We start from the raw sequence: 101,078 nt of genomic DNA on the forward strand, positions 1-101,078 counted from the left end.
CTTTCGGAGGTTGGAAATAGAACGAACGCAGTTCGGTTCATTTAGTCAGGGGAGTGACTTTCGGAGGTTGGAAATAGGGAACTGCTGAGCAGTTCCTCAAATCCTCTGTTCCTTTGAGCCGAAGGTCTCAAATACTCCGAATACCTGAAACGACAACGTTTCAGGCATTTTCATCACGGCGGAAAGTCCTGGTTTAGGGCTCGCTCCGCTCGCAAAATAAACTAAATTTTTGTTTTTTCTTAGCAGAGTTACTCAGTTAATTTATCCAGAATTTAGTTTATCGACATTCTAACAAACTATTTATTTCTCGAACGACTCTTGCGTCTTTCCTTAAATTGGGCACGATTTTTCTGCTCATTCCTAAAAATAAAATAGGAAACCAGAGCCAGTGGTAACAAGACCAGACTAGAACCAATCCAAGTTAGGGTGAAATTTGTTTGATTGTCAGCTTCAGCGGATTGCTTTTTGACCAAGGCCTTATTGACCGTTGCCAAGACGCCTGTATCTTCAGCCTTCACAGAATCCTGAATCAAGGGACTGACCGAATCCAAGCCATTATCCGCATAGACCTGCCCATCCTTATATACCAATTTGGGACTAGTTCCAACGGGGACAGTCGCATATAGGTCCGACTCAACCTGGTAATGCTTTCCGTCCTGGCTATGTTTACCAGCTGTCAAGACTTTCTTGTATTCAAAGTCCTGATAAGCCTTATTAATCAAGGCGTTAGCAAAGGCATGGCGCTGGAAATCAGAATTCATATCAGACCAGGTACCCACACCCATAATGACTGCAATCATCTTTTGCCCGCCTCGATCGATGGTCATGGAAATATTGAAGGCCGCACGAGGACTGGAACCGGTTTTGAGACCAGTGACCCCTTCTAAACCGTAGATATTTCCTGGTAAAGAATAATTATAGGAATTATAGGCCTGCTGGTAGGGAGTGTCCACCATCGTAACAATGACCCGATGGCGCGTATATTCCAAAATAGCAGGATATTTTTTGGTCAAATGGTAGACCAAAATGGCCATATCACGCGCTGTTGTCTGGTTGGAAGCCGAATTGTCATAACGCTTGGGACTATAGTAACCTCTAAAACCACTTGCCCCTGCTCCTCCTGGATTGTTCCAGACAGAATTGGTCATACCCAGCTCCTTGGCCTTGGCATTCATCATGTCCATAAAAGCATCCGGATCATTGTTAGACAAATAATTGGCCAACATGACTGTCGCTACATTGGAAGATGGCACCAAGGTCATGGCAATCAAATCACCCACTGTATAATCAACACTAGCATAGATTGGATTGTTCGAAATTTCATGGATAGCAGAAATCGCCTGGTCAGTCTCCGTTGCCCTGATAATCGTATCTTCTGTCAACTTGCCCTGACCAATGGCTTCATAGACCAGATACAAGGTCATGAGCTTACTCATACTAGCCGGATCCCTTGACTCATCAATATTATCTTGCCAAACAATATCCCCAGTATTTCCATCAATCAATATAGAAGACTTGGGCCTGTAGCCCTCATAAACCTCATAACCAGAAGCTCTAGCAATATCCATCAATTCATCTGCTTTTACTACCGGACCGCCCCAAACCAGGCAAATTAACAGTAGAGCAAGTAGTAATCTTTTCACTATAATCTCCATTGATTTTTATTGATAAACCGGAGGATAACTACAACCCCTGCACTTCCTCCTAACGCAATCCCAACATGGCTTCCTTGGCATGAACCATGTCCGTCATCATCTGGCAATAAGGCGTTGGAATACCAACCCGCTTGCCCTTGAAAACTACCGCTCCATTCAGATAGTCAATCTCCGTCTTGCGACCATGTTGGATCAAGTCCTGATGCATGGACGGATAATGATGTGAGGCCTTTTTAGAAGTTTCCATGATGTACTTCCAAATTCCCTCTTCATCGATATTCCCTACTTCCGCACGCGCCACAGCGATAAATTCCTTGAAAATCCCCTGAACCAGATTGAGTCCACCTTCCGTTCCAAAAAGTTCCCCAATGGTACAGTCCATAATGGTACAGGTCGGATTCATGACCCCATTGACACAGGCCTTGCGCCAAATAGATTCAATCACATTCTCATCATAGCTCGCATTGAGTCCCGCTTGGTTAAACATGTCCACGATGTGGGCAACAGCCTGACCGTCCCCAGACATATTTTGTAGAAAAATGGATCCTGGTCCCTCCAGATGAGCATGACCTGGCCCCTTGAGCCCAGCCAGCCAAATGGTCACTCCAACCATGATCGACTCATCTGGCACATAGCGGCGCATGGTGGTCGCATGACCCAACCCATTCAAAAGACTGAGTACCTTGGTCTTTTCACCGATAATCCCCTTAATATCTTGCAACATTTTTGGTAACTGGTCTGCCTTGGTCAAGAGGATAATCAAATCCGCCACTTCCACAGCCTCAGTCGGTTTCATAATCGGCAGCTTGACCGTCTCGTCAAAATCCCCCGTCACCATGAGGCCATTTTCACGGATAGCCTGAATATGGTCCTCCCAATTGTCCAGCAAAATCACCTCATGATCAGTCTTAGACAGAGAATAACCAAAACGGCAACCCATGGCTCCACTACCAGCAATATATACACGCATGATTCTTCTCCTAAATCAATTCTGTCCCAATCGCATCTTGCTTGATTTTACCGGCTTTCATCAGCCCACCCAGGGCTTTTTTGAATTGCCCCTTGGAAATGCCAAAGGTGGCCTTGATGTCTTCCGGAGCAGACTTGTCATTCAAGGTCATAAAGCCGCCATTGCTTTCCAGATAAGTCAAAATCATCTGGGCATCATTTTCCAACATCTCAAATGAGCGTGGTTTGAGCGACAGATTGAGGGTCCGGTCAACAGCCCGATAGCCGATGACACGGGCCTCCAGGACCTGGCCCAAACGTGGCTCTGCATAACGCTCGCTAGGATGAATAAAACCCAGCATATTGTTGTCTGGCAAGTAAACAAAGGTCCCATTGAGTTTCAAGCGGTAGACAATGGCCTTAAGGGTCTGGTTTTGCATATTGTCATAAGCAGGACCTGCCATCTTTTGAAATTCCTCTTGAAAGGCAGGTAAAGCCCAAATTCGGTCTTTCTTGTCAACGTCCAACTTGACATAGAGCTGGTCGCCTTTCTTGGGCCAGAGTTCCTTGATGTCAGGAAGGATGTCCAAGGACACAACCACTTCCTTGTCCGGCAAGCCCGTATCAACAAAGACACCCAAGTCCTTCCTCACTTCTGTTACCGTTCCCCAGCCAAAGGTATCGCGGGTTGCTCCCACTTCCTTGGTCGTCAAGCGCAATTTCTGCTTCATATCTGTGTAGGCAAAGCCCTTGACAGATTGACCCAGCTGAAAATCCCCTTCTTCCTTGGACAGGGCAAAGGTCTTGCCATCCTTTTGGATGAAGTAAAACTGGTCATTTTGGTCGGTCACTAATCCGACAATATAGTGAGCTAGTAAATCATTCATAGCTATTTCTTTCTAGGCAACCATTGGGCGCCTGCATTTTTGGAGGCTCTGCTGCTTACTCTTTAGACAAATCTCTAGGAAAACAATCATGCAAAGCTAGCAAAAAGGAAGGAAAGACAAGGATTCTGTAGATCTTTGTCCTCCCATTCCCCTTGTGCTGGTTAAACTTCTAAGAGTTCTTTTTCCTTGTCAGCTGTCATCTTGTCGATGGTCTTAATCGCATCGTCAGTGACTTTTTGGATGTCTTTTTCAAGCGTCTTCAAATCATCTTCCGTGATTTCTTTGGCCTTCTCAGCTTTTTTGGCCTCGTCCATAGCGTCACGACGGATGTTACGGATAGCTACTTTCGAGTTCTCACCCACTTTTTTCACGTCTTTTGCCAAATTCTTACGTGTTTCCTCTGTCAATGCAGGGATAACCAAGCGGATAACTGTACCGTCAGATTGTGGTGTCAAGCCAAGGTCAGACGCATTCAAGGCACGCTCGATATCTTTCAAGATAGACTTATCAAACGGTGTGATAAGAAGAACACGCGCCTCTGGCACAGTGATACCAGCTAACTGGTTGAGCGGTGTTGGCGCTCCGTAGTAATCCACAGAGATACGGTCCAGGAGACTAGCATTGGCACGACCTGCACGGATATGGCTAAATTCACGCGCCAAGCTCTGGTGAGATTGATTCATACGCTCTTGCGCTTTGGCAATAATTTCTTTCGACATAAAATATCCTTTTCTTTTTGTTTTTATTTTTCTTCTTTGTTAGAAACGGTTGTACCGATTGGCTCACCGAAAACAACACGTTTGATATTGCCTGGCTCATTCATGTTAAAGACAACCAGGTCGATGTCATTGTCCATTGAAAGAGTTGATGCTGTGGCATCCATGATTTTAAGACCACGATGGATAACTTCACGGTGGGTCAATTCATTGAACTTAACCGCATTGGCATCCTTACGAGGGTCTGCATTGTAAACACCGTCGACCCCATTTTTAGCCATAAGAATGGCATCTGCTTCGATTTCTGCTGCACGAAGAGCAGCCGTCGTATCGGTTGAGAAATACGGTGAGCCGATACCAGCACCAAAGATAACGATACGACCTTTTTCCAAATGACGGAGAGCACGACCGCGAATATAAGGCTCTGCAACAGACTGCATAGAAATAGCTGTTTGCACACGAGTATCCACACCAAGCTGCTTGAGGGAATCCGCCATCACCAGGGCATTCATAACTGTTCCCAACATCCCTGTATAATCTGCTTGTACACGATCCATACCAGCTTCTGCAGCAGGCTCCCCACGCCAGAGGTTCCCACCACCGATTACAAGGGCAATCTGCACACCAGACTCAGCCACTTCCTGGATTTCCTTGGCCATTTCCTGAACTGTCTTGATGTCAATTCCGACACCACGTTCACCAGCCAAGGCCTCTCCAGATAGTTTGATTAGAATACGTTCGTATTTAGGTTTCATCATCTCTCTCCTCTATTTCATCCCTAGTATTTTATCATAAAATCGGGTATTTTTATAGAAAAATATCTGAGAAAACGGAGATTTCCAAACGAATCCCCTTCTAAAATTTATGCATCCAATTTTTGGTACTCCACCGCCAAGCCCCGCGCAACTGCTGGACGCTTAGCAATTTTCTCCACCCACTGATTGAGGTTCTGATAGCTAGCAACATCTAAAAATTCCTTGGAACCTGGATAGAGATTGCCCTGAGCCAGACGACCATACCAAGACCAGATGGCAATATCCGTAATAGTGTATTCGTCGCCAGCAATATAGGGACGGGTCGCCAAGAGCTGGTCTAACACATCTAGTTGACGCTTGGTTTCCATGGCATAGCGGTTAATCGGATATTCCTGGGCAGTTGGCGCGTAGTGATAGAAATGTCCAAAGCCACCACCAACAAAGGGTGCTGCACCAGTCTGCCAGAAGAGCCAATTGAGGACTTCCGTGCGACCTGCCCAGTCCCTTGGCAAGAAGGCATCAAATTTCTCAGCCAAATAGAGCAAAATATGAGAAGACTCAAAGACACGGACAGGATCTGCCCCTGAATAATCCACCATGGCAGGAATTTTTGAGTTTGGATTGATGTCTACAAAATCTGAACCAAACTGGTCGCCTTTGCCAATTTCAATCAAGAACAGGTCATAAGCCGCATCCGATATCCCCAATTCCTTGAGTTCTTCCAGCATGATAGCCACCTTGATGCCATTGGGTGTTCCAAGTGAGTAAACCTGCAAGGGCTTGTCGCCTTTGGGCAAGGTTTGCTCAAAACGGCTACCTGCGCTAGGACGGTTACCAGTCCGATTGTCATTTTCATCTTCCCACTTCCATACCTGTGGTTTCACATAATCTGTCATTCTATTTCCTCCTATAGGCTGTTTAAACCCATGACATAACGATTGTAGCTTACTTGCAAATCTTGGATATAGCGGGCCAATTCAACCAGTTCCTTGGGCGCCCGCCAGGTCAGAGCAGTCACTTCTGCATTGACAAAAACAGAGAGTTGATCTGCCAAGAGATAGAGATTGTCCGACTTGTCTAATTTCTGCGCAAACTCCACAATCTTCTCACGCAAGACATCCGAAATAATACCTTCTTCTAAATTGTAAACAGCAGATAAATGGCTGTAAAATTCGTCAAAATTTGCTTTTCTCATACTAACCTCCTTGATATGCCTGGACATATTATACACTAAAATTCAGGTATTTTCAAACAGAAAAGGACTGCCCGAAGACAGTCCCTCTACTCATTACAATGAGTTTGGATCAACTTTGATACCAACACCTTGTGTTGTAGTGATAGATACTGAAGTCATGTACGTACCTTTAGCTGTAGCTGGTTTAGCTTTAGCCATTACATCGTGGAAAGCTTTAAAGTTTTCAACAAGTTTGTCAGCGTCGAATGATACTTTACCGATAAGAGCTTGTACGATACCTGCCTTGTCAGCACGGTAAGTGATTTTACCACCTTTAGACTCTTCAACTGCTTTAGCAACATCCATTGTTACTGTACCAGTTTTAGGGTTTGGCATGAGGTTACGTGGACCAAGTACGCGACCAAGACGTCCAACAACTGCCATCATATCTGGAGTTGCGATAACAACGTCGAAGTCCAACCAACCACCGTTGATTTTAGCAACGAGGTCATCTTCACCAACAAAGTCTGCACCAGCAGCTTTTGCTTCTTCTGCTTTAGCACCACGTGCGAAAACAAGAACGCGTGAAGTTTTACCAGTACCGTTTGGCAATACCATTGCACCACGGATTTGTTGATCAGCTTTACGTACGTCGATGTTCAAGTTGTAAGCCACTTCAACTGACGCATCAAATTTAGCGAAGTTTGTTTCTTTTGCAAGAGCAACAGCTTCTTCTACGCTGTACAATTTTGTGCTGTCGATTTTCTCAAGAGCAGCACGCAAGTTTTTGCTTTTTTTAGCCATATTATATGTCTCCTTGTAATCAGATAATCTTGGGTGCTACTGCTTAGTCAGCAACAGTGAATCCCATAGAACGAGCAGTACCTTCGATCATACGCATTGCAGCTTCAAGAGATGCAGCGTTCAAGTCAGGCATTTTAGTTTCAGCAATTTCTTGTACTTGTGCACGAGTAACTGTTGCAACTTTAGTTTTGTTTGGTGTACCTGAACCTTTTTCAACACCTGCAGCTTTTTTCAAAAGAACAGCAGCTGGTGGTGTTTTAGTGATGAAAGTGAATGATTTATCTTCATACACAGAGATAACAACTGGGATGATCATACCAGCTTGGTCAGCTGTACGAGCGTTGAACTCTTTAGTGAATCCCATGATATTGATACCTGCTTGACCGAGTGCTGGTCCGACCGGTGGAGCTGGAGTAGCTTTACCTGCAGGAATCTGAAGTTTTACGAGTTTTTCGACTTTTTTAGCCATGATATAAAATCCTCCTATTGTGGTTTTGGCGGTAATTAAAGATTTTTACCTCCCACAAATATGCGCATTTACACATACCTTTTCATTATACACGATTTCAGGAAAAATGCAAGCTTTATGTTTACTTTTTTTTATTTTTTTAATAGAATATAAGTATGTTATTACTGAAAATTGCAGCGGTTGTTTATCCAATTGTTACGCTGATTATTTCAATTCTATTTGTCAAATTATTAAAGTTAAATAAGAGGGGTTGGAACTTTGCTGACCTGGCTTTTCCTATGTTCGCTTTTGAATTTATCATCCTAACAGATAAGCTCTACTACAGCAGCCTGCTACCCCACCTACTGTTAGCTCTTTCTCTGCTCTTGCTGATTCTGCTAACTGGCACTCTCTATAAAAAAAGAGAATTAGACTACAAGCGTTTTTTCAAGGTTTACTGGAGAGCTGGTTTTCTCCTGACCTTTCTCATGTACATCGGTCTTCTCGTCGCCATCTTTACCCAAAAATAAGCAATCCCTCCTGAGAAATTGTCAGAAGGGATTTTTTCTATTCATGAATTTCTAATGGTAGACCATCTGGGTCAAAGAAGAAGGCCATCTTCTTGCCATCAAAATCGTCATATCGCAGGGCTTCGTGGGGAATGTCCAAGCGGTCAAACTCCGCCAGACAGGCCTCGACATCTGCGACCTTAAAAGCTAAATGCCGCAGGCCAGTGTGTTCTGGTTGAGGCATTTTGGGGCGCAAGGGAGCGTCAGACTTGATAAAGATTTCTAAGACCAGATTGCCCTTTTTGACATTGAAAAGAATGTCATTTTTTTCTGGGCGAATATGCTCGTCCAGCTGTTCAAAGCCCAATTTGTCCACATAAAATTCTCTAGTTTTGTCATAATTACTGCCGATAATGGCTAGGTGGTGCATCGTTTCAAAGGTCATTACTGTGTCTCCAATACTTTTCTAGGTTTGGTCCCTTCGGCTGGACCAATGACGCCAGCTGCCTCTAATTCTTCCATCAAACGGGTTGCGCGGTTAAAACCGACCGATAGGCGGCGCTGGATCATAGATGCGGAAGCCTTTTGCGTTTCGATGACGAGGGCACGTGCCTCATTGAAGAGAGGGTCAGCCTCAGAAGCTCCGCCATTGTCATCGAAACCACCATCGCCTTCTGCTACTTCGCCCGGATCAAAGGACTCGTCGTATTCAGCATCGGCCTGGTCTTTGACAAAGCTGACAATCCGCTCGACATCATCATCCGAGATAAAGGAGCCTTGTAAGCGAATTGGAGCCGACTCGCCAATAGGATGGAAGAGCATGTCCCCGCGACCGAGGAGTTTTTCGGCGCCATTTTCTCCCAAAATGGTCCGCGAATCCGTGCCCGATGCGACCGCAAAAGCCACACGAGACGGCACATTTGCCTTGATCAGACCTGAAATAACATCAACGGACGGACGCTGGGTTGCTAAAATCATGTGAATGCCCGCCGCACGAGCTTTTTGACCCAGACGGATAATGGCATCCTCCACTTCCTTGCTGGCGACCATCATCAGGTCAGCCAACTCGTCCACGATAACGACAATCAAAGGTAGGGGAATTTGTTTTTCCTCGGAACGGCTGTTAAATTCCTCAACCTTGGCATTGTAGCCTTCAAGGTTACGGACGCCGATATGACTGAAGAGTTCGTAGCGTTTCTCCATCTCGTCCACCACCTTTTGCAGGGCACGTGCTGCCTTACGAGGATTGGTCACAACAGGGATGAGCAGATGGGGAATATCATTATATACCGACAATTCAACCATTTTGGGGTCAATCATCATAAACTTGACTTGGTCAGGACTGGCCTTCATCAAAATAGAAGAAATAATACCGTTGACCGCGACAGATTTACCAGAACCGGTCGATCCTGCTACCAGCAAGTGAGGCATTTTGGCAAGGTCAAAGGATTTGACAGAACCGTTGACTGCTTTTCCAAGCGGAATTTCCAAGAGTTTGTTAGCATCCGTCTTAGATTGTTCCCAAAGTTCACGGAAGGGCACCATAGCCACTTCGGAATTGGGCACCTCGATACCGACCAAGGATTTGCCCGGAATTGGCGCTTCGATACGGACATCTTTGGCAGCTAGAGCCAGAGCCAAATCATCCGCCAAATTGGAAATCCGATTGACACGGACACCGACAGCGGGCTTTAATTCATAACGGGTGACCGACGGTCCAATTTCTGCCCGCTCTACAACTACCTTGATACCAAAGCTGGCAAAGGTGTCTTCCAAAATCTTAATGTTCTGTCGGACCAGACGTTTTTCATTGGACTGGCTTTTGGCCTTGATTGGCGCAAAGAGGTCAATGGACGGCAATTTGTAGGCCAAGCGTTGCTTGAGCTTGGGTTTGAAGTCAATTTGAACTTCGACATCATCCACTTCTTCTGGAAGGTCGGCACTTAGCTGTGGTTCCTCATCCTCAACCAGCATAACTGGAAATTCATCTTCTACCTCTTCTAAATGATCGTATTCTGAAATAATGGGCACTTGAACTGGTTCTGCGTCTAGAATTTCACCCGTTTCCAAATCGACTGGCCTATCCAAGGCTAATGATTCTTCTTCCGCCAAACGCAGGCGCTCTTCCTCCAAACGAGCCAATTCTAGCTGGCGTTTTTCTTCTCGCTCGGCCCGCTTCAACTCCCGAAACTCTGCCCTTTTTAACTGGCCCTCCGTCATCTTATCCTTGAGAACTGCCAGGCCATCGGCCACATCGTAGACAGACCATGGACTCATAAAGAAAATACCAAAGGCAATCAATAGAAGACCGATGAAAAAGGAGCCTAGATTAGAAAATAGGAAGGCAATGGGCATATAGAAGGCGCTACCCAACAGGCCTCCACCCAGAAATTCCTTGACCTGAAAACGCGACAGCTCATTCAAACTCAGCCGCAAACTATAGGTAAAGAGGTCCGACCCTCTGTAGGAAACATCCAAATAGGCCTGAAAGCCTATCAGGAGACCGGCCACAATCAGGTAAAAGCCCGAAATCATCCCTTCTCTGCGCCGCCAAAATTGGGGGAAGACAAAGTAGACTAGAAGTCCTGCCAGGACTAGATAGGATAGGCTACCAAACAGCAGGCGGAAGACATTGTAGGCCGTCACACCGAAGGCACCCAGCCGACTAGCTGTCAAAATAATGAATAGGACGCCGAAAATCCGAATCAAGATTTTTTTGACCCTGTCTTGTTGGGCTAGTTCAGCCTTGGTCGGCCGCCTTGTTTTCTTTCCTTTTTTATTTGCTTGTTTCATTACAACCTCAACTTTCTCAATCTCTTTATTTTACCATATTTTTAGTCCGAATTCAGGCTAGAAATACAGGTACTGACGAGACGAGAAAGAGAGAATCTTTCGACTCTCCCCACACTTTTATTTTGTCTTTTCAACATTCAAGATTTTCACCTGGTAGCTACCAGCCGGTGTCTCAATCAGAGCCACCTCTCCAGTCTTCTTACCAATCAAGGCGTGACCTATTGGACTTTCATTTGAAATCTTATTGGCAAAGGCATCCGCGCCCGCAGCACCAACGATGTGATACACTTCCTCGTCTGTTTCACCGATTTCTTGAACAGTAACTGTCTTACCGATAGCCACTTCGTCTGCTGCAACAGCATCGCTATTGACAATCTCCGCATAACGAATCTTGTTCTCGATAGTTGAAATTTGACCCTCTACAAAAGCCTGCTCATCTTTAGCTGCTTCGTATTCAGAGTTTTCCGAAAGGTCTCCGTAAGAACGGGCGATTTTAATACGCTCCACAATCTCCGGACGACGAACCAACTTCAGTTCTTCTAATTCTTTTTCCAACAATTCCTTTTCTTCCAAGGTCATTGGATAGGTTTTTTCTGCCATTTTTACTTCCTTTTCCTGTTTGTCAGGGATGAAAACAAAATTATGCGGAAAATCCACATAATTTTGCCTCAACCTTATTGATTATTTAATTTGCTATTTACGTGTGTTTCAACGTTTTGATTGTGCTCGTCAAATGAAGCGGTAAAATACACTTCTCCAGTCGTCACATCTGCTACAAAGTAGAGATAGTCTGTCTGGTTTGGATTGATGGTCGCCTGAATAGCTGCCAAACTTGGACTTCCTACAGGACCAGGCATTAGACCTAGGTGTACGTAGTTGTTATAAGGTGAATCAATCGCAGTATCGATTCCTGCATCCTCAGCCAAGGTTGTCTTCTCACCCAGTTTGCCCATTGCATACAAAACAGCGATGTTAGACTGCAAAGGCATGCCGATGTTCATACGATTGTAGAAAGTGCTTGCGATATTCCGACGGTCCTCGTCTGTAGAACCTTCCTTTTCAACCAGTGAAGCCATGGTCAATACTGAATTCACATCCAAGCCCTTGTTTGGAAGCTCCGCATAGTATGGTTGCAAGGCAGTATTAGTCGCCGCAATCATATCTTCTACCAATTGCTCAACAGTCGTGTCTTCGTAATACTCATAAGTAGCTGGAAAGAGATACCCTTCCAACTGATACTTGACACCACTATCCGCTGCGGGCAGGCTTGCAAAGAGGTCTGGATAAGTCTCTGTCATTCGCGTGATGAAAGCTGGGTCCTGAACCGTTGCCATAAAGGCATCCGAGCTAAATGGAGATTCCGTTTTTTCATCCTCTGAAGCACTATTTTGGGTAATCGCTTGGGCAATCTGCTCAATGGTGTACCCCTCAATAACCAGGATTTTACCTGATGCAGGTTTTTCAGCGACTGGAGTTCCACCCTCTTGCAACTTCTTAGCCAGATCTTCTACAGACATGGCCTGGTTCAAATTATAGAAACCACTCTGGAAGCTATTATAGCTCTTTAATTTAGAGAAGTAGTTAAAGACTGTCGCGTTCTTAATCAGCTTATTTTCTAAAAGAATTTGACCGATTTGACTAGTAGAAGAACCTTCTGGAATTTCCACTTGAATAGTCTCTGAAGCTTCCGCATTGACTGGTTCTAAGCTTGACTTGACATAGAAGAAACCAGCAACCAAGGTAGCCACCAGGGCCAAGGCAACCAAGGAAACAATGGTCCCGACAATTTTCTTAGCTGTTTTATCTTGTTTCTTCTTAACTTGCTTGGTCGCACCGCGTCTTCTTGCCAAGGGTTCTTCCTTTTCAACAACAGGAGTCACTGGTTCAGGTTGAGGAGTTACTGCAGGAGCAACCTCTGCCTCATCTCTTGTAAATACCGGCTCATCTTCCAATGGAGGTAAAATCATCGGTTCAGGTTGAGGAAGTGGCTCTTCTTCGGCTATTTCCGGATAATCCATTCCAGCCGCAATGGTCCGCAACTGTTGCAGACTGCGCTCAACCGTATCTTCCAATGGAGGTTCTACTGTCTCGTTCCCCTCTTCTTGAGAAAATTCTGGCGCGATTGGAGGCAGTTCAACTTCTTCTTCCTTGACCGACAAATCCACTTCAACCGCTTTCGGAGGCAAATCTTCTACAATCTTTGGTATAACCTTTGTTTCTTCAAGGCCAACCTCGCCCTCAAAAGCAATCTTGTTAATCCGAATGGTTTGTGACGCTGTTTCTTTTGTTTGTTCCAAGGCTTCTGTCAAAGGCAGATGCGTTGGAGTTGCTTGCTTCTTCTCTGTAGATTCTTGTAAGGATTCAACAATATCCTGTCTACTCGGAAGGTACGAATCTGTGTTTTGGCGTTTTGATTTCAATTCCTCTAGTTCTCTTAATATCTGATCACGAAAACTAGCAGATTGTGTGTCTTTATCTTCAAAATCCTTTGGCACAATACTACTCCTTTCACACAATTACCCTTTATTATATCTTAAAAAAATTACAAAATCAAGGAATTTAAAGCCATTAGCACGACATTGTATGAAAAAATGCATGCAACCATTTTCTGATAACATGCAGCGTTTTTTTTATCATTATTTCATTCAATTCTCCAAGTTATTAGTGACAACTGAGCGTTTTGCGGGATTCCCATAGCACACGTTGAGGAGACAGGAATTCCCTTAATCCCGTCTAAAAATATCCCGTGTATAGACTTTATCTGCCACATCATCCAAATTGACATCATAGCGATTGGCCACAATTGCCTGGCTCATTTCCTTAAATTTCTTTAAGTTGTTGACAACTTTGGAGCCAAAGAAGGTCGAACCATTTTCCAAGCTAGGTTCAAATATAATGACCTTTGCCCCCTTGGCTTTCAAGCGCTTCATCACCCCTTGTATCGAACTCTGACGGAAATTATCCGAATTACTCTTCATGGTCAAGCGGTAAATGCCAATCGTAATCTCTTTCTCCACTTCTTGATTAAATTGATCATGGCCTGAATAGTCGTAATAGCCTGCCAATTTCAAGACTTGATCGGCAATGAAATCCTTACGAGTACGGTTGGATTCCACGATGGCAGTCATCATATTTTGAGGTACATTATCATAGTTAGCCAACAATTGCTTAGTATCTTTTGGTAAACAATAGCCACCGTAACCAAATGAAGGATTGTTATAATGGTCTCCAATACGAGGATCCAAACCAACCCCACGGATAATGGATTCCGTATCAAGTCCTTTCAACTCAGCATAGGTATCCAATTCATTGAAATAGGAAACACGAAGAGCTAAATAGGTATTTGCAAATAACTTCACTGCCTCTGCTTCTGTTGATCCCATATGTAGCACTTCAATATCAGACTTCAAAGCTCCCTCTTGTAGCAAAGCAGCAAATTTTTCCGCACCAGCAATCACAGCTTCGTTGTCATCTTCCTCATATGAAACAATAATCCGTGAAGGATAGAGATTGTCATACAAGGCTTTGGATTCCCGTAAAAATTCTGGACTGAAAAGAATGTTCTTGGTACCAAACCTCTTACGAACCGACTGTATAAAGCCAACAGGAATGGTGGACTTGATGACCATTAGGGCTTGAGGATTGACCTTCATGACCATCTCAATGACTGCCTCCACATGACTGGTATCAAAATAATTCTCCGCGCTATCATAGTTGGTCGGGGCAGCAATGATGACAATTTCGGCTTCTTTGTAGGCTGTTTCGGCATCCAAGGTCGCAACCAAATCCAAGTCCTTTTCCGCCAAATACTGCTCAATGTAGTCGTCCTGAATCGGTGATTTCCTAGCATTGATCAACTCAACTTTTTCAGGAATCACATCGACCGCAACAACTCGATGGTGTTGCGCCAAGAGAACGGCGTTTGACAAGCCGACATAGCCCGTACCTGCGATAGCAATATTGGTTTTGGGAATCACGGTCTCTTCTTTCTCAACTTGACTAGTAAAGAGGGAAAATACATCAATGTCCAAGACCTGGGCCAACTTTTCAAGTTGTGGAATGGAGGGAAGATGCTCTCCTTGCTCGATCTTACTGATCATGGCGCGGTTTATCCCCGTTGCGACTGCCAGTTCTTGTTGGGAAAAACCTTTAGCCTTTCTATTTATTAATACTTTACTTTTTAACTCTTCAATTGAAAATACCTTGTTACTCATTTTAACACCTCATTTAACAAATGGTATACATAGCATACCATTTGTTACAAAAAACTACAATTTGTTTATTCTGAATTTATCAAACAATAATTACAGTGTAAAATTTCATTACACTCAAACAGAAGACTAATGCGCTACCCTCTATAAATCATCTGATCTCTTACAAGATTAGTTACTAATTTATCCTATAAAAAAATAATAATACAAACATTTAAGCCGTTGTTTGTATAACTCTTTCTAACTGGTCCAAATAACCATTTTGTAGCTACCTATTCTTTGAATTTTCTCAGGAGACAAATGCGGAAATCAACTCAAAACATCCTTCAAGACATCCTTTTCATCAATATCTAATCAGGCGTCGAAAGCTTGCAAACTGATAGCTTGAAGGCTTTTGTTCCCTTTATCAAATATATCATACTCCTCATTATTCATTGAATCTGTCGCCTGTTGCTACAATGCTTTTCCCAAGATAGAACTTTCCCTTTTTAATGATATTTTTTGGTTATTTTTTTCTTTATTTCCTTATTTATCGATTCTACAAGCTGGAATCCTAAGATCAAAATGAAATAAAAGATAATAACTGTCAATAAAATAAATACCAGAAATTGTATCACTGCCAATGGTAATTTATCGTCAGATAATCCAACTATAGTATCTTTATAATTCATAAATAATAGATCTGTAATCAAAATCGCAGCACATACTGAAATATAAAAGTTGTTAAATAAGAATTTTATTATGGATGAATACTTTATATACTGTTGTTTTTCTTCTTTTTCAGCATCAATTTCGGCATATTTGATCAGACTTTCAATAACATAGTTGACTCCTGTACCAACAGTAATTGAGTAGAACACCCTTATTGGCTCGAAGTGTGGGTTATCCGTATCAAATATAAAGAGTACCAGTGGAAACGAAACGAAGAGAGCAGCCAAAATACCTGTAATAATTGTAAATGGGGTTATCTTCGATTCTTCTAATTTTTTAGCAATCGACCTTATAATAAAAACAACAAATAAAATTATGATGCTAAGCGGAGATACAATCAGCTTGAGGAAAGATATTTTGGAATACAATAACCCGATTACTACCAAAAACACAAGAATAACTTTATTATATTTTAATACAAATTCCTTTACATTTTTAATTAAACATTTCATTCCCTTACCTCTATAAATATATTATATAGATTATACACGATTCATGAAATTCAGTCAATATTAGATGACTATTTATCCACTTTTCATATGTATATCTCATATTTTTAGAATCCAAACAGTCTTATATCTTGACAATGCTCTGCGCCAGAACTTTCAATATTGAAGATATTTTGGCGTCTGTAAATTATTGCTGACTATTACCCACTATAGTTGACATAGAGCCGCTTTTCATCTACCCACTACAGTTGACAAAGAGCCAAATATTTATTTTTTGAATGATAGAAAATCCTTTCATGAGCCAATCTACTTGTTCGGAAGTTAGAGCCTTGACCTCTTCTTCATTGTTTGGCCAGGTTAATTTTCCATTTTCAAAATGTTTGTAAAGCAACCAAAATCCTTGTCCGTCCCAGTAAAGAGCCTTGAATCGGTCTTTTCGACCTCCGTAGTATAGGTAGACCTGACCGGAGAAGGGATCCAGATTGAATTGACTTTTGACAAGGTAGGCGAGTAAATCAATCCCTTAACGCATATCCGTTTTCCCGCAGACCAAGTAGACTAGACCTAAATCACTGAGTCGAATGGTCATAGTGCAGTACCTTATCCAAAATCGTTTCCATGACTTCATGGTTGATAGATTGGAAGAATGTGACTTCCGTTTTTCCGAGACAAATTTTCATCAGAATATCGTTTCTGCTTTTCTTTTCAAAGCGGCGAGATTGGGGAATATTCAATGGGACGATGGGCTGTGACATAAAAAACCTCCAGTTTGTTTTTTATAACAGTATACTGGAGGAATGAGTGATTGGATAGGTACCTTATTATGAGGCGGTTACTTACAAATTAAGAGCCGAAAAAGGTTCCAGAGTCGACAGGACTGTGGAGCCTTTTTCAATATACCTTGTTATTGGGCGGTTACAACTAAATAAGACTTTACTTTTGATCAATTTATCAATGTACTCATTTTTCTAACAGTATAACGGTGAATTGTCAAGTTGAATAGTTACCTTGTTATGGGTTGATTAAATTTAACCACTTTAATCCTACACAGAAAGATAGGTTTTAAGTTTTTCTAAATCACTTAGATTATCAATTTCAAAGATAGATTCTGAAGGAATACTCTTTAAATAAACTGAGATTTTATCTAAATTATCCATAACTAAATTATCCCAATATAAATTTTTAAAATTACCATCTGAAAAATAGTCCTCAATAACTCTGCTCAGATACTCACCTGTTTCTTTATCCCAAAAAGAAACCCCAGACATTATGGTTCCCTCACCACTTGTGACAACTATGCTTTTTACTTTATTATCACTTTCACACTCTAAAAGCCACTCATCTGTAAATCCTTTTTTAAAAGCACTAAAATAAGTTGATTGTTGAATATTTGAATCAATAAAATTTTCAACAAGGTAGTTGTCCGCATCAATAACATAAGAGTCAGCTAAATAATCTCTGACTAAATACATAGTATAAAAATTATTATAAACATCAAAGTTTTCATTATGAACTAAGGTAACACCATACTTTTCAATTAAAAAATCAAATTTTTCAGCTAGGTAACCTGTAACTACTACAATTTCATTAATTGATTTTTCTTTTAAAAACCGAATTTGTCTCTCTATTAAAGTCTCACCATTGATTTCAATCAAAGATTTAGGAGTCGTTAGAGTTATAGGTCTTAAGCGTGTTCCCATTCCTGCAGCCAATATGATTGCTCTCATTTTTTCTCCTTTAGTATAATTTATTCTTTTATCATCAATGATGAACCAATTATAATTAGTAAACCACTGAAAATGAGTTTAATTTCTATATTTCCTCCTAAAAGAAATAAAGAAAATATAATTGCCCAAATTGAATAAGTTACATTTAACCCCGTTGCCTTGACCGGTCCTATTTCATTAATTGCAGAGTAGTAACATTGGTATGATAATGTTCCAATAGCTGACATCACACAAATCAAGATAAATATGGGTGAAGTTGTCACTGCACTAATACTAAATATAACATTTCCCTCAAAAAACATAAATACAAGATAAGCCAAACTAGAAGTCCATTGCCTAATGAATAAAGCTTGTTTTGGTGCGACATCCTCCTTCATTCCGTAGGCAGTAATAACACTTTCGGAAGCCCAACCAAATACGCAAAGTAAAGAAGCAGAAACTCCAAGCGCTACTTGACTTGCTAAGGAGAAATTACTGTAACCCAGAATAGAAATAGCTACAATTGTTAAAACAAGCCCCATCCATCCGCGTTTATTCAAATAGTCTTTTAAGAAAATTGCTCCTAAAACTGCAGCAACTGCAGGATACATGGCAGAGATTGTGGCTGTTAACCCTGACCCAATGGCATCAACAGCGTAAAGGTAAGATCTCATTCCAAGTGGACCTGCAAATAATGCTGCTAATATGATGAAATGGGCACTTCTTGTTTTTAAAATTTTAAAAATTCCCCTAAGTTCATTACGTGCGAGTAGATCTAGTGTTAAAATAATTGCAGAAATAAAATCATGAAAAAATGCGAGTAACAAGGTACCTGAAATAAGACGAGTATCTGATAGAATAAATGGTGAAGCTAATAAAACAAATCCATTTAAAGCTGTATCTAACCCCCAAAACATTCCAGATGTTAAACCCCAAAATATTCCCTTAACATTCTTATTCATAATAAATCCTCCCAAAACTACGACTTGTGAATTACTATGATATATAATCTAGTACAAGCTGGCTATACTCTTCAGCATATTTATACTGTGCAATTGAGTAATTCCCAAATTCAACACCCAATGTACTTTTATATTCACACCAATTACTCCACAGTAAACCACCCGCAGCAATATAAGCGTAAATTTTCATACGAATTTCTTCCGTGGTTTTTCCTTCAAAATAAATGTCAATTAATTCATCAACCTCTTGTCTACTATAAAGGGCATAGATGCAAAACATAGCAACATCTACATGTGGGTCTTGCATTCCCGCATATTCCCAATCAATTAATCTAATATCCTCTTTACCATCTTTTTCAACAATCAAAAAATTATCAGGTACAGCATCAATGTGAGTTAACACTTCACTTTCAACGTGCTTTTCAATATATTCCTTCAATGCAAATACATCTACTTTTACATTCTCGTATGTAGGATAGACAGATGAATTCCCTAATCTCAACTGTTCATAAAATAGTATTTGTCCAAAAATATCAAATCTATGGTCAACGACTAATTCAAGTTTATGGAGACTTCTCAGCTTATCCATACATTTAACTAAATCATTCTTATTTCCAACATCACAATTACGAGCCTCATATAAAAACTCTGTAATTTTGTAACCATTATAAGGATTGATATAAATAATATCATCACTAATCTGATATTTAGCTAATGCCTTATAAACTTCTGCTTCCTCTCTACGGTTAATCAGTAAATCAGTCCCTTCACCTGGAATACGCATAATATATTTTTTATTATGGCAAGTGAATCGAAATGAGCGATTGGTCATACCTTTTTTTAAAGCAGTAATTTGAGATATGTCCTCACTTTTAACATTAAGCGATTTACAAATAATATCAATAGCATCTGATTGAAGATGTTCAGATTGTTCATCAATTACACGCAAATCTTCAAAAGTATTAATTTGATGGATTTGATTTTTACTTACTAATTTTGGTAATGGCAAAAATACATTATTATCATACAGTACTTCTTCCCAAAACGAATCTTGATGCATGGTATCTGAATCTAATAAATGCAGGCGTTGCTTCATTTTTTCAGACTGTTCTTCAGTAACATAAGCAATACCAGTCATAGCTTTCCAGAAAGGCTTACCTATTTCTTCATTGCTATCCTCATAAACCATATACCATGATGTACCTGAATTTGCTGTTTTAAATGGATTATCTTTGCACCATATATCACAAGGAAGTATGAAACTATTAGATAGCTTTTCAGAAACTAAAGTTAGCGAATGTAAATTGTTCTTTTCAGAGTACTCTGGATTATAAACCAAATTCACATGGTACTTATCCTCAAGATACGAAAACTGATCCTTTAAATAACCAACCACAATTGTAATATCTGAAACCCCTGCATCATGTAACTGGCAGATCAATCGCTCAATCAACGGGACACCTGATACCTCAACCAACCCTTTGGGTGTTTCAATATTTATTGGAATCATGCGCATTCCAAAACCAGCCGCAAGAATTATCGCATTTTTTGTAAGGATATTATAACGATTCATTTGTTCAAGACACTTTCATTTTTAGAATATTAGCATTTCATTTCAAAATTAATTGATTAAACAATTTAAAAAATAATTTAAAATTTTATTTTCTAAATATTGAGGTCAGATCAGATCTAAATCCAATAAATATTACGAACAAATAGTAACCTATACTAAATGAAATACTTAGTAAAATATTTGTAAAACTTGAGAAGTCGAAATTATTAAAAAAGTCGCAAATAAGAAAGATGCCAATACCACCAATTAAACTAGTAACAATCACCTTTATAGGAATTGTTACACGTAAATCACGACAAAAATATAAGGCTATTAATACCATAATAATTTCGGCAAATAAGGTTGTCACAGCTGCCCCACTCTCTGAATACTTAGGAATTAGTATAAAATTAAATATAATATTAAAAAGTGCACTAGATACAGTAGCAAACATAACTTGCTTTTCAAGTCTTAGTGGGACCATGATAATGTTAATAAAAAAATTAGCTAACATCGCTGGAATCAAAGAGAACGATAAGATTGCTAAAGAATTCGCAGCAGGCAAATACAATTTACCCGAAAATAATAATATTAAATTTTCACGAATCATGAAAAGACCAATAGCACTAGGAAATATAACCAAAATTGTAAGACTTAAAATAGTATTGTAGCTTTTTGTAACTTGTGTTTTATTCTTCTTAACCAAATCATTTGAAAATCTAGGTATGACTACTAAAAAAGCAGCATTTATTAACTGTTTAATTAGCTGATAAAATTGTGTGGATACTCCATAGTATGCAATTGATTGATCATCTGAAAATATTTTTAAAATTGAAATGTCAGAATTGATATAAATAACTGTTGCAATTGTACTCGCAAAAAGATACAATATGGATTTAAAATGTTTCTTTATAGAGTTAGAAATGATTATTTTAGGATAATACCCCAATGTTCTTTTAATATGTATTACATTAAATATATTAGCAACTATTCCCCCAAAAACACTAATAAATGAATACATCATCAGATCATTCGCACTATTGACTAAAAGAAATAATAGTATCATTGACAGAAACTGTGTAAATATATACCTAACTGTAATAAATAAATAGTCTTCATATGCACTATTAATCCAATCTACGCCAATTGTTGTAAACAAAACTGATAGACTAATAATTAAGATATATGGAATATAATCTTTTAGTTCCGGAATAAGCAAAAATAACAATAATAACGCTGAGAATGCAATTATAGTAGTAAATACATTTATCGTAAAAATATCATTTACTAATTTTTGAAATTTTTCTCTATCATCTCTAACTCGAGCGCACTCTCTTATCGCATATCTTAATATCCCTGCAGCTGCTATATAAGAGATATAATTTACTATAGATACACTAAAGGTATATTTCCCATAATTTTCTACTCCCAATACACGAGTTATATATGGAAAGGTTATTATTGGGAACAAAATTGAAAATAGTTGTTTAATAACACTCAGAATAGCATTATTTCTTAAAGATTTTCCATTATTATTTATTGTAGTCATTTTAATTAATTCAATCCTATGAGTAATTTTGGTGAAAAGGAGCATGCTATAAAATAATGATTTTAGACATATAAAAGGAAGAAGTCTCTTCATGAATGGCACATTATCCAAACATATATTAACCCTTCTACCTTATTATCAAATAAGGTAACATTGTTTGATATAGTATTCAATATACATTGATAAAACTTAACTTATTAAATAAATTCTTAGTTTCTTTCTATATTTATTAAATAAAATTTTCTTTTGCATCTGTTCATAATAGAAATCAATAATATTTCTAAACTTATTAGTCTTAGTTGATATTTTTTTCATAATAAGATAAACAATTAATATAAGTTCTTTCAAACTGACAAGCTAGACCTCTATAGATAAATATTATTTATTTATAGAATTTTATATCCAGTACTCTATGTTGGTTTCTATCATCAATGTCTGGTAAAAATTCATAGTTTTTTCCATAATCTACAACCAAGATTTTTTCTATTTTATTAGGGACTGGAACTGTAAGACCTTCAAACTCTATTTTACCTAATGGGAAAATATCCTCGGCTAGGTATGTATAGCCTAAACTTACTCCCTCGTAACCTAATGAGATATATTTTTTGCCTCTAAATTTGCTAAAAAATCTAAATAAGGGAATAATAAAATTTCTCACAATTTTAAAAAACAAACTACATAAAAAAGGATACTTCCCTAATAAAAATTTTTCATTAAAACCCATTGTCATTCCAATAAGTTTTTTACCACTTTCCATTACCCCATAATCATAGGGAAACAAGTCAATTTGAACCCCACGATACTTGCGCTGATTATGAACAAATTCATCTTTAATGTATTCTGAATTTAAATCTCTCAATACATTATAGTAGCGTACGAAACCTTTATCAATCGTATTATCTTGTATAACAAATTGATAATCCCCATTATTAATTATTTTACGAAGACGTTTAAGTTCTGATGATGAAATGAAAACATCCATATCATCATCCCAGGGTATGAAACCTCCATGCCTTTTTGCACCTAAAAGAGTGCCAAAAGCCAAGAAATATGTAATATTATTTTCTTTGCAGATGTTATCTAAAAAAGATAACATCTCAATCATACGAAGCTGGGCTTTCCTGAGTGTGCTTCCATCATAGTTATAGTTTCTTTTTAAATCCTCAGGTGTCTCACCAGTATTGAATACTCTATTTTTTATCACTTAACCTCTCCCAATTACTAGTAATTACTTATGACTTTTAAAATCTTTAATTCCTTCCTGATAAAAACTCAAGAGTTCTTTGAAACTGTAATTAGAATGTCTACTTTTTTTATAAGCTAATAAAAAACTGCCAAAATAGCTTAATCTGGGGAAATTCATTGCTAATAACGCCCCTTTATCTTTATAATACTTTTCATCGTAACCATTAAACCATGTTGATGAATCTTGAGCCATAGTAGAAACAATGATTGGAGATTTATAAACCTTTAAACCTGCTTTAATACAATCTTGAATGAACGTTACATCTTCTCCAGCACCATATTTAGCCCCACCTCCAAAAAGCAAAGAAAAAGATAAGTTATTATAGAGTATTTTCTCTCTACGAGCTGTAATACGTGCTCCTCCAAACTTTACAGCTTCAGTTCTTCCAACTGGACCAAATTTATCAACTTGATAAGGCATCCTATCTTTATTAAGACATTTGTTAGAAAACAAAATAACATCTGCTTCTGGATGATTTCTATATTCAGTTAAAACATCTTCTTTATAGGTGTCTGTAAAATACATATCATCATCTGCAAATTGAATAATCTCAGCTTCTGCTCTCATAAAACCACTATTTCGACTTAAACCGATTCCTCTTTCAGCAAATTCATACCATTTTACAATTCCTTCATTTATGATGGTCTCATGAAAACTTACATTTTCAGATTGATTAATAATGATTGCATTAGATTTAATATTCATTCTTCTTATTAAATCATCATTATTTTGATTCATTGTTGAAACAATTAATTGATAATCCATTTTCTTTCCTAACCATTTCCGAGTAAAATCTCTAATTTTTTTGTAAGAGTCTTGTTCAAGGTATCATGTTTTAAATCAGAGTTAAAAAACAGTTTTAACCTATCTAATTTTGAAAATTTTGCTTTGACCACGATATCACAAATTTTTTTATGTTCTTGGCTAACATATGGGTCAAATACATTTAAAATACTGTCCACTTGATCACTCATGCTTATTTTTCTTTTCGTTGTAATTTCTTTATATCGATTTTTTATAGTTTTTGCAAAGTTCTGTTTTAACGTTACCATACCAAAAACATTATTATTATGCATTCTATATTTCATTGTAGAGTTATGATCATACACTATTTCTCCCCCTATCATTGCGCATAGACAAGTTATAAATGAATCATGCATAATAATAGTTTCTGGGAGATTATTATATTGGACAATCTCAGCTAACTCTCTATTAAAAATTGAAGTACAACCCTGAGCACAGCTATTCAAACATAGTATTGATACTAAATTATAAGTTGGTACTTTTCGATGAGTCAATCTACCTAGACTTTTTAAATTTTCGTCCACAAGTTCACAATTAGAACAGTAGAGTGCAGGTCGATTAATAGAGCTTATCTTAGACAACCCTCTTTGAAGTTTATCACTGTTCCAAACATCATCTTGGTCCGAAAAAGCATAAAAATCATATCCCATATTTTCTTTCAACAAGGTAATAAAACTTCTTGCTGCACCTTCACTTTTTCCAACAGTATATTTAATATTTTTATTTTTTTTAGAATAATTTTCCAATATTGAAACTGTTTTGTCGGTAGACCCATCATCTCGTATTAACAGAGTGATATTATCTGAACACGTTTGATTTAAAATACTTTCTATCTGTTCTTCTAAAAAACTTTCTCCATTATATGTAGACATTAATATTGCAATTTTCATAAAGAAATTTCCCCTTATTAATAGTAATTACTTCAATGTAATTCCAAAAAAATAGTAACGTATTAATATTATTATTTTAATAGAATTCATACACGTATAATTCAATACTAGTTATTCTTGTTAAATAAAACACCAGAGGAAGCACTAAAATTGAATAATAAGTAATAGAATAAACTTAATTATCATTCACATAATATTATCCTCAGTAACTTTTTCTCGAAATAATAGTTTATTTAACCTCATTTGTCAAATTAAGCTAGACAATTTCACCTGACTCAGAAAAACTTGATACGGCGTTTGGTAGTTCAAGGACTTCCTTGGGATTCGATTTCTCTTATCAGCTACAGCTGATAAGAATGTTTGAGAAAGTCCGCTGAAATCCATCTCCTTTGGAAGTCCATGGCGTCTCAATAAACCTTTAGAATGTTCATTTAGTCCGCGTTGACCAGGACAACCAGGATCCGCAAAGAAAATGTCAATGTCCTGTTTGTTAGAAATTGACTTCCAATTCGAGAATTCCTTCCCGCAATCAAAAGTGATAGACTTGAAGAGATTCTTAGGAAACCGGGATATCCATTGGTTTATAGCAGCTTCAATGTCGCTGGCTTTTCGCCCTTTGGATTGAAGCACGGTCATCGCTTTTGAGTGCTTTTCAACTAGCGTGATAACAGCGCTTTTATGATTCTTTCCAACAATAGTATCTCCTTCAAGGTGACCAAATTCAGTTTCAAAGTTTGGATAAACGTCAGCGCGTTCCCGCAAATCTCTGCGAAAAGCTTGTTTTCCTCGCCTCTCTTTCATCCCATTTGGCTTTCGTTTGCCTTGCCAAGGTATATCCTCTTTCTTGAAGATGCCGCGGTCAGCTAAGCGATAGAGAGTACGCATGGAACAAGGAATTTTATCAGGATGGGTTCCTTTTATCACATCGAGGCTCCAATCTGATGCTAGATAGGATTGAATAAACTCTTGTACTGGTTTGGTGAGTTGGGTCTTTTGTCGACCACAATGCCTCTTGTTGGCTTTGTAGCGTTGATAATAATCATAAGCTGAATGACCCGTTTTCAGAAAAGAGATAACATTATAAATGGTTTGTCTCGCTCTTCCAAGTGACTTTGCAATAGCGCAAACTTTCTTACCTTCTTGGTAATAAGCCTCTATCATTACGAGTTCATTTGTGGTAAGATGGGTATAGGTCATTTATGTTAGTTCCTTTCAGACAAATGTGGTAGTTTATCTGAGCCTAACATAGATGGCTTTTTCTGTCTAGCTTAATTTTACAAATTGGGTAAAAATAAAAACCACTCAATTATAAAAAAAACTTTAGCTATACTAATCGAAAATAATACAGTAGCCTATTCGATAAAAAAACCACTAGATTCAATAATTATCATCCCAAGCGCTATATAAGGAAACCTCGGTGTATCAGTAAAAATTAAATTAATGCATGAAATCAGATAGAAAACTACTATCATTTTCATGAACATACTATAGTAGTTTGGTATAAATTTCATATTTTTTAATAAAATTTTAATACTTGTATAGAACCAACTAAAAATCCAAAACAACCCAATAATACCATTTTTAAAAAGCAACCCGATTATTCCTACATCGCTCGTATAATATTTACCATAAGGTCCCATCACAACATTATATGTGGACGAATTACTACTTGATGACAGAAATCCAACACCTGCTATCCAATTATTTTTAAAATAATTTACATAATATTCAATTTCATAAAATCTCATCTGAATACCATAATCATTATTAATTGTATCTTCAACCCAATACATAATATTAGAATTAATTACGGTAATCAATGAAAATAAAAAAATAATGGCAATAAAAATTTTTACCTTTCTACTTAGTTGCTTATTAAATAACGATACAACTAGAATTGTTATTAATACGTACAGTGATAAAGTTCTCGTTTTAATTATAAATTCTAAATTAAATAAAGTTAATACCACATTTGCTAAATGTAACTTATTGTTTAAGATATTTTTATTACTGTTGATTAAAATAGAATATGAGAGAAAAAACGCTAATATTATAATAACTTCCCCAATAATAAACCTAGGGGTACCATTTCTCATTTTTGCAAATACATTAATTTTTAGAAGGTCAGCACCATATAATGCGAAAGCAAATCCAAGCATTGATATTAGATTACATATAACTGATGATATTGTTATTAGTTTAAGAAATGAGACTATATTATATTTATTTCTGATTATAGAATGGTAGGAAATATAAATAATAACAGGTGCAATAGTAAAAAAACTTTCTTTTAATATTGTAGAAAGTTGCAATTCATGCTCAAAAGCAACGATTATCCCAGAAATCCACATTAGTAAATTTAATAGAATAGGTAATATATAATAAGTACCTAAATTTATTTTATGATGCAATAAGACTGAAAATACAGATACAATCATTGCTGAGATTACCATAAAATCAGTAGTATATACATCAGAAAACCAGTAATTCAATCCGTAAATTGCTGAACAACTTAGTATTAATAATAAATAAAACAATTTCTTAGAATCTATTTTTATTATTTTAATCATCCCCCACCTCATCGCTTACCAAGCTAAAGTGTGTCTTTCTATTATCCTCAGTCGGAAGTTTCATATAATCCCCGTAAGTATATTTTAAGTACTCATCATAATTATCTAAACCTACTAACTCAATATCTTCAAAAGGATACTTTGTGCCCTTACCATACCATTCTTTTGGAACAATTTCTCTAGTTCTATAAGCTCCCATAATATTGCCGATAAAATTAGATTTTACAATATCTTGTTTTGAAAGCATTCTGTCTATCTTCTCCTTTTGCTTATTAGGAGTTGTCATCATTTCAATTGGTATCAATTCAAGAATTGCCAATAGCACTTTTTCTAAAAAATTTCTTTTCCGCTTCCTATCGATTGAATCTTTGTAACAAAGCGACATTAAGGCCCGATGATACATTACTCTTAAATAATAAATTTTCCTTAAGACAATATTATTTGGCGTTCCATCTATTGGAAAAATATCGATTGATGCATTCGTATACTTATTTTCATTACCAATCCTATCTTCTATTACTCTAGTAGTAGTATCAAGAACTCTAGTGATATAATAATGATATTCTGGTGTATTTTTATAATTCACAACTTTCAAATGTGAAGATAATAGCGATGGTGCTATTTCTAAGAATTTCTCATAATCATTGCGAGGCATACCCAAATCTATATCATCATCCCACGGGATAAAACCCTTATGACGTATAGCTCCAAGCATTGTGCCTCCTAAAGCATAGTATGATAAATTATTTTCTTCACATATCTTAATGACTTCTTTTACAATTTCTAAATCTACCTTATGTAGAGGATTTAACTCCATCACTATTCCAAACCTTTTTTATTACTTTTTGAAACTATGTTTCGTATTTGAGTACTGCTTGTACCTTTTGTATAAGGAAAATATATTATCTCCACGTCTTTATCAGCAAAGTATTTTTCATATCTATTGAATCGTTTCGTCCCTTTATAATCACTTCCGACAAACAGATAGTTATAGTGGTACAGGTCCCATGCGGAATGATCTTCCTCAGTTGATGTTACAACTTTATCAACATATTTATTCGATCCAACAATTTCTTTTCTCTCTTCAAATGGTATAAAGGTTTCTTTGCCTTTATGAGAAGCATCTGGATGAACACCAACAATCAAATAATCACAATGTTTTTTCGCATTCTTTAATAAATTCAAATGTCCTACATGAAATAAATCAAATGTGCCAGATAGATATCCAATACTAATAGCTTTTTTCTTTTCATTCGACATTCGGTTCGATTTTAATTTGTACTTATAGCTATCTAATCCAAATTGATGTGAATCTAAATGATAGCGTCTAAGAACATCACTGTAGATTGCATCATATTCTGGAATAAAAATTTCATTTTGGGAGAGTACCTGTGACACAATTTCCCCAGCCAACTCAGAAGTCAACGAATCATCATTTTCTCCTCCATTGAATTTTGTACCTTTGATTGAACCAGGAGATACATTTAAAATTCTATTAGCATAGCCTTCTGACTCTAGCTCAATATTAATACTCTCAATAAAGCGATTCAATGCCGATTTTGAAGCAGCGTACGTTGCAAACAACGGAGAAGAAATCATGCCAGCTATTGAAACCATCATACCTGTATAGAATGAAGAATTTGACTGAATCCTATTATAAAAATACCTGATAATTTCTAAGCCAGCAACTGTATTTACTCGAAAAATATCCCTAATCTCTTGTACGCTTACAGATGAAAATGGAGCCACTCTTCCAAAACCGGCAGTAATCATAAGAAAATTAATTTCATCGTCTTCTGATAACTTAAGAAATGTACTCGGATTAATATTAGTTAAATCTGTGTATATATATTCTGTGTTTTCTTTTTTGCAAAAATATTTTAGATTTGGTTTGACTAAATCTAAAACATAAACAAAATATCCTGATTGAGCTAACTCTTTTACAATAGACAGACCAATACCGTTGCTACCGCCGACTACTACAGCTTTTTTCATGTTCAACTCCTGATTCTAGTATTTCTAAAGATACAGACTTCGAATTAATCTTTAAATAAACTCTCATACTCATCAACAATAAAGTCCCAAGAAAACCTTTCAGTTACTAGTTTCGTCGATAACTTATCCATTTCATCAATTCTAGCTTGTGACAATCGTTCACTTTCTTCAATGACTTTATGAAGATTCTCTTTTTCCCAATACATTGCACCATCTTCTCCTACTTCCCTGTTAAAACCGACATTTAAGAGAAGATTTAACTTAGTTGAAGACAAAGCTTCTAGTAATGAAGGATTCGTGCCACCAACTTCATGGCCATGGAAATAAGCAAAAGCATTTTCACGAATGTATTTCAAAAGTTCTTGGTTATAGACTGTACCAACAAACTTAATACGATTATCCTTATCAAATCCAGTCGATTTTCTGAGTTTTTCATAAAAAGCATTTTGCTCAACATTCGTAATCAGAACAAAATCTTTTTGTGAATTTGACTTCATAAACTCTCTAATCATTGATTCATAGTTGTTCTCAGGAACAAAACGACCTACTACTAGGTAATAATTATTTTCATTGACTTTCTTTTTGTTAAACCATTCGCGAACTACTCTGTCCTTTGAAGTTAAAGTCGATTTTTCTAAATCCGTACCATAAGCGATATAAGTAGTTTTAGGATTGAGCTTGCTGTAATCATTTTGAATATATGTTTCAATATGTTTACTATCACAAACCAATAAGTCTGCATGTTTTACCATCAATGACTCTGAAACTTTCCAATAACGACGAACAGGAGCACTCCATTTCTCCCTTAACCATTCATGTCCATCTGGATTAACAAATAATTGACCTCCTAATTGATGGATTTCTTTACGATATTTTGAAATAAATGGTCCGATACGACAAGCTAGAATATAAAAAATAGGTTCTTTGTCACCATTTGTTTTTGCAATCTCAATTGCTTTTTTTAATGCTGCAATATCATATGCAATTGCTTTAGCTGGACCAATATTTGGAACATCTATGCTGAAACATGTTGCACCATTATATTCAAAAAAATCTTCACTAAAATTAGATTTTTTTGAATTTTCCCTTGTACATGCCACGAAATACTTAATATTTTTATTTTTTTGATTTTCCGTTAATTTTTCTACAAAGGTTTCAAATCCGCCATATTTGGCAGGAATCCCTTTTGATCCAATAATATAGACTGTTTTCATATAACCAAATTTTCCTAACATGTACAAATAATTAAAAACTACTTACTTCCCTCTTTTTTAAAAATCACGACGATTGTCTTCAACAATATCTTTATATCCGACCAAATGGTCCAGTTATTGATGTATGAAACATCCAGTTTAACAATCTCGTCAAAGTTTTTAATTTCACTTCGACCGGAAACCTGCCACAGTCCTGTAATCCCTGGTTTAAAACTCAAGCGGCGTTTTTGCCCCAAAGTGTATTTATCATACTCATCAACTGTCGGTGGTCGAGTACCAACTAGACTCATATCACCGATAAGGACATTCCAAAATTGGGGCAATTCATCAATACTGGTTTTCCTGATAAATTTGCCTATTGGAGTGATTCGAGGATCATCCTCCATCTTAAACATGAGGCCTTCCATCTCGTTATCTTTCATTAGCTCTTTCTTCATCTCTTCAGCATTCACATGCATAGACCGGAACTTATAAAATTTAAAAATGCGACCATTCTTACCAACTCTATTTTGTGAAAAGATAGCTGGTCCACCGTCTTTTTTTATTAGAGGTACCACAAAAATAGCAGCAACCCCACAAATCACAAGACCTACAAATGCACCTATGATATCTAAAATCCGCTTTATGATAAGATGACTATAACTATAAAAATGAGTAGATATCGTAATCACTTCATGCCCCAAAAGACGATCAAACTTTTTATCGCCAACAACGTATGGGTCAAGTGACCTGATATTGATAGATACTGGAATGCCAACATTTTCCGCAATAAGAAGAAAATACTTGATATCAAACAATTCAGATGGAATGTCAACAAAAATCTGATCCACCACAGACTTTGTAATATACGATTCCATCGCAGAAATAGGGACATTGTGAAACTGACTATCGACTTTAAAATTTGGATTATCCACAACTGTTATAGCTACGACTGTTCCATCAAAGTGCGCTAAATTATTCTGTTTTTCTTCTAATAAACCACGAAATCGTTTTTCAGTTGTTAAGAGATAAATCTTTTGACTAGCAGCAGTTGATGGATAGATGCTATTACGATATTTTTTAATAAAAAAATTTAATATGTATAGTAAGAAATGATTGATAATCACAAAATAAACTAGACCACGTCTTGAAATTGGAAAATGCTCTTGTAGCATAAAAGATATAGTTGCAGTAATGATAAAAAGAATCAGGCTATATTTTGATGTCACCCTAAAGCCTTCAAAATCTCCACGACTATTAAACCCTTCATAAAACGAGCTCATAGAATATGCCACAAAATGTGCCAATACTAAAATAGGCCAGCTCACAAAATTTAAATCTGAATCTGGAATGGTCGCAGCAAAGTAGCCCGAAATGATAACAGGGAATACATCTGCTAACATCACTGTAAGTCTCTGCCATCTATCTTTTTCTTTATACACCCTAAATCTCCCATACGACTATTATTTTTGAAAACGATTATTTATTTTTTTTTCGAATAATCTCGAATAATTTAAAAATATAGTTCACATTTTTTAAAATGATGTTGAATGTCTGAATCAATTATCCCTTCACTATCATCAAGGGATTCTTTTTAAACAACGCTCGTGCGCGCTCTGGTCCGTACTCCTTTTCAACAACTGTAAAAGCTTCCTGCATATAAGGTTTTCTTTTAGAAAGATTGTGCATATCGATCGCAACACAATATACTATGTCGTTATCCAAGAAATACTGAACTCGTTTTTTAAACTCTTTTGACGGATCACAGATGAGTCCCGGTTTTAAAACATGACTACTATTGACCTGAGTATAACATTCTCTTTTGCTTAAAAGCAGTCATACTGAATTTGGTATCAGCTAAAAATATTCCTTTGCTTACGCTTAATTAACTAGCACAACGGGTATCTAATTGGTTTTCTTACCATAATTACCATAATTGCCATAAGCACCGTATGAACCGTATTTTTCCAACTTGGTGTCAAATTTATTTAAAATGACGCCAAGGAATGGGGTCCCTGTTTGCTCGAGTTGCTCTTTGACTTTTTGTAGAGCTTTCCGTTTGATTCTTCCAGCTTCTGCCACTGTCAAAACAGCATCACACTTTTGAGCAATGATGGCTGCATCAATGACCACACCAAGTGGGGCACAGTCGACAATCACATAGTCAAAATAACGACGGAGGGTCGCAAGGAGGTTTTCAAAATTCTTGCTTTGCAAAAGGGCTGTCGGATTAGGCGACACCTTCCCAGCCTCGATGACAGTCAGATTTTGAATGTCTGTATCACAGAGACCTTGGGAAAGGTCCGTCGTTCCTGCCAAATAGTCCGTCAAGCCCGTAATCTTGGTTTTGGGCTTAAAGAAGCCAGACATGACGGAATTACGGATATCAGCATCCACCAACACAGTCTTATAGCCCGCACGCGCATAGGCCACTGCTAAACTGGCTGAAGTGGTTGACTTGCCTTCACTGGATTGGACAGACGTAATGGCCACTACTTTGATATCCTCTCCACTCAACTGGATGTTGGTACGGATTGCATTGAAATACTCTTCCGTCTTTTTTAATAATACTTTTTTATCTCTAGACGTTTCTAATACTGCCATGGTTCTCTCCTATTTCAATTTGGCTACATCTGGCACTACACCCAGCAATGGCAAGCCCATCTTTTCTTCAATGTCCTCTGGGCGTTTGATGCGGTCATCCAGGACTTCTTTCACCAGAACCAAGGCCACTGCCAGAAAAGCACCAACCAAAAATCCGAGGGCGATATTCCGCTTGGTGTTTGGTGTTGAGGGATGCTCAGCCGGGCGTGCTTCTTCCAAGGTTGTCACATCGCTAACCTTTGTCACATCGATAATTTTTTGTGCTGCTTCTGCACGAAGTCCATTGGCTATGCGCGCTGCTTCATTGGCATCCGCATCACGGACTGTAATGGATACAATACGGGTATCAACAGGGATACTAACAGAAACTTTGTTAGCCAATTCCTCATCAAGGTTTAACTCCTCAGTAACCTTTGATAATACATCCTGAGAAAGGATGATTTCCTTATAGTCTTTTACCAGATAGGTACCCGCTTGGAGTTCTTGTGCCGTCAAGTTTTGACCACCATCAGCCACCTTATTGACCACGTAGATCCGAGTGGTACTGTCAAACTGAGGTGTCGCAACAAAAACGGAGTAGGCAAATGTCACGGATACACCCAACAGGGCACTCAGAAGGATTAACAACTTTTTGCGCCATAGATTTTTCAATAGATATAGAACGTCAATTTCCATAACATTCGATTCTTGGTTGTTCATACTGTCTCCTAAAGTTTAAAGTTTATTTTGCATAAGGGCAATTGGATTTTCTATAAACAAGGCCTTGGCACGGTCGCGTCCGTACTCTTTCTCAATGAATTGGAAGGCCTGGTCCATATAGGGTGGTCGGCTACTAGTATTGTGCATGTCACTTGCGACAAAATGTACTAGTTCATTGTCCAAGAAGTATTGGGCCCGCTGTTTATAGGCTTTGTGCCGATCACCAAATAACTTGGGTTTCAAGACACTGGAACTATTGATCTGCATATAGGCCCCCATAGCGATCAGGTCAGCGACTTTTCCACCTTCCCCATCCAAGGCATCGTAGCGTTCAATATGGGCAAGTATAGGGGTTAATCCCAGCCGTAGGATTTCCCGCACTGCTTCCTGTATTTTTTTATAGCTGGTTGAACTACTAAATTCGATCAAGACACTGCTAGAATTTCCATAGGTCGGTAGTTCTTTGCGTTCCAACTTTCCAATCACGTCATCTGTGAAATAAATTTCCGCCCCATAAAAGAGAAACAAATCGTCCGAGATGGTCTTTGCCAGTGCTTGAACTTCTTTAAAGTGCTTAAAGATTGTCTCTTCTGGTGTTTCAAACATGCCTTTGCGGCGATGGGAGGTGGCTACGATACCGCGCACCCCTTGTTGATAGCTAATTTTCAAAAGCTCCAAACTTTCTTCTGCTGTTTTTGGACCATCGTCCACACCAAATATGATATGTGAATGAATATCTAACATCCTATTCTCCTGACATAACTGCCTGCATGGCTGCTTTCATTTGGTTGAGGCTATCTGGATTAACCTCCATCATATACAATTGATAACCTGGCATTGCATACGAAGGCAAAAGTCCTGTACTTCCTGTCCCCTGCAAGGCTTGGGATTGAACCGTGTAACTGCCATTGCTTTCCATCTGGGCATTAACCAACTTCATCATGGTCTCCAAACTCATATTGGTCTGGATCGAATCTTGGAGGTTATTGATGATGGATTGAAAATTTGTTAGATTTTCAGGTTGGCTAAGTTTTTGAATAAGTGCCGCAATGACTTTCTCCTGGTTTTTTCCACGGTCGTTATCGCCACCTTGAAGCGAGTAGCGTTCGCGAACAAATGCAATGGCCTTTTCAGAATCAAGATGAATCTGACCAATCGGGAAATGAATCTTTCCAATATGACTTACAAACTCTTGATCGTTGACAACATCCACCCCACCTACGAGGTCAATTAATTTTAGGAAGGAGGTAAAGTTCACACGAGCATAGTAATGGATATCGATGTCATAGAGATTTTCCAAGGTATGCATGGAAGCTTCAACACCATAGATCCCTGCGTGGGTCAATTTGTCTTTTTGATTTTGCCCACCATCTGCAATCGCAACATAGCTATCACGAGGGGTGGTGGTTAAGAGTACCTGTTTGGTCGCCTGATTGATGGTCATGATGATATTGACATCCGAACGGGAAACGGTCGAGATTGGCCCATAGGTGTCAATGCCGCTGATATAGATGTTCAAGACATCACCAGTCGGTTGATTGACTGCTGTTTCAACCTTTTTTGTCAAGGTGAAACTGTAGATCTTTTTGACCTTGGTGTCAAAGTCAGGGTCTTCCGCAGACAGGATATCTGCAAAGACTCCGTTCAAGACCATGGCATGACTCTCACCAGCAAGCATCTTCTGATAAGCATCCAGATAGGAATCCGTTTTGGTTGGTGTCAGAGATAGGTTTTCTGTCTGAGACAGGTTGTCCAACAAGGCTTGGATATTGTCACCGTCATTCCCGGTAGGCGCCAACAATTCGGTCACTTGACTGATATCCGAGACCTGGCTATCTGCAGGAACCAGAACACTCATCTCATATTCAGAATAGGTGGCGTTTGAATTCAACTTGTTCGAAAGGTTGACGATACTCTGGACTCCATAGAGACCGACAGAACTAACGACAAGGCCTAGAATAAGCAGGAAGGCGGTCACTACTTTTGCCCTTTTCCCTAAAATAAGGAACAAACAAACAAGTCCCAAGATAATGGCCAACCCAGCCAGGACCAGGTTGAGATTGCGAAAGGCAAGAATGTCATACCGAAACACTTGATACAGTAGGAAACCAACTGCTCCTGTGTAGAGGATGAGCAAGGTTAGGTTTGCCCAATGCAGCTGGTTTCTTCGGGATGATGTTTTTGTTCGACTCATGGTATTTTAACCCTTTCATTCAAAACTGTAACATTACTATTATATCACAAGTTCTGTGCCTCTTCTAACAAATTACTGCCCTAAGTTAACATTTTTGTTACAAAAGGCACATGTAATGGTTTTCAATTGGTCTTTCTGACAAAAACAAGATTCAATTGATCGGAAAGTTCTGCCTGATAAGAAAAACCATCAACGGTAACCTGTTGAAGAGCTGTCAATTCAGTAATCCCTTCCTTGGCCATCACAGAAACAAGGCGTCCTCTGCCCTTTTTTGAAATGGTTGAGTGTATCCTTCGTTTGCCATCCTTTTCCTCCATAAAGGTCACCCGGACTAGTTTTTTCTGAATCTGGGGAGAAAATACCTGTTCAAATTCAGAAGAAGCGAGGGATAGGATCCAGTCTTCTTCTTCAACGACTTTGTCAAAGGTCGGCCGCCAGTATTGCTTGAGGGATTTCCCTTCCACTTTGATCCCTGCTTGAAAATCAAGTCGATGGGGGGAAATAAGGTGGTCCAGGCTGATGAGCCCATACAAGGCTGTAGCTAGGAGGACATGTTTTTTTAGATAGACCTCCTCATCTATTGTCAGGTCTCTTCGGTCCATATACCGGTACATCAATCCGTCGTACAACAACCAGGCTGGATAGGTTTTAGCTTGCTTAGCTTCAATCCGCTTCCAGCGATCCAACTCCAATCCAGCACGGTCATGAGAGATTTTATAAAAGGAAGCTAATTCTTCCTGCTGGAATTGGCTACAGGTTTGTGCGACCGCTAAACTGGTTGGGTCCAAGAGGTGAAAGGGATGGTTATCAATTGTGGTATTGAGTTCTTTTGCATTTGGAAGTATGATTTTCATATTTCTAGTATACCACGAATGGTAAGGGTAGACACTTGAAAACACGCGCCACTTGTTCACAGAACAGTTTTATACTATACTAGGACCATAGATCTGTAGGGGGACAGTTGATGAGTAAATACAGGGATATCGTTGAAGACATCCTAGACGGAATCGAACGACAAGACTATAAGCGGGGAGAAAAACTACCTTCCATTCGCCAATTAAGTCTGCAATACGAGTGCAGCAAGGATACTGTTCAAAAGGCTATGCAGGAACTCAAGTATCAAAACAAGATTTATGCGGTCGAAAAAAGTGGCTACTATGTTTTGGATGACCGTGACATTTTGGAAGAGCCCATTGATCTGGATCTGACTGATTTTGAGGAACTGCCTTATGAGGACTTCCGTATTTGTTTACACCAAAGTTTAATTGGCCGTGAAAATTACCTCTTCAATTATTACCATCAGCAGGCCGGTTTGACAGAATTAATCACTTCTGTTCAACTGCTCCTAATGGACTACCATGTCTATAGCCGAAAAGACCAATTGGTCATCACTGCTGGAAGTCAACAAGCCCTCTATATCCTGAGCCAAATGGATTTCGGTCCCGATCGAACCCATATCCTCATTGAGTCTCCTACTTATACTCGTATGGAGGAATTGATTCGCCAACAAGGCCTGCCTTACCTGACCATTCAACGCAGTATGGAAGGGATTGACTTGGACCGATTGGAAGATCTTTTTAAGACTGGAACCATAAAATTTTTCTATACCATTCCACGTTTGCATAACCCACTGGGGACAAGCTACGATAGAAAAACCATGGAGAGGATTGTTGACCTTGCCAAGCGCTATCAGGTCTATCTCATCGAAGATGACTACTTGGCTGATTTTGATGGAAACCGTCAGCTACCCTTACATTACCTTGACAAGAACGACTTTGTCGTCTATATCAAGTCATTCTCACCAACCTTATTCCCAGCTCTACGGATAGGTGCCGTTAGCCTGCCTCCCCTTCTCCTCAATGCTTTTTTAACCTATAAAGGGTTGATTGACTACGATACCAACCTAATCATGCAAAAGGCACTTTCTTTGTATATCGATAATGGGATGTTCGCTCGCAACACGCAGCAGCTGCGGGAGCAGTCCTTAAATGAAGAAGTTCAAATACAAGATTTGATCAAAAAATATCCTCTTGCTTATCCCTATCAGGTTGTGCGTGACCAGTTAATCGTTCAATTTCCAGATAATCCGAGAACTGCAAGACTTGAAGGACGACACCAGCTTATCCGTAACGGTACCTTTGCCTATCTTCTCCTCCGTCTCCATCCACATCTTGAAGACACATTAAAAGAGCTTAGCACCTTCTACAAGGACTAAGCTCTTTATTCTTATTTTAAAGGATAGCTTCCTACCTTTCCATCAAGGAAATCCAGTTAGCAATGAGCCGGCAAGTAAGATGCACTCCCTCCTGCTTAACCACCTACACATATTGTCCAGTGCTTCTATCTCTCATACCCCATCAAAAGGCCGCCCTCTTCTGCATAGAAAGAGCAAAGGCCGGAAGTCGCAACTTCTTCGATACTAGCTTCTGGATAAGTTTCCTTAACCAAATCCGAAAATTGTTGGAAGAACTTATCGTTATTACGATGAGCCATAATGATGCGTCCGCCCTTATAGCCAGCCTTTTTCATTTCTTCCCAAGCTGCGGTGACCGATTTTTTGTGGCCACGAGCCTTTTGGAGCAATTCCAACTTACCTTCGCTGCTGGCTTCACCGACCATACGGATGTTCAACAAACCAACGACTGCTCCGACTAGCTTGCTGAGACGGCCATTTTTAACCAGATTGTCGACCTTAGCAAGGACAAACAATAATTTACTATTTTCTTGGTAAGTGGTAATAGCTGATACGACTTCTTCAAACTCTAAGCCTGAGGCAATCAAACGATTGATTTCCGTAACCAGTAAGTCCATCTCGCCTCCAGCTGATAAACTATCAAGCAAATGAATCTTAGCATCTGGATGCTCTTCCAAATACATATCGCGGGCAACACGAGCCGCATTAAAAGAGCCAGACAAACCACCGGTAATCGTCACAACGATAACATTTTCTGCACCTGCAAAAGCCTCCTCATAGGCCTGAGTGCTAGGACAGGCAGATGTCGCTGCCTCAGAAGTTGACTGCATGACAGAGACCATCTGATCAATATCTAGACTCGCATCATCAACAAAGGTCTGGTCCCCTATCTGAATACTCAGGGGAACACTGACAAACTCCGTACCCGGCGCAAGCTGAGCTAGTTGACGGTAATCACAACCAGAGTCTGCAACAATTTTCCATTTTGACATTTTCTTATCTCTTTTCTTTTGAATGATTTAATTAGTTGACAAGGTGCTCTATCTTACTCTACAATTATATCATTAAATCATTAGTTATGAAAGCATTTCCAATCGGATGTCACAGTAGAAAGGAAGAATATGACCGAGCGTAAAATTTCACCAAAATCCTTGAAAAATCTCTATCAATCCAACAAGGAGGCCAATCAGCTGACCAAGGAATCTCTCGAGACCGCTCTGCTATTTCTCCTTGAAAAAAAGGAACTCAAGCACATTTCCGTCTCTGAATTAGTGCGCAAGGCAGGTGTTTCGCGCAACGCCTTCTACCGCAACTACAAATCCAAGGAAGAAATTTTGGAAATCTACTACGAACGGACTTCCAGCAACCTTAAAAAGAAATGGCATGATTTGCAAGATAAGGTTCAAAAAGATGGCGTCAAACAAAGTTTTGCAGATTTTGTCCAAGAACAAAAACGCAAGGCAGAGCAAAGCAAAACCTTTTCCAATGTCAGTCAATGGATCAAAGACAAGACCAAACGAGATTAATGTCTCGTTTTTTCTTTCTCTCAAACGCAAAAAAACTTGACCAATTAGCCAAGTTTTTAAGGAGATTATGAAAAATATTTAGGATTGACTATAGTATACCTCAACTGCCAACCGTTTCCATCGGTCTTAGGACTGAAAAATACGTTGCAACCAAAAATTTTCTATATCTAATCTATTTTTTGCCTAATTTTCTCGTCTTTTTGAGGGCGGCAGCGACTGCCTTAATAATGGCGTAACGGAAGCCTTCTTTTTCAAGAGCTACCACGCCTGCGATAGTCGAGCCTCCTGGCGAGGTCACTTCTTGTCGGAGCTGAGCCGGATGCTTGTCACTGGATAATACCATTTGAGCAGTTCCAGCCAAGGTTTGTGCAGCCAAAATTTTCGCATCCTCCGCTGTAAGACCATTCTGCACACCCGCATCTGTCAGGGCCTCAATCATCTGATAGACGAAGGCAGGTCCACAGCCCGCGATAGCCGTCGCAGCATCTATCAACTTCTCTGGTACCTGCTGGACCTTACCTGATTTTTCAAGGATTTGTTCCAATAGCGGAGCGAGTTCTTGATTGACCACGCTATAGGTTGTCATGCCTTGGCCGATAGCGACCGGTGTATTGGGCATGATACGGATGAGTTTGTCTGCCGACACAAATGCTGCCAGGCTGTCAAGGGTCACACCCGCTGCCATGGAAATCCAAATGGCCGACGGATTCTGGCTAATCTGGTCCTGTAGGCCTGACAAGACTGACTGAATCAGGTGAGGCTTGACCCCAAGGAAAATAATCTCAGCCTGCTCTGCTATTTCTTCATTAGATAAGAGCTGACCGCCTAGCTGAGTTTGTAGAGCCAGGGCCTTTGCTTGGTTGTGGTTACTGAGGAGGAGCTGGGTGTCTGCTTGCTGGCTGACTGCTTGTGCCAAGGCCGCTCCCATATTGCCCAGTCCGATAAATCCAATCTTCATCTTGTCCTCCTAACGAATATGGCCGTCGCCTGTGATGATGTACTTGTAGGTGGTCATCTCACGCAGGCCCATTGGACCACGGGCGTGCATCTTCTGGGTGGAAATACCCAGCTCACAACCCAGACCGAACTCGCCACCGTCTGTGAAGCGGGTCGAGGCATTGACATAAACAGCCGCCGAATCCACATAGAGTGTGAAATAATCTGCTGTCTGGCTGTTTTCCGTCACAATGGCCTCGCTATGTCCAGTCGAATGTTGAGCGATATGGCTGATAGCTTCTTCCACACTTGAAACGACTTTAACTGCCATGATGTAGTCCAGAAATTCTGTATCAAAATCCTGGTCGCCTGCTGGTGTGGATTGGTTGAGAAGAGCCTGAGCCTTCTCGTCAGCCCGCAATTCTACCTGACCAGAAAGAGCTTCCTCAAGACGAGGTAGGAATTGGCTGGCAATTTCTTCATGAACCAACAAGACCTCCGCTGCATTGCAAGCTGAGGGACGATTGACTTTTGCATTGACGGCAATGTGTAATGCCTTGTCCAAGTCTGCATCCTTATCGACATAGACATGACAGATTCCTGTACCTGTTTCAATAACAGGAACTGTCGCATTTTCCACAACAGCCTGAATCAGACCTGCACCACCGCGAGGTACCAGCAGGTCAATCTTGCCTTTGGCAGTCATCAATTCGGTCGCAGAGGCTCGGCTGGTATCTTGGACTAGCTCGATAACCTTGGGTGATAGGCCAACCTCTTCCAGCCCTGCTTTTAAAGCTGAAACAATGGCCTGAGAAGAATGAAAGGCATCCTTTCCTCCGCGCATAATGACGGCGTTACCACTCTTGATAGCCAATCCTGCAACGTCGGATGTCACATTTGGACGGCTTTCGTAAATCATTCCCACCAATCCAAAGGGTATTGATTTCTTGCGAATATGTAAGCCGTCTGCCCGAGTGGATTCTTCCAAGACTAGCCCGACTGGATCTGGCAAGGTTATCAAGGCACGAAGACCATCAGCCATAGCTTCAATTCGTTCAGCAGTCAGGAGCAATCTGTCCTGCATGACTTGGCTAATCTTGCCTTGGGCATTTTTCATATCAATGGCATTGCCTGCTAAAATTGCCTCAGTCTGAGCAAGCAACTGGTCTGCCATAGCTGATAGGGCTTGGTTCTTTTGTTCGGTTGTAGCTAGGTTGATAGAGGCCTTATGGGCCAATAAACTGTCTAATAATGCTTGTGTTGTTGTCATATCTTTCTCCTATAGGCTAACCCAATCATTGCGGTGAATAAACACACCTTCCGCTCTGCCATTTGCCAACCGGTCCTGCAAGTCCCGGGACGAGAGTTTGACCCGCCCTTTACCAATCAAACGGTGGTCTGCCTGACTGTAAACTTCCACAACCTGTCCTACTTCAAAGTCACCTTCCAGGGCTTTGACACCAGCAGCCAACAAACTGCGGCCTTGATGCAACATAGCCTCAACCGCACCAGCATCCACCTCAACTGCTGCATCTATCCGAGCGTAGAAGGCCATCCACTGCTTGCGTTGGTTCATGGCGTGATCGTCAGCTAAAAAGAGAGTGCCACGGTTGGCTTGAGTGACGGCTTGCAAAAGGGCTGTATCCTCTTTTGAAGAGCAGATAAAGACAGGCACGCCTGACTTAGTCGCAATCTGCGCCGCCTGCAATTTGGTGGTCATACCGCCCGTTCCGTTGGACGATCCTGCTCCTGCTGCCATGGCAAACAAGTCTTCCGTAATTTCCTTAATCTCTGGCAAATGTTTGGCGTTGGGATCACTGTTAGGATTGGCCGTGTAAAGCCCATCCACATCTGTCAAAAGCACCAAGAGGTCTGCTTTCAAAAGGGAAGCCACCTGAGCAGACAGGGTATCATTGTCTCCCACCTTAATCTCCTCAATGGCAATGGTATCATTTTCATTGATAATGGGAATGGCACGCTGTTTGAGCAAGACCTGCAAGGCCTGTGAGGCATTCTGATAGCGTCTGGCATCCGCAAAATCATCCTGGGTCAGCAAAATCTGAGCAGACACAATGCCATCTTTCATCAAATTCTGCGTGTATTCCTCAATCAGCAAGCCCTGTCCAACGGCCGCAGAAGCCTGTTTCTCCGCAATCTTTGTCGGTCGTTTCTCAAAGCCCAGTCTTCGAAAACCAGCAGCAATAGAGCCTGAGGTCACCAGCACAATCTGGTAACCCTTCTGGTGCAACTGAGCTAGCTGATTGGTAATCCGAGCAATCTTAATGCGGTCCAAACTGCCATTTGCTTGGGTCAGAGAGCTGGTTCCTACCTTAAATACAATCGTTTTTTCTGTCATAGCAATCTCTTTCAAAATGAGTATATTTGAAAAATTATACCATAGAATGCATGAATTTTCTATGTTCATGTTAGAAGAAAAGAGCCTTTCGGCTCACTCACTGAAAAAATAGCTCAGGGCATCCATGATTGCCGTCTCTTGCACCCCTTCTACCGGGTAGTCCTGCTCTAGAAAATCAATAACCTGTTGCCCATATTGTTTGGTCTGGAGGCGATTATCAAGGAGAAGGACAGCAGATTCTTGGCGGTCATAGCGATTGGTCCGACCAATAGCCTGCTTGAGCTTTATCATCATCATAGGTAAATGGTAATCATAAAAAGGATTTTTCCCCTCTTGAATCAGTTTCCTATTTACCTTTTGAACAAAGGAATCCTTGGGATTTTCAAACGGCAGGCGGGGAATGACTTGAATCATCTGGTCCTGGTCGGCAAAATCTGCACCTTCCCAGAAGATGCCCGTTCCCAGAAGAATTTGACATTCTCCCCGTTCAAATCGTCGTTTTAAACTGGCATCTGTCCCATGTTTATGCTGGGCTAGATAGGGCAATCCTGCCTCTTCCAATAGATCCGCTACCTCCAAGAGCAGGGAAATAGAGGTAAAGAGAACCAAAATCGGTCGTCCCAGCTCTGCTATTTCCCCCAAACGCTCGGCAATAAATCCAGCATGCTCCTCCTTGGTCAGGCTCTGAATATCCGGCAGCCCACGGGGAATAATAATCTGCTGGTTGGTGGTCAGTTGATGAGGGAGACGGTCAAACGTGACTTCCTGAAAGCCCAGCAAATCCGCCAGATTGACCTTACTACTAATGTCCAGTGTGGCACTGATACAGAAAATCTTACCCTGGGGCAGGTAGCTACTGACATCTAGCAAATCCTCCTTGGTCCCACGCAGGTAGGTCAGTCGCTTGTCGGCCAGGCGATGGTCTTCCAGCCAAAAACGCTCATAGTAGGTCAACAAATCCGTCAATTCCTGCAAATCATAATCCTGCAACTCCAGCAGATTCTGACGCAACTGGTCCAAGTCTGTCCGAGTGATTTCGCGGTCAGCCTGCTTGCGGAAATCTGTCATCAGATGCTGCAGCTCAAATTGGCAGGATTCATACAAGCGCTGGTCCAGCAGGTTGCTGGTCCTGTCTTTCTTGCTCTGCAGGGTTTGCAAAAGCTGGGTCATATTGACCTGCCCAGTGGCCAAATTCTCCGCTGCCAATAGCAATTTTTGCGCTTCATCAATGACCACCAGGCGCTGGTTCATCAAGGGGTCCTGGTCCTTAAGATGGCTCAAAAAATAGGCGTGGTTGGTGATTAAGAGCCGACTGTCTACAGCCCTTCTCTGCACCTTTCTCCAGAAATCCTGGTCCCAAAAAAGGCTATCCTCCGACAACTTGCCATCATGGGCAATTTCATCAAAATAGGCCTGGTAACGCTGTTTCTGCTTGAGCTCGTCCAAGTCCCCTGTCTGCGTCTCACTAAGCCAGACCAGGACCTGCATCTTAAACTGATTGACCAGACGGTTGTCATCCTGGCGTTGCAGGGTCTGCCAATAGTTGTCTAGCTTAATAAAATGCTGGGGTGCCTTGAGGGAACTAATAGAAATGTGAAAAACTTCTGATAAGCGCTTGCCTTCCTTGGACATAATCTGTTCCTGCAAGAGCTTGGTTGGCACGGAGACCAGTAATTTTTGGTCAGTTTTAGCCAGGAGCGGCAAGAGATAACCGTAGGTCTTCCCAAGACCAGCCTGAGCCTGGATAAAATGAACCTGTTGTTCATCACTTAATCGTTCCTCAACCAAGCCTGCAAAGGCCGTTTGCTTTTTCCGCTCATAGAGACCCAGCAGTCCCAGATTGGTCACAAAATCATCCGAAAACTTGCGCGAAACCGGAACTTCAATAGATCCTTGCAAAAATAAGCCGTGGCGGTAAACCAGGTCTAACGAGACCTGCTCCGACAGCTGTGGTAGCAATTCCTCAATGACTAAGCGAGACTCGTAGAGCAGGCAATCAGATAACTGCACTAGTTGTTCCACCATGGATTTGGGCAGGGAGAGGATTTTTTCCTGGATTTTCAAGAGCAAGTTGGCTGTCGCAGTAGCATCTGCCAAGGCCGTATGGGCCTGATCCAAACCCAGGTCCAATTTATCAGAAAGATTGCCCAAGCTGTACTTGTCAATGGTAGGGAAAAATACCTGGGATAGCTCGACCGTATCTACCCGCGGTGTGCGGAGTTCATAACCCTCAAAAAACAAGGCTTCCGCCAGCAAATTGGCATCAAAGGTCACATTGTGGGCGACAAAAATAGCATCAGCCAGCAATTCATAAATCTGACCGGCCACCTGGCCCAGACTAGGTGCCTGGGACAATTGCTTGTCCGTAATCCCCGTCAAATCAACAATATGTTCATCCAGGGGCTCATAGGGATTGATGTCCGTTGAAAAAGTTTCGACAATCTGACCATTTTCAACAATGACAATTCCTATTTGAATAATTTTAGCCTCAATACCCGTACCCGTTGCTTCCAAATCAACAACAGTATACCGATTGCTTGATTTCGTCTCTTTCATAAAAACATTATAGCATAGATAGGCCATGAAAAACAAAATCCATGAAGGATGCCCCATTTTCTGTTAGACTATTAGATAGAATAAGGAGAGAAAGCGAGCCCCCATGAAAATCCACAAATCTGTCAATCAAGTTGCCACCCAAAACACTTATTATATCGAAAACGATAGCCATCTGCTGGTGGTCGATCCAGGCAGCGATTGGAATAAAATTCAGGCCACTATCGAAAAAATTGGCAAGCCTATCACAGCCATCCTGCTTACCCACACCCACTATGACCACATCCTAAGTCTAGACATCCTGCGTGAGACCTACGGTTTTCCACCCGTTTATGTGGCCGAAAGCGAGGCTAGTTGGCTCTATACTCCGGAGATGAACCTGTCTGGTCTACCCCGTCACGATGATATAGAAAATGTCGTCTGCAAGCCCGCAGAGCAAGTTTTCCAATATCAGCAAGACTACCAGCTTGACGGCTTTCATTTCAAGGTTGTTCCTACGCCTGGCCACTCGATTGGCGGTGTTTCTTTCATTTTTCCTGAAGCCAAAGCTGTTGTCACCGGCGACGCCCTCTTCCGGGAAAACATCGGCCGCACAGACCTTCCAACCAGCAATTTTGATGATTTGATTGCCGGCATCCAGGAGCATATTTTCACCCTCCCCAACCACTACACAGTCCATCCAGGCCACGGTCAAAACACTACCGTTGCCCACGAGAAAAATTTCAATCCCTTTTTTAGATAAGCAAAAATCCTAGGAAGCCAAACTTCTTAGGATTTTTAGTATTCTTAAATTTTTAAATAGCGGTTCATTGAGATAACCGATCCGATTGAACCAATCAACACACCGATGACAACCAGCGCTCCCACCATGATGGGAACAAAGATATCAACCGGAAGTAGGGATAGGTCTTGACTAGCCAAGCTCGCATTCACGGATTTGTAAACCATTTGATAGAGGAAATAGACCAGAGCTGCTGGAAGAGCCGCTCCCAGCAAACCTACCCAAGCTCCCTCCCAGAGGAAAGGACCACGGATGTAGGAATTTTTCGCTCCAACCAGTCGCATAATCTGAATTTCACGACTGCGGGAAATGATGGTAATCCGAATGGTATTGGAAATCAAGAAAATTGCTGTAAAGAGAAGCAAGGCTGCTGCAGCCAGACCCCAGGTCCGAACCATCCCAGCCAACTTAAAGATACGCTCCGTCTCAACCTCTCCATCTCGAACCTCTGTCACACCGTCAATTTTGGCAATTTCAGCCGCCACAGACTTGACATATTGTGGCTCAGTCGTATCAATGATATAGGCATCATAGAGCGGATTGGCATCCCCCTGGAAGAGATTCCAGGTATCACCCAAGGTCGCTGTCAACTTCTGCAACTGCTCATCCTTGCTAGAATAAGTCACCGTCTCAACGTTTGGCAGGGCTGTGATTTTATTGTAAACAGCCTTGAAGTTAGGATTGGCAACTGTCTTACCTTCGTCATCTACAATGGTTTCAGCCTGGTCTGTCGAATTGGCCCGCAAGAATACATTGATGCGGACATTGTTTTCCAAATCCGAAGCCAACTTAGCGGTATTGATAATCACAGAAGCAAAGATTCCCACCAAGGTCAGGGTAATGGCCACAGAAGAAATCGCCGCAACCGTCATCCAACCATTTCGTTTGAGACTCTTGAGCGACTCCCATAGATGTCTAAAAAATCGTCTAATCATCGTATCCGTAGTCTCCTTCCGCTTCGTCACGAACCACTCGGCCATCCTCAATCGCAATAACGCGATGACGGAGAGTGTTTACAATCTGGCTGTTGTGGGTAGCCATGAGAACTGTTGTCCCCTGCAGATTGATGCGCTCCAGCAAGCTCATGATTTCCCATGAATTTTCCGGGTCCAAGTTACCTGTCGGCTCATCCGCAATCAAGACTTTGGGATTGTTGACAATGGCACGCGCAATGGCAATCCGCTGCTGCTCACCACCTGAAAGCTCATTCGGGAAAGTACGGATCTTGTGCTTAAGTCCCACCAGGTCCAAAACTTCCATGACACGTTTTTTGATGTTACGCGGTTTTTCACCGATAACTTCCATGGCATAGGCGATATTCTCATAGACCGTTTTCTTAGGCAAGAGCTTGTAGTCCTGGAAGACAACTCCCACACTACGGCGGAGGAGGGGAACATCCTTTTTCTTGATCTTAGCAAGGTTGAAATTCCCAACCGTCAAGCTACCTTTATCCAATTTTTCTTCACGGTAGAGGAGTTTGATGAAGGTAGACTTCCCTGCTCCTGATGGTCCAACGATGTAGGCAAACTCGCCCGCATCGACATTGATGGACACTCCGCGAAGAGCAGTCGTTCCGTTACTATATTTCTTGGTAACGTCCTTCATTTCAATAATACGTCTTGGAGCGGCCGGCTGATCTGAGTCTAGATAGCGACCACTCGCATTTCTTCTATTTTTCTTTTTAAAAATTCCCATAGAATTTCCTGTCTGTGACAGTCCTTTCTGTATTCTTAGCTAATCCGCCATTTGAGATAGGCATCGATGAAACCTTCAATGTCTCCATCCATGACCTTATCGACTTGAGCCACTTCAAATCCCGTCCGATGGTCTTTGACCATAGTATAAGGCGTAAAGACGTAAGAACGAATTTGGCTTCCCCAAGTGATTTCTTTCTTGTCACCCTTGAGCGAATCGACTTCTGCCGCCTTCTTCTCCTGCTCCAATTGATACAATTTAGCCTGCAGGAGTTTCATAGCCCGGTCACGGTTGCCATACTGGGTACGATCCACGGTTGATTGGGTCACAATTCCTGTCGGAATGTGGGTCAAACGCACACCGGTCGACACCTTGTTGACATTCTGACCACCGGCACCACCCGAACGGAAGGTATCCATCTTGACTTCATCATCACGGATTTCAATTTCAATAGTATCGTCCAACTCAGGCATGACTTCGACAGACGTGAAGGAGGTATGGCGACGCTTGGCTGAGTCAAAGGGAGAGATCCGCACCAAACGGTGGACACCCATTTCTGACTTAAGCAACCCGTAGGCATTTGGTCCTGTGAAACTAAGCGTCACAGACTTGATACCAGCCTCGTCACCCGCTTGATAATCCAGCGTTTCGACTGTAAAACCTTTGGCATTTCCATAACGCTGATACATGCGCAAGAGCATCTCACCCCAATCCTGTGCTTCTGTTCCACCAGAGCCCGGATGGATTTCCAAGATGGCATTGTTGTGGTCATAGGGCTCTGACAGGAGCAAGGTCATCTCGTAGCTGGTCATGAGTTTGTCCAGCTCTGCCAATTTTTCAACCAATTCTTCACGAACCGACTCATCCTCCGCTAGGAAATCCAAGAGAATTTCAGCCTCGTCGTAGAGGTCAATCATCTGATGGAAATTTCCATAGGTATTTTTCAGTTCGTTTAATTCTTGAGAAGTTTTCTGAGCCGCCAAATTATCATTCCAAAAATCTGGCTCCGTCATCTTATTCTCAAGAATGGCAATCTCCTCTTCCAGACCTTCTAAGTCAAAGAGACCCCCTAAATGATGTTAATTTGTTACCAAGCTCTTCCAGCTTTTGGCGAATTTCTGCTGTATCCATAAGTACCTCGTTCAAAATTTTATCTTTTCATTATATCATAGTTGCCTAGATTTCACCAGTTCTAAGAAAGCAGCCTGCTCCGCACGCACATCCTCATGATCAGAAGTCAGACTTGCGATAAAGTCTACCAGCTCCTGATTGGGTTGCTTAACCAGCTGGCTCAGAGCCCAAATCGCTGTCGCCATGTGGATCGGATTTTGCTTCTTATCAATGATTTCAATCAGTTTGGGAATGGCAGAGCGGTCATTGGCATTGGCCAGTGCAATAATAGCATTGCGCTGGAGAATATTTTTCCCCCGCCAAGAGCCTGCAATCATGCCAAATTTTTCCTTGAATTGCCCATTGGACAAGTCCAGAAAGGGAATTAACTCCGGCTCAGCCAAATCGGGATCCACTTCTACTACAGGGGGACTGGAAATTCCCTTGTTGTAAGGACAACAAATCTGGCAAATATCGCAACCGTAGATAACGGTCTTGATTTTCTTGCGAAATTCCAAGTCCATCATGCCCTTGTCCTGAGTTTGAAAGGACAGACATCGTCGCGCATCCATGGTCGAATCTCCAATCAGGCAGGAGGTCGGACAGACCTCAACGCAGCGGTTGCAATCACCACAGTCATAATCAACTGGCTGGTCGGGTTCAATGTCTAGATTGGTCACTAATTCCCCAAGAAACATATAGGAACCAAATTCCTTGGAGATGACCAAGCCATTTTTGCCGATAAAGCCAATACCTGCCCGTCTGGCTACAGCCGTATCAACGAGGGCGCCCGTATCTACCATGGCCTTGTATTCCAAGCCCTCGGTCAGTTGTTCGATGCCACGAGCCAAGCGCTCCAACTTATCTTGGAGAATATAATGATAATCCAAGCCCCAAGAATTGGGCGTAATCTTACCGCGCTTGTACTGGGTTTTGACCGGCTTGACCGGCAAGTGACGTGGATAGGCTACAGCAATTGAGATAATGGTCTTGGCGGATTCTAAACTTAATCTTGGCCGAATCCGTTCCTCAATATTCTTATGCTCAAAACCTGTTGTTCGCCCCTCTTCGACTCCAGCCCTCAGGGATTTTTCCAAATAATCAAAATCATCCGCTGTGGTGAAGCCAATTTTAGAAATGCCAATTTCTTGGGACAATTTGATAATTTCTTCTTTGATTGTCATTATGTCTATTGTAACAAATTTAGTATATGTTTTTCAAGCTAGTAGATATAAAAATAAGTTAAAAGAATGAAGAAAATTGTAGCCAGGCCAGCAAAAATAGTCATTCTCCAGTAGGCCTTTTCCCGCCAAACAGCCGTCGCCTGGTACATGAGGTTAATCCCAATGGCTCCGCCCAGACCATTTGCCAGCAGGTCCGTGATGTCTGCCACCCCCAACAGGAGCAGGTATTGCACCACTTCAAAGCCCAGACTGGCCAGCAGAATGACAGCTAAATTTCGCTCCCACTCGGCCTTCCGAAAGATTATTTCCATGTAGAACCCAAAGGGAATAAAGCTGGCAATATTAAAAATGATTTCTGGATAATCCAGAACACCATTATAAACAGCCGTCCCAGCAAAAGGAATGAGATTGAGACTGGCATAGCCATAGCGACCGTACAAAATGGACAAATCCATCTTAAAAACGATGATCCAAATCAGCGCCAGTAGATAGATAATAAAAGAAATTCGTGCTATCTTTCTTGTCACCATGACTCCTCCCTTCAAGCTACATATCAAACCCGAGCTCACCGTTAACTTATATAAAAGTGTCCATCTGTGAACACAAGCTCTATCATTATACCACAAATAGAAGGTTCAAAAATGACACTTCTGTGACAAAATCAGCTCAAACTTTCCACACCTGTAAAGAAAGAAAACCCGGTCAGACCGAGTTTCGCTAAATATGATGCCCTTCTTGAAAGGCCTTAAATTCATAAATCTGTTTCATCAGACGCTGGTAATTGGCCTCCTTACAAGCCTTCATAATCAAAAAGCAGTCGATTAGTTTCCAGAGGTAAATCAAAGGCAAAAGTAGAAAACCAATCAAGACAAACATAAGGACAAAGGTAATGCCCATGGCAGCCAGCTTGAGAAATCCTAATTCCTTATTTCCAACATAAAAACGGTCCACTCCCAATTCACCAAAGAAAATAGCCAACAAGAGAGCCACCAGAGGATTCTTCAAGGGTACCATCATCAAAGCATTGAGAGCTGAATCGTCAAGACCAGCCAGTTCCTGCTGCAAGAGGGGCAATTTTTCACTAGGGAAAGACGAGCTGTTGTTCAAAACATAGGTTTGTGGGTAATTCATAAAAACTCCTTTCCTCTAGTTTACCACTCCCTTATGCCAACTTCAACAAAAAAACTAACCCAGTTTCCTGAGTTAGCTCATTCTATTCAAATCAGATAGCTTTTTCATCCAAGCCCATCTTGCGTTGAACAAATTTGACAATTTCAACAACAACAACCATGAGACCTGAACCAATAATTGCTACCAACCATTGAGTTGGTGTCAAGATTGAAACCTTGAAGAAGGTATTGAATCCTGGAATTACCAAAGTTGCCATCAAGAGCAAGAAGGCAGCTACGATAGACCAGTTAAAGAGTTTGTTCTTAAATGGACCAACGGTAAAGATAGATTGGTAAACAGACTTAACGTTGAAGGCATGTACCAACTGGATCAAACCAAGCGTCAAGTAAGACATAGTAAGAGCATCTGCGTGGATTTCAGCGTAGGTGCTGTGCTCTGGGTAGAGAAGAGCATAACCGTAAACTCCCAAGACAAGTACTGTTTGAAGAATACCCTGGTAGACGATAGAACTCAAGACACCACCTGAGAAAAAGCTTGAGTTACGTCCACGAGGTTTGTGCTGCATAACACCTGGCTCAGCAGGCTCGACACCAAGAGCGATAGCTGGAAGGGTATCGGTTACCAAGTTAATCCAAAGGAGATGAACTGGCTCTAATACATCCCAACCAAAGAGGGTTGCAAGGAAGATACACAATACCTCAGCAGTGTTAGCTGACAAAAGATACTGAATCGTTTTTTGGATGTTTGAGAAGACTTTACGCCCTTCTTCAACCGCTACAATGATAGTTGCAAAGTTATCATCTGCAAGGACCATATCAGAGGCACCTTTTGAAACTTCCGTACCTGTGATACCCATACCGATACCGATGTCGGCTGTCTTAAGCGATGGTGCATCGTTTACACCGTCACCAGTCATGGCAACAACCTTACCGTCATTCTGCCAAGCCTTAACGATACGAACCTTGTGCTCTGGAGACACACGCGCATAAACTGAATATTGCTTGAAGACTTTTTGGAACTCTTCGTCTGTCAATTCGTTGAGCTCAGCACCTGTAAATACGTGGTCCTCTGTATCGTTTTCATCAATGATACCAAGACGCTTGGCAATAGCCTCAGCTGTATCTTGGTGGTCACCTGTAATCATGATTGGACGGATACCCGCTTCCTTAGCGACACGAACAGCTTCAGCTGCTTCTGGACGCTCAGGGTCAATCATACCCACCAAACCTGAGAAGACAAGGTCATTTTCCACAATTTCAGATTCCAATTCTGGGATAGCATCCACATACTTGTAAGCCATCATGAGGACACGAAGAGCTTGCTTAGCAAGTGATTTGTTGGTTGCAAGAATAGCATCCTTGTCCGCATCTGTAATCGGACGGATAGTGCCGTTTTCTTCGATCTGAGTCACACGTTTGAGCAACTGATCTGGTGCACCTTTTACCGCTACAAAGAAATTGCCTGCAGCTTGTTGGTGAATGGTAGACATCAATTTACGTGTTGAGTCAAATGGTAATTCAGCCACACGTGGCTCGCTAGCCAAAACTTCACGAACATCGAAGGATTTGTCCAAACCAAATTGAACAAGAGCTGTTTCAGTTGGGTCACCAATCAATTTACCAGTTGGGTCAACTTTTGTATCGTTGGCAAAGTTCATAACACGAAGCGTTGTATTGCTAGCATCCAAAGCTTCTTTAGCATCCACCAATTGACCGTTTGTATAGACTTTTTCTACGGTCATTTGGTTCATGGTCAAGGTACCAGTCTTATCTGATGCGATAATTTCAGTTGAACCAAGTGTTTCAACCGCTGGCAACTTACGGATAATAGAATTCCGTTTAGCCAATACTTGGGTGCCAAGCGAGAGGACAACAGTAACAATAGCTGGCAAACCTTCTGGAATCGCCGCAACCGCAAGGGCAACGGATGTCATAAGGGCTGGCAAGATACCTTCACCACGGACAAATACAGATACCAACATGGTGATAACTGCAATAATCAAAACGGCGTAGGTCAAGACCTTAGACAATTGGTGCAGGTTTTGCTTGAGTGGTGTGTCTGTCTCATCAGCATTTGCCAACATGCCCGCAATGTGACCAACCTCAGTAAACATACCTGTATTGGTTACCACACCAAGACCGCGACCGTAGGTCACGTTTGAGTTTTGGTAGGCCATATTGACACGGTCACCGATTGGCGCATCTTCTGCCAATTCAGCACTCAAGTCCTTATCAACAGGAACAGATTCACCAGTAAGAGCGGCTTCTTCGATTTTGAGGGAGTTAGCCTCCAAGAGACGCATATCGGCTGGAACGACATCACCTGCTTCGAGCAAGACGATATCACCTGGAACCAATTCTTTTGAATCCACCTCAGTGACATGGTTGTCGCGAAGGACACGCGCCACTGGGCTAGACATGTTTTTAAGAGCTTCGATGGCTGCCTCAGCTTGACCTTCTTGGTAAACACCGAAGGCTGCGTTGAGGATAACTACGGCCAAGATGATAATGGCATCTGTCAAACCGTGCGAACCTTCAGTGATAACTGTAAGAATGGCTGCACCGATCAAGATGATAATCATCAAGTCCTTGAACTGGTCTAGGAATTTAGCCAGAAGGGTACGTTTTTCACCCTCATCCAATTCATTACGACCATACTCAGCCAACCGTTTGCTGGCTTCCTGGCTTGTCAAACCTTCTGCTGAAGATTCGAGACTAGACAATACTTGTTCATCGTTTTGTGTGTAAAACAAATCACGTTTTTGTTCTTTTGACACTGTTTTTCTCCTTTTCGATCCCCTTTTTACTTAAAGAAATAAAAAAGAGACCTGTTTTATTAAAACAAGTCTCGCTATTTAAGATAGTGCCGGAAACGATTTTCGGATTGACGACACTATCACGGACAAGTCCGTTAGCTACTCCCTCGATTTGTCCTCTATTATACCAAATTTTTTTGACAGGTCAAATAGATTTACACTTGAAAACGTTTTATTTCCAAGAAATTTCCATTTGATAGGAAGCAAAGAGTTGTTGGTTCTCTAGTCCCTTCAAATCGTAAGCCAGTAAAACCGATTGATTTTCCCTATCCAGCTGGTATCCTTTGGTATGGGTCACAAAATGCTGGATACCCATGGGCGTGGGAATGGTCACGATAGCCTCACCATCCGCCAGAAAGCGCATAATGGACTTGGGATTGGAAAAGCGCGTCATGGTTAGCTCGGCCTCACCACATTTAATCGCTACTTTTTCCTTCTCGTCATTGGTATAGAGCAGATAGAGGGAACCGTCTTTTTCCTTGACATCTACCGGAAAGACCTGATCTACCACTTCTAGCTGACCGTCCAGGTCAATTTCATTTCTCAAGCGAATCTGCATATACTTTCTCCTGTTTGGCATTTTTGATAAAGGATGAGCGGAGCAACATGAGGCCTGTATAGGCTGCGATGAAAACAACCAGCACTTTCAGCTTATTTATATCGAGATTGGACAGGAAGAAGGCCGCTGTCAGAACGCCAAGCACTCCTCCCAGGATAATTCCTGGAACGCCTGGCCAATTGACACGACCAGACTGAATAAATTGTCGTGCACCTGCTGATAACATGACTGCCGCATTGAGCATCATAACAGGCAGAGCTACTGCTGGACTGATACCCATCAGGGAAAAGAAAATCAATTCCGGTGCATAATTTCCAAGGCCCATGCTAAGCAACATGCCAATGAAAAAGTCAAAGATGATGCCGACCAACAATTTCCAGCCCGTCAAACCACGAACGGCGTTATCTAGGTCAGCACCAGGATTAGTTATCATACGATAGACCATGATGCCCGCCGCCACTAGCAACAAAATCCCCAAGACACGCTGAACCTTGCGGGTATCCCAATCTTGACTCACCCGTGCACCAACCGAGGCTCCTGCAAAGGCTGCTATCGCGAGAGGTACTAGGGTGGTCATTTCCACCTCAACAATAGTGATGAAAATTAAGGCCTCTATCAAAATTGGAATAATGTGGGCCGTAGTCATAGTTGCTGGAATTTTCCGGTCGTCCTGGATGATTTTGGTCGCCTTGAGGAGACTGGTGGTCGTCGCAAAGGTTCCAATACCCAAGGTATCCAACAAGTCCGTCACAAAGCCAATACCAAACCCTGTCCAAAAGCGGTCTGTTATGGATATTTTATGCTTGCAGATATGGGAAAAAATCAAATAAAGTATGTAAATAATCAAGCCCATCAGCAAGAACTGAATGGCACGCAAAATAAGTTGATCTGTCATTCCTCCATTATACTCAAAAACTGCACCGGGGTACATCTCAATATCCTTGTAGTGCCTCAAATTGAAGAAAAAAATCTATTTTTTTGCTATAATGAAGGTTATGATTGAAAAAGTTTTTCGTGATCCGGTTCATAACTACGTCCATGTGGACCATGAACTTATCTACAAACTAATTAACAGCAAGGAATTTCAACGACTGCGCCGCATCAAGCAATTGGGAACCACTTCCTATACCTTCCATGGTGGTGAGCACAGCCGTTTTTCCCACTGTCTCGGTGCCTACGAAATTGCCAGACGGATTACCCAAAAATTTGAAGACAAGTATGCCGAACTCTGGGACCCGTCTGATTCTCTCCTGACCATGGTGGCTGCTCTCTTGCATGATGTGGGCCACGGGGCTTATTCCCACACTTTTGAGCGCCTCTTTGATACCGACCATGAGGAAATGACCTGCTCCATCATTAGCAGTCCAGAAACAGAAATAAACAGCATTCTGAGGCAGGTATCCCCTGATTTTCCAGATAAAGTAGCCAGCGTTATCAACCATACCTATCCCAATAAACAGGTGGTCCAGCTGATTTCCAGCCAGATTGATGTGGACAGAATGGACTACCTCCTGCGGGATTCCTACTTCACAGGAACCAACTATGGGGAATTCGATTTGACCCGCATTCTCCGAGTTATTCGTCCGACTGAAAATGGCATTGCCTTTAAGGAGTCGGGGATGCATGCGGTGGAAGACTATGTCCTCAGCCGTTACCAGATGTATATGCAGGTCTACTTCCACCCAGCCAGTCGCTCTATGGAGGTCCTGCTGCAAAACCTGCTCAACCGTGCTAAATTGCTCTATACTAGCGAGCAGGATTTCTTTGCCAGAACCTCTCCACGACTGCTGCCATTTTTCGAACATCGCATTACCCTAGCAGACTACTTGTCCTTGGACGACGGGGTTATGAATACCTACTTCCAGTCTTGGGTTGACGGACCAGACCGCATTTTGTCGGACCTGGCCCAGCGCTATATCAATCGTAAGGTCTTCAAGTCCATTACCTTTAAGACCGAGCAAGAGGCTCAATTAGACTCTCTTCGCAGCCTGGTGGCCGATGTAGGCTTTGACCCCGAATACTATACAGCTATCCACCATAATTTTGACCTGCCTTACGATATCTACAGGCCCAATGCCGAGAAAAAACGGACCCAGATTGAAATCCACCGCAAGGATGAGATTTTGGTAGAACTATCTGCCCTATCTCCTATCGTCGCTGCCCTATCTGGAACCATTCATGGAGACAGCCGTTTCTATTTCCCCAAGGAAATGCTGGATGAGTCTGGGATTTTCTCCCAACAAACAGCGGCATTTATCAGCCATGTTCACAATGATCAATTTGTAATTGGAGACCAACATGACCATTAAACTAGTTGCTATCGACATCGACGGCACCCTCCTAAACAGCCAACACGAAATCACACCTGAGGTCTTCCAGGCTATTCAGGATGCTAAAAAAGCAGGTGTCAAAATTGTTATCGCCACAGGACGACCTATTTCTGGTGTCCGTGCAATCCTAGACCAGCTCAACCTGACAGAGGCTGGTGATTACGTAATCACCTTCAACGGTGGCTTAGTCCAGGATGCAGCTACCGGCGAGGATATTGTCAAAGACACGCTTTCATACGATGATTATTTGGATATTGAACTGGCTGCCCGCAAGCTCAACTTGCCTATGCATGCCAGCACCAAGGAAGGCATGTACACTGCTAACCGCAATATCGGCAAGTACACTGTCTATGAGGCCATGTTGGTGAGCTCGCCGGTCTTTTATAGAACCTCAGAGGAAATGGTGGGCAAGGAAATCATCAAATGCATGATGGTCGATGAGGCTGAAGTACTAGATGCTGCTATTCCACAACTACCTAGCAACCTGACAGATAAGTACAATGTCGCAAAATCAGCCCCATTTTACTTAGAAATCACACCTAAGACAGTCAATAAGGGCCAGGCCATTATTCAGCTGGCTGCTAAATTAGGCCTGACTATGGATCAGACCATGGCCATCGGCGACCAGGAAAACGACCGTTCTATGCTAGAGGTGGTTGGCAGTCCTGTTGTCATGGAAAATGGCAACTCCGAATTGAAAAAAATCGCCAAGTACATTACCAAATCAAATGATGATAGCGGTGTGGCACATGCTATTAGAAAGTGGGTACTAAACTAATGAATTACACATATAAACCAGGAATCTCAGCTCAAGAGCATGACGATTTTGTAAAAAAAAGTGATCAAACTAACCTATTTCAAAGTAGTTCTTGGGCTAAGATTAAAGACAATTGGGGCAATGAGCGCTTGGGATTCTACCAAGATGACAGTTTAGTGGCCGTTGCTTCTGTCCTAATCCGCCCCTTACCTGCTGGCTTTAGCATGCTCTATATTCCACGTGGTCCGATTATGGACTACTCAAACCAAGACTTGGTTCAATTTGTCCTTGCTTCTCTAAAAAAATTCGGCAAAATCAAGCGAGCCCTCTTCATTAAATTTGACCCAGCCCTCCTACTCAAACAGTACAAAATTGGACATGAAGTTGAAGAAAACCCTACAACCCTTGCACAACTAGCCATTCTCCACAAGGCAGGTGCTGAATGGACAGGACGGACTCAGGATATGGCACAAAGTATCCAACCCCGTTTTCAAGCTAATATCCACAGGGACTACTTTTCCGACGAAACTCTGTCGAAAAGCACACGCCAAACCATTCGCACATCCTTGAATAAAGGACTTGTAGTTCAAGTTGGGGGCGTCGAATGGCTAGATGAATTTGCTGCACTCATGAAAAAAACTGAGAAACGCAAATCAATCTCTTTGAGAGATAAAGCCTATTATGAAAAAATACTGACAACCTATCCAGAACATTCCTTTATAACCATTACGCAGTTGGATTTAGATAAACGTTATAGCACACTCCTTGCTCAAAAAGAGAAATTGACACAGGAAGCTCTTAAATTTACAGAAAAGACTAAGCCAGGTAAGCGATCCCAAAATAGTGAAGATACAGAAAAAACATTAGAAGAACTGGCTTTCCTGGAAAAGAAATTAGCTGAGGGGCATCACCTTGCCTCTCTTGCTGCAACACTTTCAGTTGATTTTGGCCCAACTTCTGACAATCTCTATGCTGGAATGGATGAAGAATACCGCCGTTACCAACCTGCCATTCTGACTTGGTATGAAACAGCAAGACAGGCGTTTAATCGCGGTGCCTCATGGCAAAATATGGGAGGGATTGAAAACCAACTAGATGGTGGGCTCTTTAGTTTTAAATCAAAATTCAACCCTCTCATTGAAGAGTATCTTGGGGAATTTACCGTCCCAGTAAATCGCTTCCTCTACAAATTAACAACCACCGTCTATACAATCCGAAAACAATTAAGGAACCGACACTAATGCAGCTAATTGAACTGAATTTAGTAGATTATCAGAAACATGCCAATCAAGTTTCACAGCGTTCATTCATGCAAACGGAGGAGATGGCTGAACTCCTAAGAAGACGTGGCATGGATGTTCGCTATATCGGCCTGACTGACAAAGGGCAAACTCTTGTATCTGCTATTATCTATGCAATTCCGATGACCGGTGGCCTCCATCTGGAAATTAATTCTGGACCTGTTTGCCAAGACCCGGCATACTTGCACCACTTCTACCGCTTGCTCAAAACCTATGCCAAAGAACGCGGTGCCTTGCAAGTCTTAGTCAAACCCTATGACAGCTACCAAACCTTTGACAGCGACGGAAAGGCTACTGGGCCTGAACAGCCAGATCGTATCAAAGACTTGACCGACAACGGATTCTTACACGACGGACTTTTGACAGGTTATCCAGGAGGAGAACCAGACTGGCACTATGTAAAAGACCTGTCAACCTTGACTCAAGATAGCTTGTTTGCGTCCTTTAGTAAGAAAGGAAAAACACTCGTCAAGAAAACCAATAGTTTTGGACTAACGATCCGTGAGTTGGACAAAGACCAACTGGAACGATTCAAAGCCATCACTTCCGCCACCTCAGAAAGAAGAGAATATCCAGATAAATCTCTAGACTATTACCAAGACTTTTTCGATGCCTTTGGCGAAAAGGCTGCCTTCACTATGGCTAGCATTAACTTCCGCGTCTATCTCCAACACTTGGAAGATAGCCAAAAGCAGGTCCAACAAAAATTGGATGCTGTCCAAGAAGAACTAGATAAGAATTCAAATTCTAGAAAAAAACAAAACGAGCACCGCGAGTTGACCAGCCAGGTAATGAGCTTTGAAACCCGCAAAGAAGAAGCCTTGAAATGGATTGACCAGTATGGCGAAGCTGATATCGATCTAGCAGCCAGCCTTTTCGTCTATACCGACCATGAACTTGTCTATCTCTTCAGCGGTTCACTGACAGAATTCAATGCTTTTTATGCCCCTGTTGCCCTTCAAGAATTCGCTATGCGAAAAGCCCTAGATAAAAATATCCCTTTCTACAACCTTTTAGGCATTCGTGGAGAATTTGATGGCTCCGATGGCGTTCTCCGTTTCAAACAAAACTTTAATGGGACAATCGTACGAAAAATGGGAACCTTTCGTTACTACCCACATCCTATAAAATATAAACTCATTCGCTCCTTAAAAACTATTTTAGGCAGAAAATAAAGGAAAACTATGACATTAAGAGTAATCACTGAACAAGAATTTCAAGCCCACATTGATCAAGCAAAATCCCAACTTTTTGAGCAATCTCCAGAAATGGCCAGTCTGTTAAAAAAGCGGGGCTATGAAGTGACCATCCTAGGTTATGAAGTAGAAGGAGATTTGAAAGTATCCGCTATCTTATTTAGCACTCCAATTGCTGGTGGACTCCATATGGAACTTCACAATGGACCTATTTGTACTGATGAAACCTATCTTCAGGATTTTTATAAGGGGTTACAACACTTCGCAAAAAAAATGCAGGCAATTGAACTCAAGGTAAAACCCTACCAGTCCCTCCAGGAATTTGATACCAATGGCAATCCAACTACGGACATCAATCATACCATCATTGACCAATTAACCTCTATTGGTTACCATCATCAAGGATTACATGTCGGCTATTCTACAGGGGATTGGTACTACATCAAAGATTTGACCGGTCTAACTCAAGAAAATCTATTTCAATCTTTTAGTAAGAAAGGGAAGCCACTCATAAAGAAAGCTAAAACATTTGGCATCTCCATTCGTAAGTTAGAGCGGGATCAATTGGCACTTTTCCAAAAAATAACGGTTGCAACTTCCGATAGACGAGATTTTAATGACAAACCGTTAGAATATTATGAGTACCTATATGATAGTTTCGGTGATAAGGCAGAGTTTCTTGTCGCTAGCTTGAATTTCAAGAACTATTTAGACAATTTGGCTCGAGAACAAGGGGGGCTATCAGGCAAGATCGATCAACTCCAAGCTGACCTGCTCCAAAATCCAACTTCAGAAAAAAAGCAAAATCAATTACGCGAACTCAAGAGTCAGTATGAAACATTTGAAATCCGTAAAGAAGAAGCACGAAACATGATAGAAAAATATGGGCAACAAGATGTTTCACTTTGTGCAAGCCTTTTTGTCTACCTAAAAAAGGAAGCCTACTATCTCAATAGTGGTTCCTATCCTGAATTTAATAAATTCTATGCGCCAGCAATACTTCAAGAACATGTAATGCTTGAAGCTATCAAGCGCGGATGCCAGTCCTATAACTTCTTAGGGATAAGTGGACAGTTTGATGGAAGCGATGGTGTGCTACGATTTAAGCAGAATTTTAACGGCTATATTAAACGTACACCCGGAGTATTCATGTACTATCCAAATCCACTTAAGCACAGTCTCATTCAAGTTGTCAAGAAAGTTTTAGGTCGATATTGATAAATCTAGGAGGACTCCTATGTCTTTAGAGCTAATAACTGACGAATTGTTCCAGGAACATATCAAAAAAGCGAATCGTCAATTTTACGAACAATCACCCCAAATGGCGACTCATTTACGGAAAAGGGGATATAGGGTACAAATTCTTGCCTACGTAGTCGAAAAGGAGATACAGATTTCTGCGATTGTGTACAGTCAGCCAATTGCAGGTGGCTATCGAATGGAGCTACACAATGGTCCCATTGTAACCGACAGCGCCTACTTGCACGATTTTTTTAAACAACTCCAGGATTTTGCAAAAACAAACAATGTGATTGAATTGGTTGTCAAACCCTATATCCCATATCAATACTTTGACAGTCAAGGTACACCAACTTCTGAACCAAATGATCTCTTCATCGAACAACTGACTAGCATTGGTTACACACACTCGGGTTTGCAGAGAGGATTTGATAGTGGCGATTGGTACTACCTTAAGGACCTTTCTCAACTTGATTCTAAAACCCTGCTGCCTTCCTTTAACAAAAACGGTCAACAGCTAGTAAAAAAAGCTAGAGGGATGGGAATTCAGATTGAAAAATTGCCAAAAGAACGGTTAGAACTTTTTAAAGCGATCACTAATGAAACAGCCGAACGAAACGGCTTTTTAGACAAGGATCTAGAGTATTACCACTGTATTTTTGATGCCTTCGGAGAAGATGCCTCATTCCTAAGCGCCTCAATCGATTTTCAAGAATACCTCAACATATTATTAAACGAAAAAGCAGACTATGAACAGCACCAAAACCAAATCATATCTGATTTTGGTGCTACCCCAAACGTAAAAAAACAAAAAAGTAAACTAGCTAATCTTAACGAGCAACTTCGTAAAATCAAAGAAACTATTGAAGAGGTCAATCGTATTATTGAGAAACATGGAAATGGAGTGACCCCACTAGCAGTAGGACTTTTCGCTTATCTCGACAAGGAAGCCTACTATTTACATAGCGGATCCTCTCCTGAATTTTGTCATTTTCCTGCACCTTCCCTTTTACAAGAATTCGTCATGTTGGAAGCCATAAAACGCGGTTGCCAAACGTATAATTTTCTTTGTTTTAGCGGTCAGTTTGACGGTAAAGACGGCGTCCTACGTTTTAAACAGAATTTTAATGGCTATATCATGAGAACACCTGGTGTTTTTACTTACTTGCCTAGACCCTATAAGTATCAATTCTATCGATTGATCAAAAAACTATTGCGACGCTTGTAACCCCTAGTAGAAATTTTGAGAAAACACATGTCACAAACACAAAAACAACTTACACAAAAAGATCAAATGCTTCGTGGAACTTTTTGGTCCACAATCAGTGATTTCATTAGCAGATTACTCGGAGCACTTTATATTATTCCATGGTATTATTGGATGGGCCAATTTGCAAATGAAGCCAATGCCCTCTTTTCTATGGGTTATAATATTTATGCAACCATCCTACTTTTTTCAACATCTGGTATCAATGTCGCCCTTTCTAAACAAATTGCACGCTACAGCGTACAGAATCAAACCGAAACAATTGCAGCATTGATAAATGGCTTTTTGAAACTAATGGTTGTCTCTGGCCTCTTCTTTTCCACCTTGATGTACTTCACTTCTCCACTATTATCTGAAGGTATGGGACTCGGGCACGATTTAGTTCCAATTCTCCATAGTCTATGCCTTTCAGTCCTTGTATTCCCAGCAATGTCAACGATTCGTGGGATATTTCAGGGCTATGCCAATTTGAAACCAAATGCACTTAGTCAAATTTGGGAACAAATTATTCGCGTCATCTGGATGTTACTGACCACATATATGATTATGCAGGTGGGCAATGGAGACTATAAAGTTGCAGTTATGCAATCAACATTGGCAGCATTTATTGGTATGGTCGCCAGTGTTATCGTATTGCTTTATTTCCTAAAAAAAGAAGGACTTTTTCACCTTCTAAAAAAACCAAAATCGTCCACATTGGAAATTGATGTTACATCCTTAGTAATTGAAACCTTTAAAGAAGCTATTCCATTTATCATTATCGGATCTGCTATCCAAGCCTACCAGTTGATTGATCAAATGACCTATATACGAGTGATGGAATCCGTAACAAACTTTGATGTCAAACGGTTAATGGTTCTCTACTCATATATGTCGGCCAATCCCAATAAAATTGTCATGATTTTAATTTCAATTGTCAATTCAATAGGTGGTATTAGCATCCCACTTTTAACAGCTAATTTCTTGAAAAAAGATCACGAAGCTTCTGCTAGTTTATTGCAACACAATATAAAATTGATGAATCTATTCATCATCCCAGCTCTTACTGGTGCCCTGCTCCTTTCAAATGAACTGTATACTATTTTCTATTCCCAACCGGAATCGATCGCCCTGCAATTATTCAACCATGCACTAATTCAGACATTATTCTTATCCGTGTATGGACTTTTATCACCAACTCTAATAGCATTTTTCGAAGGCAAACGAGCGATTAGTTACTTCCTTATTGGTTTCATCGTAAAACTTATTTTACAGATTCCATTCATCTACCTATTTCATTCAAATGGTCCACTTGCAGCAACTAGTTTGGCTACCTTAACCGCCATCATTCTTATGTATCACCGTATCCACCAGTTGGTGGGACTTGATCAAAGCCTACTCATAAAACACCTTATCCAAGTTCTATTTGCCACAATCCTAATGGGAACACTTGTCTTCCTTGGGAGAATTGGTCTGGATTTATTCCTAATCGGTACTGGAAAACTAACCATGTTGATTAAACTAGTGCTCTTATCTGGTATTGGTGTTCTTACTTACGGCTACCTAACTCTAAGATCACAGATTCTTGATGATATTCTTGGGACGAAGGCAAATTCTCTACGAAGAAAATTCAACATTACACCCAAATAATAAAAATAGGATTTCCCACCATCACGTCGTAGGAAATCCTATTTTTTATTTTATTAAAAATTTAATAATGCCAAGAAGCTTTCAGCTTCAAGTGAAGCACCACCAACAAGGGCACCGTCAACGTCTGGACAAGCCATGTATTCAGCAACGTTTGATGGGTTTACAGAACCACCATATTGAACACGAACCTTGTCTGCCACTTCTTGACCAAAGTCAGCAGCAACAACGTCACGAACAGCTTTACACATGTTTTGTGCATCATCTTTAGTAGCTGATTTACCAGTACCGATTGCCCAGATTGGCTCATAAGCAATCACAAGTGATGCTACCTGCTCAGCAGTCAAGTCTTTCAAGGCTGCAGAAACTTGAGCACCTACGAATTCAACTGCTTTACCAGCTTCGTAAGTTTCAAGTGACTCACCACAACAGATGATTGGTGTCAAACCATTACGGAAGATAGCGTGTGCTTTCTTGTTGATATCTTCATCCGTTTCATGGAAGTAATCACGGCGCTCTGAGTGACCAATAACCACATAGTTAACTCCCATTTCAGCCAATACTTTTGGAGAAGTTTCACCAGTGAAGGCGCCAGCATCTTCAAAGTAGCAGTTTTGAGCAGCAACTTTCAATTCAGAATCTTTAGCGAACCACAAAAGAGCGTTCAAATCTACAGCTGGAGCTGCGATAGCTGCTTCAATTTTGTCGCCAGCAGGCAATTTGCCTGCAATAGCCTCAACGAAAGCTTGTGCTTCTTGAGGATTTTTGTTCATTTTCCAGTTTCCTGCAATGATTGGTTTACGTGACATTTCACATACCTCTTCTTTTTTATTTTACAAAGCCCATTATAGCATAAAATCAGGCAAGGATAAAGCATTTCCGTGCATTTTATGAATACTTACAGAAAAACTCTCTACCCGAAAGTAGAGAGTTACAATTTAGTTGTCTGACTATAATTGTTATTTCTGGGAACTCAATCGAATTAAGCTTCGATTTCTGTAACCATACCTGAACCAACAGTACGTCCACCTTCACGGATAGAGAAAGTAGTACCTTGTTCAACGGCGATTGGGTGGATCAATTCAACGTCGATAGTAACGTTATCACCAGGCATTACCATTTCAGTACCTTCTGGCAATTTGATTGAACCAGTTACGTCAGTTGTACGGAAGTAGAACTGTGGACGGTAGTTGTCGAAGAATGGAGTGTGACGTCCACCTTCTTCTTTAGTAAGGATGTAAACTTCACCTTTGAATTTAGTGTGTGGGTTGATAGAACCTGGTTTAGAGATAACTTGACCACGTTCGATTTCATCACGTTGAACACCACGAAGAAGCACACCAACGTTATCGCCGGCAAGACCTTCGTCAAGTTGTTTACGGAACATTTCAACACCAGTAACAACTGCTTTAGATTTTTCTTCTTGAAGACCAACGATTTCGATTTCGTCGTTGACACGAACTGTACCACGGTCGATACGTCCTGAAGCTACAGTACCACGACCAGTGATTGAGAATACGTCCTCGACTGGAAGCAACAATGGTTTATCAGTGTCGCGTTCTGGTTCTGGAATGTACTCATCAACAGTGTTCATCAATTCCATAACGATGTCTTCGTACTTAGAGTCACCTTCAAGGGCTTTAAGAGCTGAACCTTGGATAACTGGAAGATCATCACCTGGGAAATCGTATTCTGAAAGAAGGTCACGGATTTCCATTTCAACCAACTCAAGCAATTCTTCATCGTCAACCAAGTCAACTTTGTTCATGAAGACGATAAGGTGTTTAACACCAACCTGACGTGAAAGAAGGATGTGCTCACGAGTTTGTGGCATTGGACCGTCAGTTGAAGCTACTACAAGGATTGCACCGTCCATTTGGGCAGCACCAGTGATCATGTTTTTAACGTAGTCCGCGTGTCCTGGAGCGTCGATATGCGCATAGTGACGTTTTTCAGTTTCATACTCAACGTGTGCAGTGTTGATAGTGATACCGCGCTCGCGTTCTTCTGGAGCAGCATCGATAGACGCATAGTCTTTTGGTTGGTTAACTGATGAAGGCAAGCGACGTGCCAATACAGTTGTGATAGCTGCAGTCAAAGTAGTTTTACCGTGGTCAACGTGTCCAATTGTACCAATGTTAACGTGGGGTTTACTACGATCGTATTTTTCTTTTGCCATTTTGGTAAAAGCCTCCAATAAAATATATTTTATAGATAGACAGTAGGCAATACGGTCTAACTTTACCTTACTATTCTATCAAATTGTAGCAGAAATGCAAGCATTTTCTATTTTTTTTGTGATTTATTCCATGTAGAGCTGATAATAGGGCTGATTTTGGATGGAAGCACCGATGCTTGAGGATGCAATCCAAGTTTGATTTTCTAAGGAAACAAAGTTTTCTGCCGGTCCTGTCAGGATGACACCAGCAAATTCTAGCTTGTCAATTTCCTCCTGCTTGGTGAAGTCTGTATCGCCGAATTTAGCAATGTAGTCTTCTACATCATTGAGAGGAAATCGGTCAAAACTTCCCTTATCTTTTTTTGAGAGTTCAATATATTCCTTCATCATCTGAATACCAGACTTGAACTCCACCTGGTGTTCTGCTGGAATATCAGCTGGAAAACTTCTCAGACTCTGCTCTTTGAAGCCGAACAGCTCATCCGGGGTCACCAAGGTACGGTCCCTGTGACAGGTCCCAATCCAGTACCAATTTTGCTTAAGATTTTCTGGAATCATCTGCTTAATCTGACCCAGTGTGTACTTCTTATCAAATCGAATGGCAACTTCTACCAGCTGACCGTCCATGTCCTTAAGATATTTGAGCTGATTCTTTTCTCCCCATTCCGTAAAAGTGGGAAGCTTGGTATTGCTTGAATAATCATAGAGAAAATCTAAACTAGCCCCTGGGGAGTTCTGAGTAGGGTCATAGTGCATACTAAAGAGGGTAAAGTAGACTTCCCTTTGGCCAAAAGAAATAGGGACACCAGCTATATCCTTGCTCAAATTATAGTAGATTTTACCTGAAAAAAATCCCGTTTCTTGTATTTTTATCCCATCATGGCGAATGTTGGGATAGGCGATTTCTGTCAGCAAATTGTACCGTTCTCGCTCGCTATTAATGCGTGCACCGTAAATCATTTTAACCATCCAAGAACCAATAAAAAGGAAAACAAAACCAATGAGCAGGGATAAGCTGATTGTTTTTAGCAGGTGTTTCCTTCTACTCTTCTTGGTTGCAATTTCAAAAGTCTTCATAGTGATACCCCTTTTCTGTCAAGGTCTTGGCCAATTGTTTCCGTCCTCTGTGGAGATTGATTTTAACTAAGCTTTGAGATTGACCTAAAATTTTGGCAATCTCCTTGGTTGTCATCTCCTGAAAATAGTAGAGGTCCAAGACTAGCTGATACTTGCTCGGCAGCTCTGCTATTGCCCGATAGAGCGGCTCATAAGACCTGTCGTCAAATTTTGTCCAACCATTTTGGTGGAAAAATTCCTTCTGTAAGATGTCATGATAATGTTTGTCCCGCCTGTATTTGTCAATGTAAGCTCGGACAGCCGATCGATAGAGCCAGGCCCTGAGTTTCTCGAAAGGAAGGACAATATCGGAGGTGAGAATTTTGACCAGAACATCCTGGGCAATATCCTGGCTATCTGCAGGATTGGCGCCTGACTGTTGCAGATAGTAGGAAATTTCCTCAGCTATAGCAATGACTTCTTTTTCATAATCATCTAGTTTGATACTGCTCCCCTCCCTTCACTAATATAACGAATGAATCTGCAATCGGTTACACAACTTTTCTATATCCATTATACATTTTTTGACAAGCAAAAAACAACCTCCGCAGAAGTTGTTTTCGTCTCTTATCCTGAATTTCGGAGGCCTGTCGCCACACCGTTGATGGTGATGTGAATCAGGCTTTCCTGCTCTTTGCTGAGCTCCCCACGACGGAGGCGGTTAATGAGCTCAATTTGGATATAGTTAAGAATATTGAAGTAAGGCATGCGGTAGTCCAGACTGGCCTTGAGGAAAGGCAGTTCGTCTAGCAACTCTTCATGTTGCTCAATAGACAAAATCATATCTTTAGTCAGCTGCCACTCATCTAAAATGGCATGGAAGATATTGCGAACTTCCTCTGTCTCACACATTTTGGCGTATTCAAAGGCGATGTTCATGTTGGACTTGGATAAGACCATGTCTACATTTGACAAGAGTGAACGGAAGAAAGGCCAGCTCTCGTACATTTTTTGTAGTTTAGCTAGGTTTTCAGGCGCCTTGTCAATATAGCGTTTGAAACTAGAACCAACACCATACCAGCCTGGCAGCATGACACGGTTTTGTGACCAAGAGAATACCCAAGGAATGGCACGGAGCCCACCGATTTCGGTAATGGTCTTACGGGCTGCTGGACGAGAACCGATATTCAAACTGGAAATCTCACGGATTGGCGTCGCGGCAAAGAAGTAATCGTAGAAACGAGGATTATTGAAGACCAGGTCGCGGTAAATAGTATAGCTATCCGCCACAATCTCATCCATGGTTTCACGGTAACTACCAATTTCATCCGGATCCGTAATCATCTGCGTTACCATACGATCCAGCGTTGCAGACACCAGCATTTCCAGATTGTAGTAAGCTGCGTCCTTGTTACCATATTTATTACCAATCACCTCGCCCTGCTCGGTCAAACGGATACGGTCTTTGATAGAACCGAATGGCTGGGAGGTAATGGCATCATATGATGGACCACCACCACGACCAACCGTACCACCGCGGCCATGGAAGAAGGTAATCTTGACACCATTTTCTTGACCGATTTGGGTCAATTCATTCTGGGCCTTGTAGAGGGTCCAGCCTGATGACAGATAACCACCGTCTTTATTGGAATCCGAATAGCCCAACATGATTTCCTGGTAATATTTATTGCCAGCAATCCAGCGTTTGGTCAGGTCTAATTTCAGATAATCACGCATGGTAGCAGCAGCATTGTCCAAATCTTCAATGGTTTCAAAGAGTGGAACAATCTGAACACGGGCCTTGTCGACATCAACCAGACCAACCTCCTTGAGCAAGACTGCCAATTCTAGCAAGTCTGATACGCTCTCTGAGTGGGAAATGATGTGCTGTTTGATGACCTCTTCACCTAGCTTATCCTTGAGTTCACGCGCTGTAGCAAAGATTGCCAACTCTTTTTCCAACTGCTCTGACTTGGCTACATGGGTTGCTGACAGGATGCGTGGGTCTGTTTCCAATTGTTTGAGGAGCACATGGCACTTAGCCTCTTCTGACAGGCTTGAATAATCTTCAACGATCCGTGCAGATGCTAGGAGCTCTGCTACACTTGCTTCTAAGATAGATGAATCCTGACGCATGTCGATGCTGGCCAAGTAGAAGCCGAAGGCTTCAATCGCTTCTAAAATCTCTGTCAAATCTCCCTTAATCAGTGCCGCTGTTTTATTTTCTTTCAGGGATTTCTTGATAGCCAGCAGGTCAGCCTTGAAAGCAGCAACGTTTTCATAGCGATCATCAGCTGGTTTGTTGTGCACGAGGTAATCACGCGTGTTTGCCAACTTCATCTGGATATAATGGAAGGCACGGCGGTAGGGTTCGTTTTCACGATAGACAGACTGATCCTGTGACAAATCAGCCAATTGCTGAACTGCCGGACTGACCTTGACAATAGTGGTCGACAGTGAGAAATTACGGTAGAGCTTGTAAAGCTGCTCATCGTAATAGTTCATAATCACTTGGCACTGGGTCAGGGCTGATAATTTCAAGGTTTCGGCCGTCACAAATGGGTTTCCGTCACGATCACCACCAATCCACATACCCATGGTAATAGGACGCGGATTATCCAACTCAATGCCCTTCTCGGCAGCCAGACGCTTGTACTCTCCTTGGAGCTTGGTCACTGCCTTAATGAAGGAGGAATTGTAATACTCCATGACATTGGTAATTTCATTGGTAACCTTGAGTTTCTTCTCCCGTGTCATATCCGTCTGCATGATGATTTCGATATAAAGACGCAGTTGGTCTTCCCACTTGGTCCGGTTCATCAAGCCCAATTTGACATCGCGGTAACGACGGAGCAATTCGTGGATATGCTTGGTCAAATCCAGCATGGACTGGCGTTGAACCTGAGTTGGGTGGGCCGTCAAGACAGGAACGACATTGAGTTTTTCAAGGATTTCAGCCGCATCTTCATGTTTGGACACCATATCAATTGTTGTGGAAATTTTTCCTAGATAATCATGACCAATATTATTTTGATGGTTGATTTCATAGGCCAAGTCCACATCTTCAGAGATGTTAATCAAGAGAGGTAAGATAGCGAAATAGCGAGAAATCACAGCCAATTCGTCATTGTCTAACTGGCCGATAATATCAATCAAGGCCTGGTAATCATCCTCATGTGAGAGCTGAGAAAGCTCCAAAATCTTCTGAAAGGTATCTGCAGACATCATCTGTCCAGCTACCTCTTCAAGGATAGTGGTCAGGATAGCAACTTCTTCCTTGATAGCATCCTTGTTGTTGTAGTTTTCTAACTTCTGAATTTTCATATTTCTCCCTAACTTTCTGTTTTAGCCATGGTCTGCTCTATTTCCTCTTCCCAGAGCTCCCGTTTCTCATTTGCATCAACATTTAAAACAAAGGCAATTCCTATAGAAATAACCAACAAGCTATTCCCCCCTTGTGATAGGAAGGGGAAGGTCACTCCCGTAGCAGGAATCAAGCCGGAAATACCACCGACATTGACAAAGGTCTGAATCAGCATCATCCCTGCTACTCCCAAAGCCATCATGGAATTGAAGGGGCGTCTAGCCCGGATACCCACCACAATAATTCTCAATATCAAAAAGAATAAGAGGGCGAGAATCAGGGAGGCTCCGACAAAGCCTAATTCTTCGATGACAATGGAAAAGACAAAGTCTGTATGGGCTTCTGGCAGATAGCCATTTTTCTCAATAGAATTTCCCAAGCCTCTGCCCAGCCAACCGCCATTACTCATGGCGTAGTAAGAATTGGTCAGCTGCAAACCTGATTCTGTCGCGTTTTCAAAGGGATTGAAGTAGGCTGAGAAGCGACGGGCAATATAGCCAAAGACGGGAATCCGTGCCACCAAATCAACCCCTAAAATCCGAATGGAGCCCAACAAAATGGTTGCTCCCAGGACCAAGCCCATCAGGACTGTTGAGAACCAGCGATAAGCCACACCACTGACCGTTACCATGACCAAAATAATCAAAACTACAATCGTAGCATTCCCCAAATCGGGTAGGCTTGCTACCAACCCCAGGAAAAACAGGCTGACAATCCGCCAATCATTAAAGGCCTTGGGCATCCAGCTTCCCTTAATCAAGGCCTGGTAATCATAAACCTGGATATCCCTCTGCATAGCGGAAAATCGTGCCGCCAGGTACCAGACAATCAATAATTTCAAGTATTCCGCCGGTTGGAGACCGATGATCCCCCCCGGTCCCAAGCGAATCCAACCGTGGGCACCATTGACCGGATCAAAGAAATGCGACGCGACCAACATGGCTACTTCCAAGAGGAGAAATAAGCGAATCAGCCCCCTCTTCTTCAGGACCGTCAATTTCATCCGGTAGATGATAGACATGGCTACCAAACTCAGAATCCAGAAAAGTCCCTGGCTAATGACCATGCTAAAAGGATTTCCGCCCTTTTGTATTTGTAGGGCACTGGTTGTTGAATAGACAATAATCAAGCCAATCACTGAAAGAATCAGATAGGGCAAGAGAATAGAATAGTTCAGCAAATGCCGTTTATCAATCTTCATTGGTCCTCCTATAAAAAACAAGTTCTATGCTGTATATTATTTCTATTATAGCATAGTTTCATCAAAAAACGAGAGAATAGCCAAGCAGATTCAAAAATAAGGAACATTATTCTGTTCACTCAATTTTAATAAAATATACCGGCCTATTTCTCTGCAAAATCAGGAATGTCAATTGACCATTTTCACAACTATAATTTGTTTTTCAAAGCATATAAAAAGCCAGAGGCAATCCTCTGACCTAGTTTGTTTAAGTGCTCTAGCTATTTGAGTTTATTGAAAGCTTTCAAGGTAGAATTCAACATCGTCGCCTTCTTGTAGAATTTGTTCTACAGCACCTTTTTCTGCCAAGCTACCATTGACCTTATACATCCAGTAGGTATTGCTGGCTGGATCCTGACTTTTTCCGTCGATGACCGTAACCATGCCGTTTTCTTCCTCGATATCGTAGTACTCTTCCAGGACATCCATGACAGAATCACCAGCTTCAAATCGGACATTTTCGGTAGAATTCTGACCATCAGTCGTAATCCTCAAAGTGGCCTCAAGTAGCTGACTGGTTTCCTCTACCTGACTGCTAGCTGTAGGCTGGTTACTCGTTGTCGAACACCCTAGCAAAACCAAGACAGATAGGACACTAACACAAATTCTTAGTAACCGTTTCATTTTATAAACCTCCGAAAAATCCCGTCAATAATTGGGTAAAATAAGGCAGTTGATACTGCATGGGCCACATCAAAACTCAAGCCATTTAGCCAATAGACCCATGGATTGACCCCAAATTGTAGGGCTGACAGAAGACTAATGACCAATCCATATAGAAAAGTGACTACAGCAGCTAACAACATAGGTATGAGGACTGAATTCCAAGAGCTCAACCGCAGGCCGGACCATACCCATTTCCACACTAGCATGATAGCTGCAAAACTGAGAATCTGCCACAAAACAACTATCCCAAACCCCATATAAATAGCCGTCCCAAACATGGTCAAAGCCATGATGAGGAAAGCATCTGCCATGGGCAAAAAAAGGCTGGAGACTAAAAATATAGCTGTAATGGGCTTGATATTAGCAAAAGGAAAAAAGGCAAATCGAAGTGCTATGCAAACGCTGGCTAAGATAGCAATTCTACTAATTTTCTGGGTAGTCATGCAACTCCTACTTCATTTTTAGGACCTGTATTCTCATGCAAGAAACTTGTTGGACAAACTCGCAACGGAGAAAGGTTCCGTCCTCTAATGACAGGTTCTTATATCCATTAGTAGCTTACCCCAATATCCAGGATATGTCAAGCGGATGAAAGTTAGCTATTTCCTGCATAAATGAGACTATTTTTTTTGATTTTTCCAGATCTTTGAGTTAAAATAATAAAGATGAGAAAAAGAATTAAACCTATCATTGTGATTGTTTTCTTTGCTCTATTCACTTCCTTGATTCTCCTGACTCGGACCATGGCTATCCAAGCTGAAAAACGGGCGGCAGCAATTCAAGAAGCCCAGATAGAAAAAGAAGCAAAGAGGATCACAAGCGCAAGCTCTACCTATGTCATAGAGAATGCTTTAGAAATGAAGCCAATCATTGACGTTTCCGCATGGCAACGACCTGAGGATATCGACTACGATACGCTCAGCGAACAGATTTCTGGAGCTATTATCCGGATTCAGAGTGGTTCCCATACAAAGAAAGAAAACTCTGCCACCGATAAAAATGGAATTGACAAGTCCAGTAAGCAGCATATTGAAGAATTTCAAAAGCGGGGAGTTCCCATCGCTGTCTATGCTTATGTGACAGGAAATTCTATAGAAGCCATGAAAAAAGAAGCCCAATCCTTCTACAAGCTGTCTTCGCCTTACAAGCCAACCTTCTATTGGATGGACGTTGAGGAAAAGACCATGGGCGATATGGATGCCGGCGTCGAGGCTTTTAGACAGGAGTTGGTAGACCTTGGTGCTAAAAATATTGGACTCTATATTGGCACCTATTTTATGGATGAACATAGCATCACAGTAGATAAGTTTGATGCCCTGTGGATTCCAACCTATGGGATGGACTCGGGTTACTACAATGCCGCTCCCAACACTGATTTGGCCTACGACCTTCACCAATATACTTCACGAGGTTACTTGAATGGCTTTAAATACCATCTGGACCTCAACCTCATCACTAGCTTAAAAGACCCTAACGAGGTCTATCAAAAGCTCTTTACCGTTCCTGAGTAACAACTAAATAATTTCACAAAGGAGTGCTTCGGCTGAGATCGCATCTGCGAAATCCTCGAACCTGATCTAGGTAAGACTAGCGTAGGGATTGTGTTTTATGGATAGCATAAAAAACCAAACCTCCTTTCATTGCAACCATAAAGGAGGTTTTTATGTCCCATACTAAATTACGTACCCTAGCTGAAGTAGCCATCTTCTCTGCCATTGCCCTGGTCTTTGACAAACTACCGCTCTTCACTATGCCTCAAGGTGGATCGGTTTCCTTGGTCATGCTGCCCATTCTCTTTCTGGCACTCAGACATGGCCTGGCTATCGGTGTGCTAGCAGGTGGAATTGTCGGTACCATCCAACTCTTCTACGGCGGCTACTTCCTCAATCCCTTCCAGGTCTTTCTGGATTACGCCCTATCCTATGCTGGAATTGGGTTGGCAGGGCTATTTACAAGACCTTTTAAAGCCAGTAAGACCAGCACAAGTGCAATCAGCTGGATTGGACTAGCCAGTCTACATGGAGGCAGCATTCGTTTCCTAGCCAACTTCCTGGCCGGAATCATCTTCTATGCTGACTACGCTACACCTGGTATGCCTGTCTGGCTCTACTCTCTTCAATACAATCTCAGCTATATTCTGCCATCGACCCTGATTGCAGCAGGTCTGTTGATTGTTCTCTACAAATCAAGACCTGCCTTCTTTAAGGTAAAATCATCCTAAGTCTGTCCGTTTTGGCAGGCTTTTTTCGACGAAATTCGGTCTATGTGCTATAATGGGTCCATTACATAATTTTGGAGGAATTTATGTCATCTTGGATTTCAAGAATTATCAAGGGAATGATTATCGCCCTTGGATTTATTTTGCCCGGTGTTTCTGGTGGTGTATTGGCTGCGATTTTGGGCATCTATGAGCGGCTCATCAGCTTTTTAGCCAATATTCGCAAGGATTTCAAGGAAAATTTGCTCTATTTTATCCCTGTTGGAATCGGGGGAATTTTGGGTATTGCCCTCTTCTCCTTTCCGGTTGAATTCCTGCTCAAGCACTTCCAGGTACCCGTTCTCTGGGCCTTTGCCGGTGCCATTGTAGGAACCATTCCTAGCCTGCTCAAGGAATCTACTCAAAAGAGCCAGCGTGACAGCATTGACTGGATTTGGCTGGTTGCAACCTTTATCATCTCTGGTCTTTTGCTCTACAATTTGAACAGTTTGGTCGGAACCCTGCCAGCTAGCTTTGCTAGTTTTGTCTTGGCTGGTGCTCTGATTGCTCTGGGGATTTTGGTACCTGGGCTCAGCCCGTCTAACTTGCTTTTGATTTTAGGGATTTACGCGCCTATGCTCAATGGATTCAAGTCCCTGGACCTGCTTGGCACTTTTCTGCCTATCGCTATCGGTGGGGCCCTAGCTATGGTGGCATTTTCTAAAGCCATGGACCATGCTCTCAAGGTCTACCACTCCCGCGTTTACCACTTTATCATCGGTATCGTCGCTTCATCTACCATTCTCATCCTTATCCCACAAGCTGGCAATGAGGAAGCCATTTCCTATGCTGGAGCTGGCATCGGAACCTGGCTTGCTGCCCTTGTCCTCTTTGTTCTTGGTGCCTGGCTTGGCCTTTGGATGAGCAAACTCGAGGAAAAATACAAGTAGGAGGTCATCCTATGGCAAAGAAAGAAAAAATCAAGAAAACCTTGGTCGACCAGATTCTGGACAAGGCCAAAATTGCCCACGACAGTCTGTTCATCAATGCCCTTGAAGGCAAGGTACCTGAAGGTATCCAAATGGAACAAATCTACAAAACCCTGGCCCTAAAAGGTGATAAGACAGGGCCCATTATCGGAATTGTTCCCATTACCGAGCACCTGTCCGAAAAGAAATTGGCCAAGGTCTCTGGCAACAAGAAGGTCACCATGATTCCACAAAAGGATCTGGAAAAGACGACCGGCTATGTCCACGGTGCCAACAACCCTGTCGGTATCCGGCAAAAGCACAATTTTCCTATCTACATAGACCAGTCAGCACTGGAAACGGGCTACATGATTGTCTCTGCTGGTGAAGTGGGCCGTTCCATCGGCATTGATAGTCGGATCCTGGCTGATTTTGTCAAGGCTAGTTTTTCCGATTTGACCGAGGGAGACTAGCATGAGGATTTACTTTATCCGCCACGGCAAGACCGAGTGGAATCTGGAAGGTCGATTTCAGGGTTATTCTTGCGACTCTGCCCTCCTGGCTCAATCCTATGAGGACTTGAAAAGAAACTGTTTATCAAGTCCGTCAACGTTTAGTCGATTTTGTCAAAAATCTGGAAGATTCCCAGCTATCAACTGTTCTCATCGTGTCACATGGTTCAATCTTAGTCGCTGGAATCATGACGCTGCTGGGCTATCCTGCCCACGAGGTTTGCTCTCGCGGTGGCTTGGACAATGCCTCCGTGACTATTCTTGAAACGTTTGATATTGAGCATTTTATGGAAATTTGCTGGAATGATACATCTTATAAACAGTAGAGAAATCTGCTGTTTTTTTGTTTCCCTGGCTATTTCCTGCTGATTTTTTCCCTATTCTATGATAAAATAGAAGGAACAGACTTTGGAGGAATGAAAATTTTATGTCTACTGAACATTTTGAAGAATTGAATGACCAACAACTTGTCCGTCGTGAGAAAATGACAGCTCTTGCAGAACAGGGCATTGACCCCTTCGGTAAGCGATTTGAACGCTCTGCTGATTCTGCTCAGTTGAAGGAACAATACGAAGACAAATCAAAAGAAGAATTGGAAGAGCTGGGTCAAACGGCTATTATCGCTGGTCGTATCATGACCAAACGCGGTAAGGGTAAGGCAGGTTTTGCTCACATTCAAGACCGCGAAGGCCAGATTCAGATCTACGTTCGTAAGGATGATGTTGGCGAAGAAAATTATGAAATCTTCAAAAAAGCAGACCTTGGTGACTTTATCGGTGTCGAGGGAGATGTTTTCAAGACAAATGTTGGTGAGTTGTCTATCCATGCTCGCAAATTGACTCACTTGTCTAAAGCGCTCCGCCCATTGCCAGAAAAATTCCACGGTTTGACAGACATCGAGACCCGCTACCGCAAGCGTTATTTGGACTTGATTACCAACCGTGAGAGCTTTGACCGTTTTGTAACCCGCTCAAAAATCATCTCAGAAATCCGCCGTTACCTTGACGGACTTGGTTTCTTGGAGGTGGAAACACCTGTCCTTCACAACGAAGCTGGTGGTGCAGCGGCTCGTCCATTCATCACCCACCACAATGCCCAAAACATTGATATGGTCCTTCGTATCGCGACAGAACTCCACCTCAAACGCTTGATCGTCGGCGGTATGGAACGCGTCTATGAAATCGGCCGTATCTTCCGTAACGAAGGTATGGATGCGACCCACAACCCTGAGTTCACTTCCATTGAGGTTTACCAAGCCTATGCGGATTACTTGGACATCATGGACTTGACCGAAGGCATTATCCAGCACACTGCCAAGGCAGTTGTCGGTGATGGTCCTGTGACCTACCAAGATACTGTCATTAACATCCACGAGCCATTCAAGCGTATCCACATGGTCGATGCTATTAAGGAACAAACTGGCGTGGACTTCTGGCAAGAGATGAGCTTCGAGGAAGCAAAAGCCCTTGCAGCTGAGCACAAGGTCCCTGTGGAAAAACACCATACAGAAGTTGGTCAAATCATCAACAGCTTCTTTGAAGAATACGTTGAAGCAACTCTTATCCAACCAACCTTTGTCTATGGTCACCCAGTAGCCGTATCTCCATTGGCTAAAAAAAACGATGAAGACCCACGCTTCACAGACCGCTTCGAGCTCTTCATCATGACCAAGGAATACGGAAATGCCTTTACAGAATTGAACGACCCAATCGACCAATTGGAACGCTTTGAAGCCCAAGCTAAAGCCAAAGAATTGGGTGACGACGAAGCAACAGGTGTGGACTATGACTACATTGAAGCCCTCGAATACGGTATGCCACCAACAGGTGGACTTGGAATCGGTATCGACCGCCTCTGCATGCTCTTAACAGATACAACAACCATTCGGGATGTACTTCTTTTCCCTACGATGAAGTAAGTTTGAGATGAGTGCAGTTTTAGGGACTCATATCAATTCCAATCGCTCTCTTATTTCTCAGCGATTGGCTCCAATAGTCCACTGGACTATTGGACTCCCTAATTGAAATATGCTCTAGCTGAACGCAAATTTATAGCTTCACACCAATTCCAACTAGAAAATCAAAAAAATGAGTTACAGTTTCATTGCTGTAGCTCATTTTCTCTTCTAATCAAACAAATTTCCTAGTCCGGCAAAGGGATTGTTGGTCACGACTTCTTGCTGACCTAGCATCTGTTGGTTTTCATCAAACTCTAAAAATTTCTCATATACCTGGGCGGTCATACGAGCATCTTCTAGGCTATTGTGCCCTCGTCCCTTGACACCCAGATAGTCCGCCACTGAGGTCAGCTTGAGATTGACGATACTGTTTAAGTCTGTTGACCGACGCTCCAAGGCCTCTTCATAGAGGTCAACCTGGTACTGGTCCTTCAAATCCAGACCATTTTCTGCCAGAATAGGTAGATCAGACTTCATAGCATTGTAACCGATGAGGGCTGCTTGTCCCACAAAGGCCTGAAAATCTGCTAAAACTGTCTCTATTTTAGGGGCAGTTTTAATCTTCTCTGCGGTGATACCTGTCAAACCGTTGATAAAGGACTGGAGGGGAATATCTGTGTAAACATAGCTGTCGAACTGGTCCACTTCCTCATGGTTGACAAACTTAACTGCCGACAGCTGGATTAGCTGATAAGCACCGTTGGCCGCATTAAATTCCAAATCAAACGCTACATATTCCTGTAAATTTTCCATTTTGCACCCTCAAACATCTATTTCTGCATCTATTATACACCATTTTTTCCTAAAATGGACAGATAAAAAGGCTGGCGAATACCAGCCTTTCAGTGAGGGCAAATTTACTTTTCAGCTTCTTCTTTTTTAGCAAAATATTCTCGCACAATCGGTGCGACTTCTTTACCATAAAGCTCGATAGCACGGAGGACATCCTCATGTGGCATAGAGCCGATTGGCAAGTGGAGGAAGAAACGCTCCAAATCCAAGGTTTCGATAGTTTGGATAATTTTTGCAGCGACGTGCTGTGGATCGCCAACAATGCTTGCTCCTTCATCTGTCAAAGAATAGAGGTATTGGGCCTTGGTCATTTCAGACCAGTGTGGCCGGTCCTTTGCGATATTGTTAGTGACCACTTTAGTTGGGTGGAAGTATTCCTCAACAGCCTTGTCATGGTCGTCTGCTATCCAACCCCAAGAATGGGCTGCAACCTTAGTTTTCTCAGGTGAGTGACCGGAATTGCGAGCCACCTTTCGGTAGGCATCTACCAGCGGTTTAAAACGATGAGCCCCTGCTCCAATGACTGCATAAACGATTGGCAGGCCTTTTTGGGCAATCTTGATGGTTGACTCGACATTGCCACCAGTCGCTACCCAGATAGGAAAATCTTCCTGAACAGGTCGCGGATATACAGGCTTATTGTCCACCGACTGGGTGAATTTACCACCCCAATTCAAGTTGGTAGCCTTGTCAATCTCTAAAAGCATATCCAATTTTTCATCGAACAGTTCTTCATAGTCATGCAAATCATAACCAAACAAGGGGAAGGACTCCGTAAAGGAACCACGGCCAGCCATGATTTCCGCTCTGCCGTTTGACAAAGCATCAATGGTGGTGTACTGCTGATAGAGGCGGACTGGATCCATAGAGGAAAGAATCGAAACTGCTGATGTCAGTTTGATATGCTTGGTATTGACAGCACCTGCTGCCAGGACAATTTCAGGTGCAGAGACCGCAAAATCTTCGCGGTGATGCTCCCCAATCCCATAGACATCCAGGCCAACCTGGTCTGCCAGTTCAATCTCTTTGACCAGCTGACGAATGCGCTCGTCGTGGCTGTACGTTTCTCCTGTCTTTTCAAGAGGGGTTGTTTCTCCAAATGTTGAAATACCTAATTCTACCATGATGTTACTCCTTTAATCTGAATGATGTCCTTATTTTATCTTTAACTAGTGATAATGTCAAGCCGTTTGCTCACAGAAAAACGACTAGGAAAAACCTAATCGTTTTGAATATTATTCATATCGCAGTGCTTCAATTGGATCCAATTTAGAAGCCTTATTTGCTGGGAGGACACCGAAGATGATACCAACTAAGGCTGAGAAGGCGAGACTCCCCAGAACCACTGGGATAGAGATGACGGCGGACATACCCTGACCCATGACCTTGCTGATATTGAGCAAAACGACAGTCGTTTGGGCGATTAAGAGACCAATGGCACCGCCCAGAGTGGTCAAGACCATAGCCTCAATCAAGAACTGACTCAAGATATTGGCACGAGTCGCTCCCAGTGCCTTCCGCAGACCGATTTCCCTTGTCCGCTCGGTCACGGATACCAGCATAATGTTCATCACGCCGATACCGCCGACCAAGAGGGAGATACCTGCAACCGCACCTATAAAGGTGGTCACAATACCTAGCTCACTCTTGAAACTTTCAATCATGGCAGACATGTCAAAAATATCATAGCGAGCCTCTTTTAGACCAGAAACCCTAGTCAGATAGTCCGCAGCAGCCTGACCAACCTCTGTGACCCTGGTCACGTCTTCAACATAGACATAGAGTCCTGAATTTTCTTTCATGCCCATCTCTGCAGCAACCTGGGTATTGGCCATAATGGCATTACCGCCTGAGTTCATCCCAAACATGGCCGTACCAGCATTGGGCTCCTTGTAAACACCGATAACTAGATAGGCATTGCCATTGAGAGAAACCGTCTGGTTGAGGGAGGCTTCCATGGAGCCAAACAGTTTTTCAGCCAGATTGACATCCAGCATGATAATGCGAGCAAAGCGACTATAGTCATTAGGAGTGAACTTGCGTCCTGCCAAAATTTCTAGATTTTTGACATCAAAATAGGACCGGCTGACCCCATTGATGGTCACATTATCAGCTGATTTGTTACCGGCTTCTATTGTTCCCATATTACTCAAATTGATATAGTAGTTGCTTAAACCGTCAATTTCCAGAAGTCCTTGCAACATGCTATGGGTCAAGTCAGGCTCTTCTTCCATAGACATTTCCCCAGTGAAGCCAGCATTAAATAAACCCGACGAAACCTCTTCTAAATTTACATATGGAGAAAAATGGACAGAGACATTATTTTGCTCACCAGCCAGGGCCTTCTCCATGGATTTCTGTAGGCCTTCACCTAGAGCCATGATGATAACAACAGCAGCCACACCGATAATGATACCCAACATGGTGAGGAGGGAGCGCATCTTGTGGGCTAGGATTGATTTTAAGGCAAATTTCCAATTTTCCATTAAGCCTCCTCCCTTCTTCTGTCCTCAGTGATAATCCCGTCCCGAAGAACTATTTTCCGCTTGGCATAGGCGGCAATCTCTGGCTCGTGGGTGACCATGATAATGGTCTTACCTTCATTATTGAGCTCAGTCAAAAGCTCCATAATCTGCTGGCCAGTCTTGGTATCCAGGGCCCCCGTCGGCTCATCCGCCAAGATAATGGCTGGGCTATTGACCAAGGCACGCGCAATAGCCACCCGTTGCTTTTGACCTCCAGACAATTCCGACGGCAGGTGGTCCATACGTTCTGCCAATTCAACTTTTTCTAGGTAACGTTTGGCCTTTTTCTTACGTTGGTTGGACGGTACTCCTGCATAAATCAGGGGTAACTCCACATTCTGCAAGGCGTTGAGCTTGGCAAGGAGGAAGAATTGTTGGAAGACAAAACCGATTTGGTCATTGCGGACCTGGGCCAACTTTTTCTCCGATAACTGGCTGACTTCCTCGCCTTCTAGCCAATAGTTGCCAGAACTAGACCTGTCCAGCAAACCAATAATGTTCATGAGAGTGGATTTACCAGACCCAGACGGTCCCATAATGGCTAGAAATTCTCCTTCTTCGACTTCCAAATCAATATCCTTGAGAACTCGCAACTCCTGGTCGCCGTTTTTATAGGATTTGTTGATTTGTGTGAGTTTAATTAGCTGGTTCTTCATCGGCTTCTACCTCTTGACCCTCTTGTAAGTCAAAATCTGGGAGGACAATGACATGGTCACCAACAGACAAGCCCTTGATCACTTCCTGGTTAAGAGCATCTGCATTACCCAGAGTCACCTCTACTTTTTTAGCCTTACCATCTACCAATGTCCAAACAAAGGTCTTATCATCCTCATAGACAACAGCTGTCACAGGGACCAAGATATTTTTGCTGGTGTTGACCACTTCCATATTGACAGTGAAACCTTGCTTGAGGTCGCCGATATCGCTAGTCAAAGTCACCTTGAAAGGATACTTGGCACCACCACCAGATCCGCCGCCACCCGGTACTGCTACCGCAGTTTGATCATTGGCTGGATAGTTTGAAATATAGGAAATTTTACCAGTCCAGGTCTGTTCTGGATAGACTTTAGTGCTTAATTTCACTTCTTGGTCAACCTTGATATTGGCCAAATCATATTCTGTAAGCTGACCTGTCACCTGCAGGCTATTTTGGTTGACGATGTGAATGACTGTCTGGCTATTGGTTGAGCTCTTAGAAACAGACTTATTGACCTCAACAACTGTACCTGACACGGTGCTGGCAACGGTCGCTTCATTGACGGCCGTCCACGCCTTGTCTACCGCCGCTTGGGCATCCGCATAGGCATCATTCAAATCCGCCAATTGCAAATCAATGGAACGTTGGGCAGAGGCCGCTGCTTCTCCATCCAAGGCTGGGTCACCTGTTGTTGGCAAGGTCTGACCACCATTTTGCACCTCATATATTTGACGTCCAATCTTATCCCGTCCGCGCACAGCCGAATCAAGAGCCGTCTGCAATTCATAAGCATCATAGCGAAGCAGGGCCGTTCCAGCCTCTACCTGGTTACCCTGTTCAACGTAAAATTCACTGATATCGCCTTTAGAGGGGTCATAATAGACAAACTGCTCTTCACCCGCAGCCACTGTCCCCGTCAACAAGGTCGACGAAGCAATCGAACCTTCCTGAACCACCCTGTAGGTCATGGGTAATGTAAAGTCTTCACCTGCGCTACCTGAACCACCTAAGGCATTAGAGAAGAGTAAGGCCCCACCGACCAGGGCTACCGATGCAACCCCAAGACCAGAAAAAAGGGCAATTTTTGCTTTTTTGGACTTAAACATATCTGTCTCCTTTACATGTTACAAAAATAATTGTCTTATAAAGATAATACACTTATACATCGTTTTTTGCAAGTGTTTTCCATACTAATTTTATAATATTTTTGTCAATTATCCCACTTACATTTTTGTAAGAAATAGCTTCTATCAATCATGCAGGTATGGCCAGTATTTTTACAAAATAATAGTAAGAAAAACCTAAACAAGGTTTCACGATAGACGTAGCGGATTTTTGATTGAAAGATAAAAAAAGGGTAGAATGTAGTCAAGAAATCTTTGGAGGAAGAAAATGAGAGAATTTGATATTATCAGCATTGGTGGAGGAAGTGGTGGTATTGCCACTATGAACCGAGCGGCTATGTATGGTGCCAAGGCTGCCGTTATTGAAGGCAGCTATATCGGTGGAACCTGTGTCAATCTAGGCTGTGTTCCTAAAAAAATCATGTGGTACGGTTCTCAAGTAGCTGAAGCCATTCACACTTATGCACCAGAATACGGTTTCACCAGCCAGGATGTTCACTTCAACTTCGCAACCCTGCGTCAGAACCGTGAGGCCTATATCGAGCGTTCTCGTTCCTCTTATGGCAATACCTTCAAAAACAATCAGGTTGAGGTCATTCAAGGTTTTGCCAAATTTGTAGATAGCCATACGGTCGAGGTCAATGGTGAGCGAATCAAAGCCAAACACATTGTCATCGCTACTGGTGGTCTTCCAGTTATTCCCGCCATTCCAGGTGCTGAATTGGGTGTCGTGTCCGACGACTTCTTTGCCTGGGAAGAATTGCCAGAGTCTGTCGCTGTTATCGGCGCTGGCTATATTGCCGTTGAGGTGGCTGGCGTCCTACACGGTTTGGGCGTGGATGCCCAGCTCTTTGTCCGCGGCGACCGCCCATTGCGTAACTTCGATACCTACATTACCGATGCCCTCATGGAAGAGATGGAGCGGACCAAGCTCCCACTTCACACCCATAAAACGCCAAGCAAGCTGGAGAAAACGCCAGAAGGAAAAATCCAAATCTTCTTTGAGGACGGCACTTCCCACATTACTGACCAGGTTCTCTGGGCTGTTGGGCGCAAGCCAAATACCAACCAGCTTAACCTAGAAGCTGCTGGTGTGACACTAACAAAATCGGGCCACATCGAAGTCAACCAATACCAAGAAACAGTGGTTCCTGGCATCTATGCCTTGGGCGACGTGACGGGTGAAAAAGAGTTGACACCCGTTGCTATCAAGGCTGGACGGCTCCTATCGGAACGCTTATTCAACGGTAAAACAGATGCCAAAATGGACTATACAGACATTCCAACTGTTGTCTTCTCCCACCCAGCTATCGGTACGGTCGGATTAACAGAAGACCAGGCCCTTGTTCAATACGGTGCGGACCAAGTCAAGTGCTACACTTCAGCCTTTACCTCTATGTACACAGCCATGGCAGACAACCGCCAGCTGACCAAGATGAAACTAGTCACCGTTGGTCCTGAAGAACGAGTGGTCGGCCTCCACGGTATCGGCTACGGTGTCGACGAGATGATCCAAGGTTTCTCAGTTGCTATCAAAATGGGAGCTAGCAAGGAACAATTTGACGCCGTTGTGGCCATCCACCCAACTGGCTCAGAAGAATTTGTCACCATGCGATAGAAATTTCATAAAAACGCTCAGACTTTCATCTGGGCGTTTTATCATCTTATGGCAAAATAGCAATGGCTCTAACTGGTGAACCCGAGCCCTTTTCCCAATGTGGAAAGGCGATGGAGATCAAGCTCCCCGTCGCTGGAACCTGATCAAGATTGTTGAGGACTTCTACCTGGTAAATGTCTTTTGACAGAAGATAGTATTCCTCTGGAAGGCTACCACCATTCTCTGCTGCTGACACTCCTGAGTCTGTATCCAGGGTCTCATGACCAACGGCCTTGACCTTGCGTTCCTCAATCAGATACTCCAAGGCATCATGGCTCCAACCTGGGGTATGTTGCACTCCATTTTCATCCAAATTTCGGATGGCATCCTGGCTTGGCCAGCGTTTAGACCAGTCTGAACGGAAGGCAACAAAAGACTCCTCTGCAATAGGACCATGTTCCTCTTCAAAATCCAAAATATCCTGCTTGGTGATTTGGTAATCTGGATTTGCTGCAACTGCCTGCGACTTATCGATAACATAAAGAGGCAGGAGCAAATCTTTCAAGTCAATCTCGTCCAAATAACGAGCCCCCTCCACAAAGTGAACAGGCGGGTCGATATGGGTACCATACTGGCCAACGACCGTGAACTGCTCTACGAAAAATCCGTCCTTGTGGTCAAACAAGGTCTTCTTCTCCAAGGCAGGCAGGGCAGGGAAATGAGGACTATTTTCATTGATTTGATGGGTCAAATCCACCCATTTTTTGGCTTTTAAGGTACGGTAAATAGCTAATAATTCTGACATAGGATGTCTCGCTTTCTTATTTTTATCCATTGTAGCATGAGAATGATCAGTCTACTTAAAAACATAGTTTTTTACTTATATAACTTTTTTATGAATAGCTATAGATTTTTCCTATAACTGTGACAGCTGATAGTCAATGGATTGACTTCCTTTGAAAATCAAACTATAATTTTGTTAACCAATTATTATAAAAGGATAACCATCTCATGAAACAAGAATCAACTCTCCATTTGGTCTACACTGCAATCGGTGCGGCCCTCATTGCAGCTCTTTCACAAATCAGCCTTCCCATTGGTCCTGTTCCCTTTACTCTCCAAACCCTGGCTATCGCCCTGATTGCCTGCCTCTATCCAAGGAAACTGGCCCTGGCAAGTGTCGGAATTTATCTGACCTTGGGTGCCATTGGACTGCCTATATTCGCAGGATTGTCAGGTGGAGTGGCCAATCTTTTCGGACCGACTGCTGGATTTCTCTGGGGCTTTTTGGCCTACGCGGCTATCACATCCAGCTTGACGACAAATAATAGTTCTCCATTCCAGGTCTTTCTGGCTTGTCTGCTGGGAACCGCTACTTGCTTTGGACTGGGATGTTTAGTATTCAAACTGGTCAGCGGTGCTAGCTGGACAGATACTCTTGGCTGGACAGTCCTGCCCTTCATCCTGCCTGATTTAGCAAAAATTTCCCTCGCCACAGTGGCACACAAACTCCTCCAACCAGTTATGAGAAAAAGGAACCTAATTGCTTAGGCTCCTCATCTTACTTATTGGTAAATGCATCCAGCATGACTTGAAATTCTTCATTGCTGAGGGTAATGCCCTTGCCCATCTTGGTATGGTCGGGACTCCAAGTGCGGATGTCATATTTGGCTGGTGCTCCGTTAAAGGACACACGGTTAAGCTCCTTGGTCCAGCCCTTGTCATTCTCAGATAGGACCAAGAGTTTTTCTTCGATTTCAAATGTAAATTCTGCCATTTGTTACCTCCTTCACTTATTTGTTCGCAAACACTTGTCATTTTTATAAAAATTGTATAAGATGATTATAGCAAGTTTGAAAGGATATTGCCATGAAGAGGTTTTTGGAATCCATTTTCGGTCGTATCAATGATTTTCTGGTTTACAGATCCCAACCAAAGCCTATGGAGCCTGCAACCAGAGAAGAGATTCAAGAGTATCTTGAGCTGGCCATTCAAAAGAAGGCTGCTATCCATGTTATTTATGGTGAACGTAGCTTTACCGGGGACATTGTCAAGTATGACAAGGAACGGCAACGCTTGATTATGAAAAATTTCAAACGTCGCGTGACCAGTATCATTCGGATTGATGAGATTAAAAAAATCTCTCTGGTTCCAGAAAACATCAAAAAATCACAATTATCAAAAGGCTGAATTTCTCCAGCCTTTTTCTTATGCACGAATAGTAACAGCCTTGCCGTCCTCTTGATAGAGATTGATGAGCCCTGACTTGCAGGCGCGGATCATATCGCCTGGATAGATTTCACGGTCTAGCTTAATAGTCAGCAGTTCCATAGGTTTATTGGCACGGTCAATCTTATCTCCATTGGAATCATGCAGGCCTTGAATGGTCGTCTCAAAATGACGGAAACCTGGCCCGTAGAACTCAACTTGGTCTCCTTCGTTGATAACATTGCGCTGACGAATAGTTGCTGTCATGGTTTCCTTGTCAAAGGCCACTACTTCAGCGATAAATTTGTATTCTGGAATTTTACGGCGGGCACCAAACAATTGCTCGTTTTCAGTTGGTGGATTGTAGTAAAAACCAGTTGCCAGTTCACGCTGGGCTACTTTCCACAACTCGTCAATCAGGTCTTGTTTGATCGCTTCAAACTTTTCTGGACTTTCTAGATAGGCATCGACCGCAGCCTTATAGCAGTTGGTTACGGTTGACACGTAGTGGACAGATTTCATCCGGCCTTCGATTTTTAGGCTATCAACCCCATTTTCAATCATGTCTGGAATATGGTCGATCATACACATGTCCACCGCAGACATGGAGAACTCCTCTGGTATTTCCCCCTTAATCGAACGACGCTCTTCACCGAATGGCAAGTCATAGAGGTTGTACTTCCAGCGGCAAGACTGGGAGCAACCGCCGCGGTTGGCATCACGTTTGCTCATGTGGTTGGAGAGGACGCAACGTCCTGAGTAGGAGATACACATGGCACCGTGGACAAAGGCTTCGATTTCAACATCTGTCCGTTTACGAATTTCAGCTACCTCTTCCATGGTCACTTCGCGGGCTAAAACAACGCGGGTTAAGCCCAATTCCTTCCAGAACTCGAAGGTTTCATAATTGGTCGATGAAGCCTGGGTGGACAGATGGATTTCAAGTCCCGGCGCTTCAGTGGCACAAATGACGATGAGGGCTGGGTCAGACACGATAACCGCATCCAAGCCCATATCCCGCAGTTCACGGAACCAGGCTCCCGCTCCTTCTTCATTCCCTTCATGGGTCACCATGTTAGCCGCAACATAGACCTTGGCACCACGGGCGTGGGCGTATTCAATCCCTTCCCGCATCTCGTCCATAGTAAAGTTCCCAGCCCGGCTACGCAGACCGTAGGCCTGACCGCCAACAAAGACAGCATCGGCACCATAATCAATGGCAACCTTCAATTTCTCCAATGTCCCAGCAGGTGACAAGACCTCGGGACGCTTTAATGCTTTTGACATAATATTCCTCTTTCTATTTGCAGGATAGAATTAAGATAAAAATTAAGAATTGGCGACGGTTTTCAAATGGAACGATATTTTTCCACTTGAAAACCTATTGCAGGGCCTAGAACTCGCCTAAAGGCGGTTCCGTACTTGGACCTTACCTATATTAAGTGGCAAAGTTGGCTCTGCCAGTATAGATTGATTTGAATTAAAATATGCGACGATAGCTAGGTCAAAACGACACTTTTTGACCTAGCTGTCTAGTGTAACTGACTAGGAAAGGTTCAATGGAACTTTCCGTTTAGTGTCAAGCTCCTTTAGAAGCCGACACTAAGTCAGTTACCAGGATAGAATTAAGATAAAATCTAAGAATTGGCGATGACTAAAACAACCCTCTGGACCGGGCTTTCCCATTGACAGGCTCGGGATAAAACAGTCCCACGGACTGGCCTCGCTTCTCTATTTCTAGGCTCGGGATAAAACAGTCCCCCGGACTGGCCTCGCTTCTCTATTTCTAGGCTCGGGATAAAACAGTCCCCCGGACTGTTTTATTACCTCACCTTGTTCCGGTCAAATTCGTAAAATCCGGTGTCCAAACCGCGTTGGCTTGGGTGGAACTTGCGTACTTGTTCGTCCAAGAGAAAGGCTTGGTCGTAGGTGAATTCTCCTTTTTCCAATAAATCACGCGCTTGGACGAATAATTTGGCAATCTCGACGAAGTTCTGACCTGGACAAAAAATACCATCCAACTTCCAATTTCGGTAGCCATGTTCATAAAGCTCTGTCAACTTGGTCATCATGTCGATATCATTGTTAATAAAAATATGCGTTCCGTGTTTATCCTCAAAAATGGAATAATGACTTTCTGGATCTGCAGGTTCTGCCAAGAAAAGTCCACGTTCCTTGGACAAATCCGTCTCATCCGCCTTAGTGAAGTTATAGTAGTTTTTGAGCAAGGTCCGCTTGGAATGGTGGATAACAGAGGCACCGTAAACCAATATTTCCGCAGGAATTTCCAGATTTTCCGAAATATCAAAGAGTTCTGCCGATGGGATTTCTCTTGCTAAGACAGCCTCGACAGCGCCGTGGTCCTTCCAGAAATTGATTTGTCGGCTGGATGTTACAAAGACAGATGTGTCGTAAATAAGCTTGAAATTGTAGCCGTCCCGCTTATTGATATAAAAAACACCTGCATCCCCAACGACCAGATAATCGACCTTGATTTCTTTCATCAATTCCATAAAAGGCTTGATATTGTCCATCATATCTTGGTGCATGAGAGCGTTGGCTGCGACAGTCAATTCCTTGCCTGCCTCGTGAACCAGCTCTGCTATTTGGCGAAGCTCATCATAGGAAAAATTGGTCGGAATGCGGAGGGCATGGTCTGCCTCACCAACATAAATACGGTCAACACCTGCTGCTAACAGTTCTTTGACCTGTTCAATGCTTTCAGCTGTTGCTGTTATAATAATATTTTTCATAATGTTCATTATATCACAAAGATTTTCTAAAAAAGGAAGCGGACCTGAATTTTAATCTTCAGACTTTTCTAATTTCTTTGTAACAATATTGTAATAATCTTGTTACAGTTTCCACTCAATTTTATGGTATTCTTGAAAAGCAAAATAAAGGAGACGATATGGCACTTAGACAATATCGGCCTGACCAAATCCCCACTGAAGAGTATATCCCGAAAGAGAAACAGGCCCCTTATCAAGCGTACCAAGCAAGAGAATCCAGTCTTCCACGAATCAATGAATTATTATTTTTTGTGAATATTGTTGTTTTTAGTATTTTGACGGTTCTAGCAACTTACGTGTATCTTTCGCTGAACATCCCTGCCTTCCTGTCCTTCTGCTTGGCTATTCCAAGTGGTTTTATTGGCATGCAACTGCTCAAATACTCATCAAATAAAATATTTAAACGATTATTCTCGTAAACATCACCTGAGGGCTCAAAGCCCTCTTTTTCTTGCAAAAAAGCCAGGGCAGTAATACTGTCCTAGCTCGCTGTCTTCGTTAAAAAACTAATATTGATTCAATAGCCTTGAAGTAGAAATCCACTACTCTTGACGGACGTGGCTAATCTTATATCTGAACTGGTCTGCCCGCGCAATACTAAAGGTAAACTCAATAATCTTATTTTTTTGATTGTAGGTCTTCCGAGTGATATGAAGAACAGGACTATTGTTTTTAATGCCCAGGACCTTGGCCTCATGGTCTAGTGCAATACTGGCATAAAATTCTTCTTCTGCCAGCCGAATGGTTTGATTGTAATCTTCAGCAAATATTTCATAGAGCGGCATGTGATTAAGGCGCTCTTCAGTCATTCCAGATACAACTTCAGCTGGAATATAAGTCTTTTCCAGCATCATTGGAACATTATCAGCCAGGCGAATCCGTTCTAATTCAACGACGGGCTCGTTGATGTCGATTTGCAGCTGCTTGGCCAGATACTCGGACGCATTTTTCTCAAGCAACGACAAAATCTGGGTCTTTGGGACCTTGCCGATTTTCCGCATCTGCTCTGTAAAACTATAGGCAGAGGACAGATCAACAGCAGGCTCTCTTATCTCTGAAACATAGGTTCCCTTGCCATGTTTTTTATAAACAAGTCCCCTTCTTTCCAATTCTTGAATTGCAAGGCGGACTGTAATCCTACTCACCCCATGAATATGGGTTAACTCGCGCTCAGAAGATAATTTATCATTCGGCTCCATGGTATTCCGAATCTTCATCTCCAATTCGTCTACCAATTGTAAATATAGCGGTTTGTCACCTGCTTCGGTAACCATATTATCACCTCTTTCATTGGTTATAACCACCATTAGTATAGTAAAAAAACGTTCGGAAATCAAGAGTTTGTAGGGATTTTCCCTACTTTACATTTTTTAGGAAAATTTCAAGAAAAATGTCGGTAAATCATCCGTGACTGCCAGTAATAGACTCATTTCCTCACCAACTTAACCACCGCTTCAACCGGTGTACTATTGTCCAAACTAATTTCTAAGTCTTCCTCAATGATTGGAAGCTTGAAATGAATGGCTTTTACCCAACGCCCTGCCTCATTTTTTTCATCATAAATCTCGACTTTTTCAATCAACATCTGACACAATCGCTTCTTGTCGATATCTTCCATGACGTCCATAAATGATGCAAAGTTAACTAATATTTTATAAATATTATCAGCGGTCATTTTATCTTTTAGGATTACCTCTCGTTTAGATTCACTTGTCTCAATTAGCATTTCTACATCTGCTAATTTATCATAAATAGTATTTAATCTCATATCTAAATCGATTGACTTCTGCTGAAAATGAGGATCTTCAAAATTTAAGGAGTCAATCTGTTGGATTAAATTCAATTTGGTTGCATTGAGCTGGCGAAAGAGACTCTTATATTGTTCAATTTCACTATCTATCCTACTTGTATCAACCTGAATATTTATTTTCTCTTGCAGTTTTCTTGCAAAACCAGGTCTTGAAACTAACTTACTAATGATTGATAATACTTCATGGTCTAAATTTCCTGTTTTTAGTTGCTTATTAAATGTACACTTATGACCATCTACATGCTTTCTATGTTTACAAGCATAGTAGTAATAGTTTTTATAGTATTCATCTTTCTTATTTTTATTTCGCTTGATACTTTTATTTCCATAAAGTCCAGCATTGCATAATGGACATTTTATCAACCCCGAAAGTACATAAATAGAATCGCCCTTACTTGGGTTCTCACGTTTATACTTATGGGCATTAGCTTCTCGTTTTTTCCTCACTTTATTCCAAATCTCATCGTCAATAATAGCTTCATGTATTCCGTCTGTTAGAATATAATTTTCAGACTGTATGACTTTCGTTTCACCAGAAACTTTATCTCGAGTGCTTTCACGCCGTCCAAAAGCAATTTTTCCATTGTAAACTGGATTATCTAAGATTCTTGCAATGCCACTTGATGAAAAATATGGAAGCGTGCTATTGTGTCGAATTGGCTTCTTTATATCTAGGTTGGCTAAATGTTTGGCAATAGCTATAGTGCCCATATCACTGTTGGCAAATAAATCAAAAATCATTTTTACAGATTCAGCTTCTTCTTGATTTACTTGCAATTGACCATTCACAAGGGAATATCCTACAGGCGCAAATCCACCATTCCATTGACCAGCTCTCGCTTTTTGTCTGCGACCTTCCATGGCTTGAGAAATAATATTTTCTCTTTCCATTTCAGCAACTGCCGACAAGATCGTAATAACTAACTTTCCTGAATCCTTTGAACTATCCAGTCCATCATCAACACAAATCAGATTTACACCATGAGATTCCATAATAGCTAGAGATTTTAAAGTGTCCGCTGCATTTCGACCAAAACGTGATAATTTGAATACAAGTACATAGTCCACTTTATCTTTTTCTGCTTCGATATCTGATATCATTGCCATAAATTCCGTTCGTCCTAGCATGGTTTTACCAGATTTCCCAGCGTCCTGATAGGTTTTCACAATTTCAATATTAAAAGCATTTGCATATTGCTGAATTCTTGATACTTGAGAGTCTAATGAAAATCCTTCAACCTGCATACTCGTTGATACCCTTGTATAGATATATGCTTTTTTTCGCTTCATTTAATTTCTCCTTGAAAAGTTTGACCCAAAAATACCCTTATAATCTTAAGGGTATTTTAACTCTTTTTAGAAAAGAATACAAGCAACTACTTATCAGAATACAGGTTTTCTTCCTTGATTGGTAAATTTGAGCAATCAATGTTATCTCCGTATTTCAGAAGCATTTCTTCCAAAAATCTCACTAGTTCATCCATAGATGACCTCCAAGTGAAATTATTTGACTCTGATTCCTCATTACAAAAGGCAGAAGTAGTTGCTTGTAGAAATGTAAATCATGTACAATCATGATAAACTCCTTCTATAACTCAACTACATTCTGCCATTTTTTGGAAATTATAAAAAAACTGTTATTACTTTTCTGCTGATGAATCAATTCCTATAACAAATACTCTCAAGGTAACCTAATTACTACTTATTCCCATACCTTCGCTGATATTCTCTCCTGATAGTCTGTATAGCTTGGTGCAAGTGAGGCATAGTTGGTTACGTAGAAGAACTCACAAGGATTTTAGGGTATCAACAAGGTACTTAACTTCAAAATTTTATGTAAGGCAGAACTAGTTTCGAAACTATTGTTAGCCTCGATATTATCAACTTCAAAAAACAGATACTAATAAAACCAATATATCTGAAATTATAAAAACAAGGAACACTATATTACAAGTGTTCCTTTAATAAAATAATCTAAACTTTTGTAAAATGAAGTACTCGACTCTCAAAATCACCTTGATTAAATATTGGACTAACATATAACCCAATGTTCATCAATTCATCTCCAAAACAAGTAATATCCATTTCAGGATTGTAGTAAAGTACATCTTTCTCCAGTCCCTTTACAATTAATCTCTCTAAAGGTGGTGCTGCATGAGACAAAATATTAGAGTAGGTTACAATACATTCGCTCTTGTCATCTGAAACGACTTGCCAAACACAATTGTTGTTATCAAAAGGACTACTCAGACGAGTGAATTTTCCATATAATAGTAGATCTCTATATTTTTTATAATATTTAATTTGTTCACTAATTTGATCTTTTTCTGCTGGGGTTAGTAGGGTAGGGTCAAGCTCGTATCCAAAAACACCTGCCATAGCAATATTCGCTCTAGTCGCTAACGATGTGATACGTCCATTTTGATGATTAGGAACTGCTGAAACATGTGCCCCCATTGTAGATGGCGGATAGACAAGACTTGTTCCATATTGTATTTTCAACCTTGCTACTGCATCGCTGTTATCACTTGTCCAAATTTGGGGCATATAGTATAGCATTCCTGCATCAAATCGTCCCCCGCCACCTGAACAAGCTTCAAATAAAATATCTGGGTGATGTACGGTCAATTTGTCCATCAATCGATATAAATTAATGGCATACCTATGTGACACCTCTCCCTGCTGTTTATTATTTAACATGAGGGAAAAAACATCCGTAAGGTACCTATTCATATCCCATTTTACATAGTCTATTTGATTTTGTTTCAAGATTCTATGGATAGAATCAAATAAATAATTCAACACATCCTCGCGGCTTAAGTCAAGTACATACTGAGAACGACTCAATGTTGCCTCTATACCAGGTACATGAAAATACCAATCTGGATGTTCAGAAAATAGTTTACTCTTCTCTGAAATCATTTCAGGCTCAAACCAAAGACCAAATTTCATTCCTTTGTTATGTGCATATTCTGATAAACCACGCAAGCCATTGGGCAGTTTTTCAACATTTTCATACCAGTCCCCAAGTGACGATTGGTCATTATCCCGTTTTCCAAACCATCCATCGTCTAACACAAACAACTCAATTCCTAAATTGGCCGATACATCAATAATTTCTTTTATTTTTCTTTCATTAAAGTCAAAATACGTTGCTTCCCAATTATTAATTAATATTGGTCGTTGCTCAGTTTTATACTTACTCCGAATGATTCTGTCTTGTATAATGCTATGGAAGTTCTGAGACATGCCATTCAGACCATTCTCAGAAAATGTTAATATCACCTCTGGTGTCTGAAATTGCTTATTGGGTTCAAGATTCCATTGAAAACCCGAAGGATTTATACCAATTGTTAGTCTAAGTTGTTCATACTGATCCAATTCAAGAGCTTCTTCGTGATTCCCACTATAAATTAATAAGAAACCATACGCTTTTCCCCGATGTTCAGTAGTGGAAGGTTCGACTAAGGCAATAAAAGGATTCTCTTGATGGCTAGTGGTTCCTCTCTTACTATCAATAATATGAATGCCACGTTGAATCTCTTTTCGTTCAATTTGACGTTCATTTCCCCAAGAACCTGGTAGATGAATCATTTCCCTTTTTTCATACGGAAAATCAATACTCATACTAGCCAGTTTATTAATTGTAATATCGGATACTCCTTGATTCTCAAGACAAGCAGAACGAACGATGATATCATAGTCGGCATAAATTGTATAGGATAAACAAAGTAATAATTTACTTACTTCATCTTCCAAATAGATTTCTATTGTCTCTGCTTCTGAATCATTTTCCGTCCAAACATGTGGCAAAGGATGTAATGATTTCTTTCCAGAAAACATCCTATAATCTATATAACGAAAATCAGATACACTGGAACCTGAATCGGTTACAATTTCAATTGAAGGGATTCTAAAATCACCACTCCCTAAACTTGAATATTCCTGTAACAATGTATCTCTTGAATATACGCGCTTTTCATCATCCTTAAAATTTGTTGAAAAAGACCGTTCAAATCGAGGGTAAGACAAACCACCATGATAACCAGAAACAGCCTTGCCAAAATACACCTGTGACAATAACTTTTGTTCTTCAACTTGAAAAATATAAGAAATTCTTCCATTAGACAGATGAAAAAGATACTTCTTTTCATCAACAGATATTAAGCTCATCTTGTTTCTCCAATTTCTAACTTCCAAACTTGTAAATTAAAAGTAGCCTGATCCCTATCTAAATGAAGGTATTTTTGTTGTTCTGTCGGAAAAATTCGACTTGAAGCTACAAAATCTCCATCATTGACAAAAATTTCAATCGAACTCCTATCTAATAATATTCTGAGACTTACCTTATCTCCAATATTATCTGCAATCAATCGATCTGTTCCGAATTCTTCTGCAATTTTTTCACCAGATAAGGTTCTGTCCAAAATAATCTGTTTTTGTTCAAAATTTATGATAAGTTGCGTACCCACTGTTTTGTTGGTATCTGCTACTAAATCAACTTTGACGACATCTTCAAGAGTTCTTTCAACACTAAGTTCAATATCTACACCGAAGCCTAGTTCATAGCTATTTTTTGATTGACTAATAGCTATTGGGCTGCGATATTTCTTTATTTCAGCAAGTGGACGTTGCTTTAACTTTCCATCTTCCAAGAATAATTCTCGAGGTAGTGTTAAACATCCACAATAAGCATATTGTTCGGTAGGATAAGCAATTTCTGGCAATCCCATCCAAGCAAATAAAAAGGTTCTTCCATTGGCTTGCATAACTTGAGCAGCGTAAAAATCAAACCCTCTGTCAATTTCTAGAAATGTCTGTTCAGATGTTACTTTTAAATTGGTTCTTGATAGTTTCTCACCTACCACATATCCTGTTTGATAAAGGTTTCTATATTTATCACCTTCAGGTTTAATCCCTTGAGGAGAAAACAAAAAGATTCCCTTGCCCCCAATTTCAAAATAATTTGGACATTCCCACATATAGCCGAAATTCTGATAGGCAATATCCACTTCTCCCAAAACATCCCAATGAATGCCTTCTTTAGAAAATAGTACGAGACTTGTTCCAGTCAGATTCTCTCTTTGAGCACCTATAACAGCAAAGTATCCATCTTTATTTTTCCATATTTTAGGATCACGAAAATGATCTGTATATCCTTCTGGATAACCTGTTATTGCTGGCGGAAGTACTTTAGATAAACTTCCCTCTTTATCTAAAGAAGCAATAATTTGGTAAGGGATTCTCTCATTGTGACTATTTCGAGTATTCCCAGTGTAGAATATTCGGATATGGTCCTTCTCTGCTATTGCTGAACCAGAGTAGGCCCCATGTGTCTCATAAATACTGTCTGTTTCAATTCCGACACCTTGATTCTCCCAACTAATTAAGTCATTAGATGTCACATGGTACCACCCTTGAAACCAGCTATCTTCACTATAAGTTAATGGACTCCATTGATAAAACAGATGATACTTTCCCTCAAAATAACAAACACCGTTGGGATCATTGATATATCCCATATCTCCTTCAATATGAAAGAGTTGACGATATGGGCTATCTGATACTTTCTCTCCCAACGATGCTATTAATTCTAAAGGAATATCATCATATTGATGATATTTCTTCATGTATAATTACCCTTCCTTTTCTTTCATTACTTTGCTTAATACAACTGTGAGTGTCGCACCAATAGCTACTGCGATCAGATGCGCAACAATGTAATGAATATAGCCATTATTTGCTGGGTCTACTATTGTAAAGCCTGGCAAGGCTGTTGCTCCAAAACCAACTGCTGTTAGTTTTGTAAAGTAGACATAAGCACTTGCTAACGCTCCTGCTACACATCCTGCAACTAGAGGGTATCTGTATTTAACGTTTACTCCAAACAGAGCAGGTTCTGAAATACCAAACAAAGTTGAGGTAAATGCTGATACTGCCAAAGATCTTTTCTTGTTATCTTTATGATTCATAAGAAGATACCCTAAAACTGCGCCACCTTGTCCCATCAATGCAACTGACATAAGTGGATTCAAGAAGTCACGGCCTGTATCTTGTAATAATTGTGACTCAATCGCGCCAAATGTATGATGGAGACCTGTAATAACTATAATTTGTTGAATACCACCAAAAATCATATAACCAAACACTCCAAGATGTTCTACCATCCATAGTAGCCCACCTGTAATGCCTTGACCTAGTGATCGCCCAAAAGGACCAATAATTGTAAAGAGTAGGAAAGCAGAGATAAGTATTGTTAACATCGGTGTAAGCACGAATTTTAACATATCTGGCAAAATTTTATTAAATTTCTTATCTAAGAATGCCACGATATACCCCATCATCAAGGCAATGATAATTCCACCCTGGAAACCAACTAATTCAACATTTAGCCCAAAAATATTAACCAGCTCAGCCTCAGCCGAACCATTAGCTACTCCGTAGGCATTTGCTAAACCAGGAGATACCAAGAGTGCACCTAGTGCTAAACCAAGGGCCGGTCTACCACCAAACCGTTTTACAGCTGAATAAGCTACAATTAGCGGAAGAAAATCAAATATTGAACCTGAGGCAATTTGAATCATTCGATGAAGTCCAGAAATAGCTGGAATAGAGTCAATAATAGAATTTTCACCAAATAAGCCCTTTGTAGAAAGCAAAGATCCTAATCCAAGCAGTAATGCTGCAGCTAGGATACATGGCATTATTTCAATGAAAACATCTGATAAAGCCTTCATAAATTGTTGAAGTGGGTTTCGCTTACTTGTTAAAATTTCTTCATCTATTTTTGTATCTCTAGTTATACCAATATAGTTAGAAAATTCATCATAAACAGTATTAACTAGACCTGCTCCAAAAATCATCTGTAATTGGTCACCAGCCACAAATACCCCTTTAACGAGACGAACGTTTTCTAGTTGTTCCAAATCCGCTTTACTATCATCCTTTAAGACTAAACGTAAGCGAGTTGCACAATGAGTAACATGTGCAATATTCTCACGCCCTCCTACTAAAGTTTCAATTTGTTCACTGATATCTTTATATTCAGTCATCTGAACACCTCCTTGTTTTTATACTTTAATAATACTCTTTCGTTTTTTGTTATTAAATGGTAAAATGTAGACAAACTTTATCAATTTGTAGAAAGAAATAATGAAATGGATTTTTTATTTAACAATCTAAATACGAACCCGTACATCAGCATTTATACAGTAGGATATGAAAAAACAAAACCAAATCACTCATATGGACCAACAAGAAGGAGTGGCTATATGTTGCATTTTGTCTATTCTGGTAAAGGGGAATTTATCTGCCAGGGTAAGACATATCACTTAAAAGCAGGGGATTTTTTCTTTATTTCTCCTGATGCCACCATCACATATACTGCAGATCAAACTGATCCTTGGGCCTACTATTGGTTTGGCTTCAGAGGAAATCTCGTCGAACACTACCTCAAGGAAACCGCTATTTGTGCTAATAACCCTGTCTTTTCTCTAAATCATTCAACAGAGAGAATTAAATCTGCCATGAGTCGTCTAATAGAAATTTCCTTGGCTTCAGAACATAATGACATGCTCCTCAACTCATGTTTACTTGAAATAATTTATCAACTCACAAAATCATTTCCAAAGGATAGCATTCAACAACAGGGAACTAGTCCAAAATTAATTTTTTCTCAAGCTATATCCTTTCTTCAGCACAATTATGATCGAAATATCAAAATTAGGAATCTAGCGAATCTATTAAATATTGATCGTAGCTACCTCCATAGACTTTTTATTGAGCAGGCTGGAATTTCTCCAAAACAGTTTCTGACAAATGTAAGAATTGATCGAGCAAAGCAACTTTTACACGATAGTGATTTAGATGTAAAAAGTATTGCCTACTCAGTTGGATTCGAAGATGCTGGGAATTTCTCAAAGTTGTTTAAACAAAAGGTCGGTATATCACCAACAAAATATAGGGGTTTTTAGCAATTATGATTTCTCCCAACTCCTGACAGACAAGCAAAGTCTGCCCCAATTACCCACTTTTTGGATGGACTAAGGTTTGGTACCAAAGGGGAATGGTTGATTCAACTAAAGACATACTTAAACATATTAAACAGTAATTATTTCTTTATATTTGACTCGTAAGCGCCGTCTGCAAGACCCCTCGGAGAGCGTTTGTAGTTTTGATGAACCGTAGGGTTGTCAAAACTACAAAAACGTTACTTTTTGACAAAAAGTAACAAAAACCTCTGTTACTTTCTTCTCAAATTTTTTTAAAGAGAATCATTGAGTTTAATTTATTTGGCGAGGAATAGCGGAGCGCCTCGCCATTGCTCGCTATTCGAGCAATCATAACACAAAATTTTAAAATATTGATAATTTAGAAATTAACATACCAATCTTACAGAATCTCTTTTCTACTAGAATAATGGGATTATTTATCTATCCATTTTTTATAGTCATAATGGGTAACTTTATAAAACCATTATCTGTTAAATAATGGATTACTTTATTGATCCGCTATTTTTGAAAACATGGACTTCTTTAATTAGTCCATTAATTTAGAGAATATGGTCTTCTTTATTTACCAATTATTTTAGAGAACATGGTCTTCTTTATCTACCCATTATTTTAGAGAACGTGGACTTCTTTATCTATCCATTATTTTAGAGAACGTGGACTTCTTTATCTATCCATTATTTTAGAAAATGTGGACTTCTTTATCCACCCATTATTTTAGAGAACACGGACTTCTTTATCTATCCATTATTTTAGAGAACGTGGACTTCTTTATCTATCCATTATTTTAGAAAATGTGGACTTC

The 101,078-nt window shown here is 41.3% G+C and carries 93 protein-coding genes, 1 pseudogene and 1 riboswitch; of the genes and pseudogenes, 22 read left to right on the plus strand and 72 right to left on the minus strand.

The features are described 5' to 3' along the window. Positions 1 to 296: 296 nt before the first annotated feature. From ACHBID_RS04100 to rplK, 9 genes are all read right to left on the minus strand, one after another. Positions 297 to 1,646: a DUF1958 domain-containing protein gene (locus ACHBID_RS04100; RefSeq protein ID WP_394718626.1), complete on the minus strand. Its 1,350-nt coding sequence runs from the start codon at positions 1,644 to 1,646 to the stop codon at positions 297 to 299. Between the two features lie 58 nt (positions 1,647 to 1,704). Beyond that, complete coding sequence (locus tag ACHBID_RS04105; protein ID WP_394731743.1) at positions 1,705 to 2,625, minus strand: 2-dehydropantoate 2-reductase; 921 nt, start codon at positions 2,623 to 2,625, stop codon at positions 1,705 to 1,707. A 10-nt stretch (positions 2,626 to 2,635) separates the two neighbouring features. Next, entirely contained in the window at positions 2,636 to 3,490 is an 855-nt protein-coding gene (cvfB, locus tag ACHBID_RS04110) for an RNA-binding virulence regulatory protein CvfB (RefSeq protein ID WP_105161049.1), read from the minus strand. 161 nt (positions 3,491 to 3,651) lie between these two features. After that, positions 3,652 to 4,209: a ribosome recycling factor gene (gene frr / locus ACHBID_RS04115; RefSeq protein ID WP_105111144.1), complete on the minus strand. Its 558-nt coding sequence runs from the start codon at positions 4,207 to 4,209 to the stop codon at positions 3,652 to 3,654. A 23-nt stretch (positions 4,210 to 4,232) separates the two neighbouring features. Next, complete coding sequence (gene pyrH, locus ACHBID_RS04120; protein WP_161943050.1) at positions 4,233 to 4,964, minus strand: UMP kinase; 732 nt, start codon at positions 4,962 to 4,964, stop codon at positions 4,233 to 4,235. 104 nt (positions 4,965 to 5,068) lie between these two features. After that, positions 5,069 to 5,857 carry a glutathione-dependent disulfide-bond oxidoreductase gene (gene yghU / locus ACHBID_RS04125; RefSeq protein ID WP_125265737.1) on the minus strand — a complete coding sequence of 263 codons (789 nt, stop codon included), beginning with the start codon at positions 5,855 to 5,857 and terminating at the stop codon, positions 5,069 to 5,071. A gap of 11 nt (positions 5,858 to 5,868) precedes the next feature. Further along, positions 5,869 to 6,156 (minus strand): hypothetical protein, encoded by a 288-nt coding sequence (locus ACHBID_RS04130; protein WP_105111147.1) that lies wholly within the window; start codon positions 6,154 to 6,156, stop codon positions 5,869 to 5,871. Positions 6,157 to 6,249: 93 nt separating this feature from the next. Beyond that, complete coding sequence (rplA, locus tag ACHBID_RS04135) at positions 6,250 to 6,939, minus strand: 50S ribosomal protein L1 (protein WP_004194879.1); 690 nt, start codon at positions 6,937 to 6,939, stop codon at positions 6,250 to 6,252. 43 nt (positions 6,940 to 6,982) lie between these two features. After that, positions 6,983 to 7,408, minus strand: a complete 426-nt coding sequence (rplK, locus tag ACHBID_RS04140) for a 50S ribosomal protein L11 (RefSeq protein ID WP_105161053.1) — start codon at positions 7,406 to 7,408, stop codon at positions 6,983 to 6,985. A 155-nt stretch (positions 7,409 to 7,563) separates the two neighbouring features. Here rplK and ACHBID_RS04145 point away from each other — a divergent pair, with 155 nt between their 5' ends. Continuing rightward, positions 7,564 to 7,917: a DUF3397 family protein gene (locus tag ACHBID_RS04145; RefSeq protein WP_105161054.1), complete on the plus strand. Its 354-nt coding sequence runs from the start codon at positions 7,564 to 7,566 to the stop codon at positions 7,915 to 7,917. 37 nt (positions 7,918 to 7,954) lie between these two features. On the opposite strand, the gene ACHBID_RS04150 is transcribed toward ACHBID_RS04145, so the two are convergent. From ACHBID_RS04150 to yaaA, 27 genes are all read right to left on the minus strand, one after another. After that, entirely contained in the window at positions 7,955 to 8,341 is a 387-nt protein-coding gene (locus ACHBID_RS04150; protein ID WP_394731741.1) for a VOC family protein, read from the minus strand. Next, positions 8,341 to 10,689: a DNA translocase FtsK gene (locus ACHBID_RS04155; protein ID WP_394731739.1), complete on the minus strand. Its 2,349-nt coding sequence runs from the start codon at positions 10,687 to 10,689 to the stop codon at positions 8,341 to 8,343. Before ACHBID_RS04155 ends, ACHBID_RS04150 begins: the two co-directional genes overlap by 1 nt. Positions 10,690 to 10,806: 117 nt before the next feature. Then, positions 10,807 to 11,289 (minus strand): transcription elongation factor GreA, encoded by a 483-nt coding sequence (greA, locus tag ACHBID_RS04160; RefSeq protein ID WP_105111151.1) that lies wholly within the window; start codon positions 11,287 to 11,289, stop codon positions 10,807 to 10,809. Positions 11,290 to 11,363: 74 nt separating this feature from the next. Beyond that, entirely contained in the window at positions 11,364 to 13,184 is a 1,821-nt protein-coding gene (gene mltG / locus ACHBID_RS04165; RefSeq protein ID WP_394731737.1) for an endolytic transglycosylase MltG, read from the minus strand. Positions 13,185 to 13,412: 228 nt separating this feature from the next. Continuing rightward, the gene (locus tag ACHBID_RS04170) at positions 13,413 to 14,903 is read right to left on the minus strand and encodes a nucleotide sugar dehydrogenase (RefSeq protein ID WP_394731735.1); all 1,491 of its coding nucleotides are present in this window, start codon (positions 14,901 to 14,903) and stop codon (positions 13,413 to 13,415) included. Positions 14,904 to 15,388: 485 nt separating this feature from the next. Beyond that, positions 15,389 to 16,063: a hypothetical protein gene (locus ACHBID_RS04175; RefSeq protein WP_394731734.1), complete on the minus strand. Its 675-nt coding sequence runs from the start codon at positions 16,061 to 16,063 to the stop codon at positions 15,389 to 15,391. A 232-nt stretch (positions 16,064 to 16,295) separates the two neighbouring features. Beyond that, complete coding sequence (tnpB, locus tag ACHBID_RS04180) at positions 16,296 to 16,580, minus strand: IS66 family insertion sequence element accessory protein TnpB (protein ID WP_394731746.1); 285 nt, start codon at positions 16,578 to 16,580, stop codon at positions 16,296 to 16,298. A 49-nt stretch (positions 16,581 to 16,629) separates the two neighbouring features. Continuing rightward, positions 16,630 to 16,815 carry a hypothetical protein gene (locus tag ACHBID_RS04185; RefSeq protein ID WP_394731732.1) on the minus strand — a complete coding sequence of 62 codons (186 nt, stop codon included), beginning with the start codon at positions 16,813 to 16,815 and terminating at the stop codon, positions 16,630 to 16,632. Positions 16,816 to 17,103: 288 nt separating this feature from the next. Continuing rightward, complete coding sequence (locus ACHBID_RS04190) at positions 17,104 to 17,787, minus strand: NTP transferase domain-containing protein (RefSeq protein WP_394731730.1); 684 nt, start codon at positions 17,785 to 17,787, stop codon at positions 17,104 to 17,106. Between the two features lie 20 nt (positions 17,788 to 17,807). Next, complete coding sequence (locus ACHBID_RS04195) at positions 17,808 to 18,728, minus strand: DMT family transporter (RefSeq protein ID WP_394731728.1); 921 nt, start codon at positions 18,726 to 18,728, stop codon at positions 17,808 to 17,810. A gap of 34 nt (positions 18,729 to 18,762) precedes the next feature. Continuing rightward, the gene (locus ACHBID_RS04200; RefSeq protein ID WP_394731727.1) at positions 18,763 to 20,301 is read right to left on the minus strand and encodes a phosphotransferase; all 1,539 of its coding nucleotides are present in this window, start codon (positions 20,299 to 20,301) and stop codon (positions 18,763 to 18,765) included. An 85-nt stretch (positions 20,302 to 20,386) separates the two neighbouring features. Continuing rightward, complete coding sequence (locus tag ACHBID_RS04205) at positions 20,387 to 21,829, minus strand: flippase (protein ID WP_394731725.1); 1,443 nt, start codon at positions 21,827 to 21,829, stop codon at positions 20,387 to 20,389. Positions 21,830 to 22,211: 382 nt separating this feature from the next. Further along, positions 22,212 to 23,033 (minus strand): phosphorylcholine transferase LicD, encoded by an 822-nt coding sequence (locus tag ACHBID_RS04210; RefSeq protein ID WP_394731723.1) that lies wholly within the window; start codon positions 23,031 to 23,033, stop codon positions 22,212 to 22,214. 24 nt (positions 23,034 to 23,057) lie between these two features. Continuing rightward, on the minus strand, positions 23,058 to 23,840 hold the full coding sequence (locus ACHBID_RS04215; RefSeq protein WP_394731722.1) for a glycosyltransferase family A protein: 783 nt from the start codon (positions 23,838 to 23,840) through the stop codon (positions 23,058 to 23,060). Between the two features lie 8 nt (positions 23,841 to 23,848). Then, entirely contained in the window at positions 23,849 to 24,769 is a 921-nt protein-coding gene (locus ACHBID_RS04220; protein WP_394731720.1) for a glycosyltransferase family 2 protein, read from the minus strand. 246 nt (positions 24,770 to 25,015) lie between these two features. After that, positions 25,016 to 25,966 carry an IS30 family transposase gene (locus tag ACHBID_RS04225; RefSeq protein WP_394731719.1) on the minus strand — a complete coding sequence of 317 codons (951 nt, stop codon included), beginning with the start codon at positions 25,964 to 25,966 and terminating at the stop codon, positions 25,016 to 25,018. A gap of 155 nt (positions 25,967 to 26,121) precedes the next feature. After that, positions 26,122 to 27,339 carry a hypothetical protein gene (locus ACHBID_RS04230; RefSeq protein ID WP_394731718.1) on the minus strand — a complete coding sequence of 406 codons (1,218 nt, stop codon included), beginning with the start codon at positions 27,337 to 27,339 and terminating at the stop codon, positions 26,122 to 26,124. Continuing rightward, positions 27,332 to 28,156, minus strand: coding sequence for a phosphorylcholine transferase LicD (locus tag ACHBID_RS04235; RefSeq protein ID WP_394731717.1), 825 nt, complete (start codon positions 28,154 to 28,156; stop codon positions 27,332 to 27,334). Before ACHBID_RS04235 ends, ACHBID_RS04230 begins: the two co-directional genes overlap by 8 nt. 2 nt (positions 28,157 to 28,158) lie before the next feature. Next, positions 28,159 to 29,334, minus strand: coding sequence for an SDR family NAD(P)-dependent oxidoreductase (locus ACHBID_RS04240; RefSeq protein ID WP_394731715.1), 1,176 nt, complete (start codon positions 29,332 to 29,334; stop codon positions 28,159 to 28,161). Between the two features lie 44 nt (positions 29,335 to 29,378). Next, positions 29,379 to 30,548 carry a beta 1-4 rhamnosyltransferase Cps2T gene (gene cps2T, locus ACHBID_RS04245; protein WP_394731713.1) on the minus strand — a complete coding sequence of 390 codons (1,170 nt, stop codon included), beginning with the start codon at positions 30,546 to 30,548 and terminating at the stop codon, positions 29,379 to 29,381. 38 nt (positions 30,549 to 30,586) lie between these two features. Further along, positions 30,587 to 31,969 (minus strand): sugar transferase, encoded by a 1,383-nt coding sequence (locus ACHBID_RS04250; protein ID WP_394731711.1) that lies wholly within the window; start codon positions 31,967 to 31,969, stop codon positions 30,587 to 30,589. Between the two features lie 121 nt (positions 31,970 to 32,090). Next, positions 32,091 to 32,363 carry a CpsB/CapC family capsule biosynthesis tyrosine phosphatase gene (locus ACHBID_RS04255; protein ID WP_394731745.1) on the minus strand — a complete coding sequence of 91 codons (273 nt, stop codon included), beginning with the start codon at positions 32,361 to 32,363 and terminating at the stop codon, positions 32,091 to 32,093. 69 nt (positions 32,364 to 32,432) lie between these two features. Next, the gene (locus ACHBID_RS04260; protein ID WP_394731709.1) at positions 32,433 to 33,131 is read right to left on the minus strand and encodes a tyrosine-protein kinase; all 699 of its coding nucleotides are present in this window, start codon (positions 33,129 to 33,131) and stop codon (positions 32,433 to 32,435) included. Between the two features lie 9 nt (positions 33,132 to 33,140). Continuing rightward, entirely contained in the window at positions 33,141 to 33,830 is a 690-nt protein-coding gene (locus ACHBID_RS04265; RefSeq protein ID WP_394731707.1) for a YveK family protein, read from the minus strand. A gap of 15 nt (positions 33,831 to 33,845) precedes the next feature. Beyond that, positions 33,846 to 34,574: a CpsB/CapC family capsule biosynthesis tyrosine phosphatase gene (locus tag ACHBID_RS04270; protein ID WP_394731705.1), complete on the minus strand. Its 729-nt coding sequence runs from the start codon at positions 34,572 to 34,574 to the stop codon at positions 33,846 to 33,848. Position 34,575: 1 nt separating this feature from the next. Beyond that, positions 34,576 to 36,024 (minus strand): LCP family protein, encoded by a 1,449-nt coding sequence (locus tag ACHBID_RS04275; RefSeq protein WP_394731703.1) that lies wholly within the window; start codon positions 36,022 to 36,024, stop codon positions 34,576 to 34,578. Positions 36,025 to 36,146: 122 nt separating this feature from the next. Further along, complete coding sequence (gene yaaA, locus ACHBID_RS04280) at positions 36,147 to 36,878, minus strand: peroxide stress protein YaaA (protein WP_394731701.1); 732 nt, start codon at positions 36,876 to 36,878, stop codon at positions 36,147 to 36,149. A gap of 110 nt (positions 36,879 to 36,988) precedes the next feature. On the opposite strand from yaaA, the gene ACHBID_RS04285 reads away from it, so the two are divergent. Continuing rightward, complete coding sequence (locus ACHBID_RS04285; RefSeq protein ID WP_394731699.1) at positions 36,989 to 38,239, plus strand: PLP-dependent aminotransferase family protein; 1,251 nt, start codon at positions 36,989 to 36,991, stop codon at positions 38,237 to 38,239. A gap of 125 nt (positions 38,240 to 38,364) precedes the next feature. Here ACHBID_RS04285 and ACHBID_RS04290 read toward each other — a convergent pair whose 3' ends face one another. Beyond that, positions 38,365 to 39,210 (minus strand): DegV family protein, encoded by an 846-nt coding sequence (locus ACHBID_RS04290; protein WP_394731697.1) that lies wholly within the window; start codon positions 39,208 to 39,210, stop codon positions 38,365 to 38,367. Positions 39,211 to 39,339: 129 nt separating this feature from the next. Between ACHBID_RS04290 and ACHBID_RS04295 the strand changes: the two genes are divergently transcribed. Continuing rightward, positions 39,340 to 39,744: a TetR/AcrR family transcriptional regulator gene (locus tag ACHBID_RS04295; protein WP_105110309.1), complete on the plus strand. Its 405-nt coding sequence runs from the start codon at positions 39,340 to 39,342 to the stop codon at positions 39,742 to 39,744. Between the two features lie 172 nt (positions 39,745 to 39,916). Here ACHBID_RS04295 and proC read toward each other — a convergent pair whose 3' ends face one another. From proC to ACHBID_RS04315, 4 genes are all read right to left on the minus strand, one after another. After that, positions 39,917 to 40,702: a pyrroline-5-carboxylate reductase gene (gene proC, locus ACHBID_RS04300; protein WP_394731695.1), complete on the minus strand. Its 786-nt coding sequence runs from the start codon at positions 40,700 to 40,702 to the stop codon at positions 39,917 to 39,919. Positions 40,703 to 40,711: 9 nt separating this feature from the next. Next, on the minus strand, positions 40,712 to 41,950 hold the full coding sequence (locus tag ACHBID_RS04305) for a glutamate-5-semialdehyde dehydrogenase (RefSeq protein WP_394731693.1): 1,239 nt from the start codon (positions 41,948 to 41,950) through the stop codon (positions 40,712 to 40,714). Between the two features lie 9 nt (positions 41,951 to 41,959). Continuing rightward, positions 41,960 to 43,036, minus strand: coding sequence for a glutamate 5-kinase (gene proB / locus ACHBID_RS04310; RefSeq protein WP_394731692.1), 1,077 nt, complete (start codon positions 43,034 to 43,036; stop codon positions 41,960 to 41,962). A 93-nt stretch (positions 43,037 to 43,129) separates the two neighbouring features. Then, positions 43,130 to 45,592, minus strand: a complete 2,463-nt coding sequence (locus tag ACHBID_RS04315) for a bifunctional DnaQ family exonuclease/ATP-dependent helicase (RefSeq protein WP_394731691.1) — start codon at positions 45,590 to 45,592, stop codon at positions 43,130 to 43,132. 103 nt (positions 45,593 to 45,695) lie between these two features. Between ACHBID_RS04315 and ACHBID_RS04320 the strand changes: the two genes are divergently transcribed. Next, complete coding sequence (locus ACHBID_RS04320) at positions 45,696 to 46,331, plus strand: MBL fold metallo-hydrolase (RefSeq protein WP_125265765.1); 636 nt, start codon at positions 45,696 to 45,698, stop codon at positions 46,329 to 46,331. A 44-nt stretch (positions 46,332 to 46,375) separates the two neighbouring features. Here ACHBID_RS04320 and ftsX read toward each other — a convergent pair whose 3' ends face one another. From ftsX to ACHBID_RS04365, 9 genes are all read right to left on the minus strand, one after another. Beyond that, entirely contained in the window at positions 46,376 to 47,305 is a 930-nt protein-coding gene (gene ftsX, locus ACHBID_RS04325) for a permease-like cell division protein FtsX (protein WP_105110304.1), read from the minus strand. Next, on the minus strand, positions 47,298 to 47,975 hold the full coding sequence (gene ftsE / locus ACHBID_RS04330; protein ID WP_105110314.1) for a cell division ATP-binding protein FtsE: 678 nt from the start codon (positions 47,973 to 47,975) through the stop codon (positions 47,298 to 47,300). Before ftsE ends, ftsX begins: the two co-directional genes overlap by 8 nt. A gap of 125 nt (positions 47,976 to 48,100) precedes the next feature. Beyond that, a protein-coding gene (gene prfB / locus ACHBID_RS04335) for a peptide chain release factor 2 (RefSeq protein WP_105161083.1) occupies positions 48,101 to 49,196 on the minus strand; the annotation gives its coding sequence in 2 pieces (ribosomal slippage) (positions 48,101 to 49,123 and positions 49,125 to 49,196; 1,095 coding nt in all). Positions 49,197 to 49,231: 35 nt separating this feature from the next. Further along, complete coding sequence (queG, locus tag ACHBID_RS04340; protein WP_257118005.1) at positions 49,232 to 50,359, minus strand: tRNA epoxyqueuosine(34) reductase QueG; 1,128 nt, start codon at positions 50,357 to 50,359, stop codon at positions 49,232 to 49,234. 38 nt (positions 50,360 to 50,397) lie between these two features. Further along, a complete protein-coding gene (locus ACHBID_RS04345) occupies positions 50,398 to 50,889 on the minus strand; it encodes a VanZ family protein (protein ID WP_105123102.1) in 492 nt (163 codons plus the stop codon). Between the two features lie 187 nt (positions 50,890 to 51,076). Beyond that, a complete protein-coding gene (locus ACHBID_RS04350) occupies positions 51,077 to 51,490 on the minus strand; it encodes a TM2 domain-containing protein (RefSeq protein WP_105110300.1) in 414 nt (137 codons plus the stop codon). Between the two features lie 91 nt (positions 51,491 to 51,581). Next, on the minus strand, positions 51,582 to 54,266 hold the full coding sequence (locus tag ACHBID_RS04355; RefSeq protein WP_394731690.1) for a cation-translocating P-type ATPase: 2,685 nt from the start codon (positions 54,264 to 54,266) through the stop codon (positions 51,582 to 51,584). A gap of 211 nt (positions 54,267 to 54,477) precedes the next feature. Further along, complete coding sequence (locus ACHBID_RS04360) at positions 54,478 to 54,864, minus strand: DUF1934 domain-containing protein (RefSeq protein ID WP_105123100.1); 387 nt, start codon at positions 54,862 to 54,864, stop codon at positions 54,478 to 54,480. Beyond that, positions 54,842 to 55,759 (minus strand): sulfite exporter TauE/SafE family protein, encoded by a 918-nt coding sequence (locus tag ACHBID_RS04365; RefSeq protein WP_105161094.1) that lies wholly within the window; start codon positions 55,757 to 55,759, stop codon positions 54,842 to 54,844. Before ACHBID_RS04365 ends, ACHBID_RS04360 begins: the two co-directional genes overlap by 23 nt. Before the next feature lie 100 nt (positions 55,760 to 55,859). Between ACHBID_RS04365 and ACHBID_RS04370 the strand changes: the two genes are divergently transcribed. From ACHBID_RS04370 to ACHBID_RS04400, 7 genes are read left to right on the plus strand one after another with little or no spacing between them, the layout of a single operon-like run. Then, positions 55,860 to 57,173, plus strand: coding sequence for an HD domain-containing protein (locus ACHBID_RS04370; RefSeq protein ID WP_394731689.1), 1,314 nt, complete (start codon positions 55,860 to 55,862; stop codon positions 57,171 to 57,173). Next, positions 57,163 to 57,972, plus strand: coding sequence for a sugar-phosphatase (gene yidA, locus ACHBID_RS04375; RefSeq protein ID WP_105110296.1), 810 nt, complete (start codon positions 57,163 to 57,165; stop codon positions 57,970 to 57,972). The genes ACHBID_RS04370 and yidA overlap by 11 nt, the downstream gene beginning before the upstream one ends. Further along, complete coding sequence (locus ACHBID_RS04380) at positions 57,972 to 59,192, plus strand: aminoacyltransferase (protein WP_394731688.1); 1,221 nt, start codon at positions 57,972 to 57,974, stop codon at positions 59,190 to 59,192. The genes yidA and ACHBID_RS04380 overlap by 1 nt, the downstream gene beginning before the upstream one ends. Then, positions 59,192 to 60,427, plus strand: coding sequence for an aminoacyltransferase (locus tag ACHBID_RS04385; RefSeq protein WP_394731687.1), 1,236 nt, complete (start codon positions 59,192 to 59,194; stop codon positions 60,425 to 60,427). Before ACHBID_RS04380 ends, ACHBID_RS04385 begins: the two co-directional genes overlap by 1 nt. A gap of 9 nt (positions 60,428 to 60,436) precedes the next feature. Further along, a complete protein-coding gene (locus ACHBID_RS04390) occupies positions 60,437 to 61,666 on the plus strand; it encodes an aminoacyltransferase (protein ID WP_394731686.1) in 1,230 nt (409 codons plus the stop codon). A gap of 19 nt (positions 61,667 to 61,685) precedes the next feature. Next, positions 61,686 to 62,915, plus strand: a complete 1,230-nt coding sequence (locus tag ACHBID_RS04395) for a peptidoglycan bridge formation glycyltransferase FemA/FemB family protein (RefSeq protein WP_394731685.1) — start codon at positions 61,686 to 61,688, stop codon at positions 62,913 to 62,915. Positions 62,916 to 62,942: 27 nt separating this feature from the next. After that, the gene (locus tag ACHBID_RS04400; RefSeq protein ID WP_394731684.1) at positions 62,943 to 64,583 is read left to right on the plus strand and encodes an oligosaccharide flippase family protein; all 1,641 of its coding nucleotides are present in this window, start codon (positions 62,943 to 62,945) and stop codon (positions 64,581 to 64,583) included. 53 nt (positions 64,584 to 64,636) lie between these two features. Here ACHBID_RS04400 and tpiA read toward each other — a convergent pair whose 3' ends face one another. The 8 genes from tpiA to ACHBID_RS04440 all read right to left on the minus strand — a co-directional run bounded on the left by tpiA (position 64,637) and on the right by ACHBID_RS04440 (position 73,528). Next, entirely contained in the window at positions 64,637 to 65,389 is a 753-nt protein-coding gene (gene tpiA, locus ACHBID_RS04405; protein WP_004298713.1) for a triose-phosphate isomerase, read from the minus strand. A gap of 173 nt (positions 65,390 to 65,562) precedes the next feature. After that, a complete protein-coding gene (tuf, locus tag ACHBID_RS04410) occupies positions 65,563 to 66,759 on the minus strand; it encodes an elongation factor Tu (RefSeq protein WP_012775011.1) in 1,197 nt (398 codons plus the stop codon). A gap of 123 nt (positions 66,760 to 66,882) precedes the next feature. Then, the gene (locus tag ACHBID_RS04415) at positions 66,883 to 67,836 is read right to left on the minus strand and encodes an anti sigma factor C-terminal domain-containing protein (RefSeq protein ID WP_105161088.1); all 954 of its coding nucleotides are present in this window, start codon (positions 67,834 to 67,836) and stop codon (positions 66,883 to 66,885) included. Next, a complete protein-coding gene (locus ACHBID_RS04420; protein ID WP_105123091.1) occupies positions 67,823 to 68,320 on the minus strand; it encodes an RNA polymerase sigma factor in 498 nt (165 codons plus the stop codon). The genes ACHBID_RS04415 and ACHBID_RS04420 overlap by 14 nt, the downstream gene beginning before the upstream one ends. A 122-nt stretch (positions 68,321 to 68,442) precedes the next feature. After that, positions 68,443 to 71,139, minus strand: a complete 2,697-nt coding sequence (gene ppc, locus ACHBID_RS04425; protein ID WP_394731683.1) for a phosphoenolpyruvate carboxylase — start codon at positions 71,137 to 71,139, stop codon at positions 68,443 to 68,445. A gap of 8 nt (positions 71,140 to 71,147) precedes the next feature. Further along, positions 71,148 to 72,380 (minus strand): FtsW/RodA/SpoVE family cell cycle protein, encoded by a 1,233-nt coding sequence (locus ACHBID_RS04430; protein WP_105110288.1) that lies wholly within the window; start codon positions 72,378 to 72,380, stop codon positions 71,148 to 71,150. Positions 72,381 to 72,650: 270 nt separating this feature from the next. Further along, positions 72,651 to 73,043, minus strand: coding sequence for a DUF4430 domain-containing protein (locus ACHBID_RS04435; protein WP_394731682.1), 393 nt, complete (start codon positions 73,041 to 73,043; stop codon positions 72,651 to 72,653). Beyond that, complete coding sequence (locus ACHBID_RS04440; RefSeq protein WP_105161091.1) at positions 73,040 to 73,528, minus strand: hypothetical protein; 489 nt, start codon at positions 73,526 to 73,528, stop codon at positions 73,040 to 73,042. The genes ACHBID_RS04435 and ACHBID_RS04440 overlap by 4 nt, the downstream gene beginning before the upstream one ends. A gap of 222 nt (positions 73,529 to 73,750) precedes the next feature. Here ACHBID_RS04440 and ACHBID_RS04445 point away from each other — a divergent pair, with 222 nt between their 5' ends. The 6 genes and pseudogenes from ACHBID_RS04445 (at position 73,751) to lysS (ending at position 78,680) form a co-directional block, all read left to right on the plus strand. Beyond that, positions 73,751 to 74,596 (plus strand): glycoside hydrolase family 25 protein, encoded by an 846-nt coding sequence (locus ACHBID_RS04445; protein WP_394731681.1) that lies wholly within the window; start codon positions 73,751 to 73,753, stop codon positions 74,594 to 74,596. 9 nt (positions 74,597 to 74,605) lie between these two features. Then, positions 74,606 to 74,701, plus strand: a riboswitch (TPP riboswitch). Between the two features lie 47 nt (positions 74,702 to 74,748). After that, positions 74,749 to 75,306, plus strand: a complete 558-nt coding sequence (gene thiT, locus ACHBID_RS04450; protein WP_105160547.1) for an energy-coupled thiamine transporter ThiT — start codon at positions 74,749 to 74,751, stop codon at positions 75,304 to 75,306. A gap of 83 nt (positions 75,307 to 75,389) precedes the next feature. Beyond that, positions 75,390 to 76,232: a DUF368 domain-containing protein gene (locus ACHBID_RS04455; protein WP_105160546.1), complete on the plus strand. Its 843-nt coding sequence runs from the start codon at positions 75,390 to 75,392 to the stop codon at positions 76,230 to 76,232. A gap of 11 nt (positions 76,233 to 76,243) precedes the next feature. Continuing rightward, positions 76,244 to 76,723 (plus strand): aminoacyl-tRNA deacylase, encoded by a 480-nt coding sequence (locus tag ACHBID_RS04460; protein WP_105160545.1) that lies wholly within the window; start codon positions 76,244 to 76,246, stop codon positions 76,721 to 76,723. A 1-nt stretch (position 76,724) separates the two neighbouring features. Further along, a pseudogene (locus ACHBID_RS04465) lies at positions 76,725 to 77,088 on the plus strand (phosphoglycerate mutase family protein). A gap of 101 nt (positions 77,089 to 77,189) precedes the next feature. Next, complete coding sequence (gene lysS / locus ACHBID_RS04470; protein WP_394731680.1) at positions 77,190 to 78,680, plus strand: lysine--tRNA ligase; 1,491 nt, start codon at positions 77,190 to 77,192, stop codon at positions 78,678 to 78,680. A gap of 207 nt (positions 78,681 to 78,887) precedes the next feature. Here lysS and ACHBID_RS04475 read toward each other — a convergent pair whose 3' ends face one another. The 5 genes from ACHBID_RS04475 to ACHBID_RS04495 form a co-directional block, all read right to left on the minus strand. After that, a complete protein-coding gene (locus ACHBID_RS04475; RefSeq protein WP_105160542.1) occupies positions 78,888 to 79,472 on the minus strand; it encodes a 3'-5' exonuclease in 585 nt (194 codons plus the stop codon). 104 nt (positions 79,473 to 79,576) lie between these two features. Then, the gene (locus ACHBID_RS04480) at positions 79,577 to 80,635 is read right to left on the minus strand and encodes an LLM class flavin-dependent oxidoreductase (protein WP_105123081.1); all 1,059 of its coding nucleotides are present in this window, start codon (positions 80,633 to 80,635) and stop codon (positions 79,577 to 79,579) included. Positions 80,636 to 80,746: 111 nt separating this feature from the next. Then, positions 80,747 to 81,997 carry an ABC transporter permease gene (locus ACHBID_RS04485; RefSeq protein WP_105160541.1) on the minus strand — a complete coding sequence of 417 codons (1,251 nt, stop codon included), beginning with the start codon at positions 81,995 to 81,997 and terminating at the stop codon, positions 80,747 to 80,749. Further along, complete coding sequence (locus ACHBID_RS04490; protein WP_105110682.1) at positions 81,997 to 82,692, minus strand: ABC transporter ATP-binding protein; 696 nt, start codon at positions 82,690 to 82,692, stop codon at positions 81,997 to 81,999. The genes ACHBID_RS04485 and ACHBID_RS04490 overlap by 1 nt, the downstream gene beginning before the upstream one ends. After that, positions 82,673 to 83,839 carry an efflux RND transporter periplasmic adaptor subunit gene (locus ACHBID_RS04495; protein WP_105160540.1) on the minus strand — a complete coding sequence of 389 codons (1,167 nt, stop codon included), beginning with the start codon at positions 83,837 to 83,839 and terminating at the stop codon, positions 82,673 to 82,675. Before ACHBID_RS04495 ends, ACHBID_RS04490 begins: the two co-directional genes overlap by 20 nt. 286 nt (positions 83,840 to 84,125) lie before the next feature. Between ACHBID_RS04495 and gorA the strand changes: the two genes are divergently transcribed. After that, complete coding sequence (gene gorA, locus ACHBID_RS04500; RefSeq protein WP_105160539.1) at positions 84,126 to 85,475, plus strand: glutathione-disulfide reductase; 1,350 nt, start codon at positions 84,126 to 84,128, stop codon at positions 85,473 to 85,475. 46 nt (positions 85,476 to 85,521) lie between these two features. On the opposite strand, the gene ACHBID_RS04505 is transcribed toward gorA, so the two are convergent. Continuing rightward, positions 85,522 to 86,259, minus strand: a complete 738-nt coding sequence (locus ACHBID_RS04505) for a cyclase family protein (protein ID WP_105160538.1) — start codon at positions 86,257 to 86,259, stop codon at positions 85,522 to 85,524. Positions 86,260 to 86,465: 206 nt separating this feature from the next. Between ACHBID_RS04505 and ACHBID_RS04510 the strand changes: the two genes are divergently transcribed. Continuing rightward, on the plus strand, positions 86,466 to 87,005 hold the full coding sequence (locus ACHBID_RS04510) for a biotin transporter BioY (RefSeq protein WP_105110678.1): 540 nt from the start codon (positions 86,466 to 86,468) through the stop codon (positions 87,003 to 87,005). Positions 87,006 to 87,015: 10 nt separating this feature from the next. Here ACHBID_RS04510 and ACHBID_RS04515 read toward each other — a convergent pair whose 3' ends face one another. Beyond that, a complete protein-coding gene (locus ACHBID_RS04515; protein WP_105110677.1) occupies positions 87,016 to 87,231 on the minus strand; it encodes a YdbC family protein in 216 nt (71 codons plus the stop codon). 92 nt (positions 87,232 to 87,323) lie between these two features. Between ACHBID_RS04515 and ACHBID_RS04520 the strand changes: the two genes are divergently transcribed. Continuing rightward, complete coding sequence (locus tag ACHBID_RS04520; protein ID WP_105110676.1) at positions 87,324 to 87,644, plus strand: hypothetical protein; 321 nt, start codon at positions 87,324 to 87,326, stop codon at positions 87,642 to 87,644. 18 nt (positions 87,645 to 87,662) lie between these two features. On the opposite strand, the gene ACHBID_RS04525 is transcribed toward ACHBID_RS04520, so the two are convergent. Further along, a complete protein-coding gene (locus ACHBID_RS04525) occupies positions 87,663 to 88,949 on the minus strand; it encodes a U32 family peptidase (protein ID WP_105123072.1) in 1,287 nt (428 codons plus the stop codon). 536 nt (positions 88,950 to 89,485) lie between these two features. Next, complete coding sequence (locus ACHBID_RS04530) at positions 89,486 to 90,415, minus strand: peptidase U32 family protein (RefSeq protein WP_105110674.1); 930 nt, start codon at positions 90,413 to 90,415, stop codon at positions 89,486 to 89,488. A 158-nt stretch (positions 90,416 to 90,573) separates the two neighbouring features. Between ACHBID_RS04530 and ACHBID_RS04535 the strand changes: the two genes are divergently transcribed. Next, positions 90,574 to 90,873, plus strand: coding sequence for a DUF3270 family protein (locus ACHBID_RS04535; protein ID WP_105110673.1), 300 nt, complete (start codon positions 90,574 to 90,576; stop codon positions 90,871 to 90,873). Between the two features lie 123 nt (positions 90,874 to 90,996). Here ACHBID_RS04535 and ACHBID_RS04540 read toward each other — a convergent pair whose 3' ends face one another. The 5 genes from ACHBID_RS04540 to ACHBID_RS04560 all read right to left on the minus strand — a co-directional run bounded on the left by ACHBID_RS04540 (position 90,997) and on the right by ACHBID_RS04560 (position 99,316). Further along, positions 90,997 to 91,728, minus strand: a complete 732-nt coding sequence (locus tag ACHBID_RS04540) for a GntR family transcriptional regulator (protein ID WP_394731679.1) — start codon at positions 91,726 to 91,728, stop codon at positions 90,997 to 90,999. 152 nt (positions 91,729 to 91,880) lie between these two features. Continuing rightward, entirely contained in the window at positions 91,881 to 93,554 is a 1,674-nt protein-coding gene (locus tag ACHBID_RS04545; protein WP_394731678.1) for a recombinase family protein, read from the minus strand. A gap of 684 nt (positions 93,555 to 94,238) precedes the next feature. Further along, positions 94,239 to 96,437 (minus strand): alpha-galactosidase, encoded by a 2,199-nt coding sequence (locus ACHBID_RS04550; protein WP_394731677.1) that lies wholly within the window; start codon positions 96,435 to 96,437, stop codon positions 94,239 to 94,241. Then, a complete protein-coding gene (locus tag ACHBID_RS04555; protein WP_105160338.1) occupies positions 96,434 to 97,894 on the minus strand; it encodes a sucrose-6-phosphate hydrolase in 1,461 nt (486 codons plus the stop codon). Before ACHBID_RS04555 ends, ACHBID_RS04550 begins: the two co-directional genes overlap by 4 nt. Positions 97,895 to 97,900: 6 nt before the next feature. Further along, on the minus strand, positions 97,901 to 99,316 hold the full coding sequence (locus ACHBID_RS04560) for a PTS transporter subunit EIIC (protein WP_105160337.1): 1,416 nt from the start codon (positions 99,314 to 99,316) through the stop codon (positions 97,901 to 97,903). Between the two features lie 105 nt (positions 99,317 to 99,421). Between ACHBID_RS04560 and ACHBID_RS04565 the strand changes: the two genes are divergently transcribed. Beyond that, on the plus strand, positions 99,422 to 100,237 hold the full coding sequence (locus ACHBID_RS04565; RefSeq protein WP_105160336.1) for an AraC family transcriptional regulator: 816 nt from the start codon (positions 99,422 to 99,424) through the stop codon (positions 100,235 to 100,237). The last annotated feature ends 841 nt before the right edge of the window (positions 100,238 to 101,078 follow it).

Source organism: Streptococcus sp. A25 (assembly GCF_043674095.1).
GTDB classification, from domain to species: Bacteria; Bacillota; Bacilli; order Lactobacillales; family Streptococcaceae; genus Streptococcus; species Streptococcus suis_V.

Excerpts from the sequence above, each read along its gene's own strand:
- ACHBID_RS04105 (WP_394731743.1), bottom strand. The coding sequence starts at position 2,625 with ATGCGTGTATATATTGCTGGTAGTGGAGCCATGGGTTGCCGTTTTGGT.
- cvfB (WP_105161049.1), bottom strand. The coding sequence starts at position 3,490 with ATGAATGATTTACTAGCTCACTATATTGTCGGATTAGTGACCGACCAA.
- frr (WP_105111144.1), bottom strand. The coding sequence starts at position 4,209 with ATGTCGAAAGAAATTATTGCCAAAGCGCAAGAGCGTATGAATCAATCT.
- pyrH (WP_161943050.1), bottom strand. The coding sequence starts at position 4,964 with ATGATGAAACCTAAATACGAACGTATTCTAATCAAACTATCTGGAGAG.
- yghU (WP_125265737.1), bottom strand. The coding sequence starts at position 5,857 with ATGACAGATTATGTGAAACCACAGGTATGGAAGTGGGAAGATGAAAAT.
- ACHBID_RS04130 (WP_105111147.1), bottom strand. The coding sequence starts at position 6,156 with ATGAGAAAAGCAAATTTTGACGAATTTTACAGCCATTTATCTGCTGTT.
- rplA (WP_004194879.1), bottom strand. The coding sequence starts at position 6,939 with ATGGCTAAAAAAAGCAAAAACTTGCGTGCTGCTCTTGAGAAAATCGAC.
- rplK (WP_105161053.1), bottom strand. The coding sequence starts at position 7,408 with ATGGCTAAAAAAGTCGAAAAACTCGTAAAACTTCAGATTCCTGCAGGT.
- ACHBID_RS04145 (WP_105161054.1), top strand. The coding sequence starts at position 7,564 with ATGTTATTACTGAAAATTGCAGCGGTTGTTTATCCAATTGTTACGCTG.
- ACHBID_RS04150 (WP_394731741.1), bottom strand. The coding sequence starts at position 8,341 with ATGACCTTTGAAACGATGCACCACCTAGCCATTATCGGCAGTAATTAT.
- ACHBID_RS04155 (WP_394731739.1), bottom strand. The coding sequence starts at position 10,689 with ATGAAACAAGCAAATAAAAAAGGAAAGAAAACAAGGCGGCCGACCAAG.
- greA (WP_105111151.1), bottom strand. The coding sequence starts at position 11,289 with ATGGCAGAAAAAACCTATCCAATGACCTTGGAAGAAAAGGAATTGTTG.
- ACHBID_RS04170 (WP_394731735.1), bottom strand. The coding sequence starts at position 14,903 with ATGAGTAACAAGGTATTTTCAATTGAAGAGTTAAAAAGTAAAGTATTA.
- ACHBID_RS04175 (WP_394731734.1), bottom strand. The coding sequence starts at position 16,063 with ATGAAATGTTTAATTAAAAATGTAAAGGAATTTGTATTAAAATATAAT.
- ACHBID_RS04185 (WP_394731732.1), bottom strand. The coding sequence starts at position 16,815 with ATGTCACAGCCCATCGTCCCATTGAATATTCCCCAATCTCGCCGCTTT.
- ACHBID_RS04190 (WP_394731730.1), bottom strand. The coding sequence starts at position 17,787 with ATGAGAGCAATCATATTGGCTGCAGGAATGGGAACACGCTTAAGACCT.
- ACHBID_RS04195 (WP_394731728.1), bottom strand. The coding sequence starts at position 18,728 with ATGAATAAGAATGTTAAGGGAATATTTTGGGGTTTAACATCTGGAATG.
- ACHBID_RS04200 (WP_394731727.1), bottom strand. The coding sequence starts at position 20,301 with ATGAATCGTTATAATATCCTTACAAAAAATGCGATAATTCTTGCGGCT.
- ACHBID_RS04205 (WP_394731725.1), bottom strand. The coding sequence starts at position 21,829 with ATGACTACAATAAATAATAATGGAAAATCTTTAAGAAATAATGCTATT.
- ACHBID_RS04215 (WP_394731722.1), bottom strand. The coding sequence starts at position 23,840 with ATGGATTATCAATTAATTGTTTCAACAATGAATCAAAATAATGATGAT.
- ACHBID_RS04220 (WP_394731720.1), bottom strand. The coding sequence starts at position 24,769 with ATGAAAATTGCAATATTAATGTCTACATATAATGGAGAAAGTTTTTTA.
- ACHBID_RS04225 (WP_394731719.1), bottom strand. The coding sequence starts at position 25,966 with ATGACCTATACCCATCTTACCACAAATGAACTCGTAATGATAGAGGCT.
- ACHBID_RS04230 (WP_394731718.1), bottom strand. The coding sequence starts at position 27,339 with ATGATTAAAATAATAAAAATAGATTCTAAGAAATTGTTTTATTTATTA.
- ACHBID_RS04235 (WP_394731717.1), bottom strand. The coding sequence starts at position 28,156 with ATGGAGTTAAATCCTCTACATAAGGTAGATTTAGAAATTGTAAAAGAA.
- ACHBID_RS04240 (WP_394731715.1), bottom strand. The coding sequence starts at position 29,334 with ATGAAAAAAGCTGTAGTAGTCGGCGGTAGCAACGGTATTGGTCTGTCT.
- cps2T (WP_394731713.1), bottom strand. The coding sequence starts at position 30,548 with ATGAAAACAGTCTATATTATTGGATCAAAAGGGATTCCTGCCAAATAT.
- ACHBID_RS04260 (WP_394731709.1), bottom strand. The coding sequence starts at position 33,131 with ATGGCAGTATTAGAAACGTCTAGAGATAAAAAAGTATTATTAAAAAAG.
- ACHBID_RS04265 (WP_394731707.1), bottom strand. The coding sequence starts at position 33,830 with ATGAACAACCAAGAATCGAATGTTATGGAAATTGACGTTCTATATCTA.
- ACHBID_RS04270 (WP_394731705.1), bottom strand. The coding sequence starts at position 34,574 with ATGTTAGATATTCATTCACATATCATATTTGGTGTGGACGATGGTCCA.
- ACHBID_RS04275 (WP_394731703.1), bottom strand. The coding sequence starts at position 36,024 with ATGAGTCGAACAAAAACATCATCCCGAAGAAACCAGCTGCATTGGGCA.
- yaaA (WP_394731701.1), bottom strand. The coding sequence starts at position 36,878 with ATGAAAATCATACTTCCAAATGCAAAAGAACTCAATACCACAATTGAT.
- ACHBID_RS04285 (WP_394731699.1), top strand. The coding sequence starts at position 36,989 with ATGAGTAAATACAGGGATATCGTTGAAGACATCCTAGACGGAATCGAA.
- ACHBID_RS04290 (WP_394731697.1), bottom strand. The coding sequence starts at position 39,210 with ATGTCAAAATGGAAAATTGTTGCAGACTCTGGTTGTGATTACCGTCAA.
- ACHBID_RS04295 (WP_105110309.1), top strand. The coding sequence starts at position 39,340 with ATGACCGAGCGTAAAATTTCACCAAAATCCTTGAAAAATCTCTATCAA.
- proC (WP_394731695.1), bottom strand. The coding sequence starts at position 40,702 with ATGAAGATTGGATTTATCGGACTGGGCAATATGGGAGCGGCCTTGGCA.
- ACHBID_RS04305 (WP_394731693.1), bottom strand. The coding sequence starts at position 41,950 with ATGACAACAACACAAGCATTATTAGACAGTTTATTGGCCCATAAGGCC.
- proB (WP_394731692.1), bottom strand. The coding sequence starts at position 43,036 with ATGACAGAAAAAACGATTGTATTTAAGGTAGGAACCAGCTCTCTGACC.
- ACHBID_RS04315 (WP_394731691.1), bottom strand. The coding sequence starts at position 45,592 with ATGAAAGAGACGAAATCAAGCAATCGGTATACTGTTGTTGATTTGGAA.
- ACHBID_RS04320 (WP_125265765.1), top strand. The coding sequence starts at position 45,696 with ATGAAAATCCACAAATCTGTCAATCAAGTTGCCACCCAAAACACTTAT.
- ftsX (WP_105110304.1), bottom strand. The coding sequence starts at position 47,305 with ATGATTAGACGATTTTTTAGACATCTATGGGAGTCGCTCAAGAGTCTC.
- ftsE (WP_105110314.1), bottom strand. The coding sequence starts at position 47,975 with ATGAAGGACGTTACCAAGAAATATAGTAACGGAACGACTGCTCTTCGC.
- queG (WP_257118005.1), bottom strand. The coding sequence starts at position 50,359 with ATGACAATCAAAGAAGAAATTATCAAATTGTCCCAAGAAATTGGCATT.
- ACHBID_RS04345 (WP_105123102.1), bottom strand. The coding sequence starts at position 50,889 with ATGGTGACAAGAAAGATAGCACGAATTTCTTTTATTATCTATCTACTG.
- ACHBID_RS04350 (WP_105110300.1), bottom strand. The coding sequence starts at position 51,490 with ATGAATTACCCACAAACCTATGTTTTGAACAACAGCTCGTCTTTCCCT.
- ACHBID_RS04360 (WP_105123100.1), bottom strand. The coding sequence starts at position 54,864 with ATGCAGATTCGCTTGAGAAATGAAATTGACCTGGACGGTCAGCTAGAA.
- ACHBID_RS04365 (WP_105161094.1), bottom strand. The coding sequence starts at position 55,759 with ATGACAGATCAACTTATTTTGCGTGCCATTCAGTTCTTGCTGATGGGC.
- ACHBID_RS04370 (WP_394731689.1), top strand. The coding sequence starts at position 55,860 with ATGATTGAAAAAGTTTTTCGTGATCCGGTTCATAACTACGTCCATGTG.
- yidA (WP_105110296.1), top strand. The coding sequence starts at position 57,163 with ATGACCATTAAACTAGTTGCTATCGACATCGACGGCACCCTCCTAAAC.
- ACHBID_RS04380 (WP_394731688.1), top strand. The coding sequence starts at position 57,972 with ATGAATTACACATATAAACCAGGAATCTCAGCTCAAGAGCATGACGAT.
- ACHBID_RS04385 (WP_394731687.1), top strand. The coding sequence starts at position 59,192 with ATGCAGCTAATTGAACTGAATTTAGTAGATTATCAGAAACATGCCAAT.
- ACHBID_RS04390 (WP_394731686.1), top strand. The coding sequence starts at position 60,437 with ATGACATTAAGAGTAATCACTGAACAAGAATTTCAAGCCCACATTGAT.
- ACHBID_RS04395 (WP_394731685.1), top strand. The coding sequence starts at position 61,686 with ATGTCTTTAGAGCTAATAACTGACGAATTGTTCCAGGAACATATCAAA.
- ACHBID_RS04400 (WP_394731684.1), top strand. The coding sequence starts at position 62,943 with ATGTCACAAACACAAAAACAACTTACACAAAAAGATCAAATGCTTCGT.
- tpiA (WP_004298713.1), bottom strand. The coding sequence starts at position 65,389 with ATGTCACGTAAACCAATCATTGCAGGAAACTGGAAAATGAACAAAAAT.
- tuf (WP_012775011.1), bottom strand. The coding sequence starts at position 66,759 with ATGGCAAAAGAAAAATACGATCGTAGTAAACCCCACGTTAACATTGGT.
- ACHBID_RS04415 (WP_105161088.1), bottom strand. The coding sequence starts at position 67,836 with ATGAAGACTTTTGAAATTGCAACCAAGAAGAGTAGAAGGAAACACCTG.
- ppc (WP_394731683.1), bottom strand. The coding sequence starts at position 71,139 with ATGAAAATTCAGAAGTTAGAAAACTACAACAACAAGGATGCTATCAAG.
- ACHBID_RS04430 (WP_105110288.1), bottom strand. The coding sequence starts at position 72,380 with ATGAAGATTGATAAACGGCATTTGCTGAACTATTCTATTCTCTTGCCC.
- ACHBID_RS04435 (WP_394731682.1), bottom strand. The coding sequence starts at position 73,043 with ATGAAACGGTTACTAAGAATTTGTGTTAGTGTCCTATCTGTCTTGGTT.
- ACHBID_RS04440 (WP_105161091.1), bottom strand. The coding sequence starts at position 73,528 with ATGACTACCCAGAAAATTAGTAGAATTGCTATCTTAGCCAGCGTTTGC.
- ACHBID_RS04445 (WP_394731681.1), top strand. The coding sequence starts at position 73,751 with ATGAGAAAAAGAATTAAACCTATCATTGTGATTGTTTTCTTTGCTCTA.
- thiT (WP_105160547.1), top strand. The coding sequence starts at position 74,749 with ATGTCCCATACTAAATTACGTACCCTAGCTGAAGTAGCCATCTTCTCT.
- ACHBID_RS04455 (WP_105160546.1), top strand. The coding sequence starts at position 75,390 with ATGTCATCTTGGATTTCAAGAATTATCAAGGGAATGATTATCGCCCTT.
- ACHBID_RS04460 (WP_105160545.1), top strand. The coding sequence starts at position 76,244 with ATGGCAAAGAAAGAAAAAATCAAGAAAACCTTGGTCGACCAGATTCTG.
- lysS (WP_394731680.1), top strand. The coding sequence starts at position 77,190 with ATGTCTACTGAACATTTTGAAGAATTGAATGACCAACAACTTGTCCGT.
- ACHBID_RS04475 (WP_105160542.1), bottom strand. The coding sequence starts at position 79,472 with ATGGAAAATTTACAGGAATATGTAGCGTTTGATTTGGAATTTAATGCG.
- ACHBID_RS04480 (WP_105123081.1), bottom strand. The coding sequence starts at position 80,635 with ATGGTAGAATTAGGTATTTCAACATTTGGAGAAACAACCCCTCTTGAA.
- ACHBID_RS04485 (WP_105160541.1), bottom strand. The coding sequence starts at position 81,997 with ATGGAAAATTGGAAATTTGCCTTAAAATCAATCCTAGCCCACAAGATG.
- ACHBID_RS04490 (WP_105110682.1), bottom strand. The coding sequence starts at position 82,692 with ATGAAGAACCAGCTAATTAAACTCACACAAATCAACAAATCCTATAAA.
- ACHBID_RS04495 (WP_105160540.1), bottom strand. The coding sequence starts at position 83,839 with ATGTTTAAGTCCAAAAAAGCAAAAATTGCCCTTTTTTCTGGTCTTGGG.
- gorA (WP_105160539.1), top strand. The coding sequence starts at position 84,126 with ATGAGAGAATTTGATATTATCAGCATTGGTGGAGGAAGTGGTGGTATT.
- ACHBID_RS04505 (WP_105160538.1), bottom strand. The coding sequence starts at position 86,259 with ATGTCAGAATTATTAGCTATTTACCGTACCTTAAAAGCCAAAAAATGG.
- ACHBID_RS04510 (WP_105110678.1), top strand. The coding sequence starts at position 86,466 with ATGAAACAAGAATCAACTCTCCATTTGGTCTACACTGCAATCGGTGCG.
- ACHBID_RS04515 (WP_105110677.1), bottom strand. The coding sequence starts at position 87,231 with ATGGCAGAATTTACATTTGAAATCGAAGAAAAACTCTTGGTCCTATCT.
- ACHBID_RS04520 (WP_105110676.1), top strand. The coding sequence starts at position 87,324 with ATGAAGAGGTTTTTGGAATCCATTTTCGGTCGTATCAATGATTTTCTG.
- ACHBID_RS04525 (WP_105123072.1), bottom strand. The coding sequence starts at position 88,949 with ATGTCAAAAGCATTAAAGCGTCCCGAGGTCTTGTCACCTGCTGGGACA.
- ACHBID_RS04530 (WP_105110674.1), bottom strand. The coding sequence starts at position 90,415 with ATGAAAAATATTATTATAACAGCAACAGCTGAAAGCATTGAACAGGTC.
- ACHBID_RS04535 (WP_105110673.1), top strand. The coding sequence starts at position 90,574 with ATGGCACTTAGACAATATCGGCCTGACCAAATCCCCACTGAAGAGTAT.
- ACHBID_RS04540 (WP_394731679.1), bottom strand. The coding sequence starts at position 91,728 with ATGGTTACCGAAGCAGGTGACAAACCGCTATATTTACAATTGGTAGAC.
- ACHBID_RS04545 (WP_394731678.1), bottom strand. The coding sequence starts at position 93,554 with ATGAAGCGAAAAAAAGCATATATCTATACAAGGGTATCAACGAGTATG.
- ACHBID_RS04550 (WP_394731677.1), bottom strand. The coding sequence starts at position 96,437 with ATGAGCTTAATATCTGTTGATGAAAAGAAGTATCTTTTTCATCTGTCT.
- ACHBID_RS04555 (WP_105160338.1), bottom strand. The coding sequence starts at position 97,894 with ATGAAGAAATATCATCAATATGATGATATTCCTTTAGAATTAATAGCA.
- ACHBID_RS04560 (WP_105160337.1), bottom strand. The coding sequence starts at position 99,316 with ATGACTGAATATAAAGATATCAGTGAACAAATTGAAACTTTAGTAGGA.
- ACHBID_RS04565 (WP_105160336.1), top strand. The coding sequence starts at position 99,422 with ATGGATTTTTTATTTAACAATCTAAATACGAACCCGTACATCAGCATT.